The sequence below is a fragment of the Nostoc sp. genome, from assembly GCF_036917375.1.
Taxonomy (GTDB): Bacteria; Cyanobacteriota; Cyanobacteriia; order Cyanobacteriales; family Nostocaceae; genus Nostoc.
The window spans coordinates 1-110,744 of record NZ_JBALDN010000085.1 but is presented as its reverse complement, the minus strand read 5'-3'; the positions used below and the strand labels follow the sequence as shown (position 1 = coordinate 110,744).

General features: G+C 40.6%; 77 protein-coding genes, 1 tRNA gene and 5 pseudogenes. 43 read left to right on the top strand and 40 right to left on the bottom strand.

Going from position 1 to position 110,744, the window contains the following annotated elements; genetic code table 11:
• The first annotated feature begins 5 nt into the window (after positions 1 to 5).
• Entirely contained in the window at positions 6 to 872 is an 867-nt protein-coding gene (gene nadC, locus V7K45_RS22290; protein WP_335007169.1) for a carboxylating nicotinate-nucleotide diphosphorylase, read from the top strand.
• Between the two features lie 15 nt (positions 873 to 887).
• Here the strand turns inward: nadC and V7K45_RS22285 are convergent.
• Together V7K45_RS22285 and V7K45_RS22280 are read right to left on the bottom strand one after the other, a co-directional pair.
• Positions 888 to 1,221, bottom strand: a pseudogene (locus tag V7K45_RS22285) (XisI protein).
• A 73-nt stretch (positions 1,222 to 1,294) separates the two neighbouring features.
• The gene (locus V7K45_RS22280; RefSeq protein WP_335007165.1) at positions 1,295 to 1,759 is read right to left on the bottom strand and encodes a hypothetical protein; all 465 of its coding nucleotides are present in this window, start codon (positions 1,757 to 1,759) and stop codon (positions 1,295 to 1,297) included.
• A 254-nt stretch (positions 1,760 to 2,013) separates the two neighbouring features.
• Between V7K45_RS22280 and V7K45_RS22275 the strand changes: the two genes are divergently transcribed.
• Positions 2,014 to 2,688, top strand: a complete 675-nt coding sequence (locus tag V7K45_RS22275) for a Uma2 family endonuclease (protein WP_335007164.1) — start codon at positions 2,014 to 2,016, stop codon at positions 2,686 to 2,688.
• A gap of 39 nt (positions 2,689 to 2,727) precedes the next feature.
• Here V7K45_RS22275 and V7K45_RS22270 read toward each other — a convergent pair whose 3' ends face one another.
• Complete coding sequence (locus V7K45_RS22270; RefSeq protein ID WP_335007163.1) at positions 2,728 to 3,231, bottom strand: GNAT family N-acetyltransferase; 504 nt, start codon at positions 3,229 to 3,231, stop codon at positions 2,728 to 2,730.
• Between the two features lie 706 nt (positions 3,232 to 3,937).
• Here V7K45_RS22270 and V7K45_RS22265 point away from each other — a divergent pair.
• Positions 3,938 to 4,876, top strand: coding sequence for a hypothetical protein (locus tag V7K45_RS22265; RefSeq protein ID WP_335007162.1), 939 nt, complete (start codon positions 3,938 to 3,940; stop codon positions 4,874 to 4,876).
• Positions 4,877 to 4,945: 69 nt separating this feature from the next.
• On the opposite strand, the gene V7K45_RS22260 is transcribed toward V7K45_RS22265, so the two are convergent.
• A complete protein-coding gene (locus V7K45_RS22260; RefSeq protein ID WP_335007161.1) occupies positions 4,946 to 6,616 on the bottom strand; it encodes an ABC transporter ATP-binding protein in 1,671 nt (556 codons plus the stop codon).
• 301 nt (positions 6,617 to 6,917) lie between these two features.
• On the opposite strand from V7K45_RS22260, the gene V7K45_RS22255 reads away from it, so the two are divergent.
• Positions 6,918 to 7,166 (top strand): hypothetical protein, encoded by a 249-nt coding sequence (locus tag V7K45_RS22255; protein WP_335007160.1) that lies wholly within the window; start codon positions 6,918 to 6,920, stop codon positions 7,164 to 7,166.
• A gap of 14 nt (positions 7,167 to 7,180) precedes the next feature.
• Here V7K45_RS22255 and V7K45_RS22250 read toward each other — a convergent pair whose 3' ends face one another.
• Positions 7,181 to 7,963 carry a TrmH family RNA methyltransferase gene (locus V7K45_RS22250; RefSeq protein WP_335007159.1) on the bottom strand — a complete coding sequence of 261 codons (783 nt, stop codon included), beginning with the start codon at positions 7,961 to 7,963 and terminating at the stop codon, positions 7,181 to 7,183.
• 72 nt (positions 7,964 to 8,035) lie between these two features.
• Positions 8,036 to 8,117, bottom strand: a tRNA-Leu gene (locus V7K45_RS22245).
• 407 nt (positions 8,118 to 8,524) lie between these two features.
• Here V7K45_RS22245 and murA point away from each other — a divergent pair.
• A complete protein-coding gene (gene murA, locus V7K45_RS22240; protein WP_335007168.1) occupies positions 8,525 to 9,895 on the top strand; it encodes a UDP-N-acetylglucosamine 1-carboxyvinyltransferase in 1,371 nt (456 codons plus the stop codon).
• 638 nt (positions 9,896 to 10,533) lie between these two features.
• Here the strand turns inward: murA and V7K45_RS22235 are convergent.
• Positions 10,534 to 10,872 (bottom strand): annotated as a pseudogene (locus tag V7K45_RS22235) (Uma2 family endonuclease); the annotation flags it as partial.
• 130 nt (positions 10,873 to 11,002) lie between these two features.
• Here V7K45_RS22235 and V7K45_RS22230 point away from each other — a divergent pair.
• Positions 11,003 to 11,230: a hypothetical protein gene (locus tag V7K45_RS22230; RefSeq protein ID WP_335007158.1), complete on the top strand. Its 228-nt coding sequence runs from the start codon at positions 11,003 to 11,005 to the stop codon at positions 11,228 to 11,230.
• Between the two features lie 112 nt (positions 11,231 to 11,342).
• Here the strand turns inward: V7K45_RS22230 and V7K45_RS22225 are convergent, their stop codons facing one another.
• Complete coding sequence (locus V7K45_RS22225; protein WP_335007157.1) at positions 11,343 to 11,561, bottom strand: hypothetical protein; 219 nt, start codon at positions 11,559 to 11,561, stop codon at positions 11,343 to 11,345.
• 252 nt (positions 11,562 to 11,813) lie between these two features.
• On the opposite strand from V7K45_RS22225, the gene V7K45_RS22220 reads away from it, so the two are divergent.
• Positions 11,814 to 12,035, top strand: coding sequence for a hypothetical protein (locus tag V7K45_RS22220; RefSeq protein WP_335007156.1), 222 nt, complete (start codon positions 11,814 to 11,816; stop codon positions 12,033 to 12,035).
• Positions 12,023 to 12,466 (top strand): type II toxin-antitoxin system VapC family toxin, encoded by a 444-nt coding sequence (locus V7K45_RS22215; protein ID WP_335007155.1) that lies wholly within the window; start codon positions 12,023 to 12,025, stop codon positions 12,464 to 12,466. The genes V7K45_RS22220 and V7K45_RS22215 overlap by 13 nt, the downstream gene beginning before the upstream one ends.
• A gap of 285 nt (positions 12,467 to 12,751) precedes the next feature.
• Here the strand turns inward: V7K45_RS22215 and V7K45_RS22210 are convergent, their stop codons facing one another.
• Positions 12,752 to 14,326, bottom strand: a complete 1,575-nt coding sequence (locus V7K45_RS22210) for a hypothetical protein (RefSeq protein ID WP_335007154.1) — start codon at positions 14,324 to 14,326, stop codon at positions 12,752 to 12,754.
• A gap of 244 nt (positions 14,327 to 14,570) precedes the next feature.
• Positions 14,571 to 18,557 carry a magnesium chelatase subunit H gene (locus V7K45_RS22205; RefSeq protein WP_335007153.1) on the bottom strand — a complete coding sequence of 1,329 codons (3,987 nt, stop codon included), beginning with the start codon at positions 18,555 to 18,557 and terminating at the stop codon, positions 14,571 to 14,573.
• Positions 18,558 to 19,240: 683 nt separating this feature from the next.
• Here V7K45_RS22205 and V7K45_RS22200 point away from each other — a divergent pair.
• Positions 19,241 to 19,575, top strand: a pseudogene (locus V7K45_RS22200) (hypothetical protein); the annotation flags it as partial.
• A 215-nt stretch (positions 19,576 to 19,790) separates the two neighbouring features.
• Complete coding sequence (locus V7K45_RS22195; RefSeq protein WP_335007152.1) at positions 19,791 to 20,621, top strand: peptidoglycan-binding domain-containing protein; 831 nt, start codon at positions 19,791 to 19,793, stop codon at positions 20,619 to 20,621.
• A 347-nt stretch (positions 20,622 to 20,968) separates the two neighbouring features.
• Here the strand turns inward: V7K45_RS22195 and cobO are convergent, their stop codons facing one another.
• From cobO to V7K45_RS22180, 3 genes are all read right to left on the bottom strand, one after another.
• Complete coding sequence (gene cobO, locus V7K45_RS22190; protein ID WP_194043048.1) at positions 20,969 to 21,646, bottom strand: cob(I)yrinic acid a,c-diamide adenosyltransferase; 678 nt, start codon at positions 21,644 to 21,646, stop codon at positions 20,969 to 20,971.
• Between the two features lie 343 nt (positions 21,647 to 21,989).
• Positions 21,990 to 22,445, bottom strand: a complete 456-nt coding sequence (locus V7K45_RS22185) for a GFA family protein (RefSeq protein WP_335007151.1) — start codon at positions 22,443 to 22,445, stop codon at positions 21,990 to 21,992.
• A gap of 299 nt (positions 22,446 to 22,744) precedes the next feature.
• Positions 22,745 to 24,013 (bottom strand): plasmid pRiA4b ORF-3 family protein, encoded by a 1,269-nt coding sequence (locus V7K45_RS22180; protein ID WP_335007150.1) that lies wholly within the window; start codon positions 24,011 to 24,013, stop codon positions 22,745 to 22,747.
• Positions 24,014 to 24,207: 194 nt separating this feature from the next.
• On the opposite strand from V7K45_RS22180, the gene V7K45_RS22175 reads away from it, so the two are divergent.
• The 3 genes from V7K45_RS22175 (at position 24,208) to V7K45_RS22165 (ending at position 31,449) form a co-directional block, all read left to right on the top strand.
• The gene (locus tag V7K45_RS22175) at positions 24,208 to 24,744 is read left to right on the top strand and encodes a nucleotidyltransferase family protein (RefSeq protein WP_335007149.1); all 537 of its coding nucleotides are present in this window, start codon (positions 24,208 to 24,210) and stop codon (positions 24,742 to 24,744) included.
• A 184-nt stretch (positions 24,745 to 24,928) separates the two neighbouring features.
• Positions 24,929 to 30,352 (top strand): trifunctional serine/threonine-protein kinase/ATP-binding protein/sensor histidine kinase, encoded by a 5,424-nt coding sequence (locus tag V7K45_RS22170; RefSeq protein WP_335007148.1) that lies wholly within the window; start codon positions 24,929 to 24,931, stop codon positions 30,350 to 30,352.
• 434 nt (positions 30,353 to 30,786) lie between these two features.
• Positions 30,787 to 31,449, top strand: a complete 663-nt coding sequence (locus tag V7K45_RS22165; protein ID WP_335007147.1) for a nuclear transport factor 2 family protein — start codon at positions 30,787 to 30,789, stop codon at positions 31,447 to 31,449.
• Positions 31,450 to 31,596: 147 nt separating this feature from the next.
• Here V7K45_RS22165 and V7K45_RS22160 read toward each other — a convergent pair whose 3' ends face one another.
• Positions 31,597 to 32,013 carry a (2Fe-2S) ferredoxin domain-containing protein gene (locus tag V7K45_RS22160; RefSeq protein WP_335007146.1) on the bottom strand — a complete coding sequence of 139 codons (417 nt, stop codon included), beginning with the start codon at positions 32,011 to 32,013 and terminating at the stop codon, positions 31,597 to 31,599.
• Between the two features lie 223 nt (positions 32,014 to 32,236).
• Between V7K45_RS22160 and V7K45_RS22155 the strand changes: the two genes are divergently transcribed.
• Positions 32,237 to 32,629, top strand: a complete 393-nt coding sequence (locus tag V7K45_RS22155) for a carboxymuconolactone decarboxylase family protein (RefSeq protein WP_094350326.1) — start codon at positions 32,237 to 32,239, stop codon at positions 32,627 to 32,629.
• 55 nt (positions 32,630 to 32,684) lie between these two features.
• Entirely contained in the window at positions 32,685 to 33,506 is an 822-nt protein-coding gene (locus tag V7K45_RS22150) for an alpha/beta fold hydrolase (RefSeq protein ID WP_335007145.1), read from the top strand.
• 59 nt (positions 33,507 to 33,565) lie between these two features.
• Here the strand turns inward: V7K45_RS22150 and V7K45_RS22145 are convergent, their stop codons facing one another.
• From V7K45_RS22145 to V7K45_RS22120, 6 genes and pseudogenes are all read right to left on the bottom strand, one after another.
• Complete coding sequence (locus tag V7K45_RS22145) at positions 33,566 to 35,131, bottom strand: hydantoinase B/oxoprolinase family protein (RefSeq protein ID WP_335007144.1); 1,566 nt, start codon at positions 35,129 to 35,131, stop codon at positions 33,566 to 33,568.
• A gap of 33 nt (positions 35,132 to 35,164) precedes the next feature.
• Positions 35,165 to 37,258 (bottom strand): hydantoinase/oxoprolinase family protein, encoded by a 2,094-nt coding sequence (locus V7K45_RS22140; protein ID WP_335007143.1) that lies wholly within the window; start codon positions 37,256 to 37,258, stop codon positions 35,165 to 35,167.
• A gap of 306 nt (positions 37,259 to 37,564) precedes the next feature.
• Positions 37,565 to 39,274: a COR domain-containing protein gene (locus V7K45_RS22135; RefSeq protein ID WP_335007142.1), complete on the bottom strand. Its 1,710-nt coding sequence runs from the start codon at positions 39,272 to 39,274 to the stop codon at positions 37,565 to 37,567.
• A gap of 227 nt (positions 39,275 to 39,501) precedes the next feature.
• Positions 39,502 to 41,019 (bottom strand): annotated as a pseudogene (locus V7K45_RS22130) (leucine-rich repeat domain-containing protein); the annotation flags it as partial.
• A 480-nt stretch (positions 41,020 to 41,499) separates the two neighbouring features.
• On the bottom strand, positions 41,500 to 44,334 hold the full coding sequence (locus V7K45_RS22125) for an ATP-binding protein (RefSeq protein ID WP_335007141.1): 2,835 nt from the start codon (positions 44,332 to 44,334) through the stop codon (positions 41,500 to 41,502).
• A 276-nt stretch (positions 44,335 to 44,610) separates the two neighbouring features.
• Positions 44,611 to 46,863, bottom strand: a complete 2,253-nt coding sequence (locus V7K45_RS22120; protein ID WP_335007140.1) for a glycoside hydrolase family 65 protein — start codon at positions 46,861 to 46,863, stop codon at positions 44,611 to 44,613.
• 492 nt (positions 46,864 to 47,355) lie between these two features.
• On the opposite strand from V7K45_RS22120, the gene V7K45_RS22115 reads away from it, so the two are divergent.
• Entirely contained in the window at positions 47,356 to 50,001 is a 2,646-nt protein-coding gene (locus V7K45_RS22115; RefSeq protein WP_335007139.1) for a sensor histidine kinase, read from the top strand.
• Here the strand turns inward: V7K45_RS22115 and V7K45_RS22110 are convergent.
• The 3 genes from V7K45_RS22110 to V7K45_RS22100 all read right to left on the bottom strand — a co-directional run bounded on the left by V7K45_RS22110 (position 49,998) and on the right by V7K45_RS22100 (position 52,138).
• Positions 49,998 to 50,702: a helix-hairpin-helix domain-containing protein gene (locus tag V7K45_RS22110; RefSeq protein ID WP_335007138.1), complete on the bottom strand. Its 705-nt coding sequence runs from the start codon at positions 50,700 to 50,702 to the stop codon at positions 49,998 to 50,000. The genes V7K45_RS22115 and V7K45_RS22110 overlap by 4 nt on opposite strands.
• Positions 50,703 to 50,723: 21 nt before the next feature.
• Positions 50,724 to 51,065, bottom strand: a complete 342-nt coding sequence (locus V7K45_RS22105) for an NINE protein (RefSeq protein WP_335007137.1) — start codon at positions 51,063 to 51,065, stop codon at positions 50,724 to 50,726.
• Positions 51,066 to 51,742: 677 nt separating this feature from the next.
• Complete coding sequence (locus V7K45_RS22100) at positions 51,743 to 52,138, bottom strand: hypothetical protein (RefSeq protein ID WP_335007136.1); 396 nt, start codon at positions 52,136 to 52,138, stop codon at positions 51,743 to 51,745.
• 271 nt (positions 52,139 to 52,409) lie between these two features.
• On the opposite strand from V7K45_RS22100, the gene V7K45_RS22095 reads away from it, so the two are divergent.
• The 4 genes from V7K45_RS22095 (at position 52,410) to V7K45_RS22080 (ending at position 56,540) form a co-directional block, all read left to right on the top strand.
• Entirely contained in the window at positions 52,410 to 52,565 is a 156-nt protein-coding gene (locus V7K45_RS22095; RefSeq protein ID WP_335007135.1) for a hypothetical protein, read from the top strand.
• A 151-nt stretch (positions 52,566 to 52,716) separates the two neighbouring features.
• Positions 52,717 to 53,070 carry a hypothetical protein gene (locus V7K45_RS22090; RefSeq protein WP_335007134.1) on the top strand — a complete coding sequence of 118 codons (354 nt, stop codon included), beginning with the start codon at positions 52,717 to 52,719 and terminating at the stop codon, positions 53,068 to 53,070.
• A 538-nt stretch (positions 53,071 to 53,608) separates the two neighbouring features.
• Complete coding sequence (locus V7K45_RS22085) at positions 53,609 to 54,961, top strand: histidine phosphatase family protein (RefSeq protein ID WP_335007133.1); 1,353 nt, start codon at positions 53,609 to 53,611, stop codon at positions 54,959 to 54,961.
• Between the two features lie 262 nt (positions 54,962 to 55,223).
• Positions 55,224 to 56,540, top strand: a complete 1,317-nt coding sequence (locus V7K45_RS22080) for a dihydroorotase (protein WP_335007132.1) — start codon at positions 55,224 to 55,226, stop codon at positions 56,538 to 56,540.
• A 67-nt stretch (positions 56,541 to 56,607) separates the two neighbouring features.
• Here V7K45_RS22080 and V7K45_RS22075 read toward each other — a convergent pair whose 3' ends face one another.
• The 3 genes from V7K45_RS22075 to V7K45_RS22065 all read right to left on the bottom strand — a co-directional run bounded on the left by V7K45_RS22075 (position 56,608) and on the right by V7K45_RS22065 (position 62,189).
• A complete protein-coding gene (locus V7K45_RS22075; RefSeq protein ID WP_335007131.1) occupies positions 56,608 to 57,699 on the bottom strand; it encodes a hybrid sensor histidine kinase/response regulator in 1,092 nt (363 codons plus the stop codon).
• 256 nt (positions 57,700 to 57,955) lie between these two features.
• Entirely contained in the window at positions 57,956 to 58,690 is a 735-nt protein-coding gene (locus V7K45_RS22070; RefSeq protein WP_335007130.1) for a response regulator transcription factor, read from the bottom strand.
• 160 nt (positions 58,691 to 58,850) lie between these two features.
• Positions 58,851 to 62,189, bottom strand: a complete 3,339-nt coding sequence (locus V7K45_RS22065) for a PAS domain S-box protein (protein WP_335007129.1) — start codon at positions 62,187 to 62,189, stop codon at positions 58,851 to 58,853.
• A gap of 1,243 nt (positions 62,190 to 63,432) precedes the next feature.
• Between V7K45_RS22065 and V7K45_RS22060 the strand changes: the two genes are divergently transcribed.
• Both V7K45_RS22060 and V7K45_RS22055 read left to right on the top strand, forming a co-directional pair.
• Positions 63,433 to 69,201, top strand: coding sequence for a PAS domain S-box protein (locus V7K45_RS22060; RefSeq protein WP_335007128.1), 5,769 nt, complete (start codon positions 63,433 to 63,435; stop codon positions 69,199 to 69,201).
• Positions 69,202 to 69,213: 12 nt separating this feature from the next.
• On the top strand, positions 69,214 to 70,293 hold the full coding sequence (locus tag V7K45_RS22055) for a hybrid sensor histidine kinase/response regulator (RefSeq protein ID WP_335007127.1): 1,080 nt from the start codon (positions 69,214 to 69,216) through the stop codon (positions 70,291 to 70,293).
• 228 nt (positions 70,294 to 70,521) lie between these two features.
• Here V7K45_RS22055 and V7K45_RS22050 read toward each other — a convergent pair whose 3' ends face one another.
• Entirely contained in the window at positions 70,522 to 71,556 is a 1,035-nt protein-coding gene (locus tag V7K45_RS22050) for a DUF6745 domain-containing protein (protein ID WP_335007126.1), read from the bottom strand.
• Positions 71,543 to 71,836 carry a hypothetical protein gene (locus V7K45_RS22045; protein WP_335007125.1) on the bottom strand — a complete coding sequence of 98 codons (294 nt, stop codon included), beginning with the start codon at positions 71,834 to 71,836 and terminating at the stop codon, positions 71,543 to 71,545. Before V7K45_RS22045 ends, V7K45_RS22050 begins: the two co-directional genes overlap by 14 nt.
• Before the next feature lie 463 nt (positions 71,837 to 72,299).
• Between V7K45_RS22045 and topA the strand changes: the two genes are divergently transcribed.
• The 10 genes and pseudogenes from topA to V7K45_RS21995 all read left to right on the top strand — a co-directional run.
• On the top strand, positions 72,300 to 74,951 hold the full coding sequence (gene topA / locus V7K45_RS22040; protein ID WP_335007124.1) for a type I DNA topoisomerase: 2,652 nt from the start codon (positions 72,300 to 72,302) through the stop codon (positions 74,949 to 74,951).
• A gap of 402 nt (positions 74,952 to 75,353) precedes the next feature.
• Positions 75,354 to 75,494 (top strand): hypothetical protein, encoded by a 141-nt coding sequence (locus tag V7K45_RS22035; RefSeq protein ID WP_012410890.1) that lies wholly within the window; start codon positions 75,354 to 75,356, stop codon positions 75,492 to 75,494.
• Between the two features lie 7 nt (positions 75,495 to 75,501).
• Positions 75,502 to 75,966, top strand: coding sequence for a type II 3-dehydroquinate dehydratase (gene aroQ / locus V7K45_RS22030; protein ID WP_335007123.1), 465 nt, complete (start codon positions 75,502 to 75,504; stop codon positions 75,964 to 75,966).
• Positions 75,967 to 76,026: 60 nt separating this feature from the next.
• Positions 76,027 to 76,974, top strand: coding sequence for an ADP-ribosylglycohydrolase family protein (locus V7K45_RS22025; protein WP_335007122.1), 948 nt, complete (start codon positions 76,027 to 76,029; stop codon positions 76,972 to 76,974).
• Positions 76,975 to 77,204: 230 nt separating this feature from the next.
• Positions 77,205 to 79,901 (top strand): HD family phosphohydrolase, encoded by a 2,697-nt coding sequence (locus tag V7K45_RS22020; RefSeq protein ID WP_335007121.1) that lies wholly within the window; start codon positions 77,205 to 77,207, stop codon positions 79,899 to 79,901.
• Between the two features lie 105 nt (positions 79,902 to 80,006).
• Positions 80,007 to 80,429: a putative toxin-antitoxin system toxin component, PIN family gene (locus V7K45_RS22015; RefSeq protein ID WP_335007120.1), complete on the top strand. Its 423-nt coding sequence runs from the start codon at positions 80,007 to 80,009 to the stop codon at positions 80,427 to 80,429.
• 6 nt (positions 80,430 to 80,435) lie between these two features.
• The gene (locus V7K45_RS22010) at positions 80,436 to 80,654 is read left to right on the top strand and encodes a toxin-antitoxin system HicB family antitoxin (RefSeq protein ID WP_334739510.1); all 219 of its coding nucleotides are present in this window, start codon (positions 80,436 to 80,438) and stop codon (positions 80,652 to 80,654) included.
• Between the two features lie 154 nt (positions 80,655 to 80,808).
• Positions 80,809 to 81,147, top strand: a complete 339-nt coding sequence (locus V7K45_RS22005) for a hypothetical protein (protein ID WP_335007119.1) — start codon at positions 80,809 to 80,811, stop codon at positions 81,145 to 81,147.
• 70 nt (positions 81,148 to 81,217) lie between these two features.
• Positions 81,218 to 81,496 (top strand): hypothetical protein, encoded by a 279-nt coding sequence (locus V7K45_RS22000; RefSeq protein ID WP_335007118.1) that lies wholly within the window; start codon positions 81,218 to 81,220, stop codon positions 81,494 to 81,496.
• A gap of 12 nt (positions 81,497 to 81,508) precedes the next feature.
• A pseudogene (locus V7K45_RS21995) lies at positions 81,509 to 82,582 on the top strand (cytochrome P450); the annotation flags it as partial.
• Here V7K45_RS21995 and V7K45_RS21990 read toward each other — a convergent pair.
• Together V7K45_RS21990 and V7K45_RS21985 are read right to left on the bottom strand one after the other, a co-directional pair.
• The gene (locus tag V7K45_RS21990) at positions 82,573 to 83,472 is read right to left on the bottom strand and encodes a hypothetical protein (RefSeq protein WP_335007117.1); all 900 of its coding nucleotides are present in this window, start codon (positions 83,470 to 83,472) and stop codon (positions 82,573 to 82,575) included. The pseudogene V7K45_RS21995 and the gene V7K45_RS21990 overlap by 10 nt on opposite strands.
• A 78-nt stretch (positions 83,473 to 83,550) precedes the next feature.
• The gene (locus V7K45_RS21985; RefSeq protein ID WP_335007116.1) at positions 83,551 to 87,225 is read right to left on the bottom strand and encodes a DEAD/DEAH box helicase; all 3,675 of its coding nucleotides are present in this window, start codon (positions 87,223 to 87,225) and stop codon (positions 83,551 to 83,553) included.
• A 419-nt stretch (positions 87,226 to 87,644) separates the two neighbouring features.
• On the opposite strand from V7K45_RS21985, the gene V7K45_RS21980 reads away from it, so the two are divergent.
• On the top strand, positions 87,645 to 88,220 hold the full coding sequence (locus V7K45_RS21980) for a Uma2 family endonuclease (protein WP_335007115.1): 576 nt from the start codon (positions 87,645 to 87,647) through the stop codon (positions 88,218 to 88,220).
• Between the two features lie 109 nt (positions 88,221 to 88,329).
• Here the strand turns inward: V7K45_RS21980 and V7K45_RS21975 are convergent, their stop codons facing one another.
• The 3 genes from V7K45_RS21975 to V7K45_RS21965 form a co-directional block, all read right to left on the bottom strand.
• Positions 88,330 to 89,565, bottom strand: a complete 1,236-nt coding sequence (locus V7K45_RS21975; RefSeq protein WP_335007114.1) for a DUF445 domain-containing protein — start codon at positions 89,563 to 89,565, stop codon at positions 88,330 to 88,332.
• 144 nt (positions 89,566 to 89,709) lie between these two features.
• Positions 89,710 to 90,414 carry a bifunctional demethylmenaquinone methyltransferase/2-methoxy-6-polyprenyl-1,4-benzoquinol methylase UbiE gene (ubiE, locus tag V7K45_RS21970; RefSeq protein WP_335007113.1) on the bottom strand — a complete coding sequence of 235 codons (705 nt, stop codon included), beginning with the start codon at positions 90,412 to 90,414 and terminating at the stop codon, positions 89,710 to 89,712.
• An 82-nt stretch (positions 90,415 to 90,496) separates the two neighbouring features.
• A complete protein-coding gene (locus tag V7K45_RS21965; RefSeq protein WP_289795550.1) occupies positions 90,497 to 91,441 on the bottom strand; it encodes a response regulator in 945 nt (314 codons plus the stop codon).
• Positions 91,442 to 91,750: 309 nt separating this feature from the next.
• On the opposite strand from V7K45_RS21965, the gene V7K45_RS21960 reads away from it, so the two are divergent.
• The 4 genes from V7K45_RS21960 (at position 91,751) to V7K45_RS21945 (ending at position 97,748) form a co-directional block, all read left to right on the top strand.
• The gene (locus V7K45_RS21960; RefSeq protein WP_335007112.1) at positions 91,751 to 92,839 is read left to right on the top strand and encodes a RuBisCO accumulation factor 1; all 1,089 of its coding nucleotides are present in this window, start codon (positions 91,751 to 91,753) and stop codon (positions 92,837 to 92,839) included.
• A gap of 478 nt (positions 92,840 to 93,317) precedes the next feature.
• A complete protein-coding gene (gene aqpZ / locus V7K45_RS21955; RefSeq protein WP_335007111.1) occupies positions 93,318 to 94,091 on the top strand; it encodes an aquaporin Z in 774 nt (257 codons plus the stop codon).
• A gap of 218 nt (positions 94,092 to 94,309) precedes the next feature.
• A complete protein-coding gene (locus V7K45_RS21950; protein WP_335007110.1) occupies positions 94,310 to 96,730 on the top strand; it encodes an ATP-dependent helicase in 2,421 nt (806 codons plus the stop codon).
• Between the two features lie 295 nt (positions 96,731 to 97,025).
• Positions 97,026 to 97,748 carry a hypothetical protein gene (locus V7K45_RS21945; RefSeq protein ID WP_335007109.1) on the top strand — a complete coding sequence of 241 codons (723 nt, stop codon included), beginning with the start codon at positions 97,026 to 97,028 and terminating at the stop codon, positions 97,746 to 97,748.
• Positions 97,749 to 97,752: 4 nt separating this feature from the next.
• On the opposite strand, the gene V7K45_RS21940 is transcribed toward V7K45_RS21945, so the two are convergent.
• Positions 97,753 to 97,917, bottom strand: a complete 165-nt coding sequence (locus V7K45_RS21940) for a GrpB family protein (RefSeq protein WP_335007167.1) — start codon at positions 97,915 to 97,917, stop codon at positions 97,753 to 97,755.
• A 65-nt stretch (positions 97,918 to 97,982) separates the two neighbouring features.
• Between V7K45_RS21940 and rpmI the strand changes: the two genes are divergently transcribed.
• The 6 genes from rpmI to V7K45_RS21910 all read left to right on the top strand — a co-directional run bounded on the left by rpmI (position 97,983) and on the right by V7K45_RS21910 (position 102,838).
• Entirely contained in the window at positions 97,983 to 98,180 is a 198-nt protein-coding gene (gene rpmI / locus V7K45_RS21935) for a 50S ribosomal protein L35 (protein WP_094350284.1), read from the top strand.
• 19 nt (positions 98,181 to 98,199) lie between these two features.
• Positions 98,200 to 98,556 (top strand): 50S ribosomal protein L20, encoded by a 357-nt coding sequence (gene rplT / locus V7K45_RS21930; protein ID WP_289795542.1) that lies wholly within the window; start codon positions 98,200 to 98,202, stop codon positions 98,554 to 98,556.
• Between the two features lie 12 nt (positions 98,557 to 98,568).
• On the top strand, positions 98,569 to 99,384 hold the full coding sequence (locus V7K45_RS21925) for a transporter substrate-binding domain-containing protein (RefSeq protein ID WP_335007108.1): 816 nt from the start codon (positions 98,569 to 98,571) through the stop codon (positions 99,382 to 99,384).
• Positions 99,385 to 99,467: 83 nt separating this feature from the next.
• A complete protein-coding gene (locus V7K45_RS21920) occupies positions 99,468 to 99,992 on the top strand; it encodes a tetratricopeptide repeat protein (protein WP_335007107.1) in 525 nt (174 codons plus the stop codon).
• A 174-nt stretch (positions 99,993 to 100,166) separates the two neighbouring features.
• Positions 100,167 to 102,149 (top strand): primary-amine oxidase, encoded by a 1,983-nt coding sequence (locus V7K45_RS21915; RefSeq protein ID WP_335007106.1) that lies wholly within the window; start codon positions 100,167 to 100,169, stop codon positions 102,147 to 102,149.
• A 119-nt stretch (positions 102,150 to 102,268) separates the two neighbouring features.
• Positions 102,269 to 102,838, top strand: coding sequence for a peptidylprolyl isomerase (locus V7K45_RS21910; protein ID WP_335007105.1), 570 nt, complete (start codon positions 102,269 to 102,271; stop codon positions 102,836 to 102,838).
• A gap of 72 nt (positions 102,839 to 102,910) precedes the next feature.
• On the opposite strand, the gene mutS is transcribed toward V7K45_RS21910, so the two are convergent.
• The 6 genes from mutS to V7K45_RS21880 form a co-directional block, all read right to left on the bottom strand.
• Positions 102,911 to 105,505, bottom strand: a complete 2,595-nt coding sequence (gene mutS, locus V7K45_RS21905; RefSeq protein ID WP_335007166.1) for a DNA mismatch repair protein MutS — start codon at positions 105,503 to 105,505, stop codon at positions 102,911 to 102,913.
• Positions 105,506 to 105,518: 13 nt separating this feature from the next.
• Complete coding sequence (locus tag V7K45_RS21900) at positions 105,519 to 105,641, bottom strand: hypothetical protein (protein ID WP_335007104.1); 123 nt, start codon at positions 105,639 to 105,641, stop codon at positions 105,519 to 105,521.
• Positions 105,642 to 105,934: 293 nt separating this feature from the next.
• Entirely contained in the window at positions 105,935 to 106,399 is a 465-nt protein-coding gene (locus V7K45_RS21895) for a tellurite resistance TerB family protein (RefSeq protein ID WP_335007103.1), read from the bottom strand.
• Between the two features lie 268 nt (positions 106,400 to 106,667).
• Positions 106,668 to 108,065 (bottom strand): hypothetical protein, encoded by a 1,398-nt coding sequence (locus tag V7K45_RS21890; protein WP_335007102.1) that lies wholly within the window; start codon positions 108,063 to 108,065, stop codon positions 106,668 to 106,670.
• The gene (locus V7K45_RS21885; RefSeq protein ID WP_335007101.1) at positions 108,062 to 108,406 is read right to left on the bottom strand and encodes a hypothetical protein; all 345 of its coding nucleotides are present in this window, start codon (positions 108,404 to 108,406) and stop codon (positions 108,062 to 108,064) included. Before V7K45_RS21885 ends, V7K45_RS21890 begins: the two co-directional genes overlap by 4 nt.
• A 26-nt stretch (positions 108,407 to 108,432) precedes the next feature.
• On the bottom strand, positions 108,433 to 110,744 hold a 2,312-nt coding region (locus tag V7K45_RS21880; protein WP_335007100.1), incomplete at its 5' end, for a CHAT domain-containing protein.

Below are 110,744 nucleotides of genomic sequence, written 5' to 3'. Positions count from 1 at the left end.
AATTTGTGAGCTATTCTGCTGTTTTGCCGCCAAGCCTAGTTTTAGATCCTCTGTTGCGTACCTGGTTGGTGGAGGATATTGGTCGGGGCGATCGCACAACAAATACACTACTAGTTAAAGATGTGACGCTAGGTTCTGCTAAATGGATCGCTAAAGCTTCAGGGATAATTGCTGGCTTACCAGTTGCAGCTAGGGTGTTTCAGATTTTGAATGAAAAAGTCAGCTTTGTGGCTGTGGCGACTGAAGGTGCACGGTGTGAGCCGGGACAGGTGGTAGCTGAAATTCATGGTTCGCTGGATGCGCTGCTGATGGGGGAACGAGTCGCGCTCAACTTGGCTATGCGGTTGAGTGGGATTGCTACGTTGACTAATATATATGTAGAGAAAATTGCTGATTTACCAGCTCAGTTGGTGGACACGCGTAAAACTACACCAGGGCTGAGACTTTTGGAAAAGTATGCGACTGCTTTGGGTGGGGCGATTAATCACCGTATGGGGTTGGATGATGCAGTGATGATTAAGGACAATCACATTGCGGCTGCTGGGGGAATTGGAGAAGCTGTTAGCCGTATTCGTTCTCAGATTCCTTATCCCTTAACTATAGAGGTTGAGACAGAAAGTTTAGAGCAGGTGAAAGAAGCTTTGAAGCATAAGGCTGACATTATTATGTTGGACAATATGCCTTTGGATATGATGCGTCAGGCGGTGCAGTTGATTCGCCAGCAGGATAGCCGGGTGAAAATTGAAGCTTCGGGGAATGTGACTTTGGAAACGATTCGCGGTGTAGCGGAAACAGGTGTTGACTATATTTCTAGCAGTGCACCGATTACTCAGTCGAAGTGGTTGGATTTGAGTATGAGGATTGTACTTTAAATATTATGAGGTGAATCATCCTACTACAAAGTCGGTGTAATGTCGCATTTTTGGAGGATCGAACCCTAAAACAATGTCTTCTTTGGGGACACCGAGTTCAACTAACTGGTTTGCAATCCCAACTTCAGTACCATCTTGTTGAATCCAAATTTTGCGATCAATGATGTCTAGGTGAAGGACAGTGCCATATAGTCGCTTTGAGCCGCGCCAACCAACGTAGACTAGTTGGTAGTGGTCGCGTTCGGTATCGAAAATAGTTTGGGCTTGGATGCGATCGTCCCACACGAGTTTAGCGCGTTCTGTTAGCAGATTTTTGGATGTGTTGTCGGTATTGGTTGACGGTAGCCATTGTTGAATTACTTCCCCATCAATATTGTAAATCAACAGGAAAAACTGATTTGACCGAATCAATTACCTAATTATTACTTTCCTTTTAAGGCTCTTTGGCGATTACCTGGTAAAAATCCAAATACTTTTGATAGTATCGGTGGCAATAGTGGTCTGACTAAGGTTGGTAAATTATTCATAATTGCTTCTGTCAATTTATTTAGAATACCCAAGGTTTCCTCAACCCAAGTAGGCTGTCTTTGAGTAATTTCCATATTTACCAAAAAAAGCTTTTCTTCTAAATTTCCTCTTTCTTCATGATAGTAATTAAAATCATTGTTACTTAACTTTCCTGCATTGTGCCAATTAGAAACATCATCTCCTAATTTCTCAGTGATAGAATAAATCTTAGCGTGGTGTTCTGAATTTTCTAAATCTTCAGGAGAGTATCTATGAATTTCCAAAATCCAGAATCCTTGTTTTTGGTGTATCTTAGACTTAAGTAAATCGATTTCATTAAAAGCTCTTTTGAAAGCAACTTGAATTATTTTCGTACTCATAAATAGCTAAGATATTGAATAAATTATCTCAATAGTACACTTAAAGGAAAGAGTCGATAAGTGTTATATTCATTGTTTTGACACATATCCAATTATTTTCCTATAGGAAAATTACTGAGTTGATTTATACACTCACTAAATAAAAGTACTTAATCTATCGCACTAGCTTTGCTCAAGCTAGGATGTGAAATAACAAGAGCGTGAAAAAAGCGATCGCTAACTCATCCTCTAAGAATTACCTGAGAATCATTGCAATGGTTACACAGTTACCATCTTCCACCCAAAAAGGCATTATTTACCCTGACAGCGATGGACAACCAATGGCAGACAATACTAAGCAGTTTGAATTAATTGTCTGGATTAAAAATAATTTAGAACTGCTGTTTGGCAATGACTCAAATGTGTTTGTCGCTGGAGATTTATTGTGGTATTCGGTGGAAGATGATAATAAACTCTGCCAAGCTCCTGATGTGATGGTAGTATTTGGTAGACCAAAAGGATACCGAGGTTCTTATCAACAGTGGCTTGAAGACAACATTCCCCCGCAGGTGGTATTTGAAATTTGGTCGCCTAGAAACCGGATCTCTAAAATGGCGAAAAAATTAGAGTTTTATGAGTGCTACGGTGTGGAAGAATATTATTTGTATGAACCTGATGTGCTTGACTTGACAGGCTGGCAGCGACGGAACTCAAGATTAGAAGTGATTGACCAAATGGTTGGTTGGGTCAGCCCTCGATTGGGGGTGCGTTTCGAGTTGACTGAGGAAGAACTGCAAATTTATCGTCCTGATGGCGATCGCTTTCTGACTTTTTTGGAACTAGATCAACAACGGCAGCAAGAAAGACAAAGAGCAGAACAAGCTGAGGCACAGTTAGAAGCTCTCCGTGCTTTACTACAAGAACGAGGAATTAATCCAGACCAATTGTGACCGAATTTAATTTACAAGTCTAAGAAAATAGCGATCGCTTTAAACAACAGGTTTACTAATTTGCAATCCCATGATTACTAAGTCCCGTTCAACGTTGTCAAGTTCGGCAATTTTAGGCAAATGTCCCCAACGTTGAAAACCAAATGTTTCAAAAAGTTTTAAACTGGGCTGATTGTGGGCAAAAATGAAGCATACTAGGCTCTTTATACCCAAACTAGGACTTTCACTAATTGCTTGTGCTAAGAGTTGTCGTCCCAAACCACACCGATGAAAGCTAGGGGCGATATAAATACTAATTTCGGCAGTCTTACTATAAGCAGGTCGTCCATAAAAGGATTGGAAACTAAGCCATCCAGCGATTACTCCGTCTACTTCGATTACCCAAAGTGGGCGTTGTAAAGGCGATCGCCCTTTAAACCAAGCAAGGCGGCTTTCCACAGATACTGGTTCTAAGTCAGCGGTTGCCATGCGGCTAGGAATTGCAGTGTTGTAAATTGCTACAATTGCAGGCAAGTCAGTTTCAGTCGCATGGCGAATGGTCATTGCTATCGTCTCAGAAAAAATCTTCAGAAAATATTTAAGAATAATACAGTGTTAAGAGTAGCAATTCTACGGCTTCTATCGTAATTGTCACAGATAGTTTGCCAGATAAGGTACTTTTACCTCACTTAACATATAATGGCTAACTCTACTAGCAAGTATGCAATGAGCCACTACAAAAGACATCACGCTTGCGATAAATAGAGGAATGTCCCTAAGCCTTGCCTATTTTATTTCTTATAGTAGATAAAGCTTATAAGTCCTTAGTTGTAAATTATAAGTTTTTATTCCTAACGTCTTATTCCCTATTCATTCTAGAGAAATAGATAAGTTTTTTACGTCAGGAAAAACAAACTATTTTATCTGAATATTTATATACTACTTTTGTCAGATTGAGAGAGTTGTAATTTTTAACTCAGCGAACATAAATGCTTTAATAAAGTTTTGGTTCTAAACCAGTGAATAGAATTCTAAATCCTTTAACAGTAAGGCTTACAAACAATTTTATCTTTTTGTGTAGACATCTATTTGAATATTATACATAACAATAAATTTTATTTTGTCGCCATGTTTATAAAAACTGGATGTAAGTTTGTATGAATGAGTACAAATTGTATATATAGCTAAAGATAGAGGTCATCATCATATTTTTTTATTTAAAGTTAATATAAATATAATTTTATATAGATTATTTATAAACCCAAATACTATGTCTATTAATTGTTTCAATAATAAACTAAGCGTGAAGCAAGATAGTAATATTTCAAATATTGTTGATATTGCGCTTTTTATAGATCAAATCAAAAGTAGTATTTGGCTATTTGGTATTCCATCTTGGCTTTTCGGAATAACCGATAGAAGCATAGCTGCATTAGTCGATGGTTATTTATCTCCTGTAGAAATATTTCAACTATTTACAGCCTTTTTCTTTTTTGTAAGTTGGCTATATCTCAAGCCGGAAGAAAGCTTTAATAGCAATGATTTAGAACCTAGTCAATATCAGGAATATCTCGCTCGTACTCAAGCTAATAAGCTTCAATTAAAAAAGCTACACATGATTAGTCAGGAGTATATTTTACCATTCCCTTATATTTGCCAAATATATCATCTATTGAACTTAAAACATTTGGAAACAATTCATAGGTTTAGCCTTAATAATCTTAAAATTCTTAGTATTAGCCAGTTCCAAACTACCAATGTCGGTGGTAAAATCACATTTAAAACGATATTAGATTCACCAGCTAATCCTCTAAGAATTTGGCGACAACCAACTGTGGAGGTAGATTTAATATTACATACTCCCTACGCTGTTGAACTGAGTATTCCAGTCTACAATAACAAAAGGATAATTGTTATATTTCATGCTTTCCCTTTAAATGACTCAGAACATCAGTTGTTTATAGATATTTATAGCGATTTAGAGTGGCCAAAACCCTTATTACAAATACTATTGCATTTTGCTTCTTGTTTGACACTTTTTGAAGATTTGCCGTATCTAAGAGCTTTAGCTGAGAAAAAAATAGAGCGTTTATTCAATTTAAGTAAGACTTCAAATCACGAGAGTGCGTTGTTGTTTAAAAGGTTTGTTGAGCTATACGGTTCGAGTGGAGAAACAACTAAATTACTTGAGAAAAGCAAAGAGAGTTAGGAGACGCGATTAATCGCATCTGCACAGGAGTTAGAAGTTTAAAACTTTCTAACTCCTAGTTTTATTTAGTTAAGCGCGTGCTAATAAAGGAGCAGCAGCTAGTAAGGTTTTGGTATAAGGGTGCTGAGGATTAGCAAAAATCTTTTTTGTAGAACCGAGTTCGACAATTTTACCGCCATTCATCACGGCAATACGATCGCACAAAAATCGAGCTAACCATAGATCGTGAGTGATGAATAGATAAGTTAACTCAAACTCTTCCTTTAATTGCAACATCAAATCTAGCACCTGCGACTGAACGCTGGCGTCTAACATACTCACTGGTTCATCGCAGATTAAGAGTTTCGGGTGAGTAATCAAAGCACGAGCGATCGCTACTCTTTGCTGTTGTCCACCAGACAAATCCGACGGATAACGCTCGTAATACACTTCTGGCGGTGTTAACCCAACTTTATTTAGCATCCACAAAACCTGTTCTTTTGCCTTCACTGGATCGGCTAGATTGTGGATAAATAAAGGATCTGCAATACTTTGTCCCACTGTCATCGCTGGATTGAGACAAGCATGGGGATCTTGAAAAACCATTTGTATCTGTCGCCGCGAGGAGCGAATTTCTTGACGCGACAGTGTAGTTAAATCCTGTCCTAAAAACTCAACTTTGCCACTAGTAGGACGAATTAGTTGCAAGATTGTTCGTGATAGCGTACTTTTACCGCAACCTGATTCCCCGACTAAACCGAGAATTTCTCCGGGATAAATATCTAGGTTGATACCATCTACTGCTTTAATTGTCTGCGCTTGTGTGTTAAGCAGTCGTTCGATAAAGTTAGGCTCTATAGTGTAGTGTTGCTTGAGTTCTGTAACACTCAAAATTGGAGATTGCTGATTAATAATCGGTAATTGCTTTTCTTCGTCATTGGCAATTATCAATTCTCCACTATCAGTTACTGCTTGAATATGTAATGCTGCTTTTAAAAGCGATCGCGTATATTCGTGTTGAGGTTGCCTAAATACGGTTTCTGTAGAACCCATTTCGACCATCTTGCCGTTGTACATCACGCCAATGCGATCGCAATACTCAGCCACCATTGCTAAATCGTGAGAAATCAGCAACAATCCCATGTTTTCTTCACCGCACAGGCGAGTTAATTCTTGCAATATCTGCGCTGATACGGTGACATCTAAACTTGTAGTAGGTTCGTCAGCAACAATAAACTTGGGGTTGAGGAGTAAAGCTAAAGCGATCGCTACCCGTTGGCGCATTCCACCGCTAAACTCATGAGGATACTGATTCCAGCGACTAGGGGGAATATTTACCTTTGCCAAGGTAGCAAGTGCTTTTTCTTTGGCTTCCCGCGTTGATAATTCTGGTGAGTGCGCCTGAAGAGTTTCGATACAATGCTTACCAATCGTCATTAACGGATCGAGGCGTGTCATGGGATCTTGAAAAATTAAGGCGATCGCCTCTCCCCGAAATTTCCGCAACTGGTTAAGTGTCAAGTCAAACACCGACTTTCCTTGAAATGTCACCTGTCCCTCAATCCGACTAGAGGCTGGTAGTAAACGCATTACTGCCCGTCCGATAGTTGATTTACCACAACCTGACTCTCCCACCAATCCCATTCTTTCACCTGGTTTTAAGGTGAAAGATACATCATCAACCGCCCAGCTTGCCTCTTCTCCACTTCGAGCAGGATAGGCAACTCGCAGATTTTCGATACAGAATAAGGCTTCACTCATAATTTAGTTATCAGCCCTGAGCTACCAGTTTTTATAATTTCAAATTTAGGATAGTCTATCAAATTAAGTATTAGACCTGTTTTATCAAACTTGCCTAAACATTAGCCAAACTTGATTTAGCGTACCCGTAGCATGGCAATAAATCTCCAGTCTTAGCAATTGGAGACAGCTATCGATATTCTTGATAACCATTGCTAAAGTTGATACAGCACACAACTATGATGTTACAAGTGCAAAATTTAAATCTGTAGGAACTAGAATCAAAATTAAGTCAGTAAATTAGGATTTTCAAGTTAATATTATGGAGCAAAATCAGCCAGAACAGCGCCGTGCTGCCGATCGAGTATTTCAACAATCCCTGGAAGAGTTGGAGGATATCTTACAAGAAAGTTCGACTGAGGAAGAAGAGATCCCCCAACTGCATAGTAGTACTTTCACTGAAGTCGAACTCGATCGAGACTTGATAGATATTGATTTAGCGGCTCTTGAGGACGCAGTTGCTGATATTGAACAATATCTCGAAGAAATAACAAAAACCCAATTGGGGTAAAAAGTTAAAATTTATTACTGACAAATTAGTTGCCGTTGAGCTTCGTACAACATTAAAGCGGCTGCAATCGCCACATTCAAAGATTCCACCCCAGGACTCAAAGGAATTCTGACTTGCCGATCTGCGATCGCTGCTAAATCTGCTGACAATCCAGCACCTTCATTTCCCAGTAAAATCATACTGGGTTTTCGCCAGTCCACTTCCCAATAAGTTAAAGTCGCATCGGGTAAAGTTGCCACTACCTGCATTCCTGCCTGCTGACTTTGTTGGACTGTCGCTTTTAAATCTTCGGTTACGGCTGTTGCGAGGCGAAACCATTGCCCTGCGGAAGCACGTAGAACTTTAGGACTATCTAAATCTACACTATCTCCACTGACCCACAACCCGGATGCTCCCGCGGCGGCGGCGGTGCGAATCATTGTACCCAGGTTGCCGGGATCTTGCACGGTTTCTAAAGCTAGCACTAAACCAGTCGATGGTAGTTGAGTTTGGCGTTCCTTTCGTTTTGCCGTTGCTACCACACCATCTGGTTGGACTGTGGTAGCGATCGCATTCAAGACTTCTTGACTGACAATTTCGGCGCGATCGCATCGGCTACAAGCTTCTTCCCACAGCGAAGCATGATCTAATTGCCAATCTGGGGTACAACACACTGTTTCTAGTGGGTAATTGACCGCACAAGCTTCTTCTAACAAGTGCGTCCCTTCTAGTAAAAATAACTGTTGCTTATGCCGCTCCTTCGTGGAGTGCAGCTTACGAATTTGCTTGACTAGGGAATTTTGTAAACTGGTCAACATTTTTTAGTTGTTAGTACCGAGTAGTGAGTGCTGAGTTTTTTCTTCTCAGCACTCACTACTCGGCACTGGTTATGCGGAACCCGGGACTTGAACCCGGAAGCCTTGCGGCACTAGAACCTGAATCTAGCGCGTCTGCCAATTCCGCCAGTTCCGCTGGCATTTGTGCTTATCGACAATTTCTAATTATTGCGTTATGTTTTACCTTTGTCAAGTAAAAGCATAATGCCTCGTTAAAAGTCTCTAATTAGAAACGAGTTTTTCAGCCACAAGGTCGAACCAAAATATTAACTCGACAGTACAGCATTGATTTTTAGAGAACACTTAAGTTATTTTACTGAGTATTTATTTTTGCTTAAAACTACTACTTATTCATTCTTTTTTTTAAATTTTTTAAAAAGCTCAAAAAGCTTGCTAATACTTCTTTCCAGCCTGCATTTTCACTCAAAAAACAATTTTTTTATACCAAACAGTGCTTTAAAACGTGGACATTTTGAATCTTTACTGTAGAATCAAAACCAACTTCAAACATATAAAATACGTATTACTTTTGGAGGTAGGCTTATTAATCCTTCTACCATCTTACCAGATGCCAAAATTACTCCAGAAGCAGACTCCTCAGTCTTGCAAATTTGTGGTGGGCATCCTTTGCGGGGTCATGTGAAAATTAGCGGGGCAAAAAATTCAGCACTGGTAATCATGGCTGGAGCCTTGCTGTGTCCGGGCGATTGTCGTATCCGTAATGTCCCTTTGTTAGCGGACGTAGAGCGGATGGGTCAGGTTTTATCAGCTTTGGGTGTGCAATTAACCCGACAAGGCGACATTTTAGACATCAACGCCAGCGAGATAAAAACATCAAAAGCCCCCTACGAATTAGTTACCCAGTTAAGAGCGAGTTTTTTCGCCATTGGAGCCATTTTGGCAAGACTGGGAGTAGCACAGATGCCCTTACCAGGCGGTTGTGCGATCGGGGCAAGACCAGTTGACTTGCATGTTCGAGGACTGCAAGCAATGGGAGCGGAAGTACAAATTGAGCATGGCATTTGTAATGCCTACGTCCCTGGCAGCAGCCGGAGATTAAAAGGTGCAAAGATTTACTTAGACATTGCCAGCGTTGGAGCGACGGAAAATTTGATGATGGCGGCTACCCTCGCAGAGGGTGAAACAATCATCGAAAATGCTGCCAGAGAACCAGAAGTAGTCGATCTAGCTAACTTCTGTAACGCAATGGGAGCGAAGATTAAGGGCGCGGGGACTAGCAGAATTATTATTGAAGGAGTCCCCAAGTTGCATTCTGTTGACTACAGCATTATTCCCGATCGCATTGAGGCTGGGACGTTTTTGCTGGCAGCAGCAATTACCCGCTCAGAACTTCTTCTCTCGCCAGTGGCTCCAGAACATCTCATCCCAGTAATTGCCAAGCTGCGGGATATTGGAGTAACAATAATTGAAGAAAAGCCTGACCACTTACACATTCTGCCAGCGGAAAGCCTGAAGGCAACGGATATTGAAACTCAATACCATCCAGGTTTCCCCACAGATATGCAAGCGCCATTCATGGCTTTGCTGTCAGTGGCAGAAGGCGACAGCGTAATTAACGAATCCGTCTTTGAAAATCGCTTGCGTCATGCCTCTGAGTTGAATCGTTTGGGGGCAGATATTCGTGTCAAAGGCAATGCTGCTTTCGTTCGGGGAGTACCAAAATTATCTGGCGCACCAGTATTAGGTACAGACTTACGAGCATCGGCAGCGTTAGTCATCGCTGGACTAGCAGCAGAAGGACAAACTACGATTCAAGGATTACAGCACCTCGATCGCGGGTACGATCGACTTGATATGAAATTGCAGCAATTGGGGGCTAAAATTCTCCGCGTGGGCGAAACACCACCAACAGATGCAGAAATCTCTCCCAGCATCAGTAGCCTGTCAAGTTGAAATTGATCGGTTGAGACTGACGCGAGGATAAGAAGAATAAGGGAGACAAGGTAAAATTTTCTCCCTTGTTTGCCTTTATCTCTCCCATCTATACCTTGCGATCTGCTGAATTCTCCTGATAGATAGAGGCTTTTCAGCTTGATCCATATCTTTTTTTGATGAATATTCTGGAAAAATCTGTGTTGGCTGTTACAATATTGTTAAGAAAAGTTGCCCGTTGCATTTTGGGAACGCGCAATTGGGTTTTAACTCTCTTGAGAAGACAACGCAAAAACATTTATAAGACCAGCTGTGGGAGGCTGGTCTTTTTGTTTAAAGTCCTGATAAATTATACTTATACTTTTGGGTATAATACTCATACTGTTTTATTAATTAACCTGAGTTCGGGATAAGAAATCCTCAAAAGCCTTGAATTATCGTTGTTCTGTCTAAAGCTCTGTTTTCATCTATTGTCAATAAGACATATTGCTGAGATTAGTTTCATTTGTGAACCTTATTGACAAAACGATTCCACTTTTATCCCTGCTTTGATCAATTCCAGTTTTATTCAATCCTGACAGAATAAGCTTTTTAGCTTCTGGCTTAACCCGAACTCAGGTTAATTACTTTTATTGGTTTGTAATACATTGGTTATTCATTTACCAAATCGCCTCAAGGTTTAGAATAAACCCTTGTAAAACATCTTCTCCTGACAAAGTAATAGGCGATTCCAATACCTCAACCTCTTGACCTTGCCGAAAAATCTCTACTCGCCGAGATTTACGATTAATTAACCAACCCAAACGCACACCATTATCTATGTATTCCCTCATCTTTTCTTGAGCAACTTTCAAACTATCACTTGGCGAAAGTAACTCAACAACAAAATCAGGAGTAAGTGGTATAAATTTTGTTTGTTGTTCTTGAGTCAGTGCATTCCAGCGTTCCAGTCTCAGCCAAGAAGCATCAGGGGAACGGTCTGCACCATTGGGAAGTTTATGATATCTAACACACACAATACCACTATGGGCGCTACCTACGGTGAGCTACGCGATCGCACCTCTCCACATTTCCAAAAGCGATCGCTGACTCTATGATTGCACTGTAGCAGAGCTTCTGTATAGAAAAATGAGCGATGTCTACAACGGGCTATTCGGCGTCGCCTTACAGAAAACCTTAAAAATAATGCGATCGCCTGTTGTGGAAGAATATACGATCGCCTTGTTTAGGCATTCAATTATCAATTTTGTGAAGTTGCCAATACTATTGCTGACTCCTATCACAACCCCAACCAATACCGCAAAGATTGCTCTAAAAGTTCAGCATCAGCATCAGCTAACTTGCCAATCACTTTGACAACTAAGCTTTTATGCACTGTGTATAAACCTCTCTTGACTGCTGTAGCAACGTTTAGCCCTTTGAACTGGACAAATCTGAAAAGGGATACTGAACCAAAATGATGTCATTTTTAGAGTAGTTCGCCATAGACATCATCCTCAGCGTTATCCCAAACTGATGAAAGTGATGTTTGACTGGTTTGAAGCCAAAATTCAGTTTCATCATCAGGAAGCAGCGTCACTAACACTCTTGTCCCTTCCGGTAATTCTTCTGACTTCAGCAATTCGATTTTTCCTTCTTGAACAGTAGCCCAAAGCGTTTTTAGCATATCTGTTTTATTAATAGTCATGCTTTAATTTTATGCTTCGATAGTTGATGAGGAGCGATCGCCTTGTAGAGAACTTCAAAAACTAAGCGTAGACGCGTAGCGGCTTGTCGTTAGACATCGCCTGTTGTCCAAGAGTGAGTGAGATCGCAATGGTTATTCTGATAAACAAGCAGATATCAAGCCTGTTTACGTTTATTTATAAAATAAAGAAACGCAGTCTGTCTGTCTGTGTATATTTGACTTAAAGTCCAGAGAAGTGGCAGTGTATATTTTATGTCTAATTATCAAGAAGTACTATTGCAAGCTCAAAGCCTAACTCATGAAGAGCAAATACGCTTAATTGAAGAATTGTCAAGCTTAATTCGTCAACAAGTGACGATGATACCTAAGCAAAAGCATAGCATCCTCGAATTACGTGGATTAGGTAAAGAAATCTGGAATGGCATTGATGCTCAAGAATACATTAATCAGGAACGTGATTCATGGAATGGCTAGTCCAGCTACAAGGGCAAATTGTTGGTTTGGATACTGCTCCACTGATTTACTTTATTGAAGAAAATCCTAATTATTTGGATGTTACAGATGCTTTTTTTGAAGCTATGTTTCGTGGTGATTTTAGCGTTGTAACATCAGTTTTGACTATCACGGAAGTGTTAGTCTATCCCTTGCAACAAGGAAACACAGCATTAGCTCAACAATATCGTGAAATTCTATTTAATTCCCAAGGTTTGACTACTATAGAAGTTTTCCCTGACATTGCTGAAAATGCAGCACAATTAAGGGCAGATTATAACTTAAGAACCCCAGATGCTATTCAAATGGCTACTACTATTCGTGGAGGTGCATCATTTTTCTTGACAAATGATGCGCGGTTGCCGTCTTTACCAGCGTTAACAGTGTTAGTGTTGGATCAACTGATAGTTTGAGTCTTTTTGTCTGTTGCGATCGCTGATTGTATGATGGCATTGTAGGCGATCGCCTAGCAGAAAACCTCAAAAATAATGCGATTACCTGTTGTGGAAGAGTGAGTGCGATCGCTTGATGTAGGTATTGTATTTTCACTTTTGCATTTTGCTATCGCTCTACTTTTAGCATACTAGCTCATAGTCTGTTGTTTGTTTTCAGCATTCAATTTTTAAGCATGCAAATGCCAATTTATATTACTATTGTTATAGTAGCATTTTTCAGTATTTTTATTGCTTTAATTATCATTAATGAATATTATTTAACCAGACCCAAATATTAGTGAATAAATTTTGTCGAATATCTTCTGGAATTAGAGTAACAATAGTGAGAAAAGCAACTGCTATTGAAAGCCAGAAGGTAGCTTGTTGAAGCCTATAATTTAATGTGATTGTTTTATAAGTTAAAATCTGTTCGTAAGATAACTTCAAAATACTAAGTTGCTGTTCACAGAATTTTCTGATTCTATCAATACGAAACTTTATGTCATCTCTTAAAAGACCTGAATCATTTTCATTATGTTTTTTCCTCGACATTACTGCTGCTTCTTGACATACATAACTCAAGAATAATTCTTCATTTATCCCTGTCCAAATTCTTGAATGTTGAAAGTATAAACCGTTAATTTTTACCATTTTAGAGATTGCTGATTTTAATCTTGTGAGTGTAATTTTCCCTTGCATTTGACTACTTAAATCTGGTTCTATCTCAGTTTTTAAATCTATAATTATATTCTCTAAAACTTCATAAAAATGTTCTAATGCTAGCAACGATAGTAAATCATAAAGTTTATAAATTATTGCTCCAGATGGTGATTGCCAATAATCTTTATGGGGTGCATCATTAGATTTATCATAATCGGCTAAACTGATTAATACCTGGTAGCTGTGAGAACTTTGATAAAACAGTTCGCTCCTATCTACTTTATAAAAATTCCACCAATTACTGTCTCTATAAATTGGATTTCGTTTGAAAGGATATCCTAAGCTTTCAAGAAAATTGCAACAGGCTCTGAATTTGTTAGATGTTTTTAATAGATGTTGGTTTTCAGGAATTTCACGCAAAGAAATATTTGTCTTAATAACTTCAATACAGGGCAAATAACCAAAAGATGAAAGACCAACACCGAAATTTTTTCTAAATATAAGTACAATACTTCTGTTTATCTCTAAGAAAAGTTCCTCAAGCTCTGCCTTCCTAACACGCCAAGGTGGAAGTGTAGATAAGGAAGTAATTCCATACTTAAAGCTAAAACCTAAAATTTCATTTTGAGGGCATGGAATGCTTTTAATTAATGTAATAAATTTATGAATAAATTCATTTGATGGTTTAACAATAATTGATAGAACAATGAAATAAGGAGCAATATAATTGAGATGAATATTGGCACTTTGTATCAACCTTAGTGATTTATCATTTTTTCTGTTTTTAAATGAAAGTGCGCCGACATTAATGGATGAAGCGCCTCCAGCCCCAGAGTTATATATATCGTTAAACCACTGATTAAGGTTTTCTTTATCACCGACGGAAAATGAAGGGTAGTTGGAGAGTAAGTTATTTAAACCTTGTTGAAGCTTGGGAAAATCTTCCGAAAAGAATAAGTCAGAGAAGCCAACTCGATCTAACTCAACTTCTAACTCACTTGGAGAAGCTATTAATTCATAATCGTGAGGGTGTAACTTATACTCTGCGTGGTGTTTTAAAGACTCCAAGAATTTCAGTTTGGGATTTTCAAGCTTCTCTGAAAATTCAAGTATTCTTTTCGTTGCCTTTATTCGTAATGATTGCCAAAATGTTCTCTTTGGTTTAGACCGATTTCGCATATATACAACTCTAAATCTATTGCAAGAAACATAAAAAGTGCTATATCTACACAAATTACCTTGAGACTTTACTGTTTATTGAATTTCTATATATCTTTTTTCATAATAACCAGTATCCTAAAGACTAGGTAAACAATCTAGGAATACTTGCCGCTAAACTGGCTTTCTATATCCAGTAAAAAGTCAAATAAATGCAGAAAGCACGGTATCACCGTGCCTCCTACCTTATTGGTTAGGTATAAGCCTAGTCTATCCCTTCAATCCGGTCTTCAACTTCTTGGTACAACTCGCGCAGACGATCTAAATTATCCTCGCTAGTCTCCCAATAACCGCGTCCATTCACTTCCAACAAAGTTGATACAATCTTGCGGAAAGAATGGGGATTAAGATTTAACAACCGTTTCTGCATTTCTTCATCTTTGATGAAAGTTTCGTTCGTATCCTCATAAATCCAGTTATCCACAGCGCCAGCTGTCGCACTCCAACCCGTTGTATTTACCAACCGCTTGGAGAGTTCGCGCACACCTTCGTAACCGTGAGACAGCATACCCTCGTACCATTTGGGATTCAACAATTTAGTACGCGCATCCAAACGCACGGTTTCTGATAATGTCCGCACTTGGGCGTTAGCTGTGGTTGTATCTGCAATATAAGATGCTGGTTTTTTACCATCACCCCGCAGACTTGCCACCAGCTTAGTGGGATCTGAGTCAAAGTAGTGGGAAACGTCCGTTAAGCTAATCTCGGAAGAATCCAAATTTTGGAAAGTTGCATCAGCAGTTTTCAATGTACTTTCAAAAATCTGCCGCGATTCATCCATGATTCCGGGGTTATCGGAATTGAAGGAGAAAGATTTCCGGTTGAGATACATTTCCTGCAACTCGGCTTCGCTATCCCAAGTGCTGTTTTCTACCGCCAAGTTGATATTTGACGAATAAGAACCGGAAGCGTTGGAGAAAACGCGCGTTGCTGCTTGACGCAGATTAATTCCCATATCTTCGGCTTGCTGCAAAGCGTGTTTGCGAACAAAGTTCATTTCTAAGGGTTCATCTGCCTCAGCTGCCATCTTCACGCCTTGGTCTAGCAGGTTCATTTGGTTGATGAACAAGTCGCGGAATACACCAGAACAGTTGATTACTACATCAATTCTGGGTCTTCCTAACTCTTCGAGAGATATCAATTCCAACTTGTTCACCCGTCCCAAAGCATCGGGAACTGGACGCACACCCACCATCCACATAATTTGCGCTAGGGATTCACCGTAAGTTTTGATGTTATCGGTTCCCCAAAGGACGCAGGCGATGGTTTCTGGCCATTTTCCTTCGTTTTCTGCCTTGTTACGTGCTAAAAGCCTGTCTACAACGATTTTGGCTGATTGGACTGCTGCTGTTGTTGGGATGGATTGCGGATCTAAAGCATGGATATTCTTACCCGTGGGTAATACATCCGGGTTGCGGATGGGATCGCCACCAGGGCCAGGTAAAATGTACTCACCTTCCAAGCCTCTGAGTAATGCTCCGAGTTCGTTGTCGGCACAAACTTGTTGCAGGCAAAATTCCAAATACTCAAAGAGGGGTTTTAGGGCTGCGCCATCAACTTTGGGATAGCCGAGTTTATGCAATGCTTCTACCCAAGGTTCCTTTTTACCCATGTTGAAGAAATTCAAGCGGGAAACCAAAGAAACTCGTCCTTCCGCGTCGATTTGCTCTTGGACAAGGGCGGTAACTGCTGCACGGGTTGCCAAAGTGATATCTTGCAATAACTGGACATCTTCTAAAATGCCTCTGTCATTATTTTGGTAAATATCATCAATGTTACGCCCAATGCTGTTAGCGATAATTCCCGGTAAGCCTTGAAGTCCTTCTTCTTGACGATCTAGACTAGCAATGTTGACGAGAGTTGCGATCGCTTCTTCTGCACTTGGCGGTTTACCAATGACGTGCAACCCACAAGGCAACAACCGAGACTCGATTTCCATCAACTTGCGGTAGACGTTGCCAACAATATTATCGCGATCGTCGGCACTCATGTCTCTGGCATCGGTTTCTGGCAGGTGAATATCCTTATCCAGATTCACGATCCGGCATTTATCCATGATGCTGTTGACAATGGAAACACCGCGTCCACTATCTTTCAAGGTTTGGTAGGAAGCAATTAACTCGCTGAGTTCCTTCAAACCTTTATACAAACCAGCATTTTCTGCCGGCGGTGTCAAGTAAGAAATTGTTTCGGCGTAACTCCGACGTTTGGCAATTGTCGCCTCACTCGGATTATTCGCTGCGTAGTAATACAGGTTGGGAATTGAGCCAATCAAGTTATCTGGATAACAGTCGCCAGACATCCCCATCTGTTTACCTGGCATGAATTCCAAGGAACCGTGTGTACCAAAGTGCAGTACAGCATCAGCTTTCCAAACTTGCTCTAGGTAAGTGTAGTAGGCAGCAAAACCGTGGTGAGGACTAGCTGAACGGGAGAATAGCAGCCGCATCGGATCGCCTTCGTAACCAAATGTAGGTTGGACACCGATGAAGACGTTACCGAATTGCTTACCATAAATCAGCAGGTTTTGCCCGTCGCTGTTGAGATGTCCGGGAGGTGGCCCCCAGTTTTCCTCTAGGCGTTGAGAATATGGGGTCAGCGCCTCATACTCAGGAACCGACATTTTGTAAGCAACGTTCAGTTCTGGGCTGTTGTACTGCGCTTGAGCGTCATGGATGACTTCTTGCATCAACGCTTCAGCTGATTCTGGCAATTCTGGTAAGTCGTAGCCGTTATTTTTAAGGGCTTTCATCACCTCGTAAATTGAGCCGAATACATCCAAGTAAGCGGCGGTTCCCACATTGCCTTTATCTGGTGGGAAGCTGAAAACGGTGATAGCGACTTTTTTATCCAGCTTCGGCTTGCGGCGGAGGTTCGCCCATTTTAAAGCGCGTTCGGCTACCGCTTCCACCCGATCGCGCAGTGCGATCGCTTTCCCGGTAGTTCCATCTCTACCCGATAAGATAATCGGCTCAATTGCTCCATCCAATTCCGGGATTGCAATTTGCAAAGCTACTTGAATTGGATGTAACCCTAAATCGCTATCCATCCACTCTTCTGTGGTTTGGAATACTAAGGGTAACGCCACCATGTAAGGACGGTTTAAGCGTTTGAGTGACTCAATTGCTTTGGGATGATCTTGTCTGGCTGGGCCACCCACTAAAGCAAAACCAGTCAGCGATATCACTGCATCTACCAACTGTGTGTTAGTAGTTGGTTCATAGAAGTAGGCATCTACAGGCTTGGAGAAGTCCAAACCACCAGCAAACACAGGTAGTACCCGTGCGCCTAATGCTTCCAACTCCTGCACCATCGCCACATAATGGGCATCATCCCCTGTAACTAGGTGGGTGCGTTGCAATACTAACCCGACACAAGGAGCTAGGGGATCTTTGAGATCGCTAGAAATATCCTTACGAGCTGTATACCAATTGAGGTACTCTCTGACATCTTCAAACATACTGGGGGCCAAAGGATGCCAAATCCCTAGATCGGGATAAACCACAGGCTGTTCGTATGTAGAAGGTGCAAAATTTTGTTTTTCTAAACCTTTAAATACATATTTATCAGCTAGCATCAGCAAGAAGTTTTCCAGGTTTTCTGGAGAACCACCTAGCCAATACTGAAAACTGAGCATGAAATTTCGGGCATCCTGTGCCTTGTCCATCGGTAAAAACTTCAGCACTTGCGGCAGTGTTCGCAAAAGCTTCAGCATCCCATCTTGAAATCCCGCACCGGATTTTTCTTTGCGTTTCCGCATGAATTGGGCGATCGCACTTTTTGACTGACCCAACTGTGCCAGAGAAAAGCTGCCCATTTTACTCAGGCGCATTACCTCTGGCATGGAGGGAAAGACAACAGAAACATCCAAGCGATCGCGGTGTGGTTCTACTGCTGCTACTACTTTCTGTGCTAAGTCTTCGATGAAAATGAGGGAAGCGATGAAGATATTCGCACTCTCGATTTCTCGTTTGAACTCTTCGTAATTCTCTGGGTCGCGGAGTTCCTCAATCAAGTACCCGCTGATTTCAATCGCCAAGTTGGGATTGTTCGCGTTAATCGTGCGAACTGCTTGCGACAAAGCACTCTGGTACTGGGACTCAAGCACGACATAGACCACCTTGATTAAACTACGTCCGCGTAAGTTATCAGGCGCAATGTGTCTAATGGTGGACTTGACGTGTGTGAACATGCTTCTTCGGCTCCTTTGATGCGTGTTCTCTGAAGGAAGTTCCTAGCGGCATCATCAGCCACAGGTAACTTGCGATTTTTTAGGCAATATCTGTTTTTTATCAGAAAACGCTTGCCCAGTAGGCATTTTATCCCCTATATGACACAAATCGATATAAAAAACGAAATATTTCTTCGTAATTGTTGACTTTGTATAAAAGTATTTACTCACTTTTTTGTAAATTTTTTGAAATACTTATTTTTAATAGTTAAATAGCTATTCAGATATATTATTGCATCGCAAAATAAAATCCGCTTGTGCGGGTTATAAAATTGATTATATTTGGCGAGATACGTAGCCGATCGTAGACATCGCCTAATTTATACAAGTTAAAAATGAAGTATAAAATTTCTCGTCATGTACAGACAAATATAGTGCGTAGCAGCTTATCTAAAAGAATGCTATAGATCCATTTGTAGGGGTGGGGTTTACTGCCTTTTATCTCCCTCAGCTTGATTATCCTTCGTTTGAACCTGTAATTGTTGAACTTGCTAGACAGTCTAACCTGTGACACAGATAATTAATGCGATCGCCCCGCCCTTTTTTACCCAAAAATAGATAGGGTTTAGGGAAATGCGATCGCAATTCTTAATTGATTTCAGCAAAATTAGTGCATTGGCGCGGATTGGTTCAGAGGATAATAGGAAATTCGAGGTTTTTTAGATGAGTAAATCTTGGTTTACCAACTGACCAATGGAAAATAGATTGTATTCGCTTTGCTCCCAATTGTCCGTCACAAAATTCGATAGAGGATATTTGGTTGCAAGTCAAAATATGGATTCATTTGCGTAACGTCTTGAAGAGAAGTTTTTATGCCTTAATTCCAACATTCTCGCATTTACAATGGATGTTTGAGTGGTTTATTCGACACATTACCTTTGATTTTCACACTCTTGAGATGTACGAGTTTTTTCAAAAATCAAATGGGATCGCTATATATATGAATGATGTTGTCAATGCCAGACAGTCAGTTAGCTAGTACTCCACCACATTAATTTTGATAAATTTGCAGTGGCTATAGCAGTAGGGGCGTACAGATGTGTGCGCTTAACACGTAGTATCATTAATATTTGAGAATAAGCGATCGCATCTCTTTGTTTTTCAATATCTGTAGTCGCATACGTCTAACGTCTCAAAGAGTTGCAGCTTGTCGTCATACACCGCTTAACCTTCGGAACGCCTTGCAAACAAGAAATGTTAGATTTATTTATTTCTACTTACATAATTTTTGTAAAACAAGATACATTAAATGGTAGTTTAATTGCAAAGGAACCAAAAAGCATGGCCGTTAGTAGCCCTGAAGTCATCCGTCACATATTGATCGGATTGGGATATTTAGCTCCTGAGGTCGATCCTAAGCCGGATCTCACTAAATTTGCTCCCTGGAAGCGGAATAACAACTCCTTGACAGACGATCCTACTGAAGAAGCTATTAAAAAGTTTCAGAAACAGTACTCACAAAAACTTGTGGTTAATGGTAATGCTGATGCAGAAACTCGAACTGTAATGGAAGAAACAGTCATAGGGCTTCAAAACAGATTAAAGTTTCATGGTTTTGCAACCAATGCCGAAATTCCTTCAGATAAGCCTTTTTATGGGCCAGCTACTTATACAGCAGTCAAAAAATTTCAGAAATCTCAGGGTTTAACTGAAAATGGTATTGCTACTTTTGAACAGCGGCAAATTCTACAGCAATCTAGTCTCACAGATAAGCCCCAGACTCCGGCTCAGTCACAACTAAATCTGAGAGATTTGTGCTTTCAATTCAAAAAAAATCCTCAAAATCCTTCTTACATTGCAGCGTTAAATAACTTACAACAAAATCTACCCAAGGACGTTTTACACAAAGTTACTAATAAATGGAGGGGGACAAACGATCAAAATCCTGAGATTGTCAAGCTGACGAATGTGTTTACTTATTATGATGACAATAATGCAAATCATCGTGATGCACTAAATCACTTACAAAGTCAGATTACCCCAGCCATCTCTCAAGCATTTTTAAGTCTTTGGAATAAGAAGTAACAAAGGTAACTTACAGCAGAATTCAGAATGGGCTACGCCCCGCTGCGTTAACAGAAGTAAAACACTCTTTCGACCTAGATAATAGACTTAGCTTGTGTACCTCATCAACTTGAAATCTGCTTTTTCACATCTGATACCAATTCAAAAAATGTTTACGACAGATAACCCCACTCACGCTGACGCGCACCCCTTAGTAAGGGCAGGGTTGGTGATATCTATGATTTATGTGTTGCATTCTTTTTTCAAATTGGTATGACATACGAGAATTAAAAACCAGGTTTCCGATCTCTGCTGAGTCGGAAACCTAGTTTTTTAACAATTCTTAGTTCTGAGTTGTGAATTCTAATTTAATATTCAATTCCCGGTTGTGCTTTCACACCTTGATCGCGGAAAGGGTGCTTAACTAGAGTCATTTCAGTTACTAAGTCAGCACGCTCAATTAAAGCAGGGGGTGCGCCTCTACCTGTGAGAATAACGTGTTTGTTAGCGGGTTTTTGCGCCAAACCTGCTAAAACGTCTTCTACTGGTAAGTAAGCCATTTTGAGGGCAATATTGATTTCGTCTAACAAAACTAGATGAAAGTCTGGGTTGCGGATGTATTCTAACGATTTTTCCCAGGCGGCGCTAGCTTTGTCAAGATCGCGATCGCGGTCTTGAGTTTCCCAGGTAAAGCCTTCGCCCATTGCGTGAAATTCTATCTGGTCTTCCCAATAGCTGAAAACCCTTTTTTCGGAAGGTTCCCAGCTACCTTTGATGAATTGGACGATCGCTACTTTATACCCATGACCGAGCGATCGCAACACCATCCCCAAAGCCGCAGTGGTTTTACCCTTACCGTTACCAGTATTTACAATAATTAACCCTTTTTCTGGTACAGCTTCTGCTATACGCTTGTCTTGCACTTCTTTACGTCGCTGCATCTTTTTGCGGTACTGTTCATCAGTCAGAGATGAAGACATTACCTCATCAATTAAGCGCCCAATTTCTTGGTCTGGGTTCAATTCTTTTGGTGTATCGTGTTTCATCAAGCTTGTCTAGAAATAACTGTTAAAAGTGTTGAAAATGAACCAAAATCGCCTTACTTATCCAATTTCACTTACATTACTTGATTGGAAATGTCCAGTAAGCTTTCATGTGAAATATTAATAGTGTGTTAGCTTTATTAATGATTTGCAGACAGGTGGAACTATATATGATACACAAGCTGAACTTATAATTTGAGTTTACTACTACTGTTTTAAATAATCTAATATGTTCATTAAAGCATTTTACCAGTAAATTTTTATTCTTATTATCTTCTTTATTACAGTAATGAGTTAGATACTTTAAGTATCATAAGTATGATGTCTAATATCATGAGTTATGCATCTATGGATGTTGTTGTTTCCATTTTTCCCATAGAGCCTGCGTATCTTCTGGTTGTCCGTCATAGTTGAGCAATTGGTCTGAAATTATCACCCATGACTGGGCACTGCGTGTCCAAATATTACCCACTGGGCGTAACCAACTTGTATCATCTAAGGTTCCAGCTTTGACATTGATAGTATCTGGCTTGTAAGTTCTTTCATGGAATAATCGCGTTCCGCAGTCGCCACAGAACAGGTTATTTACTTCACGTCCGTTATCATTCTTTCGAGTCCAAGCTTTCGGTTTTCCCTGAACAATTACAACAGCATCTCGTAATACTGTAAGAGACATTCCAAAAGCACTAGACGATTGTTTCTGACACTCCTTACAGTGACATAGGTAAAGTGTTAACGGTTCGGCATGAATTTCATAACGAATCTCTCCACATTGGCAACCTCCAGTATATGGAAGACTCACAGGTTTTATCTCCTAACAATTTGTATAACCTTATTGTAACTAAAACTCTTTCAATCTTAAAGCGAATTTTATTAAAAAAAATATAAAACATCTGGAATGAATGTATTTTCATTTTATGCAATTTTCTAAATCCTTTTCATCAGAAAAATGGGTTTAAAACCCCGTGTTTCACGCAATGCTTTAAAGTAATAATTTTGGAGTAATGAGTAGATGAAAAATGGGTATTTACTCATTACTCATTACTCATTACTCATTACTTATTACTCCAGAATTACCGCGCCTTGAGGTCGGTGAGGATGTCAACAATCATCCTCATCCGATTCATCATCCTCACTCCAATACTGTTGAGGTGCATTTCCGTAAACTTCTAAAATCTTCGGTTTTTTGATTTTGTTATCAGGTGGATTAATTGCTTCTAACTGCACATCAAATTTCCAATTGTCACCAAAATCATAAAGATAGGTCATTTTACCACCTATTTCTAGAGATAAATCACCAATCTGCACTTGGTCGGCAAATGGGGGTGTTTCCATGTAGGCATGACCAATTTTTATGATGCGCCCAAAATGGTCTTTATAACTAAACTCGTATAGGTGATCGTAATCAAAGTCAAAAGCATCGAGAATTATCTCTGCTAGCCAGCTTAATGGTTTTTTTGCTGGTATGGCAATGCGTCGCCAAGCCTTAAAAAGGGATACTTTGAAAATATAAATACCATCAGTAAAGCCTTGTTTGGGAACAATTAAATTATGCTCCCATTCTGGAAAGAATGGTTGGAAATGTGACTGCAATTTTCCAAAAATCACATTTACATCATCCTGTAATTCTCCTCGTATACCCAATGGAAAAAGTAATTGTAACAGAGCATCACCAAAGGGTAAGCGTTGTAAACTAGTAATGCGCCACCCCTTACCTTCTTGTGGTTTTCCATGTTGGATAGATAACAATCCAAATAACTCTAACAGAGCAACATTATGCAGACTAGGGTAATAACTAATATTGTTTTGGTCTTCATATTTAGGGAATTTTAAACCTTTATCTGGGATGCGAGGCCAAAGTTGAATACATCTAAATAAATTCCCTAATGAATCTTGATGTTCGCTCAAAACTTCATTATTTCCCCAAATCAACCAAGCTTCTAATAAGTTGAAATAGCGTTCTGTTAAATTGAGGCTTGACCATGATTGCAAAGTTGCGGCGTCTAAAGCTAAAATCTGCTTCTTCCCTTGGGATTTAATTTGGGCTATTCCAGAACTGCGTAATAACAGATATAGTCCATTAATGTATGGATATGATTTCTGTACGGGGCGTTTGAGTTTAGTTTCAATTGGGTAACTTAACTGAGAATTAACTTCTGATAGGACTTTTAGCGGTAGAAGGTTATTAACACTACTAACTTCCACTCCGTTTGGTTGCAAGAAATCTATCAGAGTTTGAAAGTCATGCAGAATCGTACCGGGTTGATTTTCATCAATACTGAGTTCTTGGAGGAGTTTTTGTTGTGACTCTGTTAAAGAAGGCAGTTCAGGATTGAGTGTGCGTTCTAGTCGCGCAAATAAATCTTCCATAAATAAAAATTCTCAATTCTAAATTCACAATTTAACCTTCTGTGCAACTTGTTTTATTTATACTATGACTACAGAAGTTCTCCTGATAAACATTGACCTGCAAAGTGTCACAACAGGACTATCAACACCGTAAGTTTAATGAAATGTGAATGATAATATTTTCACCTTCTACTTGACAATCCCAAGAATTTGATATGAATAGTAACACTCGCCTACAAATGATTTTAGCTGATACACGTATTGATACAGTATTACCTGCGATCGCTCAACTAAATCTACCTAACTGGTGGTTAGCCGGGGGTGCAGTCCGAAACACCGTTTGGTCTTCAATTTTTGGCAATGACTGTGGGTTAGGTATTAAAGATTTTGATATTGCATTCTTTGATATAGAAGGGAACCGTTCTCAGGAACTAGCAGCAAAAGCGACTCTCACAGAACAATTTCCTGATGACGAGTTTGATGTCAAAAATCAAGCCAGTTTTGCTCGCTGGCGGCTTGGTAGTAGACCTTATACTAGTACAGAGGATGGCATCACAGATTGGCTACACACCGCTACCGCTGTAGGAGTTCGACTAGATACCCAAAGACAATGGCAATTTTTTACACCTTACGGGTTGGATGACCTATTTGCTGGCATTATTCGACCTACGCCAACGCATACTCATAATTTGGATGCCTATAATAAGGCATCTGGATTTTTACAGAAGTGTCCTTATCTGCGGTTGGCGTAAAAGTTACAGTCAGATTTTAGCCACTAGTTTCCGTGACAAGGAAATAATCGCTTTTTAATTTACAACCCTTGATACCGAAGCGCAATGTTAATAATTTTCTACGTACTGGGAATAATTAAACTACAACCCCTTTCACGATAGAACAGGGATGATGCTAATTTTATAACTTTATAGGCAAAAATCAATGCCAAATCGTACTGGATACCAAATTAACTCGACTCTCCACGAAGGAATCCAAACAATTATTTATCAAGCACTAACTCCAAAGACGCAACAGCGAGTTATCCTCAAGCTGCTTAAAAATGAATATCCGACCCTTGAAGCCTTTACTCGCCTTAAAAATGAGTATCAAATTCAGCAAGGTTTAGACCATCCTAATATAGTTAAAGCTATCAGTCTAGAAACTTTTGAAAACCGTGTGGGATTATTGTTAGAAGACTTTGGCGGTCAGTCTTTATCTCAACTGCTCCAAACAAAAAAACTTGATTTAATTAACCATTTAAAGATTGCTATTCAACTGACTAAAGCTTTAAATTATTTGCATAATAATCAGATTATTCATAAAGATATCAAACCTAACAATATAATAATTAACTCCCAGACAGGTATTGTTAAACTCGCTGACTTTGGTATAGCCTCCCGTCTCAATAAAGAAAATCCCCAATTTAATAACCCTAACTGCGTTGAAGGCACACTTGCCTATATGTCTCCTGAACAAACTGGGAGAATGAATCGCATTCTTGATTATCGTACTGACTTTTATTCCCTTGGTGTGACTTTATATGAAATGCTCACTGAGAAAACACCATTCGTGAGCCAAGACCCCCTGGAAGTAGTTTATAGTCACATTGCAATTAAAGCGAGAAACCCGCAATCATTAAATTCACAAATTCCTGCCGTTATCTCTGAAATTGTGATGAAGTTAATGGCAAAAAATGCGGAAGACAGATATCAAAGTGCGACAGGATTATTGGCAGATTTAGAATCATGTCTTAAGCAATTAGAAACAAAGGGAATCATCACTGATTTTGTGCCAGGTCGTTTGGATATATTGAGCCAGTTATTAATCCCCCAAAAATTATATGGTCGTGAAGAACAAGTTAATGAACTTTTAGCTGCATTTGAGCGAGTGACATCTGGAACTAGTGAAATGATGCTAGTTTCTGGTTATTCTGGGATTGGCAAATCAGTTCTAGTCAACGAAGTTAATAAACCGATTACTCGCAGACAAGGGTACTTTATTTCTGGTAAATTCGATCAGTTAAAACGGAATATACCTTATGCTTCTTTGATTCAGGCTTTTGCATATTTAATGCGGTATTTGCTGACCGAAAATAATGAAAAAATAGAAATATGGCGTAGTAAAATATTATCAGCTTTAGGAACAAATGGAAAAGTTATTACTGATGTAATTCCAGAAGTAGAATTAATCATCGGTACACAGCCGGAAGTTGCCCAAATTGGTGCAACAGAATCACAAAATCGTTTTAATCATGTTTTTAAAGAATTTATCCAAGTTTTTACTCAAAAAGAACATCCATTAGTTATATTTTTAGATGATTTACAATGGGCAGATTCAGCTACTTTAAATCTAATTCAACTGCTCATAACTGATACTGATAGCAAATACTTTTTATTTATTGGTGCATATAGAGATAATGAAGTTAGTTCAGCACATCCTTTAATCCAAAAGATAGAAGAAATTAAGAAAAGTGGCACGTTTGTTACTAATCTTGTATTGCAACCTTTAAATTTAGATAATGTAACTCAACTAGTTGCCGAAACTCTTCAAGAAATAGAGGTGAAGCAGGATAAAGAAACAGGAGTCTTTAACAAAGAAATTATTAAGCTAGCTGAGTTAGTTTGTAACAAAACAGGTGGGAACCCATTTTTCATAACACAACTACTTCAGGCACTTCATCAAGAAAAACTTTTAAAATTTGACTTTAATAATGCTAAATGGCAATGGAGTATAGAGGATATTCAAGCAATTGGAATTACCGATAAAAATGTAGTTGAATTAGTTGCCAGCCGAGTTGAAAAATTACCAAAATTCACCCAAGATGTTTTAAAATTAGCGGCTTGTGTAGGCGACAGATTTAGTCTGGATGTTTTATCGATAGTCAATGAAAAATCACCTTCTTTGACAGCAAATGATTTACACTCAGCTTTGCAAGCAGGATTAATTCTGCCTTTAAGTGAAGCTTACCGCATCCCTTTAGTTTTTAATCAAGAAGAAGCGGTTAATTTAAATTTTGACACTTCACGGGTGGGTTACAAGTTCTTGCATGACAGAGTACAACAAGCAGCATATTCTTTAATTCCAGAAGAACTTAAGAAATCTACTCACCTGAGAATTGGGCAATTGCTTCTCCAAAATATACCTAAAGAGGAAATAGAAGCTAATATTTTTGATATTGTCAATCAGTTGAATGTAGGTATTGTTAACCTGATAGAGCAATCTGAAAAAACTGAATTGGCACGATTAAATTTAATTGCAGGACGAAAAGCTAAAGCTTCTACAGCTTACGAAGCTGCTCTTAAATATTTCACAAATGGAATAGAACTGTTAAATATAGACGCTTGGCAAACAGAATATACCTTAACCATTGGTTTATATGAAGGAGCCGCAGAAGCAGCCTATCTGGGTGGTGATTTTGAGCAGATGCAAAAATGGGCTGAGGTGGTGCAGCAAAAAGCCAAAATTCTTTTAGATAAAGTGAAAGTCTATGAAGTACAAATTATCGCTTCTATCATTCAAAGCAAACAATTAGAAGCTATTCAAATAGCAGTATCAATTCTGCAATTGTTAGGAATAAATTTTCCAGAAGAACCGACATCAACTGATATTCAACAGGGGATGGATGAAATTGTTGTTTCTTTGAAAGGGAAAGGCATTGCAGATTTAATTAACTTACCATTAATGACCGATTCTAACAAGATTGCAGCTATGAGAATCTTAATGGGAGTTCTCCCCGCGGCTTTTCAAACTGCTCCTGCAATGATGCCAATTATCGTCTGTAAAATGGTCAATTTGTCCTTAAGCTATGGGAATACAGCTGTATCTGCTTATGGTTATAGTCTTTATGGATTACTTCTTTGTGGAGTTCAAGGAGAAATTGATTCTGGCTATGAATTTGGGAAATTAGCTTCTCGCCTGGTATCACAATTTAATGCTGAAGAGCTTAAGGCGAAAATTCTGACGGTTGTTAGTGCCCATGTTATGCATTGGAAAGAGCATGTTAGAGAGACATTAACATCATCAGTGTCGGGATATTCTAGTGGTCTGGAGACTGGAGATTTAGAATATGCTGGTTATTGTGGTTACATTTATCCCTATCATTCATTTTGGCTGGGTAAGGAACTTTGGGTTTTAGAAAAAGAACTGATAGCTTATTGTGATTCGCTGAAAAAAATCAAGCAACAAGTAGCTTTCACTTGGAACTCAGTGTATTTGCAAACAGTTCTGAACTTGAAAGGAAATTTTGAAAATGTGGACTGTTTAATTGGAGAAGCCTACGACGAGCAAAGTATGCTGCCAATTCATCAGCAAGTAAATGACCTTTACACAATTAACCACTTATTTGTTAATAAACTAATGCTCTCTTACATATTTGGGGAGTATTTTAAAGCTGTAGAAAATGCTGCGATCGCAGAAAAATCTTTAGGTGGCGTTACAGGGTTGTTTGTTGTCCCAGTGTTTTATTTTTACGATTCTTTAGCTCACTTGGCAATCTATCATACTGCTAAAGAGTCTGAGAAGCAAGCTATTCTAGAAAAAGTCCAAGCTAATCAGCAAAAGATGGAACTCTGGGCTACTCATGCTCCTACAAATCACTTACACAGATTTTATCTCGTCGAGGCAGAACGGTATCAGGTTTTGGGTCAAAAGCTAGAAGCAATGGACTATTATGAAAACTCGATTGCCAAATCTCAAGCAAACGGTTTTCTCCAAGAAGAAGCTTTAGCCTATGAGTTAGCTGGAAAATTCTATCAATCTTTAGGTAAAGAATTAATTCATCAAACTTATATAACTAAAGCCTATTATGCCTATATTCGTTGGGGTGCGATCGCTAAAGTTAAACACTTAGAATCAAAATATGTTTTTCTAGTAGGACAAACTACTACCATAGAAAACACTATTTCAAAAATTGATACAACTCATATTACTACTAACACTACTACCAATAGCAGCTTGAGCGATTTTCTAGATTTTAATGCATTTATCAAGTTTTCACAAGCGATTACTAATGAAATTGTTTTAGAAAATTTATTGGGTAAGCTGATCCAAATTTTACTAGAAAATGCTGCCGCACAAAAAGCAGCACTCCTCCTACTTAAAGATAATCACCTGTATATTGAAGCTTCTGGAAATGCTACTGACGATGTAGTGACGGTTTTAAATTCTATTCCTGTTGAAACCTATCAAGATTTACCGCTGTCTGTAATTAATTATGTTCTCAGAACTCAGCAATATATTGTATTAAATGATGCAGTAATTACGGAGCCTTTTAATTTTGATATCTATATTCAGAAATCTCAAACAAAATCAATTTTTTGTTTGCCAATTATGTACCAATCACAGCTTACTGGTATTATTTATTTAGAAAACCAGTTATCATCAGGGGCTTTTGTTCCAGAAAGGGTAGAGGTATTAAAAGTCTTAGTTTCTCAAATGGCTATTGCCATAGAAAATGCCAGCTTGTACGCAAGGGCGCAAGACAAATCTAAGGAATTAGAACAATCGATAAAAGATTTGCAAGAGGCACAACTACAACTTATCCAAAGTGAAAAAATGTCTTCTCTAGGAAATTTAGTTGCAGGTGTAGCACACGAAATAAATAACCCTATTGGTTTTATCACAGGTAGTATCGCCCAAGCAAAAGATATTGTTAAAGATTTAATAGACTATCTGCAACTGTACCGAGAAAAATTCCCCAATCCTGGCGCCGAAATTGAAGAAAAAGCCGAAGAGATAGATATAGATTTCTTGCTAAAAGATTTACCAAAAATGATTGATGGGATGACAGTAGGGACACAGCGCATTCGTAATATTAGTACATCTCTCCGTACTTTTTCCCGTGCTGATACTACCTCAAAGGTATCAGCTAATATCCATGAAGGTATTGATAGTACTTTGATGATTTTACAACATCGTCTGAAAGCCGATCGTAATCGTCCAGCAATTAAAATTATTAAGAATTATGCAGATATCCCATCCGTAAAATGCTATTTGGGACAATTGAATCAAGTGTTTATGAATATTATTGCAAATGCAATTGATGCTTTAGAAGAAGCAAATATCGGTCGTGATTTTTTAGAAATTCAAGAAAAGTATCCTAATATTATTACTATTGAGACTTATCTAGAAGTAGATAAAGAAAAGGTGGTAATCAAGATTCAAGATAATGCCAAAGGAATGCCTGAAGCAGTTAAAAAATGCATTTTTGAAAATTTGTTTACTACCAAATGCGTAGGAAAAGGTACGGGATTAGGATTATCTATTAGTCGGCAAATTGTAGTTGAAAATCATGGTGGAAATTTGATTTGTGAATCTGCCTTAGGAGAAGGAACACAATTTATAGTTTCTATTCCAATTTTGGGATAATAAGGAATTTGTGATAGTTTTAGCGGCAGATTCCCGACTTATCAAAGAAGTTGAGTATTTTATCACCAATCCTCCAGGACTGCTATAGTAATTCTATTTGATTTCTGAAAATTGGTAAAATAAAATTTATTTTGCTGTTAATCAAACTATGTAAGTAGTAACTTTATTACTTAATCAAATCAACACAAACTTGGTCGCAATTAACACTTGTAACTTATTAATTAACTGTTATAACTAATTGTATACATCGAATCTTGTATCTACTAGCTTTATCATTTACTAGAAAAGAGATTTTCTAGCGGATATAAAACGTAATTCCTAGTGAAACTACAAGCATATAAGCCAATTTTTATGGGCTAAAGTTATTAGCTCAAACTTTAGTTTGTAGTAAAGTACAAGATGCAAAAATCGTAAATAATTAAGGGAGTCATCTTGTGGAAAAAAGAAGAGAAAATGGGGGAATAGTTTCAAAAGCTATTTCGTTCCTGTTAAATCGTATAACTTTGATTGTGCTTGCAGTCACTCTTGTGCTATTTGTTGGAGGTAAGTTTGAAGTAGCAAGTGCAACTCAACCTAATGCAGAATTAGAAATTCAAAAATTAACATCCTGTTACGCCCTGGGAACTGACGCTATTGGTAGAGGAAATCTCCAAGAAGGAAAGAATATTTATCGGGATTGTTTTACTCAAGATTCAGTCCTCACTGCAATTTTTCCTGATGGGGCAACTCAAACAAATTATGGGACAGATTCTTGGGCAGATTTTGTCTATTCAGTATTTCAAGGAAATGGTTATACAGCTACTCAACACTTGATGGGTACAATAAACATTTCAGTTCAAAATAATCAAGCTACGATGACTTCTTACCTCCATGCGACTCACAAACGCTCGGAAACCAGCATTGATGTTGCTAATGGCACTTATGAAGATCAAGTTGTTAACAGAAATGGGCGTTGGAAAATTCGTAATCGTACCCTTAAACTCATCGATTTCTTGAATCTCAGTTCGCCAACTACTGCTTCTTCAAGCACTAATGCCAGAAGTGCTAATTCCTCAGCTACCTTTGTCAGACCAAATATACCTCGTTTAAAAGAATAATTCTTGAGATTGGAATAACATTAATACGGGTTGGATAAGTATTCTTTACCTCCCTGATGACCTGAAAAAGGGGTGAATTAAAACATTCACCCCCTTTTTTATTTGCCACTTGAGTAAAATATAGTGCAAGATAAACAACCTTTGCAGTCAGTCTTTATTCTGCTTGATATATGAATAGAGAAGTTCGCGATCGCTTCGAGGATTTACAATTAAGCATGGACTATTTCCGTGACTTCCATTACCGACAATCACTACAGTAATACCCATCCGGGGACAAACTCCTAAACAACTGGTGCTAACCACCCGAAAATCACCCCATAATCCCTCAAACTTTAAACGAGATTTCAACCAATTCTCTAAATCTTCGGAAGCCGTTGATCCTAACCGCTCGTTTGCACATTGCGAACACACAAGCACCAAACCAGATTCCCATCGCGGAGAAACGGTTGGAATAGAAGTTTCTAATCGAGTATTTCTTAGGGGCGATGGTTGCTGAGAATTGGATGCAGACCTCTTGAGGATACGTTTGAGTAATGCTTTAATACGCTGTAGGAATTTTTTCATGGACTACCCCACCTATTTCTCTGACAAGATAGTGTAAATTTCCTGTTTAGTCTGTTCTACTAGAACGCCCAAGAAATGCTAGTCTATGCCAAGTCGTTTGTAGATGATATAAAATTTTCACCTATGGATGCCAAGAGGACATGATATTACTATCTTTAAATTGCAACTCAGTATTACAATCTAGGGGTTCCCACTCGCTGGGGAAACTATATGGAATTAAAACATGACTAAGCTGATTGAATACGAAGAAGCCAGCGACGAAGTACGTGCAGTGTATGACGACATCCGCGTTACACGTCAGAATGACTATATCAATAACTTTTGGAAAGCCATAGCCAACCATCCTCCCACTCTGCAACGAACGTGGCAAGCGTTAAAGGAAGTGATGGTTAGCCCTGGTGAGATCGATCCACTGATGCGCGAACTGATTTATATTGCTGTGAGTGCGACAAATGGCTGTGAGTATTGCATCGCCTCGCACACAGCGGCAGCGCGTGCCAAGGGTATGAATGATACTATGTTCGGGGAACTAATGGCGATCGCAGCTACTGCCAATATGACCAATCGCCTCGCCAATGGCTATCAGATTCCGGTGGACGAAAAATTCAAGACGTAGGAGTTGAGCCTTGTCTATCCCTGCTTAAAAATAAGGTTTAGCAGAATTATTTACTATGCCCAAGGTTCAGATTAACGGGATTGATTTGTTCTACGATATTAAGGGAACGGGTGAGCCTTTGCTATTAATAGCTGGCTTTCTTTGCGATCATGCTTATTGGTCGCTAATTATGCCATCGCTGGTTTCGCAGTATCAAGTCATTCGCTTAGATAACCGAGGTATGGGGAGAAGTTCTGCTCCCGAAAACCCCTATAGTCTGAAGCAGATGGCTAGTGACGTTGCAGCATTGCTCGATCGCATCGGCATCGATCGAGTGCATCTAGCAGGCCATTCAATGGGTAGTCAGATAGCCCAAGAGCTAGTGTTAGCGCACCCTAAAAAGGTAAAAAGTCTGATGCTACTCTCATCTTTGGCAAAAGGTGATGCATTATTCAACAGCATCATTGAGACTTGGGGCGAACTTCCTAGCAATGTAGACCTAAAACTTTATGAAAAAGTCATATTGCCCTGGATATTTACAGATGCGTTCTACTCAATTCCTGACATGATCGAAGGTCTGATTGAATTTGCGATCAGATATCCTTTCCCACCTGCGACTCATTCACTTTATCATCACAGCCAAGCCATCCTTAGTAGTAACACAATAGACCGCCTCCAAGAGATTCATTGTCCTACCTTAGTTATGGTTGGTAAACAAGATATTCTCACTCCGCTAAAGTTTTCCCAACAACTTGCTCAAGGTATTCCCAATGCTGAACTTGTAGTCATCGAACGTGGTGGTCACGGCTTCTTGATTGAGTCGCCGGATGCTGTGGTTGCAGCTATGCTCAATTTTCTGGGGAAGTTTAAGCCAGCTTATAGCAATTTTGGATTTTAGATTTTGGATTTTAGATTACTTCCTAAAACCCTATTTCGAGAATCTCAAATAATACTACACTAAGAAATTTTACCAAATCCACCACCGCCAGGAGTTTCTATTACAAAAACATCTCCAGTTTGCATTTCTACTGTTGCTGTGCTGTCTAAATTCTCTTCAATTCCATTCTGACGTTGTATCCAGTTGCGTCCTACTTTTCCTGCTTCCCCGCCATTTAATCCAAAGGGAGGAACAAGGCGATGACCAGAGAGAATATTAGCTGTCATCGGTTCAAGAAATCGAATGCGACGGACAACTCCATTACCACCCGCATATTTTCCTTTACCACCGCTATCGGGACGAAGACTAAAGCTTTCTAAAAGTACGGGATAACGGGTTTCTAGAACTTCTGGATCGGTCAAGCGGGAGTTAGTCATGTGAGAATGTACACCATCAGTGCCATCAAAATTAATCCCTGCGCCAGAGCCGCCGCAGATAGTTTCATAATATTGATATTGCTCATTACCAAAAGTAAAATTATTCATTGTTCCTTGAGAAGCAGCCATAACACCCAAAGCACCATATAAAGCATCAACAATAGTTTGAGAAGTCTCTACATTACCCGCAACTACTGCGGCTGGATAAATTGGGTTGAGCATACAGCCAACTGGAATAATAATTTCTAAAGGATTAAGACACCCAGCATTGAGAGGAATATTATCATCAACTAAAGTACGAAAGACATATAAGACTGCTGCTTGAGTTACAGCTTTAGGAGCATTAAAATTACTATTTAGTTGTAGAGAAGTCCCAGTAAAATCGATGTTAGCACTGCGGTTTTCTGGGTAAATAGTTACTTTCACTTGAATTTGTGCGTCATTATCCATTTTATAAGTAAATGAGCCATCCTTGAGAACTGCGATCGCACGCCTAACAGACTCCTCAGCATTAGCTTGCACAAATGTCATATAAGCCTGAACAGTCTCAATCCCGTATTGCGAAACCATTTTAGAAAGTTCTTGAACTCCCCGTTCATTTGCAGCAATTTGGGCTTTAAAATCAGCGATATTTTGATCGGGGTTACGAGCAGGATAAGTATGATTTGTAAGGTGCTGTCTGACTGCGGTTTCTCGAAAATTTCCCTCTTTAACCAAGAGGAAATTATCAAAAAGAATTCCTTCTTCTTCTACTGTAGTACTGTGGGGAGGCATTGAACCAGGAGTAATTCCACCAATATCTGCTTGGTGTCCGCGAGAGGCAACAAAAAATAGGGGAGTTGGGAATAGAGTATTTTCGCAACTCTCTAAAAAAACAGGGGTAATTGCAGTTACATCAGGAAGGTGGGTTCCGCCGTTATAGGGGTTATTAGATAGATAAACATTTCCCGGTTTTAGGGTGTCGCCTTTATCGTTAATTAAACTGCGGACACTTTCACTCATTGAGCCTAAATGTACGGGAATGTGTGGGGCATTTGCTACTAATAATCCCGATGAGTCAAAAATTGCGCAGGAAAAATCCAGCCTTTCTTTGATATTCACTGATGTGGCTGTATTTTGCAACACAATTCCCATTTGTTCAGCGATAAATTGATAGAGATTTTTAAATATTTCTAAGCGAACAGGATCGGGTTGAGATGTTGTGTACATTTTTAATTCGTATTTGTTAAAATTCAATAATCTCTATCTAAGACGTTGCAAAATTAAATGATTACGTTCAGTTAATCTGGCTTCCCAGTTTGGCTCAACTACAATTGTGCTAATTTTTTCGATAATAATTGCAGGGCCATTAATACTATCTTCTGGTTGTAAATCTTCCCTTCGATAAACAGGAGTATCGTGCCATCTATTAGCTGTAAACATTCTTACTATTTCAACAGATACGGGGGCTTCATCTAAAGGGCGATTACGAATAATTAAGGGTTCTTCTGGAGTATCAATCTTCTGAATTACTTCCACTGAAGCGGATTCGACAATTAAAGTTTTATCTAATTGAATGAAACCATAGCGGGATTTATGTTCATCCTCAAATTCTTGCTGCATCAATACCACATCATCGGCAAAGTTAACAGTTAAAGTAGAATTAGTTCCTTCATATTTTAAGTTGCCTTTCTGAATTATTTCTGTTTGAGCATTAGCTTCATCCATTTCACTTCTAGCTTGAGTTTCTAAATATTCCATTAACTGCTGTAATTTAGGGATTAATGCTTGAGTTAAAGGTTGTTCAACACCTCCTTCTCTAATTGCTCGTACATCAGCTAATCCCATTCCGTAAGCAGAGAGAACTCCAGCATAAGGATGTAAAAATATTTTTTTCATTCCCAAAGTATCGGCAATTAAACAAGCAACTTGCCCACCTGCACCACCAAAACAACACAGTACATATTCTGTGACATCATAACCGCGTTGCAGACTAATTTTTTTTATTGCATTTGCCATATTTTCCACTGCGATCGCAATAAATCCTGCGGCTACTTGTTCGGGAGTACAATCATTTAAGGTAGCAGCTTGAATGTCTTGGGTTAATTGGGTAAATTTTTGAATAACAATATCTTTATCTAAAGGTAAATTGCCATCAATGCCGAAAACTGAGGGAAAATATTGTGGGTGAATTTTACCTAACATCACATTGGCATCAGTAACCGCTAATGGCCCGCCACGTCGATAACAAGCAGGCCCAGGATTTGAACCAGCAGATTTAGGGCCGACACGATAACTAGAACCATCAAAAAAGAGAACTGAACCACCACCAGCAGCAATGGTATTAATTGCTAATACAGGAACTCGCATCCGCGCCCCAGCAATTTCTGAATCTAGTTGTCGTTCATACTCTCCTTTAAAATGGGCAACATCTGTACTTGTCCCTCCCATGTCAAAGGTAATAACTAACTCGAAGCCTGCCCTTTTACTAGTTTGAACTGCGCCAACAATACCACCAGCCGGTCCGCTTAAAATACTATCTTTTCCTTGAAATTGTTCGGCTGCGACTAAACCGCCATCAGATTTCATGAACATTAATTTGACGTTGGGTAACTGATTCGCTACTTGGTTAACGTAGCGACGCAGAATCGGAGTCAAATAAGCATCGACTACTGTTGTATCTCCTCGGCTAACCAACTTCATTAACGGACTAACTTGATGGGATACAGATATTTGAGTAAAGCCGATTTCTTGGGCAAGCTGGGCTATTTCTTGTTCGTGTTTAGGATAGCGATCGCTGTGCATAAAAACAATCGCACAACTTCGAATTCCTGTGTTGTAAACTGCTTGCAAGTCACTTTTTACTTGTTCAATATTTATTGTTATTAATTCATTTCCGTTAGCATCGTAGCGTTCATCTATCTCAATCACCTGCTCATAAAGCATCGTTGGTAAAATTATCTGGCGGGCAAAGATGTTAGGACGGTTTTGGTAGCCAATTCGCAATACATCTTTAAACCCTTTGGTGATGAGAAGAACGACGCGATCGCCTTTCCTTTCTAACAGAGCATTTGTTGCTACTGTTGTCCCCATTTTTACCACTTCTATCGCTTCAGTAGGAATGGGTTCGTTGCTAGCAATACCCATGATATCTCGAATACCTTGAATGGCTGCATCTTGATATTGTTCGGGATTTTCTGAAAGTAGTTTGTAGACTATAATCCATTGCTGATTAGGCAGAGGGACAATTAAAAAACGTTCGGGATGTTTTGAAACTCCATCGATAATTGCTTGATTATTAGTAACAGCAACAATATCTGTGAATGTACCACCACGGTCAGCAAAAACCTTCAACATTACTCTGTTTCCTGTATAATCATGAAAAATTACAAAATACCTCTAAGAGGATGTTTGAAAAGTCGTGATTGATGTATCAAATATTTTTTACCCCTCCCTAACCCTCCCCTTGTAAAGGGGAGGGAACCGGATTTTTCTTGTTTATTCTTGAAAATTCTTGTCCAGCCGAAAGAATACGTCTTGTAAAGGAGAGGGAACCGGATTTTTCTTGTTTCCCCCCTTTACAAGGGGGGACTAAGGGGGGTAAAAATGCAATTAAAATCACAGTCAAACACTTTTCAAACATTCTCTAATATCCGTTGTCAATTAATATTCATCTACAAATCGAGGATGAACCCAAAGAAATTCACGGCGTTTGTTTTGCACCCGCACTAGACCACCAAAACTAGGATCTTTTTCTTTCAATAAGGCGTGTAATTCTCGCAAAATCGAGCCTTGAGCGCGGATTGCATCGCCTTCCAAGAATGAGGCATCGCTCTTGGACTTTCCAGACAAAGCTATATCACTTCCCTTCAAAGTAGACTCGATGCTTTTTTGTCCCAAATCGAGTTGTTCTTCAATGGCTTTGTAGGTGGTGTCATCCAGTATAAATTTAGTTGCCGAACCTGCCACAGGTAAGACTAGGCTCAGGGTTCCGGTCAAAATTCTGAGATAGGGGACTGCCTTGGTGAACCACTCACGCGGTAAGTCTAATTCGTATACTCCCTTTTTCTTGTCGTTGGGATTTAAAGCTGGAAGTGGCTGACGTGCGTGTTCGCACCAGAGGGTGAGTTGAAACTTGGCACTAATCCATTTGGGGCGATCGAAAAATTTTGGATCGACAGGCTTAAAACTGAACAGGCGTGGGCCGTCTTTTGCTTCATCGGTAAGCATCTGTATCAGTTCTGCAAACCGCTCGTCTGCTTGGCTTAAGATACGCTGATCGTTCTTATCCAACACCTGAAAGCCTGTTTGCAGTTGTGCGCCAAGGGTATATAGTTTGTCCTTCATCTCTCCAAACTCTTCAACAAGCATTTTCTCAATAGGTGTTTGCTGTGAGGTTGGTGCATTTCGCATTAACTCATCAATGTCTAGCCATTGGTTACAACCAGAAATCATACAGGGAAATTTCGGCATACCCTGACGTTTACTGTCAATCAGTTTTTGTACTTCAAACAGTCCGTGTCCAGGTGTATTCATACCGCAAGGTGTAATACAAGGTACCATCTCGTTACATTGCAAACCTTTCCATGAATAAGGATTCTTGGGATTAAATAGCCATTTAATCTCTTCCGTGAGATAAGACAGGAACCGTTCAGGATAAGCTGCCCGCACTGTGATTTTTACATCAGTGCCAACATACTCCAGCAATGCCCGACCGTTGTAGTCATTGTCAAGCATTAAGCCCCGTTGCCAGTGGATGCTGTCTTCGTAATTCGTCCGCCCCAGTGAGTATTTGTGCAACCGGACAATCAATTGATAAAATAACCCTTCTGCTACTGCAAACTGTCCGCGACTATCCACAATGCGGCAGATTTGCACTTGTTGTCTGTCTCCCGCTTCCGGTTTCTCTCCCCAATTGGGCAATGGCTCCGGGCGTGTGTCGGAAACAAGTTGAGCAATCAGGGTGGTATTGCTAGTTTCTGACGGATCGAATACCACTTTGTAGGATAGATCAAAGCGTTCCATCAGCCGCAGAAAGATTGGATGCAATTTTGAGGGGTAGCCTTCTTCGCCTGCAAATGGCGGATGGCTCCACAACTGGCTGAGATGCTCAAACTCCACCAAACCGTTGCGTCTACGTGTCATTCTATCATCTAGCACGAAGCTGATCGCCTTTGCCAGCCAATCGGGTTTGAGGATGACGATATTGCGTAGTGTTGAATCGTTATGATAATGAATGAAATGCCCTAGTATATGGGAGATGCGAAGGAACAGTTCTGCTTGCTCCTCATCGATTCCCTGTTCAGCGCAGATGGCAATGACATCATTGTAGGGGAGATAGGCTTTGTCACTTGTCTGTAAGGTTTCCCGCACCCGTTGCCACTTTGCTGGAACGGAACGCCCCATTTCGGGAAGAGATGCAGCGACACGAGCAATAGAATAGCTTGTTTTAATTCTGCAAGCCCGGTGCAGTGTGTTTTATCCTGGTTGGGTTTGCTGTCTACATGGAAGAAATCGATCACCGTATCTTTGCCAAATTGATCGATAATTTCTTGTCTGTCAATGTCCGGTTGTCGCTGTTCGGGGCCGCCGTGCGTTGCAACTACCAATACCTTTGCATCTGGTTCTCGATTTTTGATCAGCGTAATCCACTCTTTGACAAAGCCCTGCTGGGGGCCTTCTCGTGGTTTCCAAATAACGAGATACACGGCTGGCGCACTGAAAAACAACTGGTGCGTTGGTCGATAAACCCGTTGACCACCAAAATCCCAACCATTCAACGTGATTTCTATGCCACTGTCAGGATCAGTGACGATTACAGGCTTAATCTCAATTCCGTGAGTCGTGGGGCGATCGTCCACCCATTCATCACCCCGCAATGACCCCAACAGACAACTTTTGCCCACTTCGCCCTCGCCAATCAGGATCAGCTTGGCTTCGTTCAGCATCACCTGTGCTTCTGTCTTTGCCCAAAGATAAGCCATAACAGCGTCGAGTCCCTGCTCGTATGCCGCCGCTAGTTCAGGGTTCAAGGGGTTTTCGTCAAGATTAAGTTCAACTAACTGAGCAAGTTGAGTAAAACTGTGAGGCAGTGATGTCAGATTATTCCCATGAGTCACGTCTTTATAAAATGTATTAGAGGAAATTTGTTTTCCTCCTAAGCAAAGTTTTTTTAACTGTGTTAAATTACCGAATTCATTAGGAAGCTGCTCAATTTTATTGTCGATCACATAAAGTTCTCTCAATTTTTGCAAGCTTGTAATTACGTTCGGAAACGAGACAAATTCATTTCCAGAAAGTGACAATACAGTTAGTTTCGTTAGATTTTTGGTTGATTCTGGCAGTTGAGTCAGTTTGTTATACGATAGGTCAAGCTGTTGCAACTGGGTCAGGGATGCGATCGCCTCTGGCAGTTCGGTCAGTTGGTTATCAGAGAGGTTAAGATTTTGCAACTGTATCAGGGATGCGATCGCCTCTGGCAGTTGGGTCAATCGGTTGTACGAGAGGTCAAGATTTTGTAACTGTATCAGGGATGCGATTGCCTCTGGCAGTTGAGTCAATTGATTGCCAAAGAGGTCAAGCATTTGCAACTGAGTCAGGAATGCGATCGCTTCTGCCAGTTGGGTCAATTGGTTTCTGGAGAGGTTAAGTTCTTGCAACTGTGTCAGAGATGCGATCGCCTCTGGCAGTGCCGTCAGTTCGTTATAGGAAAGGTTAAGTTTTTGTAATTGAGTCAGGGATGCGATCGCTTCTGGCACTTGGATCAATTGGTTTCTGGAGAGGTTAAGTTCTTGCAACTGTGTCAGAGATGCGATCGCTTCTGGCAGTTGAGTCAGTTGGTTGTTCTGGAGGTAAAGCTGTTGCAACCCAGTCAGAGATGCGATCGCTTCTGGCAGTTCGATCAGTTGGTTGTTCCGGAGGTAAAGCCGTTGCAACCCAGTCAAAGATGCGATCGCTTCTGGCAGTTCGGTCAGTTGGTTATTGTGGAGGTCAAGCTGTTGCAACCCAGTCAGGGATGCAACAGCTTCTGGCAGTTGAGTCAGTTGGTTATTGTGGAGGTCAAGCAGTTGCAACCCAGTCAAGGATGCGATCGCCTCTGGTATCTCAGTGAGTCTCATGTTGCTGAGATCGAGTTTTATTGCTCCCTCTTGCCGTGCCTTTTCAATGCGCTGCTCTGCTTCTTGATAAGCTTTATCTCTTGCCATGAGCAAATCCTTTCTCTCACTACCAAAATCGGAGTAATAGCCAGACTCTTATTCTAATGTCAAAAGTAGATTCAGCTTAGTACAGAATTTCATTAATTCATAGCGAATTAAATTTGGCCATACCCTGCATTGTTAATGCATCGGCTTGCATTATCTTGTATTAAAAACGCTACGCTTTTACGCAAAACTATACCTCTAGCGCTTCTCAATTGCATGAAATACAGACCTAACCCCCAGCCCCTTCCCTTGTAGGGAAGGGGAGTAAGACTTAAAGCCTCTCTCCTAAAAGGAGAGAGGTTTGGAGAGAGGTCAAAGGGTATTGCTTACATTCGAGAAACGCTATATTTGTTTCACTTTAGTTAAAAGTTTAACCACGTCAAATAATGTTGAGAATTAGATAGCTGGCTGATTTAGCGGAATTACAATTACAAATTCTGTCCCCTTTCCAGGAGCCGAAATACATTGTAATTTTCCCTGATGCTTTTGGGTGATAATCTGATGACTAATAGATAAACCTAACCCAGTACCTTTATTAACTGGTTTAGTCGTAAAAAATGGTTCAAATAATTGTTTTTGTACCTTTTCTGGAATGCCTATACCATTGTCGCCAATGCAAATAACTACCTGATTTTCGCTAGTGAGTTTAGTCTGAATGCGTATCTGGGGAGTAGAAAGCGCTTTTTCCCCTACTTCCCACTCCCGTTCGGCTTCGCTCACGGCAAGCCCATTTTCTACTGCCTCTTCTAAAGCATCGATCGCATTTGCTAAAAGATTCATAAATACTTGATTCAGTTGTCCAGCATAACATTCTACTAATGGCAGATCGCCGTATTCTTTAATCACCTCAATTGTTTGATTGTTAGATTTAGGTTTGAGACGATGTTCCAGAATCATCAACGTATTATCTATACCCTCATGGATATTCACAGCTTTCATCTCTGCGTCATCTAGCCGGGAAAAGTTTCGCAGAGATAAGACAATTTCTGTGATTCGTTCCGCACCAACTGTCATAGAATTTAGCAAGTTGGGCAAGTCTGCAATCAAAAAATCTAAGTCGATCGCTTCTGTTTCTTGTTGAATTTCCTTTACTGGATTAGGATAGTTTTTCTGGTATAGTTGCAGCAATCTTAATAAATCTTGGATATATTGATTGGCATAGCCGACATTGCCAGAAATAAAATTGATTGGGTTATTGATTTCGTGCGCTACACCTGCTACTAACTGACCCAAACTGGACATTTTTTCACTATGCACCAGTTGAGATACCAGCTGCTTGGCCTCTTGGCGCAATTGTGCTTCTGAGTATCGCAATATCTGTTCTGCTTGTTTGCGCTGGGTAATGTCGTGGAGAATCACGACATATTCCTGAAAATCTCGATGGGGTCTATCTGAGATCGAAACTTCTAGAGTTCTGTTTTTCCCATTACCGATTAAAATTTGTTCGCTACGCTTTGTCCACTGATCTGGATAGTAGACTAATGCAGGTAGCCATTTGTTCAGGTGATTTCCTCGCAACTCAGATGGGTTGACACCAAAGAACGATTTGGTGGCTGGGTTTGCTTGCTGGATAATACCTCGATTATCTACGACTAAAATACCATCTTGGGCGACAGTAAAGAGGTGTTCGGCAGCTTCTCTGGCTTCTGCGATCGCTACTACTTGCGGTAAACTTGTCCAACAAGCGATCGCTACTCCTACAAATGCCACGCTCATCAGTAGCACCACAAATATATTCTCACCGCCCGCAGTCGCCACTTTATTAAGTTTGACGCCAAATAACCAGCCCACTGCCACGGCGCTGCACAGTAAAAAAATCAGGATACTCACCTGAAGAATTACTGAATCTTTGATAATTACCACAGGGCGCGTGCGATATCGCCGCATCCACCAATCAGGATGGAAAGCAGGGAAATTCACACGGCGAATTACCGCATCTATTCCCATAACACCAATGGGAAATAATAGCCCAATTAGCAAGTTGAGCCAACCCCAGGCAAATCCGCCCACCAATAGCACCACAACTTCTAACAGCAGAATGCCCAGAGATATGCGAGGAAATAAAACTTCTGGGCGATCGCGCCCAAGCCAAAGCCCCAGATGCAGTAACAAAAAGGAGACAAACCAACCGATGTTACCAACAGCGACGATTCGCGCCACATCTCCCCAAATCAGATAGATTAAGCACAATACCAGTGTCAATGTCAATGCTGGGACAAACACACCCCGACGTGAAACAACAGAAAATACTGGTGAAATGTGGTTATCTAACGCCAGTTGATACAAAATTCGCGGGCAATTAGAAACCACCGTTGCCGAACCGAGTAGACAAGCAGCTACTAGCAAAAAAGAAACACTTACACCAGCGAATCTTCCCCAAAAGGGCTGGGAAGCCGCTGCAAGATTCAGAAAAGCATTGTCTTTAAGGTTGGGATTTGTTGCTAACCGCATCACTACCCAAGACCCTCCCCAAAATATGGGTGGCATCATCCAGGCGGCAACGTTTAGAAACCGTAGCGTCTGGGTGGGGTGGCGGCTATCGGCGACAAAGGAAGAAGCCGTTTCACAACTGTAGGTTGCATAAGTGACGAAAAAGAACCACTTTGCCCAATCTACAAAGCTCAAAGATGACCAACTGCTAGGAAAAAACCCAGGACTAACGGGAGAAAACGCTAACCAGCCAAGACCTTGGATACAGAAGGTCATTAGCAATCCAAAGGCTGGAATAACAAAAAACAAATGTAAAATACTCAGGGCGCGAGTCCCACTAAACGCCACAATAAAAGGCAACAGTGTAAAGCTAATATCCAGAAATATGTCTGGACAGACAATACCTAGCGCCTCCAAATTTACTTTAATTAAATCTCTGAGTACGATTGTATTCACTGACAGGTAAGAAACCCAGTTGAGGAGGTATCCAATTGCTGCATAGCGAGCTAGCCCTGGGTAGTTTTGCAGTAGCTTGGTAGCATAGTTGGGTGTTCCTCCAGCTACATTGATGAAATGCATACCTAAGCTTTTTACCTGATAGTTGAGCAGCATTCCGAAAATCACCGCAGGTATCCAGACAAAAATAGCTTGAGAACCAAGAGCAGCATGAATCGCTGGAACCAATGCTGTCCAAGAAATATGAGCTGTCAAACCAAAGCCCCAACTTTCAACAGCACTCAAGCTTCTAGTTAAGCGAGGGGAAGAAGATTGGCCCAATGTGGAATGAGCAGAATGGGACATGATTGGCAGTGTTAAGTGGGATACTGTAATTAAGCTTATTAGCTAGAGTTCCCATCTCTTAAATATTCAGAACAAAAACTTTTTGTAAGGAATAATACTTAGATGTTAATACATCTATACATCAGATAAAATTCACTTTACAACACCAGTATTTATTGCCCTCATCCCCCAACTCCTTCTCCCAATTTGGGAAAAGGGAAGCAATTTCAAAGTCCCTCTCCCAAGCTTGGGAAAGGGATTTAGGGTGAAAGCTCATTGATTCACGCAAGAAGTCTATTAGACAACTTTCGAGCGTGTATCTGCCAAGGCAGGAATTTTAACTTCTGTTTCGGCTTGTAAGTCAAAGTCATACCACTCGTTACGCCATTGCAGGCGAAACTTCAAACGCGTCCAGTTGGGTGGTAGGTTGGGACAGGCAACAGGGCCAAATTGAGTCATCCGAATGCCGCCAAACCCGAAAACTACTGCTTGCCAAACTCCTCCAGCACTGGCAGCGTGAATTCCTTCGGCTGCGTTCAGTCTCACATCCTCTAAGTCTACCAAGGCCGATCGCAGAAAGTGTGTATAAGCTTCGGTTGGTTGATTGAGGTCGCAAGCTAAGATGGCGTTAATGGCTGGGCCTAATGAAGAACCATAACTGTGGTCGGTGCGTTGGGTGTAATAGTCCCAGTTGGTGGCGAGGGTGTTATAGTCGTAGCGATCGCGCAGTAAATACAACAGCATCAACACATCTGGCTGTTTGAGAATCTGCTTTTGGCTGGTGGCTTCAATTCCCAGCAAACCTTGCAGAGATTTGCTGCGCGGTTCGTAATCAGCGAGGTTAACGTCTTCTAGCTGGAAAAAGCCTTCAAATTGCTCAATTAAACCTGTTTGAGCATCTTCGTTGACAAATAGACGCTCTTGAATTTCCGCCCAATGGTGCAGACGCTCTGTGGTTAAGTTGAGTTTTTGCACCAGTTCTGCTGATGTTTCAGGATAAGCTTGTTTGAGCCAATCCCACAGCGCCAAAGCTGACTGCAAATGCCACTGTACCATGAGATTGGTGAAGGCATTATTATCGACGCGATCGTGATTTTCATCGGGGCCAATTACATCTAGGATGTCATAGCTGTGACGCTCTTGGTTCCACTGCACTCGACTTTCCCAGAACACAGCCGTATCAAGGATAATTTCCGCGCCATAATCGCGCATCCAGTCATCATCGTTGGTAGTCTGCCAGTAGTGCAAAATTGCATAAGCAATATCTGCGGTGATATGCACTTCAATGTCACCGCACCAGATGCGGATTAATTCACCATTGGGAGCTGGAACCCAGCGCGGAGTTACTTCATCGCCAGTAGTCGCACTTTCCCAAGCATACATCGCTCCTTGATAACCTGCTTCTTGAGCTTTGCGTCTCGCTCCTGGTAGGGTGTGGTAACGGTAGGTGAGCAAGTTACGCGCTAGAGCTGGTTGAGTTAAGGTGAGGAAAGGCAGGATGAATATTTCTGTATCCCAAAAAATATGTCCGCTATAGGCAAAACCGGAGAGAGTTTTGGGAGGAATGCTTACTCGGCTGTCGTGACGCGGTGTTACGGCTAGTAATTGGAAGAGATTGTAACGGACGCTCAATTGAGCCAAGCGATCGCCTTCTATTATAATGTCACTGTCTTGCCACACTTGCTCCCATGCAGTAATGTGAGCTGCCAATAGGGTAGTATATCTCGGTTCCTCAGCAAGTCTTTGTAAGGCGGCAGCAATGGGAATTTCTGTCTCTCGTGAAGTAAACAGGGTGACAATTTTTTCTACAGTTACCGTTTTTCCGGGATATAACTCTAAGGTAGTTGTCAAAATGGGAGAACTAGAAGCTTTTTCGACGCTCACAGGTGCAGTCTCGTCACCATCTACCACTAACTTAGCTGCCATCCCAAGTTGAATATTTGAGTGGAGAGTTGTACTGTTTAACCAGAGAATCTGATTTATGCCACCTTGGTTTAAGGTTCGCCAATGTTTAACGCCTTGGGTATGTGGTTCGCTGTCAAATCCAGCTTCGACGGTAATCTCACCCTCAAAGTCTACGGATGTAATTTGAGCGCGAATCGCCAAAACGTGTTGGTCTGCTAAACTGGTGAAACGCTCGAAGTGAAAATTTAAGGTATGACCATTAGGACTACGCCAGCGCACATCACGGCTAACTAAACCTAAGCGTAGATCGAGCCGACGTTCGTAGTTGAGAATTTCACCACTGTCCATAGTAAAGCGTTCCCCAGCTACTTTTACCACCAATGGCAGCCAGTTGGGACAGTTTACCAATTCGGTATGAGTAATTGTCACATCATCATAAACACCGTGGATGAGTACGGCTGGAAAATCCTGTGGATATCCTTCCTCAAACGTACCCCGCACTCCTAACAACCCATTACCAAGAGTAAAGACGGTTTCTTTGTGATGTAACTGCGTCGGGTTAAACTCCGTTTCAATAACGTTCCAGTCAGTATTGTCAATTAATTGCTGATTTTGTTGAGAATTGTGAGTGGATACGTTGAGCATGAGTGATAAAACCTATGTCTTGGGGGTTGCTGTGGGCAGGATGCAGTAAAATTAGGAGCAATATTGAAGTGATTAACTCCTTTTCTTTAGCGTCTAGATTAAAAGCTAATCTCAACGCTAAAAAACACGCTTCTGATAACAGTAGCGTTTCAAATTTCATCTGTCTACAGTTAGATTTCTTTAAAAATGCCAGTTATAACTCATAAATCTCAACTAGCTACGAATTGATTCAGGTTTTCATCAATTTGTTTCATATTTACAATTAACGCAAGACGCGATTCATCGCGTCTTTGTGATGGGCAATTTATTGTGTCTTTAGTCATATTTTGGTTGGTAAAATCTACAGATGCAGTTAAGTAACGTTTTGTTCTTTTAGCAGAAGTGGTATATTGGCACTTGACCTGACCGAGTACAAACTATGCATAAGCCCACAGGACAGCAAACTAGAGGTGTTGTACTCATTACTACAGGACAGGAAGGGGGAGTGGGCAGATGAACAAAAATACTGGGCAAGGTAATGTTTTTTCTCTGTTTAAAGGCGTAGCTCTAAGTCGCATTTTGGTAGCGTTGTTTGTACTGCAAATATTGCTAGCTGTGGGATTGACTGCATACTTATCAATCCACAACGGGCAAAAGGCAGTCAATGAGGTAGCTAGTGAATTACGTCATGAAGTTGCCAATCGAGTCGAGCAGAATTTACAGACTTATTTGGTAACGCCGCGTCAGATACTAGGCAGCAATCAAAATCTCATTAACATGAGATTGCTGAAAATAGAGAATCTGGCAAACTGGGAGTCATACTTAATAGAGCAGTTAAAGATTTTTCCAGATGCGTTGGCAATAACTGCAAGCAATGAGCAAGAATATTTAGCGGTGGAGAAGTTCAACGATCGCCAATTTTTACTCAGAAAAGCCGATAAGTCAACTGGGTACGACCTCTACACCTACATAATTGACTCTCAAGGTCAACGTACTCAATTACCAGAGGTGATTAAAAACTATGATGCGCGATCGCGTCCTGATTATCAAACAGCAGTTACCGCCAAAAAATTCAGCTTTAGTCAGATTTTTACACCCCGCACTGAACCAACACTCTTAATTAGTGCTTCTCTTCCCATTTATAACTCCCAAGGCGAACTACTCGGAGTCAACAGCACTCTCACTCACTTATCACAAATTGGAGATTTGCTGCAAAACATCAAAGTTGGCAAGTCTGGGCAAATTTTTATTATCGAGCCATCGGGGCTATTAGTTGCAAGTTCTACCAACGAAGAACCATTCCGCTTACAGAATGGTAAACCCATTAGATTAGCAGCTTCCCAAAGCGGCAATTCTTTGACTCAAGCAACCGCTAAATACTTAGCAACTAAATTAAGTAACTTTGACCAAATTCAAGGTTTACAGCAACTAGATTTTTCCTTGGACGGCAAACGGCAATTTTTAGAAGTTAGACCCTTCGAGGGTGAACCAAATGTCAATTGGTTGATAATAGTGGCTGTCCCAGAAGCAGACTTTATGGGACAAATTAATCGCAACATTCAAACTACAATTTTTCTTTGTTTAGGAGCGTTGGGACTAGCTATTATATTGGGAATTGTCACCGCTCGGTGGATTACTCAACCAATTTTGCACCTCAGCAGGGCGACAAAAGATTTAACTGATTTTACCAACAGCGAAAACTCAGTGGTGAAAGTACAAGGTATTCAAGAACTAGAGGTACTGGGTGGATCTTTGAATGAAGTGGCGCAGGATTTACGCAAAACCTTTACTGCACTGATTAGTAAAAATGAGGATTTAGAACTGCAAGTTAAACAGCGAACTCAAGAATTACAGCACGAGGTTGAAGAAAGCATTAACAGCGAGCAAAAACAGGAACAGCATCATCAAGTACTTACAGAATTGGCAAATCACAAAGCGATTTTTGAAGGAAATTTAGAAACAGCATTTAAAGCGATCGCAGAAAAAGCAGCCAATGCCTTAGAAGTAGAACGAGTCAGTGTGTGGTTATTCAATAGCGAACGCACCAAGTTACAATGCATAAATCTCTATGAACGTAGCAATCAGAAACATTCGGCAGGTTTAGAACGCAACGTTGCAGATTATTTAATCTACTTTAAAGCCCTGGTGGCTTCTCGTACCATTGCCGTCTCTGACACTCGCACCGATCCACGGGTACAAGAATTATCGGATAAATTGCTCGAACCAAATAATATTGTATCCCTAATTGATACTAGTCTTTGGGTTGAAGGCAAAATGGTGGGAACAGTATTATTTGAACAAGTTGATATTCCCCGGAAATGGGAACTGAGCGAGCAAAACTTCGTTAGAGCAATCGCGGAAATTGTCGCTCTAACTTTAGAAGTAGGCGATCGCAAACGCGCAGAATCTGCTCTACGTGAGGCTAAAGAAATCGCCGAAGTTGCAAATCGTGCGAGAAGCACCTTTTTGAGAAACATTAACCACGATCTGAGGACTCCTTTAAACTCAATTATAGGAATCACAGAGGCACTCAAAGAGCAAGTGTACGGGACTGTAAGTGAAGAACAGCGCCAATCACTAGATATGCTCGAATCTAGCAGTAAGAACCTATTAGAATTAATTAACCAAATCCTTGACGTTACTGACACCGAATCCAGCAAGATAGAACTACAATTAGCTGCTACTTCGATTCAGGAAATATGTGACTTCTGCTTGAGTTTTGTCAAAGATTTAGCCTTCCAGAAAAATATCCGACTAACGGCACAAATACCTGAAGAACTCGAACCCATCCAAGTCGATGAACGCCGCATTCGCCAAGTATTTATCAACTTGTTGAGTAATGCAATTAAGTTTACCAAAGAAGGAGGTGAAGTCTGGATTGAAGTCCAGCCAAGTTCCACCAATGAATATATCTTTATCAGTGTGGTAGATACTGGTATTGGGATGCTTTCCGATGACCTTTTTAAATTATTTCAACCATTTGTGCAAGTTGAAAATACTTCTAATCATCGTTCTCCGGGCACTGGGTTAGGATTAGTAATGGTGCAAAAAATTGTCGAGTTGCATGGTGGAACTGTCCACGCCGAAAGTCAGTTAGGCAAAGGTAGTCGATTTACAGTCAAGCTTCCTTGGAAAAAGGCCAAGGAGTGGGGAGTCTAAGCGATGTGACGATAAGTATTAAACGGTAATCCAGTGCGCTGCTTCACATCAATCAATGATTTATACTCACCTCGTTGCTGCCTTTCGGCAACAATTTGTTCTGCGATCGCTCCATCTAATCCACAGGTAATCAATTCATCAGTTGAATATATATTTAATCGTTTCCAAGAACAATCAGCTTCTTTTTTGTAGTTGTAGCTAAAAGTAATTAGTGGTGTAATTCGAGCCACCTGCTTTTCGGGAATTCCGGCTATTTCGATTAACTCTTCTATATGAGTAAAAACATATCCCTCATTCATCAATGATTCGATGTTATTTGCATAAACTATCGGTAGTCCTAAATAATTAACTAGTTCATGTTTAGAGCATTCATTAATATCTACTTTCTCACGAGTATTCGCAACTAAGTTGGCTAACTCTTGTTCTTCGGGAATTGGTAAATTCTTCGGATAAGTTTTGATCAAATAAGATTTCTTGAGATAAAATGCAACGCCAATTTGGGCTATCCAGACAGCAAAAGCTAAACTATTGGCTGATAAAGCTAAAGCTAAAGTAGAGATGCTAATTCCTATGACAAGCCAAGTTTTAGTCTTGGATTTATAACCTGCATAGACAATAGCAAATCCCCCTAATGTCGGAATTAATGATAACCACACCCAAGCAGGAGTTTGTTGAAACCAAGATTTAGATTGTGACATCATAAATCGACTAATAGTTTTAATTTACAAAGATTTCAGAAGCTTTTGGCGCTTTTCTTCATACTCTTCTGCGGTAATTATCCCAGAATCAAAAAGAGTTTTTAAATCAGCTAGCGCACTAGTTGCATCTTTTGCAGATACTGCTCCACCTGTGCTTGCGATAACTTGATTATATTTTGTATTGAATTCGGTATCTGACATCAAAACTAGGACGAAGAATTCAACAAAGGCTATTAAAGATGGAATACAAGTCCAAAAAAACAATAAGTACAAAATACCTGCTACATTTTCTCCTAAATAGAATTTGTGGATTCCCAGCCAGCCGCCAAAAAAGCAAAGTATAATTGCTGTAGATTTAGTCTTCATAACATTTACTTCCTTAATTAACTATAATAAATATCTAATTGGCATATAATACAGCCAAAGTTTTTGACCTTCTTTGATTATTTATGTGGTTTATTAGTGAATTTTGCCATCAAAAAATAAATAAGGATTATACCTAGCTGAGATTCCATTAAGACTAAATATCCTTTAACTATGTAGTTTAAATCTAGGTTGGAATTGAAATAAAAAATCAGAGAACCAATTGCTAGATATGGAATTAAACGCAACTGATGAAGTTTAAGTTTTAGTCTTTTGTTATTCAAGTCGATCATTAGTAGCTCAAGTTATATTAAGCAATAGTTGCTTATTAACAATTAAGCGTTTATTACAAATTTGCTTGGTTTAACAGATATTGGCTGTTGTTTAAAGCTAATCTTAGTTAATTTCTATCTGTTAAACCTCACGAATTTTACCGAGTTTGCTTATAGCTACATCAATAGACTTACGTAAAGTTTCTGATGACTAAAGTAAAATGCACAGCAGAAAAAAATCGCTTAAGTTTAGCCTTATTTGCTGTTTTAGACAACAGAACAATCTAAAATTAAAGCATGACAGGGATTAGCAGTCCTTGTTCTACTTTGCATAATTCCTGTTCGTGCCTAAAAAGCTGCTAAAAACAGGCTTTGTTTCAATAGTGCAGACTTAAGTCTGAGGCGCTTTTATACAGTCGTAGCATCCTTAGTAACTGCTTCCTCTAAAGTCGATTTCAATCGGGTTGCTCTGCTTTTACGGATGCGATCGCTTTTGCGAACACCACCCGCCATCTGATATTCATAGCTATCTTTGCCGTACTTAAAAGCAACTCCCAGAAGCATTTTTTCACTCAGATCGCTCAAAGTTTTTTCCAACTCTTTCATCTCACTTTTATAAGAGTCAATTACAGCCAGAGTCGTATTATAAGCATCTATCTTACTGCGGTACTGCTGAATTACTTGTGCGACATTTTGCAAGTTGCGAGCATCCCCAAAATCCATGCTAGGATCGATTGCTTTAAGTCCGGCGATTCTCAATTCAGCTTTTTCTAGAACGCGATATGTACGCTTTTGACGAGGCATAATTATGTTCTTTTTATGGTGTTCTAGAGCTAGCTTGCCTTACTAAAGCCTAATTTTGGTTGGGTAGAATCCACAGTATTTAGTGTTTATTACAACAATCTACTCAGCAATATTAACTAAATATATGCTATTTGTAACGAAAATCGTAGTGATAGTAACTAAATTTGTAAAATTGTAACTAAAATTATGCTATTTGTAACAAAAATCGTAGTGATGGTAACTAAACTCGTTATTTTAGTAACAAATTTGTCAGATTGTAACAAAAATTGTAGTGGTGGTAATTAAACACAGCTTCAGCCAAGCGATCGCTCTTGTGCCACTGTTAAACACCCTTAATTTCATCCTGGCATATCTTAACGAACTTAACTGCGAGCATCAAGAAACTGAACCAGATAATCTAATTTCTCAAGAGATGCCAAAGCTATAACTTGTTAATCCCTAAAATAGCAAAAATCATTGACACCCTAAGTATATACGCAATAAAATTATTATAGTTGAACCTAACAATAGAGTTAATCAAAATCTTTTTCCCAGAGAATAATAGACGAGCAATATTAAAAATAATTTGGATCGAACAAATGAACGCCAAAATTATTGCTTTCTTGGGGATTACGGCAGCCTTTGTCAGCTTAGGAAGCCAAGTCTACGCTCAATCACCAGCATCAAACTCAAATCCCGGACAATATCGATTAAGTGGTGATTATCTACTTGGAATCGATCGGAAAACAGCCCAAGATGACTTTAGAAGTTTTTTTGAGCAAGCTAATCCAGCAAGTCTTTCCAACAATAATAGAAGAGAAAATAAAACTCCAGCCAAAATCCGCTTTCATGAATCATTATCACAGCCAGACACTTCAGTTTTTTTAACACCGGCTCAGTCAGGCAGTGACAATGATGGATTGCAAGTACAGTTAGATATAGGGAGAAAATAATCAGGGATAAAGGCTGACGCTGTAATTTTCATTAATTATGCGTTGGCCAAAATTCTTGCTAATAGTCTGTTAAGTTTAAATTAGTAAGGTAAACAAGTTCGTAGTAAGGACTTTAGTCTGGAATTTTTTAAGCACTAAAGTGCTTACTACAAACTTTTCATTACTAGGTTAGACACTAGACTTCTTGCATAAGTCGGGAAAAGGGGAAAGGGCAAGGGGAAAAGGTTCTGTATTGTCCCTTTCCCTTTTAACCTCTACCCTTTTTCCCCTCTTGCAAAAAGCACAAATGCCAAGAGGTCTATTCTACTAAGTACAATTCCAAAATTATTCCCACATCATTTACACTCTTACCATTTTTACTGAAATCAAAACAGCTTTATTAGAAAATATCGTTCAGACAACGGCAGTTTTAGCCGCTCGTACTGACTCCTCTAGCAGAATAAAGTTTTACACCTGACTCAATCCGCCTTCCTGAGTCGATAATTATGCAATCGTTTTGCAGTAAAATTAATCGTCAAGATAAGAGGAGGGCTTTGAGATGACTCGTGTCATCATTGTGCGCCACGGTCAAAGCGGTTATAACACCGAGCGGCGTATCCAAGGACGCACTGATGCGTCAACATTAACCGAAAAAGGTCGTAACGATGCCATTAAAGTAGGCAAAGCCCTCAGCAATATCTTATTCAATACGATTTACAGCAGTCCCTTACAACGAGCCAAACACACAGCAGATATTATCCATAGTGAGTTAGCTACTCATGCTAAACAATCTGCTGTAGTTCAAGTTTCTGATTTGCTGCTAGAAATCGACCTACCTTTATGGGAAGCATTGCTGACTGCTGAAGTCAAGCAAAAATTTGCTGAAGATTACCGCACTTGGCATCAACACCCCGACGAACTGCGGATGCTGCTTAATGATGCAGAAGGAACAAGAGAACATTTTCCCGTTCTGGCTTTATACGAACAAGCACGGCAGTTTTGGCAAGAAATTTTGTCTCAACATCAAGGCGAAACCATTCTCATCGTGGGACATAACGGAATCAATCGCGCTTTGATTAGCACAGCGTTAGGAATCCCTCCCAGTCGCTACCACTCAATACAGCAATCTAACTGTGGTATCACCGTATTAAATTTTGCTGGAGGGTTGGGCGAACCAGTCCAGCTAGAATCCTTAAATCAGACGCAACACACCGGAGAAACTCTACCCTCATTGCGACCGGATCATCAAGGAGTACGATTGTTACTAGTGCGTCACGGTGAAACCGACTGGAATCGCCAAACCAGGTTTCAAGGACAAATTGATGTCCCCCTCAACGATAACGGTAGACAACAGTCACAAAAAGCAAGCGAATTTCTTCAAGACGTAGAGATTGATAATGCTTACAGTAGCACCATGCTGCGCCCTAAAGAAACAGCAGAGATTATCTTAAAACGGCATCCGAATGTAAAGTTAGAATTGCAAGATGGTTTAAGAGAAATCAGTCATGGTCTCTGGGAAGGAAAATTAGAAACAGAGATAGAGCAAGAGTTTCCGGGAGAGTTGCAGCGATGGCGGCTGATACCAACGCAAGTGCAAATGCCTGAAGGGGAGAATTTGCAACAGGTGTGGGAGCGCAGCGTTGCAGCTTGGCAATCAATTCTGCAAACAGCATCAAATAATCAATTAAAAACTGTATTAGTAGTAGCTCATGACGCTACTAACAAAACCTTGCTTTGTCACGTTCTGGGTTTATCGCTAGAGAACTTCTGGAGTTTTCGTCAGGGTAATGGTGCAGTCAGTGTTATCGACTACCCTGCTGGCATCGATGGTTTACCAGTACTGCAAGCGATGAACATCACTTATCACTTTGGTGGAGGTGTACTAGATAAAACAGCAGCGGGAGCGTTATGAGTGCTGAGTGAGGAGTTAGGAGTGAGGAGTGAGAAGTTAGGAGGAGTTAGGAGTGAGGAGTGAGGAATAAAGTTAGAAGCAATGACTGAAGAACAAATAACTCAATAAGTAGCTAGACGTAAATAAATTAAAGTTTGTAGTAAGGACTTTAGTCCTAATAATCCTTGCTTTGAGCGATGAATCGCTCACTACGAACTAGGATTTTACTTTATGTTTAATTATGCCTACCTACTTAACTCCTAACTCATAACTAAAAACTTTTATGACTGAACTGCTGCAAAAAGTACGAGTGATTGACCCTGTTTCTGAAATCGACGAACTCTTTGATGTGTTGATTGCTGATGGTTATATCCAAGAAGTGGCTTCGCACATTTCTGACATCAGTTCCGATACTCAAATCAGAGATTGTCAGGGATTAGTTCTCGGCCCTGGATTAGTTGATTTGTACAGCCACTCTGGTGAACCTGGCTTTGAAGAACGGGAAACCCTCTCGTCTTTCTTACAAGCTGCTGCTGCTGGCGGCTTTACTAGAGTTAGCATTTTACCCGATACATCCCCAGTTATTGATAACCCTGCGCTTGTGGCACAGTTGCAGAAAAGGAGAGGGGGGACAAGGGGACAAGGGGGACAAGGGGGACAAGGGGGACAAGGGGGCAATTTTTCTCCCTTGTCTTCTCCTCTCCCTCTGCTTCATATCTGGGGTGCGATCACTGTAGATATTGCTGGGAAACAGATGACGGAATTGGCAGATTTAGCGTCTGCTGGAGTTGTTGGTTTTACTGATGGTAAACCTTTAGAAAATTTGGCGCTGGTGCGGGGAGTGTTAGAGTATCTCCAGCCATTGGGTAAACCAGTAGCATTTTGGCCTAGCGATCGCCAGTTAACAGCCAATGGTGTCATGAGAGAAGGGACAAATGCTTTCCGTTTTGGTTTACCCCCAATACCCGTCAGCGCTGAAACAACTGCGATCGCAGCGATGCTTGAATTGGTTGCAACCATCGGCACACCAGTCCATATCATGCGTGTCTCCACAGCTCGCAGTGTGGAATTAATTGCTTCAGCGAAAGCGGCTGGCTTACCCATCACCGCCAGCACCACCTGGATGCACCTTTTACTTGATACAAAAGCAGTTAAGAGTTATCACAGCAGCTTGCATTTAGATCCGCCTTTAGGTAATGCCAGTGATATGGCGGCGTTACGTACAGGGGTACGTGTGGGTGTAATCGATGCGATCGCTATCGATCACACACCCTACAGCTACGAAGAAAAAGTCCAAGCCTTTGCCGAAGCGCCTCCAGGAGCAATTGGTTTAGAATTAGCACTACCTCTTTTATGGCAATATCTCGTTGAAACTGAGGAATTTACAGCTTTAGAATTATGGCGGGCATTGAGTACCAATCCAGCAGAGTGTTTGGGAGAAAAAATAAGTGCGATCGTACCTCATCAACCAGCGGAACTTACTTTATTCGATCCCCAGCAAACTTGGAAAGTCGAACGGAAAAGTCTTTATACACTTTCACAAAATACACCTTGGTTAGGACAACAGTTGAAGGGTCATGTTGTGCAAACCTGGTGTTAAAAAAGCGCACTTAAAACTACTGAATATAACTTGGCTATTTTATTGTGGTTATATTGGCAAGTACACTCTAGCAAGGCAAACTAACACTTACAATAGTTCCTTTCTCAAAAATGCTATCGATTGTAAATTCACCACCATATAATTTAACTATATGCTGAATAATAGCCAGTCCTAAGCCAGAGCCTTGTTGCTCCCATAACTTTCGATTAAATTGTACAAAAGCTCCAATGTTATTAATCTCTTCAATTGTCATCCCTTTGCCATTGTCAATTATATATAAATTAAATTTGCTAGCTTCTATCTTACTCATAACTTGAATTTCGCTGCTTGGCAAAGAAAATTTGAAAGAATTATCCAGTAATTCTTCAATCAGAATACTCAAGTTTTCTTCTGATAGTTGTACTGTAGATTCTTGGATATCTAACTTTAAATCTTTTGGTCTACAGTTTTCTGTAGCTTTTTTAAGAGCGATTTCACTAATAATCTTCTTAGCCAAACATCTATCTTTTTTTTCTTTTAATTGACGAGTTTTTTCGAGACTTTTAGTTATTAATTCCAGATTACTATATAATAAAAACCTTTGAACTAGTGCATTCAAGCGATTGGCGGATTTGTAAATTAATTCAGCAATTTCAACTTCTTCAGAGTCAGGCATGAACTCACAATTTTGTATTAACAACTGTGACATACCGAGAATACCATTTAAAGGCGTATTTAGTTCGTGAGGTAATGAGTGAGCAATATTCATTCTAAGTTCGTCTAGCTTTGCTTGAGTTTGGCGCTCAACCAAAGCGTGTTTATCAAGACGAGAAGCGATCGCATTGAGTAATTCTTCAGGAGTAAATGGTTTAGTCAAATAATCATCAGCTCCAAAATCCATTCCCTGACGAAAATCTGAGCGCTCTGCCTTAGCAGTAACAAATATTAAAGGAATATTGATAGTTGCTTCATTTTGACGTAAAGCAGACAGCACGCTATAACCGTCTAGTTCAGGCATCATAATGTCACAGATAATTAAATCTGGTAATTCTGCTTGAGCAATTTCTAATCCAATCTTACCGTTTGCAGCTATCAAAGTTTCAAAGTCAGAAAGTTGTAAAATTTCCTGAATGTTTCCCCTTACTTGGGGTTCGTCTTCTATAATTAAAATTGTGTTCATCTATGATTAGTAAAGATAAAAATATCAATTTTATGTTATTGGTCTATCAATTTCCGACCTAGTGAGATACGTTTCCAGAGCTACTAACCTTGGTAAACAAGGTTTGGGTATACTTCAATTGCTTAGGAAACGCTATATCCACAGAAAGCTTATCTTGCTAAACAAGAAAAATTAATTGTCAATAATACTGTATAATCATATTCATGACCTAAGTAAAAACGCTGAACTATTTCAATATATTTGTTGCGCAGATATACTATTTGCTATGGTTAAGCAAATTAAAATTTTGCAAAATTTTGGCATTTTCTGGGGTTAATAATGCTTGTAAATTCTTCATTTCATTCAATAACATCATTTCTCTAGCATACTCTTGTTGTAGGATACTCAAATAGCGATCGCGCTCAACATCTGATTGAGCTTTCTTCAGCATATAGATTGCCATATTGATATTTGAAAGTGGATTGCTTAAATCTTGTAAAAGTTTTTGTAAAACCTCGTTACATATTTCTGCTAGGTGTTGGCTCTCTTGCAGTTTTTGTGAATTTATCTCTATCTCCTGCTTCAACTTGGTATTTTCTTGATGTTCTTGTTCGTATTGTTGTTTGATTAAAGCTGGTTTTTCTACCCGATCTAATCTGACCTGAATTGCCTTCAAAAGTTCGTCCATAGAGAAAGGTTTTGTAAGATAATCATCGGCTCCTAATTCCATACCTTGGCGTAAATCACCACGATCTACTTTTGCAGTCAGAAAAATTACTGGGATAGATTCAGTTACTGGATCTTGGCGTAAGGCCGTCAGCACACCATAACCGTCAAGTTCAGGCATCATAACATCACAACATATAAGGTCTGGTTGTTCTGTTTTAGCAAGTCGTAATCCTTCTAAACCATTATTTGCAGTAATAGTATTAAAATCGGAGAAACTTAAAATCTGTTGAATATTTGAACAGATTTGGACTTCATCTTCAATTATTAATATTTTTTTGTTCATTGGTTTGTTCCCTTGCAATAGTAATTTTTACGAGGCATTTTTGTGATATTTACAGACGCAGTAAATACAGTTTTTAGAACTGGTTATCCAGCTTAGAACTTGAAATTTACATTATATTCCAAACAATCTCCTACACTTTATTGTTCCCTAAAATTATTTACTAATAACACATTAGATATTTTTCATTGAGGAAATCACTTATAATCAGTGGCAGTTCTACCCTAAAAGTCGTACCCACTCCGACCTGGCTAGTGAGAGTAATTCTTCCTCTATGAAGGTCTATACAGTTGTTGACTATTGCCAAACCTAATCCAGTTCCTGGCGTATTACCAACATTACTCGCTCGGTAGAATGGTTCAAATAAGTTCTGTTGATCCTCTGGTAAAATACCAATTCCCTCATCTTGAATTAGAAAAACTGCGCTTTCATCTTGAACTAATAAATCAATTTGAACATTGCTACTATCTGGCGAGTATTTGACAGCGTTTGAAAGCAAATTGCTCAATATTTGTCGCAAAAGCTTCTTGTCTATACAAGCCATAAAGGGGTCGTCTGTTGATGAATTACCTAAATACTGAGGAGAAAAAGTGAGGGTATGTTTGGGAGAACTGAGTTGAATTTCCTCTACCAAAGAACGACAGAAATTAATTAAATTAATACAAGTTGGTTCAAATGCCAATTTTCCAGCTTCGGCCTTATTAATTAGCAAAATATCATCTAATAGTTGAGTAGTGTGTTGCACATAAGTCTCAATGCACTGGAGATGTTTATGCTTTTGTTGTTCATCTAGTTTATGGCTAAAGCTTTTTAAGATTCCAGCGGAGGAAGCAATCACAGCTAAAGGAGTTCGAAACTCGTGGGAGGTCATAGAAATGAAACGAGATTTCAACTCACTGAGTTCTTTTTCTTTTACTAAAGCTTTACAAATATTTTCTTCAGCTTGTTTGCGCTCGCGTATATCTTTAACTACACCGATTGCATAAATAGGATTACCAAGCGGATCTCGAATTAAAGAAACCGTTAGATTTATCCAAATTACATTAGCATTTTTATGTAAATAACGCTTCTCGATGGAAAATGTTTCTATTTTTCCTGTTATTAATTGTTGCAACTTATTTAGATGGATTTGTATATCCTCTGGATGTGTAATATCTCTAAAGTTTTTCTTTAGTATTTCTTCTTGGCTATAGCCTAAAATTTCACACAACTTTTGATTAGCTTTAACAAAATGCCCATCTAAAGTTTCTAGCTGAATTCCCACTGCTGCTTGATTAAAAATAGCTCTAAGTTCTGCCTCACTTTGTTGTAAGTCTAAAGTGCGTTGCTTAACCCTGACTTCTAAATCTTGATTGAGTTTTTGTAGAGCTTCTTGCGCTCGTTGTCTTTGCAGTTCAGCAGATGCTCTAGCTGCAAATACTTTGAGAATTCCTTCAAATTTATGTTGGTCAGGTATGGGTTTGTCATCTACTATGCATAATGAGCCAATTGGTTGACCAAAATCATCACTCAAAATAACTCCCATAGAACTTTCAGCTTCCATAGTAGCTAATCTTTTAGCATTAGGAAAGAGTTGCTGAATTCTCGAACTACAGTGATAAAATCCTTGCTTGAGCAAAATTTCACATATAGTTGATTTTGGGTCATAACAAATATTAGGTTGTAACTGCCCATCAGACCAAAATCCTAAAGTGTGAGCTTGCTCATCAATTAACTCACTTACTAAGGTGTTACGGACATCTAAAGTCGAAGAAATATGCTCAACTAATGCTGGAAAAAAGTCACGTCCAGTTGTAGAAGCTGTACTTTCTATCAAACTTTGTAAGGCTATTTCAGCTTGTTTGCGTTTTGTAATATCGATTCCGATGGCAACGGCGGCTGTGTTTTGTTGATATTTTTGAGCTACGAGCAAATAATTGCGTGTTTTACCATTAATTTGGACATCAATAACCTTAGAATCTGCTACATCTTGCCTATCTAAAAATTCATGCATAAATTCTGTAAATTGCGGGCTGTTTTCCAGAAAGCCCAATTCTTGACCAACAAAAGCATCGGGAGTCAAGTTAAAACTTTCAGCTAAATGGCGATTAACCCCTAAATAATATCCATCATCATTTACCCAAGAAACAAACCCGGGTACTGCATCTAAAACCGTTTGTAATTGCTCTTTTGCTTGTTGTAGATTTTTTTCTGCTCGTTTATATTCTGTAATGTCCTCGGAAATACACAACAGGTATTCGGGTTGTTGATTTTTGTCATACAAAGGAATTTTAGTCATGTGTAAAATTCTTCTGCCAAAACTAGGACTGTCAATAGATTCTTCAGAAATATCTTGAGGTACGCCGCTAGCAAAACTTTCTAGGTCTTTTTGACAGAAAAAGTCTGCTTGTTCTTTCGGGAAGAATTCGTAATCTGTTTTGCCAATAGCCTGCTCTGCTGTAATACCAAAAATATTTTCGCAGGTATGATTCCAGAGCTTGACTGTCCCAAAACTTTCTGGTTTGGCATCTTTAACAAAGACTGCTACAGGCAGATTATTAATCATCGACTGTAAAAAGTTGCGAGTCTGTTGGAGTTCCTCTTGGGCTTTTCGGCTTTCAGTAATGTCAATGCCTGTACAAACGATATAATCAACTTGATTACCAGGGTTAAGTAAGACCTTATTTGACCAAGAAATTAAGCGGCGATCGCTATCTTTAGTAACTAAAGAAGTTTCGTAACGTTGAGGAAATTCTCTGTCGGCTAAATTTTGAAAAATATCTTTGATACATTTTGTTGTTTCAGGTAACAGTAGCACATCCCAAACAAATCTTCCTTTAACTTCATCAAATGCGTAACCTGTAGCTTGTTCGCAAGTATGATTAAAGCGAACAATTTTTCCCTGGCAATCTAGTACTATAACTAGAGCGTCTGCTAGATTCAAAACGGTAGAAACAAAATTACGCTCCAATCGCAGTTCTGCCTCAATTTTCTGGCGTTCTACAAGTTTAACTCGTGTATGATTGTAAAGTTCAGCTTGTAGAATAGAAACTGCCAGCAGACTAGTGGGAGTAACTAATCCAATTAACTCTTCTCGATCTCCAATAATAGGCAGATGGCAAATCCGATTTTTTCTCAGCAAATGTAAGGCAGTAAAAACATCTTTGAAATCTTTTAACTTCAATGTTATTAACTCTCTGGTCATTACTTGGGCAACACTGATACCCTCTATATTTTGACCTTGTGCTGTCAGCTTAATTAAATCTCGTTGCGTAATTATCCCCACCAACTGCGAGTTTTCCATAACTAAAACACAACTGGTGGCTTGAGATGTGTTGCTAGCTATATCTTTACTTGAGTTAAGCAAATAATTGCTATCTTTGATTGGCAAGCTATCATGATTACCTGATGCTTCATTGATTAGTGCAATCACATCTGGAAGCATAATTTCAGAGCTAACAACAAGCGGATGACGAATGATAGTCTGTTGTAAATTATCAGAGATGAGAGAGTTAATGAACATTATGTATAGATGCCTGGAATAGAATTATCTTTAAAAAAGAGGTAAATAATATTTTTGCTTATAATTAATAAAAAAGCATCAGTGTTTTCTATGATTAATTTTTCTTTTTCTAAAATTTTTATATTATTTTTAACAATTCATATTTATTCTCAAATCTATTTTTTTAGGAGAGTATATTATTTTCTCATAGTTTGAGTTCTGAGTTGTTACTTGATGGAAAAAAATAACGGTTTTTAAGGTAGATGCAGCTTAACTGTAATTCAAGTAATTAGAACTAAGGTTTAAAACATAGGATTATGTTCATAATCCCAACACTTGTTATCGCGCCAGGTTCTACTACTGGATTGACAGTCAAACTTATTCTCAACCCAGGGAATTGATGTAGGATTAGCATCTGAAGATGAAATTATCGAACTAACTGAAGACAATACATAAGAGGCGATAATAAAGCTAGAGCTTCCTAGAATAATTAAAGCTACTAGAAACAACACAATATTAACAGGATTCCATTTGTGATTTACAGCATTTTTAAAGTCTATTTTATGCTGTAACCGACGCTCTATTCCTGCTAGTGACATTAGGTTAAAACTCCTTGTGTAATTTGGACTAAGCTTGAACTTCTTAAGATACTGAACTGGATACAAACAAATAATTTCTAGCAATTATTGTTTGTAATATGTTTATTATTCAGAATTTAAATGAAAATGTAATCGATGAAAAACAGGATTTTTTTTCTGATTAAATTGAGAGTATTTACTTGAATGGCTATTTGGAATTGCTGAACAAATACTGAGTTGCAACTCTAAATTGTCCGTAGGATAGAGGAGATTTTCTAGAAGAAGGGTACAGAACAAGGCAATAAAATCGATAATGTGAAACTTTAAAACAATCTAGCTGATGATAAAAATCACTATAAAACAGAGATTTGAGCGTTATTCTGGCAGCTATTAATGGATAAATTTTGAAGACTGCAAATTTACTGAAGCTCTGAGGAGGTGTTTAGGTAAAATTGCGAATCTCCCTCGTTTATGACACCTAGTCATAAAGCGATTAAAGTACAAAAAATTTAAGGGATTTGATTGAGCAAGACATCGCGCTGATGGGCAATATAAAGATATCTCAGGTATTTTGCCTGTTCTATATTTTTATTGTCCAAGCGTGATTCGATTGACATCAAGCTATTAACACGATGATATCGAGCTATAATTTTTTTGAAACGCGATCGCGTTTATATTTTTAACTTATGAGTCATCCTTCTTGCCTCACAATCCTGCTGATTGATGATTGCGCTGAAGATCGGGAAGCATATCGTCGCTTTTTGAAGCAAGACAGCCTGTATACCTACCGCTTTTTGGAATTTGAGACGGGAACGCCAGCACTGAAATGGTGTCAACAGGAGATTCCAGATATCATTTTGCTAGATTTTGCGTTGCCTGATGGTGATGGGCTAAAGTTTATCCAGCAGTTTTGGGAATGTCATAGCAATACCCAAACTGCTGTGATTATGCTAACAGGACAAGGGGATGAAATCATCGCTGTTCGTGCGATGAAAAGTGGTGTGCAAGATTATCTAGTTAAAACAAAACTCACACCTGAAGTTCTTCAAGGTGTAATTCATCATGCCATTGAACGGATGGATTTGACTCGACAGTTAGAACAAAGTCGGGAACAACAGCAACTGATTGCTGCGATCGCCTTACGGATTCGTCAGTCTCTGAAACTAGAAGAGATTCTGCGTACCACAGCTACAGAAGTGCGGCAGTTTCTCAAAGCAGACCGAGTAGTGGTCTATCAATTTCAGTCGGATATGAGCGGTACAATTGTCGCAGAGTCAGTGCTTCCTGGTTGGACAGTGGCTCAGGGAAAGCAGATCCTGGACACCTGCTTTCACAAGGGAGCCAGAAGTGACTATCGCCAAGGGAAAAAACGAGCAATCGACGATATTCATCAGGCTGGTTTAACAAATTGTCATTTGCAGCTTCTAGAAAGATTTGAAGTCAAAGCCAATCTGGTAGTACCTATTTTGGTCAAAGAGCAATTATGGGGATTATTAATTGCTCACCAATGCAGTGCGCCTCGTCATTGGCAATCAGTAGAACTAGATTTGTTAGATCGACTGGCGGTGCAAATAGCGATCGCCATTCAACAGGGAGGTGCATATCAGCAATTACACGCAGAACTGGCAGAACGCCAACGGACAGAAGCAGCCCTAAAAGCTAGCGAAGAGAAACTCAAGCTTACCCTGAGTTTTGCTGGTATTGGCTATTGGGAGTGGAACCCAATCACCCATCAAATATTGGCTAGTGAGAATGCAATTCGCTGTTTTGGTTCCGATCTGAGTGATGTGAACTGGACTTATGAAAAGTGGCTCAATCAAGTCCATCCAGAGGATCGAGAATGGGTTGAACCGCAACTGAGGCAGGCGATCGCCACCCAAACCGATTATGCTGTGGAATACCGTGTTGTCTGGCAAGATGGCAGCATTCACTGGGTATCGGCAAAAGGACGGGGAGTTTACGACGACGCAACCGGAAAACTGCTGCGGATGCTGGGCGTGCTGATAGATATTACAGAACGCAAGCTCTCAGAGGAGGAGCGGCGGCAGACCCAAATGCTGCGAATTGAATTACATCTTCTGGAGCAGATTCTTGAAGTTGGTCTGGCAGGTTACTGGGACTGGGATATTCCGGGCAATCAGGAGTACTTAAGCTCAACCTTCAAGCAGATGTTAGGCTACGAAGATTGGGAATTGCCAAATACACCAGAGAGCTGGCAACGCCTGATTTTTCCAGAGGATTTACCGGGTGTTCTGGAACTTTTTGAGCAACACGTCAAAAGTCGCGGACAAATCCCCTTTTACAATGAGGTGAGATATCGACATAAGAATGGTTCTACCGTTTGGGTAATTTGTTCCGGTCGCGTCATTGCTTGGGATCGAGACGGCAATCCCCTGCGGATGATTGGTTGCCATATTAACATTACAAAACGCAAACAGGCAGAAGCTCAATTGTTAGCGATCGCTAATTTGCAGCAAGCCATTTTAGATGGTACTGACTATGCCATTATTTCTAATAACTCAAATGGCATCCAAACCTTCAATGCAGCTGCTCAGAAAATGTTGGGCTACACAGCAGATGAAGTTGTTCGGCAAATAAATCCAACTACATTTCACGACCCAGAGGAACTCAAACAACGGGCAGCAGAACTCTCGTTGAAATTGGGTAGGGAAATTGCACCTGGTAGGGAATTTTTTACTATCGTCACTCAAGAGGGAAGCACCTATGAAAACGAATGGACTTACATTCGTAAAGATGGCTCTAGGTTCCCTGTATTTCTGTCAGTAAAAATTCTCCAGGATCTAGAAGGAAACAATATCGGTTTTCTGGGTATTGCCAAAGATATTACCCAGGAAAAACAAATAGAGACAGCCCTTCGAGACAGCGAACTCCGTTATGCACATCTGGCAGAAGCGGCTCCTGTAGCTATTTTCCGGCTGGATGCCGTTGGTAACTGCATCTATGCTAACGATCGCTGGAGTGAGATGACTGGTAGACCAACACAGGCAGCATTGGGGGTGGGATGGATACAGGCTTTGCACCCAGAAGACGCCGAGCGTTTGGGGAGGGAATGGTCTCTAAAATTTGAGCAAGAACGTGTTAATCCCAGGGAATTCTATCAAAGTGAGGGTAGGCATCTACGCCCAGATGGCAGCATTAACTGGTTTTATGTCCAAGTGCTACCCGAAATTAACGCCAACGACACCATTATTGGCTACATCGGCACACTGACAGATATCAGCGATCGCAAACTTGCTGAAGAACAGTTGCATCATCTCTCCGAACGGCTAACCATAGCCATCAGTTCTGGAGGATTTGGGATTTGGGAATATGATTTCGTCCAAGCAAGCCAGATTTGGGACGATCGGATGTACGAACTGTATGGAGTGAGTAAAACTGATTTTAACGGTTCTTTTGATGCTTGGTTTAACTGCCTATACCCGGAAGATCGCCCTTATCTGCTGGAAACTATGGAGCAAGTTATCCAAGGAAATCAAGAATATAATGTCGAGTTCCGCATCGTTCAACCAAGTGGAGAAATTCGTTTCCTTAAAGGCTACGGTATTCTCAAACGGGATCGGCAGGGTGAACTTGTACGGATGATTGGGGTTAACTATGATATTAGCGATCGCAAACAAGCCGAACAGGAACTCATCCACCATCGGGATTTGCGAGAAGCAATTTTTAACGAATCTGCCGATGCCATTTTCCTGGTCGATCCGCAAACCCTGCTCACCCTGGATTGCAATCGGCAGGCAGTCGAACTGTTTGAGGCGGTTGACAAAGCTGAATTAGTCAGTATCAATGGTCAGACACTCCAACTGCGTCCATTCACTGCCAGCGAAACAGATGCGATCGTCAGAGATATGCAGTCAAAAGGTGTCTGGAGCCTAGAGATTGAATATGTTACTCTTCAAGGTAAAATTTTCTGGGGAAACATTGCAGCCAAGCCGATTACTGTAGCCGGACGCACCATGAATCTAGTCCGTATCGCTGATATCAGCGAACGGAAAAAGGCACAAGAGGCATTGGCGAAATATGCCCATGAGGTCGAAGATTTGTACAATAATGCTCCCTGTGGCTATCATTCTCTCGACGGCGAAGGCCGATTGCTCAAGGTCAACGAGACTGAACTGCAATGGTTGGGTTATACCCGTGAGGAAATGATTGACCAACCCTTGGTAAATTTTTTCACTCAAGCCAGTCGCTTGTCCTTCACGCAAAACTATCCTCACTTCAAAAAGCAGGGTTCGTTGAAGGATTTGGAACTTGACATGGTTTGTAAAGATGGCACAGTTTTCCCAGTGCTGATAAGCGCTACTGCTGTCAAGGATGCTGAGGGAAACTATCTATACAGCCGCACTACCCTATTTGATATCCGCGAACAGCAAGCTGCACTACGCGATCGCAAACAAACCGCGCAACAACTGGAAGAATCACGTAAAATGCTGCAAACTGTACTAGATACATTTCCGCAACGTGTTTTCTGGAAAGACCGCCAATCGCGGTTTATCGGCTGCAATCCAGCATTTATCCGCCATTCTCAACTGACAGCCGATGAAATTATCGGCAAGAGCGATTTTGAATTACCTTGGGCCAAGTTAGCACACCTCTACTGTGCAGACGATATGATGGTGATGAATACTCGAACACCTAAACTAGGCTATGAGGAGCCATTTGAAGGGGCTAATGGCGAACAACTCTGGCTACGAACTAATAAAGTTCCCCTGACCAATAACGCAGGAGAGGTGATTGGCGTACTGGTGTCTCACGAAGATATCACAGAACGCAAACAAGCCGAAGCACAATTACGACAAACGAATGAGCAGCTTGCTAACGCAAATATGGAACTTGCGCGTGCCACTCGCCTCAAAGATGAATTTCTCGCAAACATGAGCCATGAGTTACGAACACCTCTGAATGCGATTTTGGGTATGTCAGAGGGCTTACAAGAAAGTGTATTCGGCTCGATTAATGAAAGACAAGCAAAAGCGATCGCCACTATTGAGCGCAGTGGCAGACATTTACTAGAACTAATCAATGACATTCTAGATTTGTCTAAAATTGAATCTGGCAAACTGGAACTGCAACTAAGTGATGTTTCTGTTAGGAGCCTGTGTGATACCAGCCTTGCCTTTGTCAAACAGATGGCTTTGAAAAAAAAGATTCGTCTTAGTACTTATATTTATGACAATATTGGCAGCATCCAAGTAGACGATCGCCGCCTGCGTCAGGTACTGATCAACCTGTTAAGTAACGCTGTCAAGTTTACACCAGAACGGGGATCTGTAACGCTAGAAGTCCGACTGGAGGGGGCAGAGGGGCAGAGGGGCAGAGGGGCAGGGGAAGTAAATTCTGCCTTATCTTCCTTGTCCCCTTCATCTTCCCTAAATCTCTGCTTCCATATCACTGACACCGGCATCGGTATCGCCCCTGAAGAAATTGGCAAGCTGTTTCAGCCTTTTATCCAGCTTGACAGCAGCCTTAACCGCCAGTACAGTGGCACTGGGCTAGGTTTGGCACTGGTACAAAAGATTATTACCCTACATGGAGGAACAGTCTTAGTTAGCAGTGAAGTTGGAAAAGGAAGTTGTTTTACCGTCCGTATTCCTTACCATACCAGCGATCGTGTTCTCAGGACGCAGGTAACTAGTCCATTACCCAGCTATCCCTTACTTGCTGAAAATGCTCAAGTTTTGATTATCGAAGATTCTGTGGCGGCAGCCGATCAGATTACTCGTTACTTCAGCGAGATGGGAATGCAATCCATTATCTATTCTCAAGGTGAAGGAGCTGTAGAAGAAGTGTTGCGAGTTCAACCTGCTCTAATCATTCTCGATCTGCAACTACCGAACCTATCGGGTTGGGAGGTGCTAAATCAACTCAAGACCAACCCAAAAACCAAAGATATTCCAACGATCATCATTTCAGTTGTGGATGAGCATAGCAAAGGACTAGCTCAGGGAGCGTTTGAATATCTGGTCAAACCCATTACCCGCACTCAACTTCAGGTAACTATAGAGAAACTACAAAATCCTGCCCGTTCTGACTCGCAAAATCTAATTGTAGTGCCAGAAGTCTTTCTAGACACTCCTTTGATTTTGCTGGCAGAAGATAATCAACCAAATATTGATACGATGTCTGCCTATCTTGAAAGTCGAGGATATCAGATCATTTTGGCAAATAATGGACAGCAAGCTATTGACCTTGTGAGAGTTCAATGCCCCGACTTAATTGTGATGGACATTCAAATGCCAGGAATGGATGGGTTAGAAGCAATCCGCCGCATCCGTAACGATCGCCAATTTGTGCATATTCCAATAATTGCACTAACGGCGTTAGCTATGCCCGGCGATCGCGAAACTTGTTTAGCAGCTGGAGCTAACGAATATTTGACCAAACCCGTAAAACTTAAACAGCTTGTAACCACAATTCAACAACTTTTAGGAAGGTAACGGAAATTCTCGATGGATAGTCAACTCTCTATTTTAGTAATCGATGATGAACCTGATAACTTTGATGTTGTTGAAACCTTGCTGGATGGTGAAAACTACCAGCTATACTACTCTCCTAGTGGTCAACAAGCTCTAAATCGCCTCAATAGTTTTCAGCCCGATCTGATTTTATTAGATGTGATGATGCCCGATCTTGATGGGATGGAAGTTTGCCGACGCATCAAAGCCGATTCACAATGGCAAGCAGTACCGATCGTTATGGTGACAGCATTAACTGATAAAGAAGATTTGGCTCGATGTCTGGCGGCAGGTGCAGATGACTTCATTAGTAAACCAGTCAATGGTATGGAATTACGAGCTAGAGTTCATTCCATGTTGCGGATTAAACAGCAATACGACAATATGCAGGTATTGCTAAAACTGCGAGAAGACATGGTAAATATGATTGTGCACGATCTGCGAAATCCACTTACCAGTATTGTTTTAGGCGCAGAGATTCTGCGGTTGTCAGGTTTGTCATCTGAACAGCATCAAGGAAAAGTCGATCAAATTTTAGTTGCTGGACAACAACTACAATCGTTGATCGATAGCTTGCTGATCATGGCAAAGCTGGAATCTGGGAAAATGGTTCTCAATTACACAGAAGTAGACCTTTGTACGCTGTGTATGTCAGCATTAGCAGATGTTGAAGCGATCGCTAATCAAAAGAACCTGACTCTGATACGCGAACTACCCGAATCTGGTGGTATTGTTGCAGTAGATGCAGTTATCTTTCGTCGAGTGCTGGATAATTTGCTCTCCAATGCCATTAAATTCTCCCCGTCCAAGTCTCAAGTCACCCTACGGGGAGAGTATTTAGCAGCAGGTGGTGTAAAAGTGCAAGTCGCTGATTCTGGTTCGGGAGTAAGTCTGGAGTTACGACAAATCATTTTCGAGAAGTATGAAATTGGAACTTCGATACCAGAAGTTTCGCAAATTGGTTTAGGATTGGCTTTCTGCAAAATGGCGATCGAGGCACATTCCGGTACGATTACCATCGAAGATAATTATCCAAATGGGAGTATCTTCACTGTATTACTCAAAAATGAATAATTAATTCTCAAGTTACTGCATTTAAGAATTACAGTATGCCCTTTCTGCTTAGGTGACATCTAACATGAATAGATTGTCATTACCTTGAAATTTAGCGATCGCTCTCCACTTTTGCCGATAAACTGGAATCAAGGACTCTTGCTCAGGTGTTAGCGTGTACATCATTTTTACTAATCAAAAACTTTCATCAACTTGAACAATTTCTAAATGAGAAAGTCTCTTAAGCAATTATGTTTGCACACCAAATTCTTCTGGATCTACGCCCCAATTTACCCAGCTAATTGCTTCCCGCGCTGAATTCATATTTGGTGGAACTCGCAAGGCGTGAATAAACCCTGTACTTGGGCAAGTCATTTTTAACAAGTAAATTGCTTCTTCATCAACATCAGCATCTATTTTTAATAGCGTATATTCTTGCCAATTATCTAATTCAATAGCTTGTAATTCTTGGCAAATTCTGGCGTAACCAATACCCTGAATTAACACTCGGCGTAGTTCGGCATTATGCTCTGTTAAAAGCCATTGAGATTGCCATTGCTGCGGGTGAATTTTACCGTATTTTTCCGGCAAAGTTACACCGTGGTAGGAGTAGAAGCTATATCCATCAGTAAATTCAATAGCGGGTTCACCTTCAGCGTGGAGGCGATTTTCATTGTCGAAGCGCAGGTGAAGGGGGCGATCGCATACTATACAAGTATTTTCGTAAGGCAGAATCCAGCTACAATACTTTAGTAGCGACTGCAAAGCTTTCCATTGTATTTGGTTATAAGAGCAATTTAACACCGAAATATAAAAATCTACCCAACTGCACGCGCTTGAATAGAACTGAGCTTTAAACCAAGGACTACGAAGATTTGTTGATAGTTGAAGTTGAGTTTTGAATTCAACTCTCAATATGTCTTCTAGTATAGTTAAATCTGGTAACACAACAGTAAGTAGTTGTGCCATTATTTGACTCTCTAGCTGCCGTGCAATTTGGCTACATAATTCATTCCTAAATTTGTACAAAAGTTGCTTATGAAATTCAGTGTTCAACCGATGTTTTAGTCGCTTCTGAATTACAATTTTTAGACCAGCATACGGGCTATCACAAAAAACAATTTCAGGCTCTTGTTGACGAATTGCTACATAACCACTTTTTACCGCTTCCGCCGCTTTTTTACGATCAATCCGCTCAGTTGAAAGTGCGATCGCTCTCCACTTCTCCCGATAAACTGGAATCAAAGCCTCTTGCTCAGGCGTTAACTTTTCAATCAGCGACATATCGCCAACCTTCAGGCTCGTATTCCCGTTGAATTTTCACCATCCAGTCACCTTGGGGAATAGAAATAGCTTTATGCTCCTCATGGGCAAGCAATGCTGACTCTGAAAACACACGCAAGTAGAGTGTGCTATCTTTCTCGTATAATTCGGCATTTCCCTCAGTAATGCGATGCTTATGTCCCGTAACTTCGCCTTCTGCCAAAGTTAAATGAGGTATTTTTTGTCCTTCCATCTGCTGCACAGGTAGTAAGATAACATCACCCTGACGAATTGGTTTCATGGTTTTGCTTTCCTGACATGGGTACAAATCCCACTTCGCTTTTGCTCTCAAATTTGATTTAATTTTGGCACAAGCTCAATGAGAGTGGAAAATTGGGAATTGGAAATTGGGCATTGGGCAGGGCATAGGTCAATTCAATAATTATTCTTCCCTTGCTCCCCCTCCTTTCTCATCTCCCATTCCCCATACCCCATGCCCCGATTTGAATATTTTGAAAACTGTAGTCGCCAATTATGCGTTAGATAAGTTAAAGATTGAAATAGCTGGTAATTCACACCCAGCGTACCCTCATTTATCCTCTGGGACAGACTGGGCATTAAGTTCAGCGGATTTTCTCCCAAGCAGGCAGTTTATGTGAGGATTAAATCACCGCCCTAAGCGTGACCATTTATCTTGACAATTTGTAAAAGTTACCTCAATTTGACTGTTTAGCTTAGTAGCTCTTCTTTTTATTGAAATTTCCATGTCAACTCTCGTCATCGTCGAATCTCCAACCAAAGCTCGTACCATTCGCAACTACCTGCCAGCAGGCTATCGGGTGGAGGCGTCTATGGGTCATGTGCGTGACCTACCCCAGTCGGCTAGTGAAATTCCCGCTGCCGTCAAAGGGGAATCATGGGCACAGCTAGGGGTAAATGTGGACGCCGACTTTGAACCGGTATATGTTGTCCCGAAAGACAAAAAGAAAATTGTTACCCAGCTCAAAGATGCCCTCAAGGATGTAGATGAACTGATTCTGGCAACGGACGAAGACCGGGAAGGTGAAAGCATTAGTTGGCATTTATACCAACTACTGAAGCCGAAAGTTCCGACTAAGCGGATGGTGTTTCACGAAATTACCCAAGAGGCGATCAAAAAAGCTCTGAAAAATTGCCGCAATATTGATGAGCAGTTGGTTCGCGCTCAAGAAACCCGGCGGATTTTAGATCGACTGGTGGGCTATACCCTTTCTCCTCTGCTATGGAAAAAAATCGCCTGGGGATTATCTGCTGGGCGGGTGCAATCTGTAGCTGTGCGACTTTTAGTCACTAGGGAACGCCAACGCCGCGCTTTCCATGAGGGCACGTACTGGGATTTGAAAGCTAGTTTGTCAAAGGAAAAAACCCCCTTTGCTGCCCAGTTGGTAACACTGGGAGGAACCAAAATTGCTAACGGCAGCGATTTTGACGCAACGACCGGACAAATTACCGCAGGTCGCAATGTCTTGTTGCTCAACGAAGAACAAGCGGTAGCCCTCAAGGAACGCTTAACTGGGAAAACCTGGAATGTTAACGACATCGAAGAACGCCCTGTGACGCGCAAACCCTCGCCACCGTTCACCACCTCGACACTGCAACAAGAATCTAACCGGAAACTGCGTCTCTCAGCCCGTGACACAATGCGGGTTGCCCAGAATTTGTACGAGCAAGGGTATATTACCTATATGCGGACAGATTCGGTGCATTTGTCAGATCAGGCGATCGCAGCTGCTCGCAGTTGTGTAGAAAAGCTCTACGGTCAACAATACCTCAGTCCCCAACCCCGGCAATACACCACCAAATCCAAAGGCGCACAAGAGGCGCACGAAGCAATTCGTCCAGCCGGTAGCACCTTCCGCACCCCCCAAGAAACTGGTTTGGGCGGTCGGGAACTTGCCGTTTACGATTTGATTTGGAAGCGGACTGTTGCTTGTCAAATGGCTGATTCCCGGCAAACTCAAATTACCGTGCAATTGCAAGTCGAGGATGCTGGATTCCGTTCTTCTGGCAAACGGATTGAATTTCCCGGATACTTACGTGCCTACGTTGAAGGTTCAGACGACCCAGAAGCAGCACTGGAAGACCAGGAAGTAATTTTACCGAATCTGAAAGTGGGCGATCGTCCCAATTGTACAGAGCTAGAAGCAGTTGGGCACGAAACCCAACCGCCAGCTAGGTACACCGAAGCTTCTTTAGTGAAAACCTTAGAAAGCGAAGGTATCGGTCGTCCCAGTACCTACGCCAGCATCATTGGCACGATCATCGATAAGGGTTATGCCCATTTGGTGACTAACGCTCTCATTCCCACCTTCACCGCTTTTGCCGTCACCGACTTGCTGGAAAAACATTTCCCAGACATCGTTGACCCTAGTTTTACCTCGAAGATGGAGCAAACTCTCGATGATATTGCCACAGGTGAAGCGAAATGGCTGCCCTACTTGCAGAAATTCTATCTGGGAGACAAAGGACTAGAAACGCTAGTAAAAGAGCAGGAAAGTCAGATTGATGCCACCAAAGCGAGGACTGTAGAACTTGAAAATTTAGATGCCAAAGTCCGCATTGGTAAATATGGCCCTTATATTGAAGTCGAAAATGGTGAAGGAGTTATCACCGCTTCAATTCCCAAAGACTTGACACCAGCTGACCTCGACCCCAAACAGGTAGAAGTATTGCTGCGGCAAAAAATCACAGGGCCTGACCAGGTAGGCCGCCATCCCGAAACTGGCGAACCAATTTATGTGAAAATTGGTGCTTACGGGCCTTATGTGCAATTGGGTGACAAAACCGACGAAAACCCCAAACCGAAACAAGCCTCCCTACTCAAAGGTGTCACCCCAGAAACCGTTACGCTGGAAATGGCTGTTGGTCTGTTGGCACTACCCCGGACATTAGGAGTTCATCCAGTTACTGGCGGCAAAATCCAAGCAAGTTTGGGACGCTTTGGCCCTTATGTGGTTCACGACCAGGGTAAGGAGGGGAAAGACTACCGCTCCCTGAAAGCTGCTGACAATGTATTGACAATTAGCCTAGAACGTGCGTTGGAACTGTTGTCCGAACCCAAAAAGGGGCGCAGTTCTACCAATAGCAAGTCCAAAGCGGCCTTACGCGAATTGGGTACGCATCCAGAAGATGGAGAAACAATTAACATCTACGATGGCCCCTATGGCCCTTACATCAAGCATGGTAAAACTAATGTCAGTATCCCAGAAGGTCAAACGGTAGAAGATGTAACCCTGGCGGCGGCGCTGAACTTGTTGGCAGCTAAGACATCGACTGGAAAATCGACTCGCAAAACGAGTAAATCAACGACTTCCAAATCTAAGTCAACTGCGAAATCATCAACAAGCGCTGCAAAGAAAAAGGGTACAGAAGGCTAGTGGTAAGTCAAACAATTTTGGATTTTAGATTTACGCTAGCGTAGCGTTAGCGATGGAGGAGTGTTTTTTAGATTTATTTCGCCCATAACGGGCGAGGCATGAATCTCAAAATTCTCTGAATCCAAAATCTAAAATCTAAAATTCCTACTCAATAGTCTATCTAAAGTCCGATTTTTAACTCTTGACCCTTGATATCCATCCTTGATAGGATACAGTTCATTAGGTTCAAGTGTGATACTCTAAAAAGTAAGGGAAAACACAACGCTAAATTTTAGAAGTGGCTTATGTCCCAAATGCGGGATTGTGTATCAGCCCGATTGGAAGCCAGAGGTGCGAAAGTATGTTTTTTTCTGCGTACCTGTTAATCAAAAATTGAGGTAGTATCTCAGGAGCGGTCAGTTCATGGACTATATAGAAAAGGTGCTGGAAAAGCTTAAGGAATTAGCTCGTAGGCTAATTGAAAGCCTATTAGGGCCAGAGGCTGAACCGGAACCGGAACTGATTCCGATTCCTGTGAACGATCGCTCTCGGCGTCGCCATTAACCCCACAGTGGTAAACTCGACGTTCCAACCCTTAAGTATTCTGGCACTGCATGGGCCAAACTTAAATTTGCTAGGACAGCGAGAACCAGGAATTTATGGTTCGCTGACACTAGCTGAAATTAACCGCCTGTTAGAAGAAGAAGCATTCAAGTTACAGGCGAAAGTTTTTCCTTTGCAGTCAAATCATGAAGGAATTTTAGTAGATACTATTCATGGTGCATTAGGGCAACATCAGGGAATTCTGATTAATGCAGGAGCGTACACCCACACAAGTGTGGCCTTGCGAGATGCGATCGCTGCTGTTAACTTGCCCACAGTGGAAGTACATCTAAGTAACATTTACCGCCGGGAAGAATTTCGCCATCATTCTTATATTGCCCCAGTGGCGATCGGGCAAATAAGTGGTTTTGGCGTTCAAAGTTACTTATTGGGCTTACAAGCTTTGATAGATCATTTAAGAGTTAGGAGTTAGGAGTTAGGAATTAGTAATATTTCATTAACTCCTTACTCCTTACTTTTAACTAGAGAATTTATGCGTTACTCTCCTATAAGTCGGTTTAAAGGAACTTTACTCGGAGCATTCCTGGGAGGAAGTTTAGCTCCTGGTGGTAAAGTACAGTTTGAGAATTCCCTAGATTTAGGCAGAATGGCGGTTCTGGGTATCCAGAGTTTGATCGCCTTGGGTAGATTAGATTTAGATGATTGGATAGAGCGTCAGCAAGAAGAATTTCCTCATTTAGTAGCAACTGATGACGACATCTCGATAAAAATAATTATTGCCACATTACCAGTAGCCCTCTTTTTTCACGAAAATCCAATTAAGCTCCGGCAAAACTTGCTGCGTGTGCTGAAAATCTGGGAGGACGATCCAGTAATCAGAGATGGAACGCTAGCAGTAGGATATGCGATCGCTCTTGCCCTAACTGAAAAACTCGATCCTCTAACTCTTATCCCACAAACAGTTGCTTTTATCGGAGAAACACCGACATCAATCCCAAAAAAATTATTAAGAGTCCAGAATTTATTAGAGCAAGGGACTGGATTATCAACGACGCAAGCTGAGTTTGCTAAGGAAGAAAAACTTAGTAACAGTATTGCTATGGCATTTTACTGCTTTTTGAGTACCTTAGAAGACTTCCGCCTGACAGTTTTACAGGCTACTCACGATCGCAATTCTCAACTGCAAGATGCTACGCTTCTAAATTCACAGGCTACAGGTGCAATTACTGGTGCTTTGTCGGGAGCATATAACGGGATAGGTGGAATTCCCGTAAATTGGCAAGTCTTGCTCTTGCAGAGGGATTCTCCAGTATGGGGACTAACTAGCTTTTCCCAAGTGTTAGAATTGACCGATGCATTTGTGGGGGTGTGGTCAGGAGTGTATAATCTTACCTTAAACCCAAAAGAGTTAACAGAGGAGGGATGTGAGGTGGCTTTGCTTTCAGTTTACGCAGCTCCTCGCGTTATTCGGTCGCGTTAATCTTAAATTAACCAGATAAGGGGTTAAAGCTAGGCAAACTTCCGCCACAGTTGTATTAGTCTCATATACTAGAATTTTTCAGTAAACCCTTGGACTGATTCTGTAGCTAACTATTGTGGTAAATCAGCAATAAAAAAGCCCCACCACCGAGTTGCAGACGCCGCAAATAGAACTTTCCTGATGATTGTCTTTTTTTGAATTATCAAAGTTGGCAATTGCAGGTAGAGATAATGAAAATGCATAAATTTTTGCAGTTCTTGAACCAGCAATTGACTCACTGGCGGCGACAGTACAAAACACTACGCCGTAAGGGAAAGTTAATGAGAAGTCCCAAAGGTAAAACCCATAGAAGGGAACTTCTAAGGACTATGCTCAAGAATGTATTCCTGTTTTTATCAAAAACCAATGAGAAAAGCAAACGCCGAAAACAAGAAAGAGCGCTAAGGTCAAAGGCAAAATCTGTCAACATTAAGAGTAGTATTTGTACAGTCTGTTTAGATTGGGCATATAAACAGCGTTACTCGGTGATTTTGGCGATCGCTGTAGTGTCTCTCACAGGTATCATTGGTCATAAATTATACAATCAAACTCAACTCAAAGTAGGACATCCTGCGCCCCAAACGATTACAGCGCCTTACACAGCTAGCATCGAAGATCGGAAAAAAACCGAAGCCGAGCGCAAAGCCGTCAGCACAAGCTCCTTACAGGTATTGATGCTTGATGCGCAAATCAACGAAAAAATCAACGACAATTTGCAACAACTTCTAGATGATGGCAACGAAATTCGCGCTGTTGCTGGAGCTTTTCCTTTTTTCGATCCTGTAGTTTTATCCATCTCTACCCAACGTTACCTCCGCTCTTGTTCTGAGTCGGAATGGCAAGCACTGCTATCGGCTGTAGAAAATAGTAAAAATCAGCAGCAGAAAAGAATCGGACAAACCACCTCAGCTGTACCCAATCAGAAACGGCAACCACGCATCACATCCAAATCTGATTCCCAGAATCTAGAAAAGACACAGCCAGTAGATTTTTCTCAAAACACTGATTTTACTCAAGCTGTAGCAGAACTAGAATCTTACCGCCTCACAACTCCTGAGAAAAGCTTATCTTTACTGATTGCCGAAATTTCCCAAACACGTCAAAGATATATCCAAGCCACTGCCAAACTTTTAAAGTTAGAGACTGTTACCTCCGAAGCAGTATATGAAGAATCTCTACTGTTGGATTTATCAGATGTGGAATGGGAAAAAACACAAATGGGAATCCATCAAAGTCTAGAGCGGATTCTCACCCAAGGTATTCCACAGGGACTGCCAAAAAATATTTTGCAAGATGCGGTGAGTTTACAATTACAGACCTTTGTACCAGAATCCGCCGAAACTTTGGCAAAGAATCTGTTGTTAGCTGTACTCAAGCCGAATCTGCAAAAAGATGAAGAACAAACCAGACAAAATGCTCAAAAGGCTGCGGCTGGAGTGCCACCCGTGATGGTGAAGGTACGGCATGGTGAAGCGATTGTCAAAAAAGGAGCGCAGATTACTGCATGGGACTTTGAGGTACTGGAGCATTATCACCTGATTCGTCGGGAGGTAAAGTGGCAGGAGTTGGTGAAGTTGGGAGGCGCGATCGCGATCGCTATTGGCATTTTTGTCTGGGTAGAACGCCATATCGATTACGAATTGCGACAACGCGATCGCCTGTTGGTGTTACTGCTAACTCTGAGTGTGCCAGGAGTAATCGTCATTGGATTGCCCTATACCACCTGGAGCGCCCTTGGTTTATTGTTGGGAAGCTTTTATGGCCCGACTTTGGGATTGACAGTTGTCGGCCTGCTGTGGCCGATATTAGGCATTAGCTTGGATATCAGCAAGGCTGCGCTTTTAGCTGGTGTTGGGGGAGGAATATTAGGTAGTTATATTGCCCAACGATTGCGATCGCGTGAAGAGTTGGCTTTATTAGGCGTTGCGATCGCCTTAACTCAGGGTGGCATTTACCTGCTTGTTAAAATCTTAATTGGTCAAGTATTTGGTTCAACCTGGTATATTGTCTTCCAAGAAGCGGGATTATTTGCTTTATCCGGCTTAGGCTGGAGTGTTATCGCCTTGGGTTTGAGTCCTTATCTAGAAAAAGTTTTTGATTTAGTTACCCCAATTCGTCTAGCAGAACTGGCGAACCCTAACCGCCCTTTATTAAAACGACTTGCTACTGAAACTCCGGGAACTTTTCAACATACGCTGCTTGTGGCTACTCTTGCTGAAGCTGCTGCCAAAGAATTAGGATGCAATGTTGAACTAGTCAGGGCTGGCACATTATATCATGATATTGGCAAAATGCACGACCCTCTTGGCTTTATTGAAAATCAAATGGGGGGGCCGAATAAACACGATACTGAGATTAAAGATCCTTGGAAGAGTGCAGAAATTATTAAAAAGCACGTAACTGAAGGGTTGATAATGGCGCGCAAACACCTTTTACCTACAGCGATTCAAGCTTTTATTCCAGAGCATCAGGGAACGATGCTGATTGCTTATTTCCATCATCAAGCCCAGCAAATGGCTCAGTCAGATCCAAGTTTAACTGTAGACGACGCAGATTTTCGCTACGATGGGCCAATTCCCCAGTCACGGGAAACCGGAATTGTCATGTTAGCAGATTCTTGCGAAGCGGCGCTGCGATCGCTGCAAGCATCGGCTAAATCTGTGGGAGAGAAGCGATCGGTTAAAGATGTCTCCACAGAACAAGCTTTAGCAATGCTAAATAATATCCTGCGTGCCAAGTGGCAAGACAATCAACTTGTAGATTCAGGACTAAAACGGGAAGAGATGTCACAAATTGCCCAGATATTTGTAGATGTTTGGCAGCAATTTCATCACAAACGGATTGCTTATCCGAAGTTGAAAGCTAGCAGCACTGCGCGGAATTTGTAATGCGATGTCCACCACGGGCTACGCCTACGCGTACCTGCTGATAATCTTGTTAAAAGGTTTTTTTGACTAGGAGCGTCCTGATAGCATATATGCTACCATGTTTACATGGAGATTAAAATTGTGGTTGATACCAGCGTTTTTATTAGTGCACTTATTAGCTCTAAGGGTTCCAGCAGAGAACTCATTCGACGCTGCTTGAAAGGCGAATATCAACCTTTGATGGGAAACGCTTTATTTTCTGAGTATGAGTCAGTTATTGGGCGAGAAGAAATTATCGCCAAATGCCCTTTAACGAGTGCAGAAATTTCTGCTTTACTCGCATCATTTATGAGCGTGAGTCAATGGATTTATATTTACTACTTATGGCGACCTAATTTAAAAGATGAAGCTGACAACCACCTAATTGAATTAGCGGTTGCTGGTAATGCTCAAATTATTGCCACTCACAATATTAAAGATTTTCAAAATACTGAATTGTTATTTCCTAAATTGTCAATATTAAAACCCGAAAAAATTATTAGGAGTTAAACAAAAATGGCAACTTTAACTATTCGTTTACCAGACGAAAAACACAACAGGTTAAAAGAACTTGCTCAAGCTAAAGGTATAAGTGTAAATAAACTGATTGAAGAACTTTCCACCATAGCTCTAGCAGAATTTGATGCCAATACCAGATTTAAAGCAATGGCTGCAACTGGGAACTCAGAAGAAGGTTTAAGAATACTGGCTAAACTTGATGCTTTGACAGAATAGTGACTATAACCACCAAAATGGCACTCATAAAGAACTATTTAAAATTACATCATGTAATGTAAGTCATTTTGAAGAAAAAGGATACTATTCCACAGTCAAACAAGAACTGACTAGAGCCAACAACACGCTAGGAGAAGTTCTAAAAAATCCTATTTTGGGAGTTTTTCCTAAAACTCTTACTAATAGTCTTGAATACGCTTTTCCTTCAACTACAGCTTTTTTTGCTAAAACGCCTATTGGTGATATTGCTCAAATTCATCTTCTCTACCCGGAAACAGAAAAAATCACCAAGACATTTATTTTGATGTATGCCAAAGTCGTCAATCCTGTGATGAAATTTCTGTTTAAAAACTCAGTTTTACAAGCAGCAGCCACTGTTATTGAACAGGATACAGGTGCAGTTGAAAGTTTGTATCCTCGACAAAAACCAAAAATTAGATTGCCAAATGAAGAGATTATGTTCTACGCAGAAAAACTCTACCACAATTGGTAATTTAGATTTGCAAAGTCTAACTGCCCTTTACAATTAAATTGTAGCTAATTACTGCTGGAGGTAGTCAAATATGCGGCAGCTAAAATCCGCCGAGGAAATGCCTGGTAGCTATGGCTTGCCCATATTGGGGGAGACTTTAGAAATATTTCGGGATTTAGAACTGTATCTATGGCGAAGATTCCAGCAGCATGGTTCAGTTTTTAAGACGAGCGTCATGGGATACAAACGTGCTTATCTAATTGGCCCTGATGCTAATCGGCTGGTGCTGATAGAACAAGCTGAAAATATGTCGTCGCGGATCGGTTGGTATTTCTTAGAATCAACATTTGGTAATAATATTTTATTATAAGATGGGGAAGAACATCGCCTAACTCGCCGCTTAATGTATCCAGCATTTCACGGAAAAGCGATCGCTACATACTTCGATACCATTCAAAATATTGTGCAAGGCTTCCTCAAAGATTGGGGAGAGCGAGGAACGATTTCCTTAAATTCTAGTTTCCGTCAGCTTACCCTAATGGTTGCGACTCGCCTGTTCTTGGGAAGTCAGAACAAGACCGAAGTTGAGCAAACCAGTCAGTGGTTTACACAACTGCTAGATAGCAGTATGGCGATATTGAAATGGAATGTCCCTTTTACCTTATATGGTCGCGGTCAAAATGCTAGGGGTAAGTTAGTGGCTTTCTTACGTGAAGCGATCGCCCAGCGTATCGAGCAAGGTAACTTAGAAGAATCAAAAGATGTTTTGGGATTGCTGTTAGCAGCTGTTGATGAAGACGGCAATAAATTGAGCGAAGCACAGATAATCAACGAGGCATTACTATTACTATTTGCTGGACATGAGACTACAGCTTCGTTGCTGAGTTGGGTAATATTTGAACTAGGTAATCACCCAGAATGGAGAGAGCGACTGCGTGAAGAACAATTAGCAGTTGTGGGAAATAATCCCCTTAATCTGTCCCATCTCAAACAACTTCCACAGTTAACCAACGTCCTAAAAGAAGCAGAACGGCTCTATCCGCCAGTATATGCCTATAATCGTGGTGTTCTTAAAGATATTGAGTATGGAGGTTATCGTATCCCAGCAGGTTGGTTTGTGACTATTTCGCCGATGCTGACTCACCGTTTACCAGAACTGTACACAGATCCCGATCGCTTCGACCCCGATCGCTTTGCACTACCTCGTGAAGAAGATAAGAAACATCCTTTAGCACTAATGGGTTTTGGTTATGGTTCGCACCGATGTTTAGGCATGGAATTTGCCCAAATGGAAATGAAGATTGTGCTTTCTACACTGCTTCGCCATTACGACTGGACAGTAAAACCTGATTATTCTGCGATCGCTCCAATTTATCAGCCTTCTAAAGTTAAAGATACTCTACAAGCATATATTGAGCCTTTGCTGATAAAGCATCCTTTGAAGAGTCAAACATAAATCTTTGATGAAACAAATCGATTTTCTGCATCTAGCATGAAGTCATAGGTATTTAGAAAATCAGACTGCCACTTTTCAGGTTTTTGACAAATTGCAAGTGGAAATCCTGCTAAATCAAACCATTGAATATCATCCCCAATTTCTACTGGTACTACTCTCCAATTTTTGCTTGGAGCCTTACTGAAATCTTTCAGCAAATTGACGTTAATTTGATTAGCAGGTTTGGGAGTTGGTAAATGTCGTTCAACACTGGAAAATGATTGTTCTACCCAGTTTTTTATATTAACTGCATTAAGATATTCATTTGGTTCTGATTCTCTTTCGCTAATGTAGTGATAGTAAGTTTGCGCTAGTTCTTCAGCTTGTTTACGAGTTGTTACATCTTCTACTTTAGCAAGCAAGTATGCGGCTACTGGGTCTAAAGTTCCCCATACAATAAGTTCTTTCATCCAGAAAACAATCCAAGGTAGCCCAGTTTGTGACCAGTTTTCCAATGATGATTCAACTAACTTACCACCAAAAGCTTCATCTATTGCTAATGCAATAACACTTCCTAGACCCCAGTTGAATCTATATCCAAAATTTTGACTAATATATGAATGCCAATTTGAAATTTGACTAGACTTGGGTTGTTTAATTGATCTGATAGGATCAAGCCACCAGCGTAATATTTCATTCCAAGAAGTATCACCTAAAGTTTTCTTTGATGGAATCTTCAGCTTAAATTTTGAGATTTGTACGAGTTCACCAACCAAACTTTCAATATAGTTAAAGCGTTGAGCGTATGTCCAAATGATATAATTCTTACCTTTTTGTAACTCCTCTTTAAGTCTAGGATAAATAGTTAAAAGTTCATTTCCAGCACGCGGTGGTAGACTGGTACGATACAAACGCCGACGTTGTGAATAACTACTATAAATTTCTGTTTTTAATGCTCTACCTCGCCTGATAAATAAATTTTCTAATCTTTATTTATCGGAACTCGCATAATGTGCAAAGCTTCTCCGCCAAATTTTTTGAAGTTGCTCTTCCAACTCATCAGGTCTTAAATCTTTTGTTGCTAGATGCTCAATTTCAACAATTGCAGATAGTAAAATACTATCTAGTGAATCTAGAGTTTCAATTGCTGATGATTCTGCTTCAGAAAGATTATTGTTGTAAGAAATCGGTGCAGTTTGTTCTAGCCAGGTTAAAAAAGTATCTTGTGAGCTAGAAAGAGAAATACTTTGCCATTGTTGTTCTAAATGAAGCAATAATTGAGCTAAAGGGCTTGGGGAATTTGAATTTTCATAATTGTCATTATTTTGTATTGTTAAATTATTTATCAAAGAGTTGTATTTGTTACGAGTTCTACTGGCATTATATTTTTCTTTGGGATCTTTTATTTGCTCTATAGATTCAGTACTAAGCAAAACCACTAAGCTACGCCCTTCAGTTCCAAATCCAGGACGTCCAGCCCGGCCAACCAAATTACCAAATTCACGAGAATTGATATCTATACACTTTTGATCGTTATCTGACCAACGTTGTAAGTTGGGAATTAGAACAGTTTCAAAAGGAAGATTAACACCTTCAGAAAGTGTAGAAGTTGCCACAACTAAATGTACAATTCGCTCTCTTATTAAATCGATCAGTAATCTAGCCATTAACTCAGGCATTTTTCCATGATGTATCACAATTCCCTTCTGTAATAATTGGTATTCGCAGGAATCAGCACCAAAATAGTCTTCACAAGAGCGTAAACAATTATGCCAAATTTTAACTTTTTCTGGTTCTGAAGGTGGTTGAAAGAATAAAGGCTTTGATATGCTTTCCCATTCTTTATTTAAAAGCGCAAGAAAGTCTTGAGCATATCCGTCAATTTTCTGTGTTATTGAAATCAGTACTGCTCGTTGTTGTTCTTTATCATCTGGAGATGCTAAGTGCATAGCAGTCCAGAATAGATGAGGGCGAAGACGCTTTCCAGGACTTTTATTTGTTTCTAATTTACCAGCAGGGGGATATGCTGGGAATGGACGTGGAATGAAGGGTGTGTCAGCTTGTCCTCCTTCTTGAAATCCCAATCCTCTACCATCTAGTAAGTCATAGCGTATTTCAAATTTTCTTCCTGGTAAGCATTCAAGTCGGCCTATTAATTGGCGCGTACTTCTGTAATATGTCTTTGCTGGGCTAGCGTTGGTTTGATTCTCTATCCAGCTTGCTAATGCGTTTTCTGTTTGTGATGCAACAGCAGATAGTGCAATAATTCGGCTATTATTTTGTTCTATATAAGTAAACAATCTTGCACTTAATGATTCTAAGCGTAAGGATCTACTTTCAGCTTTTTGTAAAGAATCTTTATTACCATCAAATTGAACTGCATGAGCTTCATCGATAATAAGAAGAGAAACTCTACGAATAAATAGAGTACCCAAAAATTTAATCAAAGCTTCTGCTTTTTCATAAGTGCAAATTAAAACTGTTGGCTGTTCTGATGTCAGCCATACATCTGTTGGCCCCCAGTCAGTCCCTCCATATAAACCTGTAATTATGACATTGTTATTAGTGGAACGCTTTAAAACACGAGACAGACTTGATTCAACTTCTATAGCAAGCGCTCTACTTGGCACTAAGTAAATTACTAAAGGAGCAGAGTTACTTAAGTTGTTAGAATTTGTTGTTTCAAAAAACAAGCTTTGCAAAATTGCAATTTCTGCTATCGTTGTTTTTCCTGAACCTGTAGGGGTACAGAGCGCAAATGATTCTGCTGTGGCTAGTCGTTCGATTCCACAAATTTGAGAACGCCATGCTAAAGCTTTACATTTTTGATAACTTTGACGTAAATAACGTTCTAAGAAATTTCTACCATTTGGAGTAATCATCTGAGAAAGCAATTCTAGATGATGTCGTAGAGAAGTTTGTATATATACAGACGTAACTTCAGCGCACAATTTTCCTAAAAGCCAAGAATAAGTGTCATGTCCATGAAGAAGCACCTTAGCAATATCAGAAAGCTTTTCAATAGCTTTTTCTAATCTTGGTTCATTTCCCCAGCGCATTTTTGCACATAAAATTCCTAAAGAACTAGCAGTTTCTTTAACAATCAACTTGTTAAATCTGTCAGCAGCTGTATCAGTGTCATCCCAAAGAAGACTTGTTTCAGTTTGGAAATTTGATGATGTTACAGTTGCCCAATATTCTGTCAGTCGTTGCAATAAACTAGGAAAATCAGCTTTTAGCAAAGAACGTAAAATTTCTGACTCTACTCCCTCACTTATATCTTCATTGAGTAAACCCGCAGCCCTAGCAGGATAACCAGCAAGTTCATACACAGCTGCTGCAAGTAAACGAATTGGTAAAAGATCCGGGTTTAGTTGGGGATGAGATAGCCATTCAAATAACTCACCAGCCCGTAGCATTCCATTACGCCAGTTAGTATCTCCAGTTTCTCGCTGGATAAATGCAGCCTCAATAAGGCGCATAGCATCATTTAATCTTTCACCTGCTTCATCTTCTCGCCACCCAGTTAATCCCTTTCCTCCTGCGCGAAGTCTGGTATGTTGGCTATAAAGTTTTGCAATTGCTGGTGTTAGCCTGCTACCTGCCAGACTATTTTGTAGTTCTTTCGCTAAAGCAATGACTTCGTTACTAGGTTGAGTCATCTCATTTTGCAGAACTTCCCCCTCTACTATGACATCAGAGTTGGCTTTTGCAACCTCTGAATCATCTGGTTGTTGAACTGTCTGAGTAGAAATATTTACTGAAGCTGTTGCACTTGCTGGCTGACTATAGACAGTTATAACAAGATTTTTAACTTCATGAAGATGAATTTCAACTGCTTCGAGTCTTCTTCCTGCTGTATATTGTTCGTGTGGTTTATCGGGAGATATCCAGGTTGGATTTTCGACAGGATGCTTACCACAAATATAACTAATTAAATCGCAGCGCTCATAATTTATATCAACTTTTTCTAGCCATAAAACTCTTAGAGAATCAACCCATTCAGATGAAGAAAGATCATTGTAATCCCCCAAAATCTCAATTATTTGTGGGATATCAACAGGTTTGATATGTGGCTCACTTACCTTTTTATGTGCTTCAGCTATCATTTCTGTGTAATGATTAGTTGTGCATTTAGCTTCACAAAATAGAGAAGCAATAATTACTCCTTCGCTGTTGCGTAAAAAAGCAAGACAATCATCACCTGTACGTCCAGGTCGCTTTTTTGCAATCTCTTCAGTTTGATTTAGAAATTCTAAATGCTGAAACTCAATTAGATGAAATCGAAAAAGAAAAGCAGGAACTTCCCAATTCTCCTGTCCAAAATGAGCAAAATTTTCGGCAATAATTCCTGAAAATATATCTCCAAAATAACTTTGACGAGATATAATATTAAGACGTTCAGGATAGCCATAGCTTGGATCGCTTTCTGAAAAATCCCCGAATGGAACAAGAGAATTTCCTGCTAATTTACGAAGACGATATCGAGCATCTTCATGAGCTTTTTGAACGATTAATATTAATTCATTGAGAATTATATCTCGTTGGCTTTTATCTTCTTTGAGCAGACGATGTGTATACCGCTTATCTTCAGATTCGCTAACTGAGTTAGATAACCACTTTGATATTCCGTTAAACCTAGTTATTTTTTGTCTTTTTTTCATTTAATATACTCTCTAATATTAATCAGATTTATAATATAAGCTTTTAACTCAGATAATTTTAAAGTATATGTAAAATTTAATACTAAAAAAGTGATGGCGTAGCAAAATGATGACATAAGTATTCAACCAGAACTATAACGCTTTCTCTGTTTTACTTTTGAGCGAGGTAACTTCTGAAATTTAGAATAAATGTGCTAAGTCAACAGAATAATAAGAGGGTGTGATTGAATACAGCATCCTGCTAGTATAAGCTGAGAGAAAAACATCAAGTCTCATCTACTATTATCAGACAGATAACAATGAAACAAATTTTTACATAACTGAAAATAGCTCTCTAGTAAGCATCGTAGTTATTTAGATGGTCAACCTAGTATGTCAACCAAATGCTACGCTACAGTTAGCAAGATTGAGAGGCAATTATGACTGCCCTAATTCTGAACCTCAGCCCCGCCATTGAATTAACAGATGAGCAGTTCTTCCAACTGTGTCAGAATAATCGAGATTTGCGACTTGAGCGCACGGCAGAGGGAGAATTAATTATTATGCCACCAACTGGATGGGAAAGCGGAAATCGAAATTCAAAACTAACAGCCCGGTTAGAATTTTGGGCTGACGCTGATGGCACAGGTTTGGCTTTTGATTCCTCAACGGGTTTCAAACTTCCCAATGGCGCAAATCGCTCTCCTGATGCATCCTGGGTAAGTCGCAAGCGATTAGAAGCTTTAAATCCAGACCCCGCCAGATTCCTACCAATGGCACCCGATTTTGCGGTAGAATTACGCTCTGCTTCAGATAGCTTAAAGACTGTGCAACAAAAAATGCAGGAGTACATTGATAACGGTGTGCGTTTAGGATGGCTGATTGATCCGCAGAACCAACAGGTGGAAATTTATCGTCCAGCACAGGAAGTTGAGGTTTTGCGATCGCCTACTAGTTTATCAGGAGAGGATGTATTGCCTGGGTTTGTTCTTGATTTAGCACAGATTTTGAGTTAAGCGATCGCTTTTTACTCACATCTCTTTTCAAAAGGCGATCGCTCAATTTCACTCATTTCATAATCGGGATAACTTGCAACTCTAATGTAATACAAATTTACAGAAAAAATTAATATTGACTTAATACTAAAAACACTGTTTGCAATAACCCGATAACAAAACCCAAAACACCACCTAAAGTCACAATTGCCTGTAATTCATTTTTGACAATTCCCTCAATTGCAGCTTCTAAATCAGCAGGTGAAGTTGATTTGACACGATCGACTATCACTTGATCTATTGACAAAATCGGAATTGCTTGCGACACAATTGCTTCTAAATCTTTTTCCAAATACTTCTCTAAAATTAGAGCCAATTCTTGACTCATGACTTCTAAAGAAGTACTGACAACTGGTGAAGTACTAACACGATTTAGCAGCACTACAGCAATATTTTCCCAATCAACAGAATCAGTTAATCCTTGTAAAAAATCGCTGCCACTATTTTGCAGGTAATGGCGGACACTTTCGCGGGTAGTTTTTCGGAGTTGACGAACCGTACCCATTGGCAAGTTTTGTAATGATAAATTTTGCAGTAATTTCCGAATGCGATCGCGCATCTGCAAATCTTGAGTCAATTCCTGCAAGCGACTATTAGCAGCCTCTTTTTCATCCAAACAAAAAGTTCGTAGCCGTGTAAGAGTATTACGTAAGCCAAACAAATTTGCTACTACCCAATAAGTCCCACTGGTTTTTTCGCGGAAGCCTTCATCGATAATTTGAATCGTGCGATCGGTCAAAAAATCAACTATCGTTTGGCGTAAAAGATCCGGCGGTAAAACTACTTGTAACAACCAATCAGCAAGCCGCGTAGCTTGTTCTTCACTCAGTTGAAATTCCAGCAATATCTGGTCAAAAATTTGATTGATCTGCGCTTCTAAAAAATCTTCACGCCGCGCTAAAACCTTAAGCAATCGTGGCAAAGATTCTCCTAGTAAATCCCGCAAAATTCCCGCTACAATTTTGGCACTTTTCTCGTTTTTATCTGTTTTGATTTGTTCAATTGCTAACCGCAACAACCAAAGAATTGCTGATTGCACGCGTTCTGTTTGCAACAAACGCCGCGCCAGATTTTGCAATTCTTGCGGTGTCAAAAGTGACCCCATGATTGTCTTAGAAATATTCAGAGCCAAACGTTCTTGGTTGCGGGGAATCAATCCAGGGGTGAAGGGTACTCTTCGTCCAGCGATATAAATTGCTCGGTAAGGACGGAACAACATTTTGATGGCTATATCATTTGTGAAATAGCCAATAATTCCACCCAGTACCGGGGGAGACACATAAAGCCAAAGATGAGACCAGTCCAAGGGAAGAATTAAAAAAGTTAGAAAGTTAGAGCTTAGGTTAGGAGTTAACAGTAGAGACGCGATTAATCGCGTCTGTACAAGAGTTAGGAGTTAGGAATGATAAATTTTAAATGAGAATTTATCACTACTCATAATTCATAACTTTTAACTAATAACTCCTAACTTACTAAGCACTAGCACTCCCATCATACCGTTCGCAATGGGGTAGTGTGTGGCAACTGCAAAACCAACTTGACGAGCTAACTCTATTTGCTCTTTGCCGATGGGAAAGCGATCTAAGCTGGGACTGATGTAAGCATATTCTTCTTTTAAGCCTAAATAACTGGCAACTGGCACTACAAAACTGTCCAGATACAACTGCTGAAAGGCACGTAGCTGAGGATTACTCGGTCGATGAAAGTCTAAAATTGCGGCTTTAGCTCCCGGCTTCAAAACACGGTGTAGCTCTTGGAGACTGCGGAAAATATCTTTAACATTTCTTAAACCATAGCCCATTGTTGCGGCATCAAATTGGTTGTCGTCAAAGGGTAAATTGAGGACATCAGCTTCTACCCAGCTGATAGCAGGTTGGGGATACTGCCAATGTGAGCGTTCTTTAGCTTTTTCTAGCAGATTTTGGGAAAAATCCACTCCATACACCTGTCCTGTAGCTCCGATACGCCGGGCCAAACGTAAAGCTAAATCACCACTACCGCAACACAAATCTAATGCAGTATCTCCTGGTTTAGCTGCACTCCATTTTACTGCCATTTCCTTCCAGATTCGATGCTGTCCCAGACTCAACCAATCGTTCAACTGGTCATAAACTGGAGCAATACGGTTAAAAATGGACTGAATTTCGTTAGTCATTGGTCAAGAAGTCATTGATCGTTAGTCATTCGTCATTTGCCAAAGATAAAGGACAAATGACTAATGACAACTACACAATACCTTAATGGGAGTGACTACTAGTCAGAGCGATCGCCACTAGTTGTGCTGATAAATTAATTAGCACCAATTCATCTTCTCGCAAAGTGCAAGGTTGTTTCCACTGTAGCGACAATACACCCAAAAGTTGATTGCGGTAGCTAATTGGGATCACTAAATGTGCTTGCACACCCGTATTTTGGTAGTGAATCGCATCGACTAATTTAGTGTCTTTAAGTACATTTAAGGAAACTTGCATTTGTCCCGTAGCGATCGCTTCCCTGGTTAGTGGGTCTTGAGATAGCCAATTTTCTATTGTACCTGTATCGCTGTAAGTTCCTTGAGTTGCAACCAGAGTATTTCCATCTGTAAGTTGTAAAATACAGCCGTCTGCCCCAAAAGTTTCACTCACCGCTCTAGCAATGGGAGCGAGGGTTTCTTCTAAGCTCGAAGCGGCTTGAGTTACCTGTACCAAAACACTCAGCAGCGCCATTTGAGCATGAGCACGGCGTAATTCTTCTGTACGTTGCTTAAGCAAGTCGTAGGTTTCGGCTGCTCTTTGCACCACTGCCTTCAGTTCCCCTGGGTCCCAAGGCTTGGTGATATATTTGTAGACTTGTCCGGCATTAATTGCTTCTACCAAGTCTTCTATATCAGTAAATCCAGTGAGAATTATTCTGACTGTATCGGGAAACTGAGGTACAGTCTTGCTAAGAAACTCAGTCCCTTTCATTTCTGGCATCCGTTGATCGGAGATAATCACCGCTACCTCTCCTTCTGTTGCCAAAACTTGTAGAGCGTTCACCCCACTATCAGCTTTCAGAACATTAAAGTCACGTCGAAATGTACGATAAAGTAAATCGAGATTATCTGGCTCATCGTCAACTACCAAGATTTTCAGCTTTTTTGGTCGTTCGAGAGTCATAACTTGAGATTGGACTTTATCAATTTCGAGATTGGGTTTATCCATAAGATTTTCCTTTAAATATTCACTCTCTTGTTATATTCCATACCAAGTTTAGTTGAGAATAGCTGAAAATCGCCAAGGGTTTATACGGAGTTATTTTGCATATTTGAGAACGGTAATAGTGAGTGCTACAGAGGAAATTTATCTGCCCAAATATCTGAATTAAAAAATGTTGCACTAGAAAAACTAACTAAATCAGCAAAACTATGGCAGTTTCGATCGTGGATGAGGTGTAGGTCTGGGTATAGATTAGAATAATACTTGCTCATGAGGTGTTAATTAACCTCTCAAGTTGAAGCTTGCACTCCGATTATGACTGATTTACCACCCAACACTCAGAATCCCGAAGATAATGCTACAAACGATGTAGCACAAGAGTTACTGCGAAGACTGAGGCAAAAACAAGGCAACTGGGTGGAATGGGGAGCCGCGATCGCCTCGTTGCTAAAAATCGGTTACAACCCCCAAGAAATTTTTGAGGCGACTGGATTTGAGCCGATTCAACAAAACCAGGTGGTTGTTGGTTCCCAAGTTTACAATTCTTTGGAAAAGTTTGGAGTATCGGCAGAAACGCGATCGCACTATAGTACACGTGGCAGCGATGTTTTATACGAGCTACGTTTACTTACTCAAGAAGAACGCGCCGCCGCTGCCGAACTAATCTTTGTCCACAATGTTGATGCTGATGAGGCACGGGAAATAGCAAAAGCAATTAAAGAATTCTCCTATTTCCGCACCTTGCCAGAAGGGTTTTCTGCTCATCCTGGAGATGCCGTTGCTCACCAAGTTTGGAAACTGGCACGCCAAAATGCAGATTTGCAACAGCGATCGCGCCTAATCGCCAAAGGTTTGCGTTTTGCTCACACGCCAGGGGCAAGACAAAAAATCGAACAACTACTGACTGATTTCACTACCGTTCCCCAGCGTCCAGCGCCAATTTTACCGTTTTACCGCTTGGAATTTGAAGAACAGTTACCCCGAATCTTGCCTGTGGTAGGCGAGTTGCCATTATCACGGCAAGACTTGCAAGCTGTGCCCATACTGACAGAAATTGAACCATTTCGGATGGTTAAGTTTTCTGGAGAGCAAGCTTGGGTACCCTTACCAGGTTGGCAAGTGTTATTGGCGGCAGAAGATCCAGTAGTGATTTTAGCGAATAGCGATCGCTTCCCGATCCAAACCCAAAGCCAAACCGGGCCAGTCGTAGTAGTAATAGATCGTGCCCAACGAGAATGGGATGCCTCCAGCTATTTTGTCGTTGAAAATGGTGGGGAATTAGATTTTCAATGGTTTGAAACTGAGCCAGAAATTCCTCTACTAGGACAAATTATTATCATCGTGCGTCCTAAGAAAATTCTGGATGAAGAATTAACTAAGGATTCATGGCAGATTGACGAATAAATTCAATTTTAGACGAGCTAACTGCGTAACACTCCCACGCCAGAAGGTGTGGGAGTGTTGGAGATTAAACTAACTAAAGCAAAAATCTCAACACGGTTACGTTAATGAAAATCGGAGGTTGGGTTGAAGAACCAAACCCAACATTTTTGGTGATTTTTTGGGTTTGCCTTAATATCATTACTAGATAAGCAAGCTACGCAGTTGACGGTTTTTGAAGCTAAGACCAACCGGATTGCAACAACTATTATGCGATGAAAATTATTAAAAAATTAAGTATTTTTTCTATTATCTTAAATTTTACTGTATTTTCATATTTTATCACCACAATTAACTATTGAGAAAAAAATTTCTATTTTTTTTCAATTTAGTTTCATCACAAAATAAAAGCAATAGATTTTCTGTTGACAGCAAGCAATGACTTAAACATTGTGTAACGTAACTATTACTCATTTGTAGCGGAACAAGGAATTTTCCAAAAATGTCTCTCACAAAACGTTGTTTGGCAGAATTTATCGGCACATTTTGGCTTGTTTTAGGTGGCTGTGGTAGTGCTGTTCTAGCCGCAGCCTACACAGCAGATGCTGCAAAAATCAGCGAGAATACTTCTTTTCCATTGGGGATTGGATTAGTAGGTGTATCTTTGGCATTCGGGCTTACTGTCCTCACAGGGGCTTATGCTTTTGGTCATATTTCTGGTGGTCATTTCAATCCAGCTGTTTCCTTTGGACTGTGGGCAGGTAAGCGCTTTCCGGGATCTGACTTACTACCTTATATCGTCTCTCAAGTAATCGGTGCAGTTGTTGGTGCGGGCATTATCTACCTGATTGCTAGCGGTAAAACTGGATTTACCTTAACTGGCTCCAACCCACTGGCTACCAACGGTTACGGTACTCATTCTCCAGGGGGTTACACGCTGTTTGCTTGCTTTATTACTGAAGTTGTGATGACTTTCATGTTTCTGCTGATTATTCTGGGTGTGACTGATAGCCGTGCCCCTAAAGGATTTGCACCGCTGGCAATTGGTTTTGGACTCACTTTAATTCACCTGATTAGCATTCCTGTAACCAATACCTCGGTTAATCCTGCGCGTAGTACTGGAGTTGCTCTATTTGCAGGTGCAGGACTCTTTTCGCAAGTCTGGTTGTTCTGGATAGCTCCGATCTTGGGGGCTATTTTAGCAGGATGGTTGTACGTAGCGATCTTTAGTGAATCAAATGTGGATGAACGGCAAAGTATCAAAGAACTAGTCTAATTTTCTTAACAATCCCCTAACTGAACAAATTAACCACGCGTTATATTTTCAGTCAGGGGATTGACATAATATTTTTGATATAGCTCGTGTCCTAGAATAATTAGGGCAAAAACAGTGGAGTAATTTATTTAATAATTTGGGATTAAGAATCACCGAAGATTATTCATATCTGCGGTTTGAGAATTAAATTCAATATCTATTAAAATATATAATTTAATATGTCCGACTCTAAATTTACTGCTCCTGTGATTCAAGAATTACTCGACTCAGAATTATCTGAGCGATCGCTTATTCCTTCTTTGCAGGAGAAGATTCTCACAATCCGCAACAGTCTCCGCCCTGGACAGCAGCAAATGGCTGATTGGCAATCTGGCCCTTTGGCGATTTCAGCCGTTCCTGGTGCAGGCAAATCTACTGGGATGGCTGCGGCAGCAGCGATCGCGATCGCCCGTCAATATGAGCGTTCATCTTCCCGGCGTCAGTTGGTAGTCGTTACTTTTACTCGCTCCGCTGCTGCCAATATTAAAGCAAAGATTCGTAAATTTTTAAGAGATGATTTATCTCTACCTCAGACAGGATTTTTTGTCTATACCCTACACGGTCTAGCGTTGAACATTGCCAACCGCCATTCTGATTTGTCAGGTTTGCAGTTAGAAAATGTCATCTTAATTACACCAACCCAAAGTCATCGCTTTATCAGAACTGCTGTAGAACAATGGATTGTAAATAATCCAGATGTATATTTGCGGTTATTGGAAGGTCATCAATTTGATGGAGAAGAGACAGAAAGGTTGCGTCGTCAATCGGTGCTGCGAACAGAAGTATTACCAGAATTGGCTAATACGGTAATTCATGAAGCAAAAAGTTCTGGAATATCGCCAGAATTGTTGCGGGAGTGGAGTAAACAAACCACAGACGAATATGCAATTTTGAGCGTAGCGGCGGGATTGTACGAGCAATATCAAAACTTGATGCGATCGCGTGATTTTATCGATTACGATGATATGATTTTAGCCGCACTGCGCGTTTTAGAAAACGACAGTGCCCGCCACATCGAGCAAAACCAAATATTCGCCGTCTTTGAAGACGAAGCCCAAGATTCTAGCCCTCTTCAGACGCAGCTATTAGAAATTTTGGCAAGTAATCGGGAATATGAGGGGATGAATACAGACGCGATGAATCGCGTCTCTACGCACTCCCCACTCAATTTAGTCCGAGTTGGCGACCCTAACCAGGCGATTAACTCTACCTTTACTCCAGCCGATCCGATTTATTTCCGACAATTTTGCGAAGAGTGCGATCGCATCGAACGATTGGCAACGATGGATCGAGCTGGTCGCAGTACTAGAATTATCATTGAAGCTGCTAACTTTGCCCTCAAATGGATCAATAATCAATGGTTAGCAACAACCAAAACCAACAACAAACAACAAATTCCTGACAACCGACAAGTACCATTTCGCTTGCAGACAATTCGCCCTGTGGAAATTGGCGATCCGCAAGCTAACGCCAACCCCGCACCCGTAGGACGAGGATTAGAACTTTATACACCGCGCGATATTCATCACACCGTTGAATTGTTATCTCAAAGAGTGATTGAGTTATTTGGTGAAGACCCAACAAAAAATAGTGCCGCGATTTTAGTCCGAGAAAATCGCCAAGGACGCTGGTTAGCAGAAGCTCTGATACCTCTGTGCAAAGAGCATAAAATTACACTTTACGATGTGGGAGAACGCGATCGCCGTTCCCATGTTCCTCAAGAAATTTTGGCATTATTGCAATTTTGCGATCGTCCCCACTCCCCCGATTACCTCAAAGCCGCCTTAGAAGCATTAGTACAGCGCCAATTAATTCCTACCCAAGACCTCAACGCCCTTGCTAGTCTGCCAGAAGAGTTTTTGTATCCTGGCCCCCTAGCAGCACCCCAGCCAGAAACAGTACAAAAAGCTGCCCGCTTGTGTCGCAGCTTGCTCCGCGCTCGTTTGGAATTGCCTCTTTACCAGCTAATTTCCTTTCTCGCCTTGACCTTAAATTATGACCAGGCAGAATTGGCAACTGCTGATAAACTTGCAGAACGGGTAAATCAGCAGATAGCTGGCAATAGTTCGATGGGGGGAATGCTGTCAGCTTTAAGTGAAATCGTTAGTTCCGAACGGTTTGAACCAGTGGAAACCGAGGATTCGGAAGAACGTTATACCCGTCGCGGTCAACTGACGATTATCACTATGCACAAAGCTAAAGGGCTAGATTGGGACTATGTATTTCTTCCCTTTCTCCACGAAAACTTGATTCCTGGCAGATTTTGGGTTCCTCCCCAAAGCCAATTTTTAGGCGACTTTACCTTATCAGAAGTAGCCCGCGCCCAAATTCGCGCGACTCTCCACGAAGAATCTGTCATACCGGATGTTGGTCAGGCATGGGAGGTAGCAAAAAATTTGAAAACATCTGAAGAGTATCGTTTACTCTATGTTGCCATGACACGAGCAAAGCTTCTGCTGTGGATGTCTGCGGCGCAGAAAGCCCCCTTTACTTGGAGTAAACCGGATAATTTACAAGAACAAGCGCCTTGTCCGGTGTTTCCAGCATTAAAACGCCAATTTCCTGAATGTGTGGTCAATTTAGCGACAATGAGCAAATAAGGGAACTCCAAGAAATAATTGAATATTTTTTTATTTGGAAGTCCTTTATAAGGCAATACGGTTCAGTTAGCACCAAAAATATTAACCTGTGTAGGTTGGGTTGAGGAACGAAACCCAACATTTCCTGGGCTTTGTTGGGTTGCGCTTTGCTTAACCCAACCTACAATTTTTCTTAACTACAACTCCTCTGCTCCCCTGCTCTTTATAAAGAAACTGAATTGAGAGGGCAACGTCAGAGAAACTATGATTGCAATTGGGATATTATTTGTTCAATTTTTAACAATCAATATGTATTATGAAATCCATCATCCAAGAATCTGCCGTAATTAAAAGTACCTTCCAGTCACCCAGAGGAATTTTCTTGACGCTGGTGTTGACAAGCTTGCTATCTTATGGATTCGGACTCATTGAAAACAATTCTGCTAGTGCTATTCCTTACCCAGACGGCACTCAAATATCCCAATCCCAAGCAAACGAGTTGCCGAAAGCGATCGCTAATAAAATTCTAGGAGATGCATCCTTCCGTTCCGGTCTACGTAAACGGGAATTAGAGATTACTCAAGTCACATCGAAAACCTTTGGTAATCCCTGTGAGTTCAAATTTGGAGAAGTTTGTACCAGGGAATACAACCCCATTGAAGGCTGGGAAGTAGTTGTCAAAGTCCGTCAAGATTCGTGGACTTACCATGTAGATAAATCTAGAAAGCAAATCCTTTTAGATCCCAAAGTGAGTACTTTACAAACATTGCCGAAGGCGATCGCAGATGCAATTTTGAGCGATGCCTCAAGCCGTTCTGGGGTAGAAATTACTGATTTAAAAATTACTCAAACTACACCTAAAACCTTTGGAAATCTCTGCCAATTCAACTTTGGCGAAGTCTGCACCCAGCAGTACGACCCCGTGGAAGGTTGGGAAGTGATTGTCAAGGTTAAAGAGCAATCTTGGATTTACCATGTGAATAAATCCACTTCGCAAATAATTTTAGATCCAAAAGCCAACGCCACTGAAAAAAGTTAAATAATCAATGGCTTTGATTTTTTTCCATATCTTCATTCCGTGCTTTGACCATCAAAGCACGGATATACTCATTTTTACCATTCGTATAAGCTTCGCGATCGCTCCGAAAACTTGCCGCCAAGTCGCGTTTTAGAACTTCGTAGCGATCGCGGTTGGCTAAATCCTTTATTTAATTGCAGTTATAGCAATTTTAATAGTATATAATAATGGATCGTGTCGAATCAAAGCTAGACCATGCCTAAACTAAAGACTCGTAAAGCCGCGGCAAAACGATTCCGTGCTACCGGTAGCGGTAAAATTGTCCGTCGCAAAGCGTTCAAAAGCCACCTTTTAGAACACAAATCTTCTGACAAAAAACGTGGTATGCGTAAAAGTGCGCTTGTACACGAACGCGACGAACTTAACGTGCGCTTGATGCTCCCATATTTGTAAGTATTTTAGGAAATAAGTTATGACTCGGGTAAAACGCGGTAATGTAGCTCGCAAACGCCGCAATAAAATTCTCAAACTAGCTAAAGGTTTTCGCGGTTCCCATTCAACTCTGTTTAGAACTGCCAACCAACAAGTGATGAAGGCGCTACGGAGTGCCTACCGCGATCGCAAAAAGAAAAAGCGCGATTTTCGTCGCCTTTGGATCACCCGCATCAATGCTGCTTCCAGGCAACACGGCTTGAGTTACAGCCAGTTGATCGGTAACTTGAAAAAAGCTGATATCCAACTAAATCGCAAGATGTTGGCGCAATTGGCAGTCCTCGATCCAGCTAGTTTCGGCAAAGTTGCTGAATTGGCACTTCAAGCTAAAGGATAAAGGTGGTGAGGGATGTATAACAGATGTAACAGACGGCAAGCAATTACTCGGTTACATCTGGTATTATCCGCCACTATTTTTTGGATTTTTTGCTTTTCTCTAGTGGGGACGGGATTAAGTGCATCTGCTGCCGAAATGTCAGAAATTCAGCAGCGGGGCTATTTAAATGTTGCCGTGAAAGATAACTTGCGTCCCTTGGGATTTAAGGATGCCAACGGAAATTTGCAAGGCTTAGAAATTGACTTAGCCACGCGTTTGGCAGCTGACTTAGTTGGTAAAGCCCAAGCTGTAAAATTTCAACCTGTAGCGAATCGCGATCGCCTGTCTGTAGTTTTAGACAAGAAAGTTGATTTTGCGATCGCTAGAGTCACAGCAACCGAATCTCGCAGTCGCATAGTTAGTTTCAGTGTTCCCTACTATTTAGATGGCACTAGATTAGTTACAAAGAATACCTCAATTCAGCAGTTGAGCGATCTATCAAAACAAAAGATTGCCGTACTCAATAACTCCAGCACTATTGCTCAAGTGCGGTACTATCTGCCAAATGCCGAGTTAGTAGGAGTGGATTCCTATAAAGAAGCGCGAGAGCAAATAGAAAATAATGCCGCTGTAGCCTTTGCCGCAGATGCTAGTGTTCTAAGCGGTTGGGTGCAACAATATCCTCAATATCGGCTACTACCCACTAAGTTATCAACTGAACCTTTATGTGTAGTAATGCCCAAAGGATTGCAGTACGATGAGTTTAGACGAAATGTGAATCAAGCGATCGCTCGTTATTTAGAAAAAGGTTGGCTCCAGGAACGCTCTCAATATTGGGGTTTACCGTAAATTGGTCATTAGTCATTAGTAAATAACAAATGACAAATGACAAAGGACAAATAACAAACTTTATAATATTTGTATTTGCAGTAATGGATAACAGTCTAGCCGTTGTTTATCTCTCAATTTTGGTGGTTATACTCACAATTGCAGCCGTGGGTGTTTTTCGCCAGATTTTTAAAACTCGCAAGGTTGAAGGCTCTTTTGCAAGATTGCGAAAGAAGTTAGAGAAAGAAAAGGGTACGACTCAAGAATATTATGAGTTAGCCAGTATTTATTCAGAAAAAAAAATGTATTCTCCAGCGATCGCGCTATTTCAAAAAGCTCTCAAAGCTGCCGAAGAAGAGGGAGAAGAAAATATCGCCCCCATCTACAACGGGCTGGGCTATGTTTATTTTACCCAAGAGCAATATGACTTAGCAATTCGTCAGTACAAAGAAGCCCTAAAAGCTAAACCAGACTACGTAACAGGATTGAATAATCTCGGTCATGCCTACGAGAAGAAAAAATTAACTACTCAGGCGTTACAAGCTTACGAAGAAGCACTCAAATTTGCTCCAAATAACTCTATTGCTAAACGTCGTGCTGAATCTTTACGCCGTTTAGTTTCTGCGTAAGATAATGTCCAGGTAATTAAGCATAATACCCGGAAACCCACCCCATCATAGCTGTACTTTAGCGGGGTAGGGTTATTTTATTATAATTAATTTCGCTTTAGCCTCTTAATTTATCGGTTTTCAATCTTAGGTTTGGAAATAGGTAACTATAAGTCTTTTGTAAAAATGTAAAAGATGATTAAGCGGCTAAAGGGTTTTTTGTGGCTACCTATTGCCATCATTGTTGTGATTTCTTTCTCAATCGGATTAATGGAAAGATTGACGGCTCAACAGCCTTCGATTTCCCATCCTCTCAGTTCGCTAACTGAGGTAGAAATTAGCACAGCTGTTTCCGTCATCCAAAGAGAAAAAACTTTGAGCGAAATGGCAGCTTTTCCACTTATTGCTTTACAAGAACCAGATAAAGAAGAAGTTATAAAATTTACACCTGGTAAAGCTTTTGGGCGAAAAGTTTTTTTGGTAATCTATGAGCGATCGCAAAACAAAACTTATGAGGGTATCGTTGACCTGAAAAGCAAAACCTTAAGTTCTTGGAAAGAAATACCCTTTGTTCAACCTGCGATCGTCAATTCCGAATATGAACTAGCAACTCAGGTAGTTAAAGCCGATCCTCGATGGCAAAAAGCAATGCAAAGGCGGGGAATTACCGATTTCGATCGTGTCAAAATCAGTTCATGGGCCCCAGGAATCCTGAGTCAACAGGAAGAAGCGGCAGGTAATCGTCTTTGCCGCAGCTTATCTTATTACCAGGGACAAAACTGGAATTATTACGGTAGTCCTATTGAAGGAGTAGTAGCAACTGTCAATTTGAACACAGGTAAAATCGTCAGTTTCATTGACAAAGGAAACGTACCTTTCTCTAAAGAAAACTGGAATTATGATGTAAAATCCTTGGGCAAATTACTTTCAGCACCTAAAGCATTGAAACTTCTCCAACCCAATGGTAAAAGTTTCCAGATCAAAGACAATGAAATTAGCTGGCAAGGTTGGAAGTTTCGGTATTTAATGCATCCCCGTAGTGGATTGGCATTGTATCAAGTGACATACGATGATGGGGAAAAGGTCAGACCAGTTTTATATCGCGCCAGCATATCGGAGATGGTAGTCCCTTACGGCGATCCAAATCCCACTTGGTCGTTTAGGAATGCATTTGATGTTGGGGAATATAATCTTGGTTTGCTAGCAAATACGATGGAGTTTGGTAAGGAAATTCCGGAAAACGGGCTTTTGCTGGATGCTGTATTTGCTAATGAGCAGGGAGAACCTTATAAGATACCAGGGGTTGTTGGTATCTACGAACGCGATCGCGGAATCCTGTGGAAACACTATGATTACAATACTCAGCGCAATGATGTCCGTCGCAGTCGAGAATTAGTCATGTCGATGACTGCGGCCGTTGATAACTATGATTACAGCATCAATTGGATCTTTCACCAAGATGGGACTTTGGAAGTCCAAAATGAGTTAACAGGTATCGTGCTGGCGCAGGGAACGGCTGCTCAAGAGCAATCTGAGGATGATTCTTATGGTCGGTTAATTGCTAAGAATATCTTTGGAGTAAATCACCAACACTTTTTCAACTATCGCCTAGATTTCGATGTCGATGGTCAAGCTAATTCTGTAATGGAAATGAACGTGAAAGCTTTGCCGATGGATGAGAAAAATCCTTTAGGAAATGCGATCGCAGTTACAGAAACCCCACTCACAAAAGAAACTGCTGCTGTCCGCGATTTGGATATGAAAAGCAGTCGAGAATGGATGATTGTTAGTGCAGACAAAAAGAATACTCTCGGTGCTGCACCTGGATATATGCTGATGCCTGGTGGAAACTCCATGTTTTTCCCCGTGGAAGGCTCAAAAATCCATCAACGGGCAGAATTTGCGACTCATCACGTGTGGGTAACAAAATATAAACCTGCTGAACTTTATGCTGGGGGAGATTATCCCAACCAAACTCAACCCAAACAGGGTTTATCAAAATATATTGCAGACGATGAATCCTTGACGGGTGAAGATATCGTCCTGTGGTACACAATGGGCGTAACTCATATTCCGCGATCGGAAGATTGGCCTGTGATGCCTGTTCACCGAGTTGGTTTTCAGCTAGTCCCTAGAGGATTCTTTAGCCGTAATCCAGCGATAAATTTGCCAGAGTAAAATATTTGTTTTCTAAAGTTTCCTTGGTTTGGTTTTTTCCTAATCTGTAAACCTGTAACTTGAATGCTGATAAGCTTATCGTAGGTCAAACACTGGCAATTTTCAAAATAGGATAACTCATGAATTTTCCAGAAATTAATATTCCCGGTGATGGCAAGCTACACGCTCGTTTAATTACTTCCTTGGGTGAAATTGTAGTTCGTTTGGAAGAAGAGCGAACCCCCAACACCGTCAAAAATTTTGTCGGTCTAGCAACTGGAACAATCGACTGGAAAGACCCTAAAACTGGTCAATCTGGTAAGGGAACTCCAGCTTACGATGGAGTTCGCTTTCATCGGGTCATCCCTAATTTTATGATTCAGTGTGGCGATCCTCTGAGTCGTTATCTAGATACAGCCAACCGATGGGGTACTGGTGGCCCAGGATATCAATTTGAAGATGAGTTTCATCCTGAATTGAGACACACTCGTGCAGGTATCCTGTCGATGGCTAATGCCGGACGCGGTACTAATGGTTCGCAATGGTTTATTACAGAAGCACCAACACCTCACCTTGACAACAATCACAGTGTTTTTGGTGAAGTTGTCCAAGGTCTAGATATAGTCAACAAGATCGCTAATGTGCCTACAACTAGAGATCGTCCGAATCAAGAAGTGGTGTTACAAAAAGTAGAAATTTTTAGGCAGTAATTAACACCTCGGTTTGTAGTAAGCACTTTAGTGTTTAGAAAATAAGGACTAAAGTCCTTACTACAAACTTGCTTACCCATCGAGGTTTTGCAGCCCCATCGCAATTTTACTGTGTTTTTCAATTTGCCCCATCACTTGTTTTGCCCGTTGAATAACTACGGCTGGTAAACCCGCTAATCTTCCCGCTTCAATTCCATAAGACTTATCAGCACCTCCTGGTTGAACTTGGTGCAAAAAGATAATTTGGTCGGGTAATTCTTTCACCGTTACCTGATAGTTAGCCACATTCGGGATAATGCTAGCCAGTTCATTTAACTCGTGGTAATGAGTAGCAAAAATTGTGCGCGATCGAATATCTACTGCTATATATTCTGCCACCGCCCAAGCTATGGAAAGGCCATCAAATGTAGCTGTCCCGCGACCAATTTCATCTAATAATACCAGCGATCTAGATGTAGCATGATTGAGAATATTTGCGGTTTCATTCATCTCCACCATGAAGGTAGATTGACCAGTTGCTAAATCATCTACTGCACCGACACGGGTAAAAATGCGATCGCATATTCCCAATCTGGCAAATCTAGCTGGTACAAAACTACCAATCTGCGCCATTAACTGAATCAATCCCACCTGACGCAAATAACAACTTTTGCCACTGGCGTTTGGCCCGGTAAGAATAATTAAATCGGGATTGTCATTTGTCGTTTGTTCTCGATCATCTGCTAACGACTCTTGACCCAATTGCGTCGAATTCGGCACAAAGAACCCCGCAGGTAAAGACTGTTCCACCACTGGATGACGACCATCAACAATGTTTATCTCTCTTCCTGGCAATATTTCGGGACGACAATAACCTTGATGTACCGCCAACTCAGCCAAACCACACAACACATCTGCCGCCGCCACTGCACGAGACAGATTGCGAATTACTTCCGCCTCTTGTGCTACCTCTTCCCGCAATGCTGTAAAAATCTCATATTCCAACTGATTTAAATCATCTCGCGCCGTCAGAATCCGCGCTTCCCGTTCCTTTAAATCTGGGGTGATGTAACGTTCCTCATTGGTCAGGGTTTGCTTGCGGATATAGTTAGCGGGTACTTGGTCAGCTTTGGTGCGAGAAATGCTGATGTAATAACCAAAGGTTTTGTTAAATCCTACCTTGAGTGTGGAAATTCCTGTCTTAGCTCTCTCATCAACTTCCAAATTGGCAATCCATTGCTGGTCTGCTTCTACAGTCGCCTTTCTTTCATCCAACAAGGGATTTACACTAGGGCGAATTAATCCGCCTTCTTTAATTAGTATGGGTGGCGACTCTACAAGATGCGTATGTAACTTTTGTGCCAATTCTTCCAACACACTTGGGACTTTCTGCAAAGCTTTGAGAAAGGGAGAACGCGTCTCAACTACTAAATTGGATAATTCCGGTAAGCGTGAGAGAGAATCTGCCAAAGCTACTAAATCTCTAGCATTCGCTGTACCAGAACCCGCCCTTCCTGTGAGGCGTTCCAAATCATAAATTTGGCGTAATAAATGCCGCAAATCTTGACGCAGGGGCGTATTTTCCATCAATTCTTGGATGGTATCAAGACGTGCCCGAATGCCTTTAATATCGAGTAGCGGTTGCAACAACCACCGCCGCAAAGCCCGCCCACCCATCGCTGTACTAGTTTTATCCAACGCCCAAAGTAGGGAACCGTGAAAAGTGCCATCCCGGACGGTTTGGGTAATTTCCAAGTTACGGCGGGTTTGATTGTCAACAATTAGATAGTCGGTGACAGTGTAGCTGCGGAGTCTTTGAAGGGTGACAGGGTTTTCTTTTTGAGTATCTTCCAGGTATTCTAGAAGACCGCCGGCGGCACGAACGGCGAGAGGAAGATGATCGCAACCAAGTCCTTCGAGCGATCGCACCTTAAATTTCTGCAATAATCTCGGTCTAGCTTCACCTTGGGAAAAGGGAAGTTGCGATCGCAAACTATAGCAAAATGATGGCGGCAAACACTCAGGAAGATGTGGCGAAGTTTCTCCCGGACGCAGCAAACTACCTAAATCGGGCGCATTTGTCGGAACTAACACCTCTGAAGGTTGCAAGCGCATTAATTCTTGAGTCAAATGTTCTAAATCGCTACCTTGAGTCGTGAGAAATTCTCCTGTAGAGATGTCTGCATAAGCTAAACCCCAGTGATTTGCGGCAATTACTACTGCTGCTAAGTAATTATTGCGACTAGATTTGAGCATTCCTTCTTCTAGCAAAGTGCCGGGTGTAAGAATGCGCGTTACTTCTCGCCGCACTAATCTCCCAGCAGCTTCAGAGGCATCTTCCACTTGATCGCAAATTACTACTGCATAGCCTTTTTCTACTAGCATCGTCGCGTAGCGTTCCCAAGCGTGATGCGGAACACCAGACATCGCCACCCGTCCCTGTTCCCCAGCTTGCTTACTAGTAAGAACTAATTCCAACTCTTGCGCTAGTTTGACAGCATCTTGAAAATAGCATTCAAAGAAATCTCCTACCCGATACAGCAATACCGCGTGAGGATATTTATCCTTCGTCTCGACATAATGCAAGTACATTTGACTTAGCTTACTGCGATCCACCTGTAGATGGTCAGAAATAAAAGTACTTGCATCGGGCTTGGTAGATGGAGTTTCGGAGTGAGAGGCGGTCATAGATGCTATCGAGTTATGCACAGAAATTCCACAAGATCCGATGATAACGTGATGTGAAAGTTGAATGGCGATCGCTCAAGGATATTTTACCTTTATAGCAGGAGGCAGAAGGTAAAACTATTGCTAACTCTAGCATTCACCCTTTCCAAATGTCCTAACCTGTGTGACTACGGCTATATCTGAAAAATGTTAATTTTGATACAATGCAAAATTCCCAACTTCTTCATGAAGTCGGGAATCTGAACAACTTAACCCAAACAAAATTATTTCATATTCTAAATTAGCAACCCCAAATTAAAGATAGTAGATGACTGATACCAATTTGAAAAATGATTGCGACAGATGAAAAACTGAAACACTTATCCAATGGATGTTTCACAATCCAAAATCGAAAATCCAAAATGGTATGAGGTTGCAAGTCAAAAAATATTACTCTTCTTCCTCTTCTTCCTCTTCTTCTCCGAACACTGCGTCTATAAGTTCTTGTGCGCGTTCGTCTGAAATATTTAAGGCTTCTTGAAGTTCAGAGATATAATCTTGTTCGTTTTCGGGTACTTCTTCGTCAATCCCTACTACTAAGATAGCTGTGATGTATGCAGCTTCGCGATAACCTCTATTGGGTAAGGATTCGATAGACTGGGCGATTAAATCTTCTGGTTCTTCTTCTTCAATCAAGCTGACGACTTTTTCGGTCAATTCTTCAAAGTCTTCTTCAGAGTAATCTTCAAATAAGTCAACCCGACCGAGAAATTCACTCAAAGCATATTCTTCTGTGGAAGAAATACCTTCACCATCAGCCGCAGCGGAAAACAACCCAAGAATTGCGATCGCAACTTCTGGTTCTAGAGCAACTGAACTAACACTACGGCCTTTGGGCAACTTGCGTTTAGACATAATTATCCTTTAAAAGTTACGTGATATTTCAGGAAGTCATATTTTGCGGTTTATCGTGCTTCCTCGATTTATGATTCCCAAAAAAATGCGGAAATATACATTGGGATGAATCTTTTTTTCATAAAAAATACGTAGATAATATATTCATCTACGTATAAAAACGGTTAAGTTGCTTTGAGCGATGAGATTTTTAGTACTTGTGTAAGCCACCGTAGCCAAAAGGGATAGCTATAATACCGTGTTTACAAGAGTTCTATCATTTCTCTATTTACTTCTTATCTCTAGGATGATGCTGGCGCTGAGTTATCAGCCAACCTATGCCGATAAAAAAGAATGTAAACAAAACACTCAACAATAAAGATGCGTAAAGGGGATGCTTTTGTACTATCGGGAGATTAATTTTATCAATATGTGTTGTGAATACGCCAGAGGCGATCGCACCACCACCAAAACCTATACCTATTACTTGGATTTTGTTTTCTAGGGAGCGATCGCGATCGGCTTGTACTATTTCTACTATGCCGCGAATTGAGTCTACTGCTCTACCCAATAATTCTGAACCGTGACGAAAATAACCTAAATCGGCGTTTATTTGTTGTTGGAAGTAAGGGCAATTCTTTTGGCTGAATGTTTCTAAAAAGTTGATATTTCCGCCTATTATAGCATGAATTTTCTGTAATCTTTCATCATAGTTATAGGCATTAATAGCGATTGTATTTTGGTATTCTTCTAAGTTTCGCAACAGGCGGGTATATTTTAAAGCTAGCTGGGGTAAAGCTTTTAATTGATTTTTTAAGCCAGTTAAATTAGCTGTATCAATAGATTTTTGCTCACCTACTTCAGGAACTTTAGCAATCTCTGCTTCTATTTGCAGATAAACTGCATCTAATTGCTTATAAATTTCTCGGCTATCTTTATAAGCTTTGACAACTTTGGTGCGGAAGAAAAATAAATCTAATAATTCTTGATAGCATTGGTTAAATTTAATATCAGCTTGTTCATCTGCAAATAACCAAATCAGCACATGCTGATAGTTAGATATTTGGCTAAATAAACCATATTCAAAAATCGGACTACCAAATAATTCACCTTGGCGATTGAATGGCGGTTGTTTTTGGCTATCGGGAAAAATTGCTGTTAAACATTCTTCGGCTATTTGCTTGATAACTTTTTTGTCCTTTGCACCTGTTAACCAAGCGGTAATCAGCAGAGTTTGTCCGAGAAAAAAAGGATGTTCTTTAAGGGTGAGACAGTTATTTTGATTGAACTGACTTAAAAAAGTAATATCTATATCTGGCGTTGGGTTATCATCTTCTTGTTCGGGACGACGCAAATTCAGCCACAAACTGTAGCTGTCATAAATCCGCAATGGATGAGCAAAACCTTTAATTAGTACATCTTGAGTTTGATTTAGAGGAACTTTACCAGCAAATGGTATTGCATAATTATTATCAATGACTTCTGCATCTTTGAGCAAATCTACACGAGGGCTATTAGGTTCTTTGTTTACGTCTATACGCTGGCTTAGATGCAAGTCTTGATGTAAGGTTTTGTCAACTATTTCATCACCAGTTTCCCAGAGAAAGTTTTTATTAACCGATGGATTGTTTGAGTTTTTGTACAGTTGAAAGGCAAATAGATGGACGTTAGGTGCATATACTTTCATGGTTGGTTTGGCTGAGGCGTAGCTGTTTTTTTAGCTTCCAACTTTTGTAGTTCATCTTGCAAAACTCGGTAGCGATTCTCTTGGGTGTTTTCTTGAGCTTCTGGCTTAGTTTTACTGACTTTATCAATTTCTCTTTCTTCAATTAATACAGCATCTCTGACATCTTCGTGATTGATATACCAGTTGCGAATTGCTTCTGCTAGTTCTTTGGCGGGTTGTGTTTCAAATTCGGCAATAGTTTCTCGCAGTCCAGGTATAGTTGCTATGGCTTCAGGTGAAAACACATAATCTTGATTTCTCACAACTTCGATAAATGCTTGGATGAGTTTATCGGCTTCCATAAATTTATTGTTGTGTTGGTTAAATGTTATTCTATCTCGTACTTGGTGAGTAGCGACACACAGATGTGCAATCTTATTTGCGTAACATCTATAATTTTTTGTTTTTGTGCTGCAACAATATTGCTTTTATCTTCAATCCATGCAATTATTTGTGTTTGCGTTGCATGGCGTAACCATTGCTGGGCTGTGTTCAGAGCTAGAGCTACATTATATGGATTATTTTTTAGAATCTCATAAAGTTTAATCATTAATAAAGATGTATGAAAGTCGCTGACTCCCCATAAACTACTAATAATGTTGGCTGCACCAGCACGGATAAATCCACTGGCTAAACCAATATATTCATCGCTATTGCTGCTAATGCTAACTAAGCCTGTTTCGCAAGCTGAAAGACAGACTAGACGGCAGTTGCGTAAGTTTAATAAAAAGATATCTTCAAGGGTGAGGCATTGATTTAAATCAATGGATGTTTCGTTATCAACTCGCATATAGCGTGATGATGGAGTATTCGCGGAAGTTTGAGCATTTGCTAACTGTAACCCAGATTTCAAGGGAGAGTTAAAATCGAAATATCCATGACAAGAAAAGTGCAGCCATTGAGCATTGAGAAAATTATCATTGATTGCGGATGATGCTAAAGCGGCTTTGGTGGCTTGGCTATGTTTAAGGATTTGGTGAGGTTGAAAGTCTGCTGCGATTGTTTCTACTTCGATATCTGTGAATGTTAAGTCGTTTCTAGGGTTTTGAATAGCAAATAGGTGGCCCAGTTGTAAATTTAACCCCACCCCAACGTTCCCCGCAAGCGACGAGGGAGTAGGATTTGTAGGTGTTTTAGGCGATGAGTCTAATTTTTGGGTTTTGATTTGAGCGAAACGCAAAAGTTGACAACTAGGTGCATAACTTACACCATCTGGAAATTTATCAATGAGATACTCTAATGTTGGGGAGTCGCTAGCAGATAATGGTAAGGCATGGAGAGGTAACAGGTGCAGGAAAAGATGAGGAATTAAAATCAGCTTTTGGCAATGAGATGGGACTAAGGGAACTATTTGATTGAGGTGGAGTATTTGCGCCAGTTGAGTAAGTTGATTATTAAGCTCATATCGCCATCGTTTTTTATCTTCGCGGTAAAGCTGGAGATATTCATCAATCCAATTTATCAAGTTGTCTAAGTCTTGTCGATTGGAATGCCAGATTACTGGTTGATTGTTGTGGTGGGTGATGATAAAAGCGCGAAAACAATCATTAAAAATGTACCACTGGATAATTGCAGTTTTGTGGTCTAGAAGGTTTTGAATTTCTCCAAAGCGGATGTTGCTATCAATTGAGAGGAGATTTTTTTCACCGCCTACTGGTGCTTTGGCTATTTGGGCAAGTTGTTCATTTTTGGCTAGCAGTTCCACCAAATTCCGGGTTTTGCTCTGCTCGATATATTCTATTGCTTCTGTGTTCCTTTTTAATTCCAGGCAAACTTCCACCATGCGTCTATAAAGCTGATTCCATTCTTCTGTTTGTTTATGCTTGGCTTCATCGCCAGAAACAATTTCTTCGCGCAATGATTTGACTGTGGCAATGGCAGATGCAAAGGTATTGTAAGCTAAGTCAAATTGTTCTGTGTCTTGATAGAGAATGCCGAGATTGAATAAAGTTTCTGCATGGTTTTGGGGAAAGGCGCTCTTGGTTCTTACTTCGAGTGCTTGATTAAAAGCAACGATCGCACTTTCAATATTCTCGGCTCGTTCTCCGAATATTCTGTCACCGTAAACAGTGCCCAGATTATTTTGCGTCATTGCCCAATCAACAGGAAAGGCGCTCTTGGTATAAACTTCTAGTGCTTGATTAAAAGCAACGATCGCACTTTCAATATTCTCGGCTCGTTCTTCGAATATTCTGTCACAGTAAGCAGTGCCCAGATTATTTTGCGTCGTTGCCCAATCAACAGGAAAGGCGCTCTTGGTATAAACTTCGAGTGCTTGATTAAAAGCAGCGATCGCACTTTCAATATTCTCGGCTCGTTCTCCTAATATTCTGTTACCGTAAGCAGTGCCCAGATTATTTTGCGTCATTGCCCATTTCTCAGGAAAGGCGCTCTTGGTTCTAACTTCGAGTGCTTGATTATAAGCCTTGATCGCACTTTCAATATTCTCGGCTCGTTCTCCTAATATTCTGTTACGGTAAGCATTCCCCAGATTATTTTGCGTCATTGCCCAATCAACAGGAAAGGCGCTCTTGGTATATACTTGGAGTGCTTGATTATAAGCCTTGATCGCACTTTCAATATTCTCGGCTCGTTCTCCTAATATTCTGTTACGGTAAGCATTCCCCAGATTATTTTGCG

Bases quoted from the DNA above. Each gene is read 5' to 3' on its own strand.
- topA (WP_335007124.1), top strand. From the start codon at position 72,300: ATGTCAACTCTCGTCATCGTCGAATCTCCAACCAAAGCTCGTACCATT.
- V7K45_RS22170 (WP_335007148.1), top strand. From the start codon at position 24,929: ATGCCAAATCGTACTGGATACCAAATTAACTCGACTCTCCACGAAGGA.
- V7K45_RS22160 (WP_335007146.1), bottom strand. From the start codon at position 32,013: ATGAAAAAATTCCTACAGCGTATTAAAGCATTACTCAAACGTATCCTC.
- V7K45_RS22155 (WP_094350326.1), top strand. From the start codon at position 32,237: ATGACTAAGCTGATTGAATACGAAGAAGCCAGCGACGAAGTACGTGCA.
- V7K45_RS21890 (WP_335007102.1), bottom strand. From the start codon at position 108,065: ATGAAAGTATATGCACCTAACGTCCATCTATTTGCCTTTCAACTGTAC.
- V7K45_RS22125 (WP_335007141.1), bottom strand. From the start codon at position 44,334: ATGTCCCATTCTGCTCATTCCACATTGGGCCAATCTTCTTCCCCTCGC.
- V7K45_RS21960 (WP_335007112.1), top strand. From the start codon at position 91,751: ATGACTGATTTACCACCCAACACTCAGAATCCCGAAGATAATGCTACA.
- V7K45_RS21910 (WP_335007105.1), top strand. From the start codon at position 102,269: ATGAATTTTCCAGAAATTAATATTCCCGGTGATGGCAAGCTACACGCT.
- V7K45_RS21980 (WP_335007115.1), top strand. From the start codon at position 87,645: ATGACTGCCCTAATTCTGAACCTCAGCCCCGCCATTGAATTAACAGAT.
- V7K45_RS22010 (WP_334739510.1), top strand. From the start codon at position 80,436: ATGGCAACTTTAACTATTCGTTTACCAGACGAAAAACACAACAGGTTA.
- V7K45_RS22110 (WP_335007138.1), bottom strand. From the start codon at position 50,702: ATGATGTCACAATCTAAATCTTGGTTTCAACAAACTCCTGCTTGGGTG.
- V7K45_RS22275 (WP_335007164.1), top strand. From the start codon at position 2,014: ATGGTTACACAGTTACCATCTTCCACCCAAAAAGGCATTATTTACCCT.
- V7K45_RS22050 (WP_335007126.1), bottom strand. From the start codon at position 71,556: ATGTCGCTGATTGAAAAGTTAACGCCTGAGCAAGAGGCTTTGATTCCA.
- V7K45_RS22210 (WP_335007154.1), bottom strand. From the start codon at position 14,326: ATGCGAAATCGGTCTAAACCAAAGAGAACATTTTGGCAATCATTACGA.
- V7K45_RS22080 (WP_335007132.1), top strand. From the start codon at position 55,224: ATGACTGAACTGCTGCAAAAAGTACGAGTGATTGACCCTGTTTCTGAA.
- V7K45_RS22175 (WP_335007149.1), top strand. From the start codon at position 24,208: ATGAATAGTAACACTCGCCTACAAATGATTTTAGCTGATACACGTATT.
- aqpZ (WP_335007111.1), top strand. From the start codon at position 93,318: ATGTCTCTCACAAAACGTTGTTTGGCAGAATTTATCGGCACATTTTGG.
- V7K45_RS22205 (WP_335007153.1), bottom strand. From the start codon at position 18,557: ATGTTCACACACGTCAAGTCCACCATTAGACACATTGCGCCTGATAAC.
- V7K45_RS22220 (WP_335007156.1), top strand. From the start codon at position 11,814: ATGTCTAATTATCAAGAAGTACTATTGCAAGCTCAAAGCCTAACTCAT.
- V7K45_RS22255 (WP_335007160.1), top strand. From the start codon at position 6,918: ATGGAGCAAAATCAGCCAGAACAGCGCCGTGCTGCCGATCGAGTATTT.
- V7K45_RS22100 (WP_335007136.1), bottom strand. From the start codon at position 52,138: ATGCCTCGTCAAAAGCGTACATATCGCGTTCTAGAAAAAGCTGAATTG.
- V7K45_RS22260 (WP_335007161.1), bottom strand. From the start codon at position 6,616: ATGAGTGAAGCCTTATTCTGTATCGAAAATCTGCGAGTTGCCTATCCT.
- V7K45_RS21920 (WP_335007107.1), top strand. From the start codon at position 99,468: ATGGATAACAGTCTAGCCGTTGTTTATCTCTCAATTTTGGTGGTTATA.
- rpmI (WP_094350284.1), top strand. From the start codon at position 97,983: ATGCCTAAACTAAAGACTCGTAAAGCCGCGGCAAAACGATTCCGTGCT.
- V7K45_RS22035 (WP_012410890.1), top strand. From the start codon at position 75,354: ATGGACTATATAGAAAAGGTGCTGGAAAAGCTTAAGGAATTAGCTCGT.
- V7K45_RS21965 (WP_289795550.1), bottom strand. From the start codon at position 91,441: ATGGATAAACCCAATCTCGAAATTGATAAAGTCCAATCTCAAGTTATG.
- V7K45_RS22115 (WP_335007139.1), top strand. From the start codon at position 47,356: ATGAACAAAAATACTGGGCAAGGTAATGTTTTTTCTCTGTTTAAAGGC.
- rplT (WP_289795542.1), top strand. From the start codon at position 98,200: ATGACTCGGGTAAAACGCGGTAATGTAGCTCGCAAACGCCGCAATAAA.
- V7K45_RS22000 (WP_335007118.1), top strand. From the start codon at position 81,218: ATGCGGCAGCTAAAATCCGCCGAGGAAATGCCTGGTAGCTATGGCTTG.
- V7K45_RS21885 (WP_335007101.1), bottom strand. From the start codon at position 108,406: ATGGAAGCCGATAAACTCATCCAAGCATTTATCGAAGTTGTGAGAAAT.
- V7K45_RS22230 (WP_335007158.1), top strand. From the start codon at position 11,003: ATGAGCGATGTCTACAACGGGCTATTCGGCGTCGCCTTACAGAAAACC.
- V7K45_RS22150 (WP_335007145.1), top strand. From the start codon at position 32,685: ATGCCCAAGGTTCAGATTAACGGGATTGATTTGTTCTACGATATTAAG.
- V7K45_RS22020 (WP_335007121.1), top strand. From the start codon at position 77,205: ATGAAAATGCATAAATTTTTGCAGTTCTTGAACCAGCAATTGACTCAC.
- V7K45_RS22070 (WP_335007130.1), bottom strand. From the start codon at position 58,690: ATGAACAAAAAAATATTAATAATTGAAGATGAAGTCCAAATCTGTTCA.
- V7K45_RS22105 (WP_335007137.1), bottom strand. From the start codon at position 51,065: ATGAAGACTAAATCTACAGCAATTATACTTTGCTTTTTTGGCGGCTGG.
- V7K45_RS22215 (WP_335007155.1), top strand. From the start codon at position 12,023: ATGGAATGGCTAGTCCAGCTACAAGGGCAAATTGTTGGTTTGGATACT.
- cobO (WP_194043048.1), bottom strand. From the start codon at position 21,646: ATGAAACACGATACACCAAAAGAATTGAACCCAGACCAAGAAATTGGG.
- V7K45_RS22120 (WP_335007140.1), bottom strand. From the start codon at position 46,863: ATGCTCAACGTATCCACTCACAATTCTCAACAAAATCAGCAATTAATT.
- V7K45_RS22015 (WP_335007120.1), top strand. From the start codon at position 80,007: ATGGAGATTAAAATTGTGGTTGATACCAGCGTTTTTATTAGTGCACTT.
- V7K45_RS22270 (WP_335007163.1), bottom strand. From the start codon at position 3,231: ATGACCATTCGCCATGCGACTGAAACTGACTTGCCTGCAATTGTAGCA.
- V7K45_RS22225 (WP_335007157.1), bottom strand. From the start codon at position 11,561: ATGACTATTAATAAAACAGATATGCTAAAAACGCTTTGGGCTACTGTT.
- V7K45_RS22055 (WP_335007127.1), top strand. From the start codon at position 69,214: ATGGATAGTCAACTCTCTATTTTAGTAATCGATGATGAACCTGATAAC.
- V7K45_RS22250 (WP_335007159.1), bottom strand. From the start codon at position 7,963: ATGTTGACCAGTTTACAAAATTCCCTAGTCAAGCAAATTCGTAAGCTG.
- mutS (WP_335007166.1), bottom strand. From the start codon at position 105,505: ATGACCGCCTCTCACTCCGAAACTCCATCTACCAAGCCCGATGCAAGT.
- V7K45_RS21900 (WP_335007104.1), bottom strand. From the start codon at position 105,641: ATGCTAGAGTTAGCAATAGTTTTACCTTCTGCCTCCTGCTATAAAGGT.
- ubiE (WP_335007113.1), bottom strand. From the start codon at position 90,414: ATGACTAACGAAATTCAGTCCATTTTTAACCGTATTGCTCCAGTTTAT.
- V7K45_RS22195 (WP_335007152.1), top strand. From the start codon at position 19,791: ATGTTAGATTTATTTATTTCTACTTACATAATTTTTGTAAAACAAGAT.
- V7K45_RS22060 (WP_335007128.1), top strand. From the start codon at position 63,433: ATGAGTCATCCTTCTTGCCTCACAATCCTGCTGATTGATGATTGCGCT.
- V7K45_RS21925 (WP_335007108.1), top strand. From the start codon at position 98,569: ATGTATAACAGATGTAACAGACGGCAAGCAATTACTCGGTTACATCTG.
- V7K45_RS22180 (WP_335007150.1), bottom strand. From the start codon at position 24,013: ATGGAAGATTTATTTGCGCGACTAGAACGCACACTCAATCCTGAACTG.
- V7K45_RS21895 (WP_335007103.1), bottom strand. From the start codon at position 106,399: ATGTCTAAACGCAAGTTGCCCAAAGGCCGTAGTGTTAGTTCAGTTGCT.
- V7K45_RS22045 (WP_335007125.1), bottom strand. From the start codon at position 71,836: ATGAAACCAATTCGTCAGGGTGATGTTATCTTACTACCTGTGCAGCAG.
- V7K45_RS22085 (WP_335007133.1), top strand. From the start codon at position 53,609: ATGACTCGTGTCATCATTGTGCGCCACGGTCAAAGCGGTTATAACACC.
- V7K45_RS21985 (WP_335007116.1), bottom strand. From the start codon at position 87,225: ATGAAAAAAAGACAAAAAATAACTAGGTTTAACGGAATATCAAAGTGG.
- V7K45_RS21915 (WP_335007106.1), top strand. From the start codon at position 100,167: ATGATTAAGCGGCTAAAGGGTTTTTTGTGGCTACCTATTGCCATCATT.
- V7K45_RS22265 (WP_335007162.1), top strand. From the start codon at position 3,938: ATGTCTATTAATTGTTTCAATAATAAACTAAGCGTGAAGCAAGATAGT.
- V7K45_RS22090 (WP_335007134.1), top strand. From the start codon at position 52,717: ATGAACGCCAAAATTATTGCTTTCTTGGGGATTACGGCAGCCTTTGTC.
- V7K45_RS21945 (WP_335007109.1), top strand. From the start codon at position 97,026: ATGAAATCCATCATCCAAGAATCTGCCGTAATTAAAAGTACCTTCCAG.
- V7K45_RS22075 (WP_335007131.1), bottom strand. From the start codon at position 57,699: ATGAACACAATTTTAATTATAGAAGACGAACCCCAAGTAAGGGGAAAC.
- V7K45_RS22280 (WP_335007165.1), bottom strand. From the start codon at position 1,759: ATGAGTACGAAAATAATTCAAGTTGCTTTCAAAAGAGCTTTTAATGAA.
- V7K45_RS22025 (WP_335007122.1), top strand. From the start codon at position 76,027: ATGCGTTACTCTCCTATAAGTCGGTTTAAAGGAACTTTACTCGGAGCA.
- V7K45_RS22065 (WP_335007129.1), bottom strand. From the start codon at position 62,189: ATGTTCATTAACTCTCTCATCTCTGATAATTTACAACAGACTATCATT.
- V7K45_RS22145 (WP_335007144.1), bottom strand. From the start codon at position 35,131: ATGTACACAACATCTCAACCCGATCCTGTTCGCTTAGAAATATTTAAA.
- V7K45_RS22140 (WP_335007143.1), bottom strand. From the start codon at position 37,258: ATGTTGAAGGTTTTTGCTGACCGTGGTGGTACATTCACAGATATTGTT.
- V7K45_RS21950 (WP_335007110.1), top strand. From the start codon at position 94,310: ATGTCCGACTCTAAATTTACTGCTCCTGTGATTCAAGAATTACTCGAC.